At 65.9% G+C, this 112,874-nt stretch carries 111 protein-coding genes and 2 tRNA genes (2 of these 113 cut by a window edge); 56 read left to right on the top strand and 57 right to left on the bottom strand.

Annotated elements, in window-relative coordinates; genetic code table 11:
* Positions 1-302, top strand: the 3' portion of a protein-coding gene (locus MYCSM_RS29190) for a TetR/AcrR family transcriptional regulator (protein WP_015309786.1). It extends 265 nt beyond the left edge of the window; the window shows 302 of its 567 coding nt (coding positions 266-567); the start codon falls outside the window, past its left edge; it ends in the stop codon at positions 300-302.
* Here MYCSM_RS29190 and leuA read toward each other — a convergent pair.
* The 8 genes from leuA to MYCSM_RS29150 all read right to left on the bottom strand — a co-directional run bounded on the left by leuA (position 299) and on the right by MYCSM_RS29150 (position 9,936).
* Positions 299-2,143, bottom strand: a complete 1,845-nt coding sequence (gene leuA / locus MYCSM_RS29185; protein WP_015309785.1) for a 2-isopropylmalate synthase — start codon at positions 2,141-2,143, stop codon at positions 299-301. The two genes, MYCSM_RS29190 and leuA, sit on opposite strands and share 4 nt — an antisense overlap.
* Before the next feature lie 343 nt (positions 2,144-2,486).
* The gene (locus MYCSM_RS29180) at positions 2,487-3,134 is read right to left on the bottom strand and encodes a helix-turn-helix domain-containing protein (RefSeq protein ID WP_015309783.1); all 648 of its coding nucleotides are present in this window, start codon (positions 3,132-3,134) and stop codon (positions 2,487-2,489) included.
* A 15-nt stretch (positions 3,135-3,149) separates the two neighbouring features.
* A complete protein-coding gene (locus MYCSM_RS29175; RefSeq protein ID WP_015309782.1) occupies positions 3,150-4,334 on the bottom strand; it encodes an NAD(P)/FAD-dependent oxidoreductase in 1,185 nt (394 codons plus the stop codon).
* On the bottom strand, positions 4,331-5,683 hold the full coding sequence (locus tag MYCSM_RS29170) for an FMN-binding glutamate synthase family protein (protein ID WP_015309781.1): 1,353 nt from the start codon (positions 5,681-5,683) through the stop codon (positions 4,331-4,333). The genes MYCSM_RS29175 and MYCSM_RS29170 overlap by 4 nt, the downstream gene beginning before the upstream one ends.
* A complete protein-coding gene (locus tag MYCSM_RS29165; protein ID WP_015309780.1) occupies positions 5,683-6,399 on the bottom strand; it encodes a glutamate synthase in 717 nt (238 codons plus the stop codon). The genes MYCSM_RS29170 and MYCSM_RS29165 overlap by 1 nt, the downstream gene beginning before the upstream one ends.
* A complete protein-coding gene (locus MYCSM_RS29160) occupies positions 6,387-7,259 on the bottom strand; it encodes a glutamate synthase (protein ID WP_015309779.1) in 873 nt (290 codons plus the stop codon). The genes MYCSM_RS29165 and MYCSM_RS29160 overlap by 13 nt, the downstream gene beginning before the upstream one ends.
* Positions 7,260-7,284: 25 nt before the next feature.
* Positions 7,285-8,586, bottom strand: coding sequence for a type III glutamate--ammonia ligase (glnT, locus tag MYCSM_RS29155; protein ID WP_015309778.1), 1,302 nt, complete (start codon positions 8,584-8,586; stop codon positions 7,285-7,287).
* Between the two features lie 96 nt (positions 8,587-8,682).
* Positions 8,683-9,936 (bottom strand): ammonium transporter, encoded by a 1,254-nt coding sequence (locus MYCSM_RS29150; RefSeq protein ID WP_015309777.1) that lies wholly within the window; start codon positions 9,934-9,936, stop codon positions 8,683-8,685.
* Between the two features lie 129 nt (positions 9,937-10,065).
* Between MYCSM_RS29150 and MYCSM_RS38520 the strand changes: the two genes are divergently transcribed.
* The gene (locus MYCSM_RS38520) at positions 10,066-10,518 is read left to right on the top strand and encodes a hypothetical protein (RefSeq protein WP_015309776.1); all 453 of its coding nucleotides are present in this window, start codon (positions 10,066-10,068) and stop codon (positions 10,516-10,518) included.
* Positions 10,519-10,580: 62 nt separating this feature from the next.
* On the opposite strand, the gene MYCSM_RS38515 is transcribed toward MYCSM_RS38520, so the two are convergent.
* Positions 10,581-10,787: a nitroreductase family protein gene (locus MYCSM_RS38515; RefSeq protein WP_232425688.1), complete on the bottom strand. Its 207-nt coding sequence runs from the start codon at positions 10,785-10,787 to the stop codon at positions 10,581-10,583.
* Between the two features lie 170 nt (positions 10,788-10,957).
* On the opposite strand from MYCSM_RS38515, the gene MYCSM_RS29140 reads away from it, so the two are divergent.
* The 11 genes from MYCSM_RS29140 to egtE all read left to right on the top strand — a co-directional run bounded on the left by MYCSM_RS29140 (position 10,958) and on the right by egtE (position 21,822).
* Positions 10,958-12,223: an aspartate kinase gene (locus tag MYCSM_RS29140; RefSeq protein WP_015309775.1), complete on the top strand. Its 1,266-nt coding sequence runs from the start codon at positions 10,958-10,960 to the stop codon at positions 12,221-12,223.
* Entirely contained in the window at positions 12,223-13,266 is a 1,044-nt protein-coding gene (locus tag MYCSM_RS29135) for an aspartate-semialdehyde dehydrogenase (protein WP_015309774.1), read from the top strand. Before MYCSM_RS29140 ends, MYCSM_RS29135 begins: the two co-directional genes overlap by 1 nt.
* A gap of 23 nt (positions 13,267-13,289) precedes the next feature.
* Entirely contained in the window at positions 13,290-14,372 is a 1,083-nt protein-coding gene (locus tag MYCSM_RS29130) for a DUF4185 domain-containing protein (protein ID WP_051073960.1), read from the top strand.
* A gap of 343 nt (positions 14,373-14,715) precedes the next feature.
* The gene (locus MYCSM_RS29125) at positions 14,716-15,135 is read left to right on the top strand and encodes a hypothetical protein (protein WP_041315227.1); all 420 of its coding nucleotides are present in this window, start codon (positions 14,716-14,718) and stop codon (positions 15,133-15,135) included.
* 82 nt (positions 15,136-15,217) lie between these two features.
* On the top strand, positions 15,218-15,646 hold the full coding sequence (locus tag MYCSM_RS29120) for an organic hydroperoxide resistance protein (protein ID WP_198344977.1): 429 nt from the start codon (positions 15,218-15,220) through the stop codon (positions 15,644-15,646).
* 9 nt (positions 15,647-15,655) lie between these two features.
* Positions 15,656-16,291, top strand: a complete 636-nt coding sequence (locus tag MYCSM_RS29115; RefSeq protein ID WP_085976647.1) for a sensor domain-containing protein — start codon at positions 15,656-15,658, stop codon at positions 16,289-16,291.
* 123 nt (positions 16,292-16,414) lie between these two features.
* Positions 16,415-17,710: an ergothioneine biosynthesis glutamate--cysteine ligase EgtA gene (gene egtA / locus MYCSM_RS29110; protein ID WP_015309768.1), complete on the top strand. Its 1,296-nt coding sequence runs from the start codon at positions 16,415-16,417 to the stop codon at positions 17,708-17,710.
* The gene (gene egtB / locus MYCSM_RS29105; RefSeq protein ID WP_015309767.1) at positions 17,707-18,981 is read left to right on the top strand and encodes an ergothioneine biosynthesis protein EgtB; all 1,275 of its coding nucleotides are present in this window, start codon (positions 17,707-17,709) and stop codon (positions 18,979-18,981) included. The genes egtA and egtB overlap by 4 nt, the downstream gene beginning before the upstream one ends.
* Positions 18,981-19,673: an ergothioneine biosynthesis protein EgtC gene (gene egtC, locus MYCSM_RS29100; RefSeq protein ID WP_015309766.1), complete on the top strand. Its 693-nt coding sequence runs from the start codon at positions 18,981-18,983 to the stop codon at positions 19,671-19,673. Before egtB ends, egtC begins: the two co-directional genes overlap by 1 nt.
* Entirely contained in the window at positions 19,670-20,635 is a 966-nt protein-coding gene (egtD, locus tag MYCSM_RS29095; RefSeq protein WP_015309765.1) for an L-histidine N(alpha)-methyltransferase, read from the top strand. The genes egtC and egtD overlap by 4 nt, the downstream gene beginning before the upstream one ends.
* A gap of 47 nt (positions 20,636-20,682) precedes the next feature.
* Positions 20,683-21,822: an ergothioneine biosynthesis PLP-dependent enzyme EgtE gene (gene egtE, locus MYCSM_RS29090; RefSeq protein WP_015309764.1), complete on the top strand. Its 1,140-nt coding sequence runs from the start codon at positions 20,683-20,685 to the stop codon at positions 21,820-21,822.
* Here the strand turns inward: egtE and MYCSM_RS29085 are convergent, their stop codons facing one another.
* The 3 genes from MYCSM_RS29085 to MYCSM_RS29075 are packed head-to-tail and all read right to left on the bottom strand — an operon-like array spanning position 21,823 to position 24,763.
* Positions 21,823-22,503 carry a class I SAM-dependent methyltransferase gene (locus MYCSM_RS29085; protein ID WP_015309763.1) on the bottom strand — a complete coding sequence of 227 codons (681 nt, stop codon included), beginning with the start codon at positions 22,501-22,503 and terminating at the stop codon, positions 21,823-21,825.
* A 10-nt stretch (positions 22,504-22,513) separates the two neighbouring features.
* Positions 22,514-23,992, bottom strand: coding sequence for a hypothetical protein (locus MYCSM_RS29080; RefSeq protein ID WP_015309762.1), 1,479 nt, complete (start codon positions 23,990-23,992; stop codon positions 22,514-22,516).
* A gap of 9 nt (positions 23,993-24,001) precedes the next feature.
* Entirely contained in the window at positions 24,002-24,763 is a 762-nt protein-coding gene (locus MYCSM_RS29075) for a class I SAM-dependent methyltransferase (protein WP_015309761.1), read from the bottom strand.
* Positions 24,764-24,799: 36 nt separating this feature from the next.
* Here MYCSM_RS29075 and glpK point away from each other — a divergent pair, with 36 nt between their 5' ends.
* On the top strand, positions 24,800-26,317 hold the full coding sequence (gene glpK, locus MYCSM_RS29070) for a glycerol kinase GlpK (protein ID WP_015309760.1): 1,518 nt from the start codon (positions 24,800-24,802) through the stop codon (positions 26,315-26,317).
* Positions 26,318-26,373: 56 nt separating this feature from the next.
* On the opposite strand, the gene MYCSM_RS29065 is transcribed toward glpK, so the two are convergent.
* From MYCSM_RS29065 to MYCSM_RS29055, 3 genes are all read right to left on the bottom strand, one after another.
* Complete coding sequence (locus tag MYCSM_RS29065; RefSeq protein WP_015309759.1) at positions 26,374-26,631, bottom strand: hypothetical protein; 258 nt, start codon at positions 26,629-26,631, stop codon at positions 26,374-26,376.
* 129 nt (positions 26,632-26,760) lie between these two features.
* On the bottom strand, positions 26,761-27,636 hold the full coding sequence (locus MYCSM_RS29060) for an oxidoreductase (protein ID WP_015309758.1): 876 nt from the start codon (positions 27,634-27,636) through the stop codon (positions 26,761-26,763).
* 49 nt (positions 27,637-27,685) lie between these two features.
* The gene (locus MYCSM_RS29055; RefSeq protein WP_015309757.1) at positions 27,686-28,408 is read right to left on the bottom strand and encodes a PadR family transcriptional regulator; all 723 of its coding nucleotides are present in this window, start codon (positions 28,406-28,408) and stop codon (positions 27,686-27,688) included.
* A 145-nt stretch (positions 28,409-28,553) separates the two neighbouring features.
* Here MYCSM_RS29055 and MYCSM_RS29050 point away from each other — a divergent pair, with 145 nt between their 5' ends.
* Positions 28,554-29,885, top strand: coding sequence for a carotenoid oxygenase family protein (locus MYCSM_RS29050; RefSeq protein WP_015309756.1), 1,332 nt, complete (start codon positions 28,554-28,556; stop codon positions 29,883-29,885).
* Here the strand turns inward: MYCSM_RS29050 and MYCSM_RS29045 are convergent.
* Positions 29,882-30,175 (bottom strand): hypothetical protein, encoded by a 294-nt coding sequence (locus tag MYCSM_RS29045; protein WP_015309755.1) that lies wholly within the window; start codon positions 30,173-30,175, stop codon positions 29,882-29,884. The two genes, MYCSM_RS29050 and MYCSM_RS29045, sit on opposite strands and share 4 nt — an antisense overlap.
* Before the next feature lie 162 nt (positions 30,176-30,337).
* Between MYCSM_RS29045 and MYCSM_RS29040 the strand changes: the two genes are divergently transcribed.
* Together MYCSM_RS29040 and MYCSM_RS29035 are read left to right on the top strand one after the other, a co-directional pair.
* Positions 30,338-30,712 (top strand): hypothetical protein, encoded by a 375-nt coding sequence (locus MYCSM_RS29040; protein ID WP_015309754.1) that lies wholly within the window; start codon positions 30,338-30,340, stop codon positions 30,710-30,712.
* Positions 30,712-31,869, top strand: coding sequence for a cation:proton antiporter (locus MYCSM_RS29035; RefSeq protein WP_015309753.1), 1,158 nt, complete (start codon positions 30,712-30,714; stop codon positions 31,867-31,869). Before MYCSM_RS29040 ends, MYCSM_RS29035 begins: the two co-directional genes overlap by 1 nt.
* Here MYCSM_RS29035 and MYCSM_RS29030 read toward each other — a convergent pair.
* Both MYCSM_RS29030 and MYCSM_RS29025 read right to left on the bottom strand, forming a co-directional pair.
* Positions 31,839-32,798 carry an AraC family transcriptional regulator gene (locus MYCSM_RS29030; RefSeq protein WP_015309752.1) on the bottom strand — a complete coding sequence of 320 codons (960 nt, stop codon included), beginning with the start codon at positions 32,796-32,798 and terminating at the stop codon, positions 31,839-31,841. The two genes, MYCSM_RS29035 and MYCSM_RS29030, sit on opposite strands and share 31 nt — an antisense overlap.
* 9 nt (positions 32,799-32,807) lie before the next feature.
* A complete protein-coding gene (locus MYCSM_RS29025) occupies positions 32,808-33,443 on the bottom strand; it encodes a TetR/AcrR family transcriptional regulator (RefSeq protein ID WP_015309751.1) in 636 nt (211 codons plus the stop codon).
* Between the two features lie 87 nt (positions 33,444-33,530).
* Between MYCSM_RS29025 and MYCSM_RS29020 the strand changes: the two genes are divergently transcribed.
* On the top strand, positions 33,531-34,196 hold the full coding sequence (locus tag MYCSM_RS29020; protein ID WP_015309750.1) for a DUF998 domain-containing protein: 666 nt from the start codon (positions 33,531-33,533) through the stop codon (positions 34,194-34,196).
* A gap of 68 nt (positions 34,197-34,264) precedes the next feature.
* Positions 34,265-34,759, top strand: a complete 495-nt coding sequence (locus tag MYCSM_RS29015; protein ID WP_015309749.1) for an anthrone oxygenase family protein — start codon at positions 34,265-34,267, stop codon at positions 34,757-34,759.
* Between the two features lie 79 nt (positions 34,760-34,838).
* Here the strand turns inward: MYCSM_RS29015 and MYCSM_RS29010 are convergent, their stop codons facing one another.
* The gene (locus MYCSM_RS29010) at positions 34,839-35,753 is read right to left on the bottom strand and encodes an RDD family protein (RefSeq protein ID WP_015309748.1); all 915 of its coding nucleotides are present in this window, start codon (positions 35,751-35,753) and stop codon (positions 34,839-34,841) included.
* A gap of 28 nt (positions 35,754-35,781) precedes the next feature.
* Here MYCSM_RS29010 and MYCSM_RS29005 point away from each other — a divergent pair, with 28 nt between their 5' ends.
* The gene (locus tag MYCSM_RS29005) at positions 35,782-36,774 is read left to right on the top strand and encodes a stage II sporulation protein M (RefSeq protein WP_015309747.1); all 993 of its coding nucleotides are present in this window, start codon (positions 35,782-35,784) and stop codon (positions 36,772-36,774) included.
* On the opposite strand, the gene MYCSM_RS29000 is transcribed toward MYCSM_RS29005, so the two are convergent.
* The 5 genes from MYCSM_RS29000 to MYCSM_RS28980 are packed head-to-tail and all read right to left on the bottom strand — an operon-like array spanning position 36,771 to position 42,174.
* A complete protein-coding gene (locus MYCSM_RS29000; protein ID WP_015309746.1) occupies positions 36,771-38,093 on the bottom strand; it encodes a DUF58 domain-containing protein in 1,323 nt (440 codons plus the stop codon). The genes MYCSM_RS29005 and MYCSM_RS29000 overlap by 4 nt on opposite strands.
* Complete coding sequence (locus MYCSM_RS28995) at positions 38,090-39,070, bottom strand: AAA family ATPase (RefSeq protein ID WP_015309745.1); 981 nt, start codon at positions 39,068-39,070, stop codon at positions 38,090-38,092. The genes MYCSM_RS29000 and MYCSM_RS28995 overlap by 4 nt, the downstream gene beginning before the upstream one ends.
* Entirely contained in the window at positions 39,067-40,221 is a 1,155-nt protein-coding gene (locus MYCSM_RS28990) for a DUF4350 domain-containing protein (RefSeq protein WP_015309744.1), read from the bottom strand. The genes MYCSM_RS28995 and MYCSM_RS28990 overlap by 4 nt, the downstream gene beginning before the upstream one ends.
* On the bottom strand, positions 40,218-40,874 hold the full coding sequence (locus MYCSM_RS28985; protein ID WP_015309743.1) for a DUF4129 domain-containing protein: 657 nt from the start codon (positions 40,872-40,874) through the stop codon (positions 40,218-40,220). The genes MYCSM_RS28990 and MYCSM_RS28985 overlap by 4 nt, the downstream gene beginning before the upstream one ends.
* 1 nt (position 40,875) lies before the next feature.
* Positions 40,876-42,174: a glycerophosphoryl diester phosphodiesterase membrane domain-containing protein gene (locus MYCSM_RS28980; RefSeq protein WP_015309742.1), complete on the bottom strand. Its 1,299-nt coding sequence runs from the start codon at positions 42,172-42,174 to the stop codon at positions 40,876-40,878.
* Between the two features lie 103 nt (positions 42,175-42,277).
* Here MYCSM_RS28980 and MYCSM_RS28975 point away from each other — a divergent pair, with 103 nt between their 5' ends.
* From MYCSM_RS28975 to MYCSM_RS37910, 3 genes are read left to right on the top strand one after another with little or no spacing between them, the layout of a single operon-like run.
* Positions 42,278-42,742: a GatB/YqeY domain-containing protein gene (locus MYCSM_RS28975; RefSeq protein ID WP_041315225.1), complete on the top strand. Its 465-nt coding sequence runs from the start codon at positions 42,278-42,280 to the stop codon at positions 42,740-42,742.
* A gap of 36 nt (positions 42,743-42,778) precedes the next feature.
* Complete coding sequence (locus MYCSM_RS28970) at positions 42,779-43,765, top strand: LLM class F420-dependent oxidoreductase (RefSeq protein ID WP_015309740.1); 987 nt, start codon at positions 42,779-42,781, stop codon at positions 43,763-43,765.
* A gap of 13 nt (positions 43,766-43,778) precedes the next feature.
* The gene (locus MYCSM_RS37910; protein ID WP_015309739.1) at positions 43,779-43,931 is read left to right on the top strand and encodes a hypothetical protein; all 153 of its coding nucleotides are present in this window, start codon (positions 43,779-43,781) and stop codon (positions 43,929-43,931) included.
* On the opposite strand, the gene MYCSM_RS28965 is transcribed toward MYCSM_RS37910, so the two are convergent.
* Positions 43,928-44,602, bottom strand: coding sequence for a hypothetical protein (locus tag MYCSM_RS28965; protein WP_015309738.1), 675 nt, complete (start codon positions 44,600-44,602; stop codon positions 43,928-43,930). The two genes, MYCSM_RS37910 and MYCSM_RS28965, sit on opposite strands and share 4 nt — an antisense overlap.
* 70 nt (positions 44,603-44,672) lie before the next feature.
* Here MYCSM_RS28965 and MYCSM_RS28960 point away from each other — a divergent pair, with 70 nt between their 5' ends.
* Together MYCSM_RS28960 and MYCSM_RS28955 are read left to right on the top strand one after the other, a co-directional pair.
* A complete protein-coding gene (locus MYCSM_RS28960; protein WP_015309737.1) occupies positions 44,673-45,413 on the top strand; it encodes a HemK2/MTQ2 family protein methyltransferase in 741 nt (246 codons plus the stop codon).
* A complete protein-coding gene (locus tag MYCSM_RS28955) occupies positions 45,410-45,625 on the top strand; it encodes a CDGSH iron-sulfur domain-containing protein (protein ID WP_015309736.1) in 216 nt (71 codons plus the stop codon). The genes MYCSM_RS28960 and MYCSM_RS28955 overlap by 4 nt, the downstream gene beginning before the upstream one ends.
* On the opposite strand, the gene MYCSM_RS28950 is transcribed toward MYCSM_RS28955, so the two are convergent.
* The 9 genes from MYCSM_RS28950 to ponA2 form a co-directional block, all read right to left on the bottom strand.
* On the bottom strand, positions 45,617-46,624 hold the full coding sequence (locus MYCSM_RS28950) for an iron-containing redox enzyme family protein (RefSeq protein ID WP_015309735.1): 1,008 nt from the start codon (positions 46,622-46,624) through the stop codon (positions 45,617-45,619). The genes MYCSM_RS28955 and MYCSM_RS28950 overlap by 9 nt on opposite strands.
* A 35-nt stretch (positions 46,625-46,659) precedes the next feature.
* Positions 46,660-47,028, bottom strand: a complete 369-nt coding sequence (locus MYCSM_RS28945; RefSeq protein WP_015309734.1) for a hypothetical protein — start codon at positions 47,026-47,028, stop codon at positions 46,660-46,662.
* 196 nt (positions 47,029-47,224) lie between these two features.
* A complete protein-coding gene (locus tag MYCSM_RS38770) occupies positions 47,225-47,356 on the bottom strand; it encodes a hypothetical protein (RefSeq protein WP_257720720.1) in 132 nt (43 codons plus the stop codon).
* A 277-nt stretch (positions 47,357-47,633) separates the two neighbouring features.
* Positions 47,634-48,977, bottom strand: a complete 1,344-nt coding sequence (locus MYCSM_RS28935) for a DUF1214 domain-containing protein (RefSeq protein ID WP_015309732.1) — start codon at positions 48,975-48,977, stop codon at positions 47,634-47,636.
* 17 nt (positions 48,978-48,994) lie between these two features.
* The gene (locus MYCSM_RS28930) at positions 48,995-50,443 is read right to left on the bottom strand and encodes a DUF1254 domain-containing protein (protein ID WP_015309731.1); all 1,449 of its coding nucleotides are present in this window, start codon (positions 50,441-50,443) and stop codon (positions 48,995-48,997) included.
* A 444-nt stretch (positions 50,444-50,887) separates the two neighbouring features.
* Positions 50,888-50,961 (bottom strand) — tRNA-Pro (locus MYCSM_RS28925).
* A gap of 307 nt (positions 50,962-51,268) precedes the next feature.
* Positions 51,269-52,375: a PLP-dependent cysteine synthase family protein gene (locus tag MYCSM_RS28920; protein WP_015309730.1), complete on the bottom strand. Its 1,107-nt coding sequence runs from the start codon at positions 52,373-52,375 to the stop codon at positions 51,269-51,271.
* Entirely contained in the window at positions 52,372-53,328 is a 957-nt protein-coding gene (locus tag MYCSM_RS28915) for a metallophosphoesterase (protein WP_015309729.1), read from the bottom strand. The genes MYCSM_RS28920 and MYCSM_RS28915 overlap by 4 nt, the downstream gene beginning before the upstream one ends.
* 75 nt (positions 53,329-53,403) lie before the next feature.
* The gene (gene ponA2, locus MYCSM_RS28910) at positions 53,404-55,866 is read right to left on the bottom strand and encodes a transglycosylase/D,D-transpeptidase PonA2 (protein ID WP_015309728.1); all 2,463 of its coding nucleotides are present in this window, start codon (positions 55,864-55,866) and stop codon (positions 53,404-53,406) included.
* A 291-nt stretch (positions 55,867-56,157) separates the two neighbouring features.
* On the opposite strand from ponA2, the gene MYCSM_RS28905 reads away from it, so the two are divergent.
* The gene (locus tag MYCSM_RS28905; protein ID WP_041315214.1) at positions 56,158-56,514 is read left to right on the top strand and encodes a WhiB family transcriptional regulator; all 357 of its coding nucleotides are present in this window, start codon (positions 56,158-56,160) and stop codon (positions 56,512-56,514) included.
* Here MYCSM_RS28905 and MYCSM_RS28900 read toward each other — a convergent pair.
* Both MYCSM_RS28900 and MYCSM_RS28895 read right to left on the bottom strand, forming a co-directional pair.
* A complete protein-coding gene (locus MYCSM_RS28900; protein WP_015309726.1) occupies positions 56,511-57,653 on the bottom strand; it encodes an ArsA family ATPase in 1,143 nt (380 codons plus the stop codon). The two genes, MYCSM_RS28905 and MYCSM_RS28900, sit on opposite strands and share 4 nt — an antisense overlap.
* Before the next feature lie 22 nt (positions 57,654-57,675).
* On the bottom strand, positions 57,676-58,695 hold the full coding sequence (locus MYCSM_RS28895; protein ID WP_015309725.1) for an ArsA-related P-loop ATPase: 1,020 nt from the start codon (positions 58,693-58,695) through the stop codon (positions 57,676-57,678).
* A 48-nt stretch (positions 58,696-58,743) separates the two neighbouring features.
* Here MYCSM_RS28895 and MYCSM_RS36795 point away from each other — a divergent pair, with 48 nt between their 5' ends.
* From MYCSM_RS36795 to MYCSM_RS28885, 3 genes are read left to right on the top strand one after another with little or no spacing between them, the layout of a single operon-like run.
* The gene (locus MYCSM_RS36795) at positions 58,744-58,905 is read left to right on the top strand and encodes a DUF4177 domain-containing protein (protein WP_014817956.1); all 162 of its coding nucleotides are present in this window, start codon (positions 58,744-58,746) and stop codon (positions 58,903-58,905) included.
* Positions 58,902-59,360 (top strand): RidA family protein, encoded by a 459-nt coding sequence (locus MYCSM_RS28890; protein WP_015309723.1) that lies wholly within the window; start codon positions 58,902-58,904, stop codon positions 59,358-59,360. The genes MYCSM_RS36795 and MYCSM_RS28890 overlap by 4 nt, the downstream gene beginning before the upstream one ends.
* Positions 59,361-59,382: 22 nt before the next feature.
* Positions 59,383-60,159, top strand: a complete 777-nt coding sequence (locus tag MYCSM_RS28885) for an MBL fold metallo-hydrolase (protein WP_015309722.1) — start codon at positions 59,383-59,385, stop codon at positions 60,157-60,159.
* A gap of 72 nt (positions 60,160-60,231) precedes the next feature.
* Here MYCSM_RS28885 and crp read toward each other — a convergent pair whose 3' ends face one another.
* Positions 60,232-60,906, bottom strand: coding sequence for a cAMP-activated global transcriptional regulator CRP (gene crp, locus MYCSM_RS28880; protein WP_041312815.1), 675 nt, complete (start codon positions 60,904-60,906; stop codon positions 60,232-60,234).
* A 128-nt stretch (positions 60,907-61,034) separates the two neighbouring features.
* Positions 61,035-61,367 (bottom strand): hypothetical protein, encoded by a 333-nt coding sequence (locus tag MYCSM_RS28875; protein WP_015309720.1) that lies wholly within the window; start codon positions 61,365-61,367, stop codon positions 61,035-61,037.
* 246 nt (positions 61,368-61,613) lie between these two features.
* On the opposite strand from MYCSM_RS28875, the gene nth reads away from it, so the two are divergent.
* Genes nth through marP form a run of 4 tightly spaced genes read left to right on the top strand, consistent with a single transcriptional unit; the run spans position 61,614 to position 64,927 of the window.
* The gene (gene nth / locus MYCSM_RS28870) at positions 61,614-62,294 is read left to right on the top strand and encodes an endonuclease III (RefSeq protein WP_041312813.1); all 681 of its coding nucleotides are present in this window, start codon (positions 61,614-61,616) and stop codon (positions 62,292-62,294) included.
* Positions 62,295-62,304: 10 nt separating this feature from the next.
* Positions 62,305-62,952 carry a TlpA family protein disulfide reductase gene (locus MYCSM_RS28865; RefSeq protein ID WP_015309718.1) on the top strand — a complete coding sequence of 216 codons (648 nt, stop codon included), beginning with the start codon at positions 62,305-62,307 and terminating at the stop codon, positions 62,950-62,952.
* Complete coding sequence (locus MYCSM_RS28860; RefSeq protein ID WP_015309717.1) at positions 62,949-63,740, top strand: NUDIX hydrolase; 792 nt, start codon at positions 62,949-62,951, stop codon at positions 63,738-63,740. Before MYCSM_RS28865 ends, MYCSM_RS28860 begins: the two co-directional genes overlap by 4 nt.
* A complete protein-coding gene (gene marP / locus MYCSM_RS28855) occupies positions 63,737-64,927 on the top strand; it encodes an acid resistance serine protease MarP (RefSeq protein WP_015309716.1) in 1,191 nt (396 codons plus the stop codon). Before MYCSM_RS28860 ends, marP begins: the two co-directional genes overlap by 4 nt.
* On the opposite strand, the gene MYCSM_RS28850 is transcribed toward marP, so the two are convergent.
* Both MYCSM_RS28850 and MYCSM_RS28845 read right to left on the bottom strand, forming a co-directional pair.
* The gene (locus tag MYCSM_RS28850) at positions 64,924-65,874 is read right to left on the bottom strand and encodes an alpha/beta fold hydrolase (protein ID WP_015309715.1); all 951 of its coding nucleotides are present in this window, start codon (positions 65,872-65,874) and stop codon (positions 64,924-64,926) included. The genes marP and MYCSM_RS28850 overlap by 4 nt on opposite strands.
* Positions 65,874-66,383, bottom strand: coding sequence for a phage holin family protein (locus MYCSM_RS28845; RefSeq protein ID WP_015309714.1), 510 nt, complete (start codon positions 66,381-66,383; stop codon positions 65,874-65,876). Before MYCSM_RS28845 ends, MYCSM_RS28850 begins: the two co-directional genes overlap by 1 nt.
* Before the next feature lie 132 nt (positions 66,384-66,515).
* Between MYCSM_RS28845 and MYCSM_RS28840 the strand changes: the two genes are divergently transcribed.
* Entirely contained in the window at positions 66,516-67,217 is a 702-nt protein-coding gene (locus tag MYCSM_RS28840) for a S1 family peptidase (protein WP_157681418.1), read from the top strand.
* A gap of 19 nt (positions 67,218-67,236) precedes the next feature.
* On the opposite strand, the gene acs is transcribed toward MYCSM_RS28840, so the two are convergent.
* Positions 67,237-69,198: an acetate--CoA ligase gene (acs, locus tag MYCSM_RS28835; RefSeq protein WP_051073833.1), complete on the bottom strand. Its 1,962-nt coding sequence runs from the start codon at positions 69,196-69,198 to the stop codon at positions 67,237-67,239.
* Between the two features lie 78 nt (positions 69,199-69,276).
* Between acs and MYCSM_RS28830 the strand changes: the two genes are divergently transcribed.
* A complete protein-coding gene (locus tag MYCSM_RS28830; protein WP_015309711.1) occupies positions 69,277-70,056 on the top strand; it encodes a hypothetical protein in 780 nt (259 codons plus the stop codon).
* A 372-nt stretch (positions 70,057-70,428) separates the two neighbouring features.
* On the opposite strand, the gene MYCSM_RS28825 is transcribed toward MYCSM_RS28830, so the two are convergent.
* Positions 70,429-71,286: an HAD-IB family hydrolase gene (locus tag MYCSM_RS28825; protein ID WP_442928507.1), complete on the bottom strand. Its 858-nt coding sequence runs from the start codon at positions 71,284-71,286 to the stop codon at positions 70,429-70,431.
* Between the two features lie 429 nt (positions 71,287-71,715).
* Between MYCSM_RS28825 and ssd the strand changes: the two genes are divergently transcribed.
* The 7 genes from ssd (at position 71,716) to MYCSM_RS38505 (ending at position 76,190) form a co-directional block, all read left to right on the top strand.
* Positions 71,716-72,786, top strand: coding sequence for a septum site-determining protein Ssd (gene ssd / locus MYCSM_RS28815; RefSeq protein ID WP_015309709.1), 1,071 nt, complete (start codon positions 71,716-71,718; stop codon positions 72,784-72,786).
* Positions 72,783-73,943: a TadA family conjugal transfer-associated ATPase gene (locus MYCSM_RS28810; RefSeq protein ID WP_015309708.1), complete on the top strand. Its 1,161-nt coding sequence runs from the start codon at positions 72,783-72,785 to the stop codon at positions 73,941-73,943. Before ssd ends, MYCSM_RS28810 begins: the two co-directional genes overlap by 4 nt.
* Positions 73,940-74,725, top strand: coding sequence for a type II secretion system F family protein (locus MYCSM_RS28805; RefSeq protein ID WP_015309707.1), 786 nt, complete (start codon positions 73,940-73,942; stop codon positions 74,723-74,725). Before MYCSM_RS28810 ends, MYCSM_RS28805 begins: the two co-directional genes overlap by 4 nt.
* A complete protein-coding gene (locus MYCSM_RS28800; protein ID WP_015309706.1) occupies positions 74,722-75,291 on the top strand; it encodes a type II secretion system F family protein in 570 nt (189 codons plus the stop codon). Before MYCSM_RS28805 ends, MYCSM_RS28800 begins: the two co-directional genes overlap by 4 nt.
* 26 nt (positions 75,292-75,317) lie before the next feature.
* The gene (locus MYCSM_RS28795) at positions 75,318-75,524 is read left to right on the top strand and encodes a DUF4244 domain-containing protein (protein ID WP_015309705.1); all 207 of its coding nucleotides are present in this window, start codon (positions 75,318-75,320) and stop codon (positions 75,522-75,524) included.
* 65 nt (positions 75,525-75,589) lie between these two features.
* Entirely contained in the window at positions 75,590-75,850 is a 261-nt protein-coding gene (locus MYCSM_RS38510) for a TadE family type IV pilus minor pilin (RefSeq protein ID WP_015309704.1), read from the top strand.
* A complete protein-coding gene (locus MYCSM_RS38505) occupies positions 75,822-76,190 on the top strand; it encodes an Rv3654c family TadE-like protein (RefSeq protein WP_269465204.1) in 369 nt (122 codons plus the stop codon). Before MYCSM_RS38510 ends, MYCSM_RS38505 begins: the two co-directional genes overlap by 29 nt.
* Here MYCSM_RS38505 and MYCSM_RS28780 read toward each other — a convergent pair.
* Both MYCSM_RS28780 and MYCSM_RS28775 read right to left on the bottom strand, forming a co-directional pair.
* Positions 76,187-77,230 carry a PAS domain-containing protein gene (locus MYCSM_RS28780; RefSeq protein ID WP_015309702.1) on the bottom strand — a complete coding sequence of 348 codons (1,044 nt, stop codon included), beginning with the start codon at positions 77,228-77,230 and terminating at the stop codon, positions 76,187-76,189. The two genes, MYCSM_RS38505 and MYCSM_RS28780, sit on opposite strands and share 4 nt — an antisense overlap.
* A gap of 290 nt (positions 77,231-77,520) precedes the next feature.
* Positions 77,521-79,851, bottom strand: a complete 2,331-nt coding sequence (locus tag MYCSM_RS28775) for a DEAD/DEAH box helicase (protein ID WP_015309701.1) — start codon at positions 79,849-79,851, stop codon at positions 77,521-77,523.
* 277 nt (positions 79,852-80,128) lie between these two features.
* On the opposite strand from MYCSM_RS28775, the gene MYCSM_RS28770 reads away from it, so the two are divergent.
* The 3 genes from MYCSM_RS28770 to topA all read left to right on the top strand — a co-directional run bounded on the left by MYCSM_RS28770 (position 80,129) and on the right by topA (position 83,978).
* A complete protein-coding gene (locus MYCSM_RS28770) occupies positions 80,129-80,332 on the top strand; it encodes a cold-shock protein (RefSeq protein WP_006243848.1) in 204 nt (67 codons plus the stop codon).
* Between the two features lie 135 nt (positions 80,333-80,467).
* A complete protein-coding gene (locus MYCSM_RS28765) occupies positions 80,468-81,046 on the top strand; it encodes a hypothetical protein (protein ID WP_015309700.1) in 579 nt (192 codons plus the stop codon).
* Between the two features lie 136 nt (positions 81,047-81,182).
* The gene (topA, locus tag MYCSM_RS28760; RefSeq protein WP_015309699.1) at positions 81,183-83,978 is read left to right on the top strand and encodes a type I DNA topoisomerase; all 2,796 of its coding nucleotides are present in this window, start codon (positions 81,183-81,185) and stop codon (positions 83,976-83,978) included.
* On the opposite strand, the gene MYCSM_RS28755 is transcribed toward topA, so the two are convergent.
* A complete protein-coding gene (locus tag MYCSM_RS28755; RefSeq protein WP_015309698.1) occupies positions 83,975-85,579 on the bottom strand; it encodes an adenylate/guanylate cyclase domain-containing protein in 1,605 nt (534 codons plus the stop codon). The two genes, topA and MYCSM_RS28755, sit on opposite strands and share 4 nt — an antisense overlap.
* 81 nt (positions 85,580-85,660) lie before the next feature.
* On the opposite strand from MYCSM_RS28755, the gene MYCSM_RS28750 reads away from it, so the two are divergent.
* On the top strand, positions 85,661-86,869 hold the full coding sequence (locus tag MYCSM_RS28750) for a DNA polymerase III subunit delta' (RefSeq protein ID WP_015309697.1): 1,209 nt from the start codon (positions 85,661-85,663) through the stop codon (positions 86,867-86,869).
* A gap of 51 nt (positions 86,870-86,920) precedes the next feature.
* Positions 86,921-86,993, top strand: a tRNA-Thr gene (locus MYCSM_RS28745).
* Between the two features lie 144 nt (positions 86,994-87,137).
* Here the strand turns inward: MYCSM_RS28745 and MYCSM_RS28740 are convergent.
* Together MYCSM_RS28740 and MYCSM_RS28735 are read right to left on the bottom strand one after the other, a co-directional pair.
* Positions 87,138-87,500, bottom strand: coding sequence for a carboxymuconolactone decarboxylase family protein (locus MYCSM_RS28740; RefSeq protein ID WP_015309696.1), 363 nt, complete (start codon positions 87,498-87,500; stop codon positions 87,138-87,140).
* 24 nt (positions 87,501-87,524) lie between these two features.
* A complete protein-coding gene (locus MYCSM_RS28735; RefSeq protein WP_015309695.1) occupies positions 87,525-89,288 on the bottom strand; it encodes a hypothetical protein in 1,764 nt (587 codons plus the stop codon).
* Between the two features lie 58 nt (positions 89,289-89,346).
* On the opposite strand from MYCSM_RS28735, the gene MYCSM_RS28730 reads away from it, so the two are divergent.
* The 3 genes from MYCSM_RS28730 (at position 89,347) to MYCSM_RS28720 (ending at position 92,743) form a co-directional block, all read left to right on the top strand.
* Positions 89,347-90,282: an NAD-dependent epimerase/dehydratase family protein gene (locus MYCSM_RS28730; protein ID WP_015309694.1), complete on the top strand. Its 936-nt coding sequence runs from the start codon at positions 89,347-89,349 to the stop codon at positions 90,280-90,282.
* An 81-nt stretch (positions 90,283-90,363) separates the two neighbouring features.
* The gene (locus MYCSM_RS28725; RefSeq protein WP_015309693.1) at positions 90,364-92,145 is read left to right on the top strand and encodes an N-acyl-D-amino-acid deacylase family protein; all 1,782 of its coding nucleotides are present in this window, start codon (positions 90,364-90,366) and stop codon (positions 92,143-92,145) included.
* 1 nt (position 92,146) lies between these two features.
* Positions 92,147-92,743, top strand: coding sequence for a TetR/AcrR family transcriptional regulator (locus tag MYCSM_RS28720; protein ID WP_015309692.1), 597 nt, complete (start codon positions 92,147-92,149; stop codon positions 92,741-92,743).
* On the opposite strand, the gene MYCSM_RS28715 is transcribed toward MYCSM_RS28720, so the two are convergent.
* The 6 genes from MYCSM_RS28715 to MYCSM_RS28690 are packed head-to-tail and all read right to left on the bottom strand — an operon-like array spanning position 92,740 to position 100,974.
* The gene (locus MYCSM_RS28715; RefSeq protein WP_015309691.1) at positions 92,740-93,081 is read right to left on the bottom strand and encodes a DUF2304 domain-containing protein; all 342 of its coding nucleotides are present in this window, start codon (positions 93,079-93,081) and stop codon (positions 92,740-92,742) included. The two genes, MYCSM_RS28720 and MYCSM_RS28715, sit on opposite strands and share 4 nt — an antisense overlap.
* On the bottom strand, positions 93,078-93,785 hold the full coding sequence (locus MYCSM_RS28710) for a glycosyltransferase family 2 protein (RefSeq protein WP_015309690.1): 708 nt from the start codon (positions 93,783-93,785) through the stop codon (positions 93,078-93,080). Before MYCSM_RS28710 ends, MYCSM_RS28715 begins: the two co-directional genes overlap by 4 nt.
* 18 nt (positions 93,786-93,803) lie before the next feature.
* Positions 93,804-95,078, bottom strand: a complete 1,275-nt coding sequence (locus MYCSM_RS28705) for a hypothetical protein (RefSeq protein ID WP_015309689.1) — start codon at positions 95,076-95,078, stop codon at positions 93,804-93,806.
* Positions 95,075-96,424, bottom strand: a complete 1,350-nt coding sequence (locus MYCSM_RS28700; RefSeq protein WP_015309688.1) for a M1 family metallopeptidase — start codon at positions 96,422-96,424, stop codon at positions 95,075-95,077. The genes MYCSM_RS28705 and MYCSM_RS28700 overlap by 4 nt, the downstream gene beginning before the upstream one ends.
* Entirely contained in the window at positions 96,421-100,332 is a 3,912-nt protein-coding gene (locus tag MYCSM_RS28695) for a Pls/PosA family non-ribosomal peptide synthetase (RefSeq protein WP_015309687.1), read from the bottom strand. Before MYCSM_RS28695 ends, MYCSM_RS28700 begins: the two co-directional genes overlap by 4 nt.
* 12 nt (positions 100,333-100,344) lie before the next feature.
* Entirely contained in the window at positions 100,345-100,974 is a 630-nt protein-coding gene (locus tag MYCSM_RS28690; protein WP_015309686.1) for a DedA family protein, read from the bottom strand.
* A gap of 197 nt (positions 100,975-101,171) precedes the next feature.
* On the opposite strand from MYCSM_RS28690, the gene MYCSM_RS28685 reads away from it, so the two are divergent.
* Together MYCSM_RS28685 and MYCSM_RS28680 are read left to right on the top strand one after the other, a co-directional pair.
* Positions 101,172-102,173, top strand: a complete 1,002-nt coding sequence (locus MYCSM_RS28685) for a TerC family protein (protein ID WP_015309685.1) — start codon at positions 101,172-101,174, stop codon at positions 102,171-102,173.
* A gap of 45 nt (positions 102,174-102,218) precedes the next feature.
* Positions 102,219-102,617 carry a hypothetical protein gene (locus MYCSM_RS28680; RefSeq protein WP_015309684.1) on the top strand — a complete coding sequence of 133 codons (399 nt, stop codon included), beginning with the start codon at positions 102,219-102,221 and terminating at the stop codon, positions 102,615-102,617.
* A 142-nt stretch (positions 102,618-102,759) separates the two neighbouring features.
* Here MYCSM_RS28680 and MYCSM_RS28675 read toward each other — a convergent pair whose 3' ends face one another.
* Both MYCSM_RS28675 and MYCSM_RS28670 read right to left on the bottom strand, forming a co-directional pair.
* Positions 102,760-103,911 (bottom strand): serine hydrolase domain-containing protein, encoded by a 1,152-nt coding sequence (locus tag MYCSM_RS28675; protein WP_015309683.1) that lies wholly within the window; start codon positions 103,909-103,911, stop codon positions 102,760-102,762.
* A 56-nt stretch (positions 103,912-103,967) separates the two neighbouring features.
* Complete coding sequence (locus MYCSM_RS28670) at positions 103,968-108,017, bottom strand: nSTAND1 domain-containing NTPase (RefSeq protein ID WP_015309682.1); 4,050 nt, start codon at positions 108,015-108,017, stop codon at positions 103,968-103,970.
* Positions 108,018-108,121: 104 nt separating this feature from the next.
* Between MYCSM_RS28670 and MYCSM_RS28665 the strand changes: the two genes are divergently transcribed.
* From MYCSM_RS28665 to MYCSM_RS28655, 3 genes are all read left to right on the top strand, one after another.
* Positions 108,122-110,485, top strand: coding sequence for a RyR domain-containing protein (locus MYCSM_RS28665; RefSeq protein ID WP_232425687.1), 2,364 nt, complete (start codon positions 108,122-108,124; stop codon positions 110,483-110,485).
* A 134-nt stretch (positions 110,486-110,619) separates the two neighbouring features.
* On the top strand, positions 110,620-110,859 hold the full coding sequence (locus tag MYCSM_RS28660; RefSeq protein WP_015309680.1) for a hypothetical protein: 240 nt from the start codon (positions 110,620-110,622) through the stop codon (positions 110,857-110,859).
* A gap of 22 nt (positions 110,860-110,881) precedes the next feature.
* Positions 110,882-111,412, top strand: a complete 531-nt coding sequence (locus tag MYCSM_RS28655; protein ID WP_015309679.1) for a hypothetical protein — start codon at positions 110,882-110,884, stop codon at positions 111,410-111,412.
* Between the two features lie 4 nt (positions 111,413-111,416).
* Here the strand turns inward: MYCSM_RS28655 and MYCSM_RS28650 are convergent, their stop codons facing one another.
* On the bottom strand, positions 111,417-111,938 hold the full coding sequence (locus MYCSM_RS28650; RefSeq protein ID WP_015309678.1) for a 2-oxo-4-hydroxy-4-carboxy-5-ureidoimidazoline decarboxylase: 522 nt from the start codon (positions 111,936-111,938) through the stop codon (positions 111,417-111,419).
* A 78-nt stretch (positions 111,939-112,016) separates the two neighbouring features.
* On the bottom strand, positions 112,017-112,505 hold the full coding sequence (locus MYCSM_RS28645) for an inorganic diphosphatase (protein ID WP_015309677.1): 489 nt from the start codon (positions 112,503-112,505) through the stop codon (positions 112,017-112,019).
* A gap of 113 nt (positions 112,506-112,618) precedes the next feature.
* Here MYCSM_RS28645 and dacB point away from each other — a divergent pair, with 113 nt between their 5' ends.
* Positions 112,619-112,874, top strand: partial view of a D-alanyl-D-alanine carboxypeptidase/D-alanyl-D-alanine endopeptidase gene (dacB, locus tag MYCSM_RS28640; protein ID WP_015309676.1) — the beginning only. It continues 1,127 nt past the right edge of the window; 256 of the gene's 1,383 nt are visible here — the first part of the coding sequence; it begins with the start codon at positions 112,619-112,621; its stop codon lies beyond the right edge, outside the window.

The following is a 112,874-nucleotide window of genomic DNA, read 5'->3' as shown; positions in this document are numbered from 1 at the left end:
TTCGCATGCTCGAACCAGACGAGCGGACGCGCCGGTTCACCCTCGCACGTTTCGAGCTGTTCATGGAAAGCACACGGCGAGAAGAACTTCGGCCACTGATGAAGGAGCTTCAGGCGGCCGCGGTGAAGTCGGCGACGCTCATCATCGAGGCCGCCGGCTTCACCCCGACACCGCAGCGGATGGACGAACTCAGCAGATTGCTCAACGGCTTTGTGTTCAGCAACCTCACCATTGCACCCGACTCGGGCGCGCTAGATGCCGCCGGTCTTGTGGACCGACTGCTGAGCGCCTTCCTGGATTAGGAACGACTGGCGCGGTTGACCGCCGACACCACGGCGCGAAGCGATGCGGTGGTGATCGACGTCGCGATGCCGACACCCCATACGGTCTTGCCGTCGATCGACGCCTCGACGTAGGCGGCTGCCTGCGCCTCCTCGCCCGCCGAGAGGGCGTGCTCGGAGTAGTCCAGTACGGACACGTTGATCCCGATGGCACCGAGCGCGTCGACGAACGCGGCGAGCGGGCCGTTGCCCGCGCCGACGATCTCGCGTTCAACGCCGTCGACCTTGACCACAGCCTCGATCGTGTCTGTTCCGCCGTCGACCTCGGCGGCGGTGACCTTCTGCCGGATGCGCTCCAGCGGCCGGATCGGCGCCAGGTACTCGTCGGCGAAGACGTCCCACATCTCCTTCGGCGACACCTCGCCGCCCTCACCGTCGGTGATCTTCTGGATCGCCTGGCTGAACTCGATCTGCAGCCGGCGCGGCAGGGCCAGGCCGTGGTCGGCCTTCATGATGTAGGCCACACCACCCTTGCCCGATTGCGAGTTGACCCGGATGACGGCCTCGTACGTGCGGCCGACATCTTTGGGGTCGATCGGCAGATAAGGGACTTGCCAGAGGAGGTCGTCAACATCCGAGCCGACGTCGTCCGCTTGGCTCTTCATCGCGTCGAGGCCCTTGTTGATGGCGTCCTGATGGCTGCCGGAGAACGCGGTGTAGACGAGATCGCCGCCGTACGGATGGCGTTCGTGCACCGGCAGCTGGTTGCAGTACTCGACGGTGCGCCGGATCTCGTCGATGTTGGAGAAGTCGATCTGCGGGTCGATGCCGCGGGAGAACAGGTTCAGCCCCAGAGTCACGATGCAGACGTTGCCGGTGCGCTCACCGTTGCCGAATAGGCAACCCTCGATTCGGTCGGCGCCGGCCTGGTACCCCAATTCCGCTGCGGCGACGGCTGTTCCGCGGTCATTGTGCGGATGCAGGCTCAGGATGATGCTGTCCCGCGGGGTCAGATGCCGGTGCATCCACTCGATCGAGTCCGCGTACACGTTTGGTGTCGCCATCTCGACGGTGGCCGGAAGGTTGACGATCAGCGGCACGTCGGGTGTCGGCTGGATGATCTCGGCGACGGAGTTGCAGACATCGACGGCGTACTCCAGTTCGGTGCCGGTGTAGGACTCCGGTGAGTACTCGTAGCGCCACAGCGTGCCGGGATAGTTCTTGGCCTGTTCGACGCACATCCGGGCGCCGTCGGTGGCGATCTTCTTGACGGCCTCACGGTCGGCTTTGAAGACCACGCGGCGCTGCAGGATCGACGTCGAGTTGTAGAAGTGCACGATCGCGCGCGGTGCGCCCTCACACGCCTCGAATGTCCGCTCGATCAGCTCCGGGCGGCATTGCGTGAGCACTTGGATGGTGACGTCGTCAGGGATAGCACCGTCGGCGATGATCTCGCGAACGAAGTCGAAGTCAGTCTGGCTGGCCGACGGGAACCCGACCTCGATCTCCTTGTAGCCCATCCGGACCAGCAGGTCGAACATGCGGCGCTTGCGCGCCGGGCTCATGGGGTCGATCAGGGCCTGGTTGCCGTCGCGAAGATCAACCGCGCACCACATCGGGGCGTGATCGACGACCTTGTCGGGCCAGGTGCGGTCAAAAGGAACCGGCACTGGGCCGAACGCCGGGCTCCCGCCCGGCACCTCTTCGGCGAAGCTGCGATACCGGCTGACCGGCATCGACGTCCTCCGCTGGGTGTTCCAGGCGGGCTGTCCAGGGTTCGGTGGGCCGGCGGGTTTGTTGATGCTGCGTACCGACGAGAAGGCGTCAGGTGAATCAGGTGTGGATTTCGAGAAGGTGGTCATTGGGATTGCTCCGGGAGTTATAGACGGGACTCGACCGGCGCATCGCGACTACCCGCGACGGGAGGCCAGTCTGATCAGACCCCGTCGCGGCTGCCGAGAAGGAGCACCCGCTGCACCCGACCACTGTAGCAAGCCCAACCATCGGGCCAAAAAAGTCGCGAAAAAGTGTTACTGGGACCGGGTGCCGCCGCTCCTACCTGTGAGCGCGACCTATGGGGGATCGCCGAACGCAGAAACAGCGCGTCGTGGCTACCGCCTCTACCCGCAGCAGACTCATCCTGACCGCCGCTGGCGCCGCTACGGTGCTGACGGGCTTCGAGGTGCTGCGGGTGGCGGGAGATAATCAGACCTGAGAGTCGGGGAAGGCGATCACCGACAGGAACCGGATCGGCACCTCGACAAGGTCGATGGGTCCATGTGCGCCCTCGCCGTCGATCTGCAGTGAGTCGCCCGGATGTAGCCGGTACACCGAGCGGCTGTGGCTGTAGTCCATGACGCCTTCGAGCATGTAAATGAACTCGGTGCCGGGGTGCTGGAACAGCGGGTAGGTCTGACTCTTCTCCGACAGCGTGACGTGCAGGCACTCGAGCCGCTTGTGCTCCCCTCGCAGCGACCCGAGCAGCTGGTACTCGTGGCCTTCCTTCGTGCCGTTGCGGACGATCCGCGCGCCGGTGCCCGCCTTGACGAACGCTGCGGGACGCTCGACGTCAGCGCCGCGGAACAAGCTGGTGACCGGCACGTCGAACCCCTTGGCCAGCAACGCAAGTGTGCTGAGGCTGCATGAAGTCTGGGCGTTTTCGATCTTGGACATCATCGCTTTGGAAATCCCAACGCGGGCAGCCATTTCCGCCACCGTCAGGCCATGTTGTAGCCGCAGCTGCCGGACGTTGCGGCCGATGGCGGCCTCGAACTCGAGCTCCTCTACGGGCTCGTGTGGGTCACGGTCGCGAGCCGTGCCGGACTTGTTGCGAAGAAGCGGAACCTCAGACATGTTTCCTGTCAGGAATCATCGCATTTGCCCGGCACCGACGTACGGATAGGGGCTCTTCAGCGGGTCGCCGTCATCGAACCGGGAGAGCCGGAAGTCGGACTCCGGGATCCGAGGGTCTGTGCTGCGGCCGTCGATGATGAGGTCAGCCACCAACTGCCCCACGGCGGGCGCGATCTTGAAGCCGTGCCCGCTGAACCCCGCTGCGACGATGAGGCCCTCGAGGCTCGTCATGGAGATGACGGGGTTCCAATCGGGTGTGACGTCGTAGCACCCCGCGTAGCTGCTGCTGATCGCCGCATCGGTGAAGCCGGGGAAGCGGGTGCCGACCTTCTCGACGGTCAGGTCGACGAATGCATCGGTGGCGCGATTCAAATAGTTGTCGGGGTCGGCCTCTTCGACCTCTGACAGGTCGCTGTTGCCGAACAGGACGTCGCCGCCGACTTCCGGTCTGATGTATTGCAGCGACACCAGATCGGAAAACACGGGCACGGCACCGATATCGACGCCGGGCGCGATCGTGACGATCTGTTCTCGCACCACGCGGATAGGCACCTCAATGCCGTAGGGCGCCAGAAATGGCTTCGTCCACGCTCCCGTTGCGATGACGACGGTGCCTGCCGAAATCTCGCTGCCATCGGCCAGCCGGACACCGGTGACGCGGTCTTCAGTGACCAGCAGCTCGGTGACGGTGGTGGCCTGCCGGATTCGGACACCGGCCGCACGCGCCGACGTCGCGAAGGCCTGCGCGGTCATGTAAGCGTCACCGTAGCCGCCGCGCGCCTCCCACCCGAACGCCTTGAACGGAGACAGGTCAGCGAACGGCCACATGCGGGCGACCTCGGCTCGGTCGATCTCCTCGGTCTGCACGCCGACAGCGCGTTGCGCGGCAAGGCTTTTGCGCAGCGATTCGACGTTGGCTTCACCGACGCCCACGACGTATCCGGTCTGCCGGAAGCCGATGTCGGTGCCGAAGATCTCCTCGGCCTTCTCGAAAACCTCGAGTCCGGCCGCGGCCATGGCAGCAAGCGAGGTGACGCCGTAATGGCAGCGGACGATGCCACTGGACTTGCCGGTCATTCCTGATGCGACGGTGTTACGTTCGGCCACAACGACGTCCGTCACGTCACGTTGGGACAGCGCCCACGCCGCAGCTGCGCCTTCAATGCCTCCGCCGACGATGACGACGTCCGCGGTGCTCATTGGCCCGGTATCCATGACGTGCCCGCCAGCGGCACCCGCGCCATGGCCGCCGCCTCGATGGTCACCGCGACAAGGTCTTCCGGCTCGAGGTGGCACACGTGCGCCTTGCCGCATGCGCGCGCGATGGTTTGGGCCTCCATGGTCAGTACCCGCAGATAGTTCGCCAGCCTGCGGCCACCCTCGACGGGGTCGAATCGGGCCGCGAGTTCGGGATCCTGCGTGCTGATGCCCGCAGGATCGGTGCCGTCCTGGAAGTCGTCGAAGAAACCCGCGGCGCTGCCCAGCTTCTCGTACTCGGCGGCGTAGCGAGGATGGTTGTCGCCCAACGCAATCAATGCAGCCGTACCGATCGCCACGGCGTCGGCGCCCAGCGCCAGCGCCTTGGCCACATCGGCGCCGGTGCGAATGCCGCCCGAAACAATCAACTGCACCCCCCTTTTTCCTGTGGCTCCGCTCGCCCCGGGCCGATGCACCCCCAGCTCCGCCAGCGCCTGCACCGCCTGGGGGACCGCGGCCAGCGTCGGGACGCCGACGTGCTCGATGAACACTTCTTGGGTGGCGGCGGTGCCGCCCTGCATGCCGTCGACGACCACGACATCGGCGCCGGCGTGCACGGCCAGCTTCACGTCGTAGTACGTGCGGGTAGCGCCGACCTTGACGTAGATCGGCTTCTCCCAATCGGTGATCTCACGGAGTTCGTTGATCTTGATGGTCAGATCGTCGGGACCCGTCCAGTCGGGGTGCCTGCATGCCGAGCGCTGGTCGATGCCCTCGGGCAACGTTCGCATTCCGGCCACCCGTTCGGAGATCTTCTGGCCCAGCAGCATTCCGCCGCCGCCGGGTTTGGCGCCCTGGCCGAGCACCACCTCGATCGCGTCGGCCGTGCGGAGGTCGTCCGGGTTCATCCCGTACCGGGACGGAAGGTATTGGTAGACAAGGTATTTGCTCTGCCCACGCTCCTCGAGTGTCATGCCACCGTCGCCCGTCGTGGTCGACGTACCCACCTCGCTGGCGCCACGACCCAACGCCTCCTTGGCCGGCCCGGACAGCGCCCCGAACGACATGCCAGCGATCGTCACCGGAATATCGAGGTGCAGTGGGTGTTTCGCGAACCGGTCACCGAGCACCACATCGGTACCGCACCGCTCTCGGTACCCTTCCAGCGGATAGCGTGACATCGAAGCGCCAAGGAACAGCAGGTCGTCGAAATGCGGAAGTGGCCGCTTGGCGCCCCAGCCGCGAATGTCGTAGATGCCGGTTTCGGCCGCGCGCTGGATGGCAGCGATCGTTGGCCGGTCGAAGGTGGCGGATTCACGCAGGCCCAGCTGCGCACGGTTGTCAATGTTCATCAGTAGCTCGAAGCGTTGTCGATGTGGAAGTGGTAGAGGTTTCGCGCGGAGCCGTAGCGGGTGTAGGCGGCGGTGTCGTCGCCCTCGAAACCCGCAGCCTTGAGCAGGTACTCGAGCTCCTTGTGATGCTCGGACCGCATCTCCTTGGCGACGCAGTCGGCGCCGAGCGAGGCGACCTCGCCGCGCACGTAGATGCGGGCCTCGTAAATCGAATCGCCCAGCGCCTCACCGGCATCGCCGCGAATCACCAGCCGGCCCGCCTGTGCCATGAACGCACTCATGTGTCCGACGTCGCCGCCCACCACGATGTCGACGCCTTTCATCGAAATGCCGCACCGCGCGGCTGCGTTTCCCTCGATCACCAGCAGGCCACCATGCGCGGTTGCACCCGCCGATTGCGAAGCGCTGCCCTTGACCCAGACCGTCCCGCTCATCATGTTCTCGGCGACGCCGGTGCCTGCGTTGCCGTCGACGGTGATCTCGGCGCGCTCGTTCATGCCGGCGGCGTAGTAACCGACATGTCCCTCGACGGTGATTTTCACCGGTGCGTCGACGCCGACGGCAACGTTGTGCGCGCCGTCGGGATGTGCGATCACGAATTCGCCGGACAGGTCGGGCGCATGCAGGGCGGCGTTGACGTCGCGCAGCGGCGTGGTGCGCAGATCGAATGCGGTCGCCGATGAGCGCTTGCGCGATGAGCATGTCACCGTGTCCATGCGTAGATCACCTCCGGCTCCGGCTCCCAGATCTTGGCGGCATCGACGCCGGGAAGTCCTGCCAGCGCGCGGTATTCGCTGCCCATCGCTATCCAGTCGTCGGTTTCGGCGATGACGGCCGGCTTGCAGGCGATCGCGTCGCGCACCACCGCGAACGAGTCGCGGTTGGACACCAACAGCGTGTAGAACCCGTCGAAGGTTGCGCACAACTCCTTCAGCGCGGCCTGCACGTCGCGACCGTCGGCCAATTGCTTTGCGATGAAGCGCGCACCCACCTCGGTGTCGTTCTCGCTGTCGAATTGCACACCGGCGGCGCGTAGTTCGCGGCGGATCGTGGCGTGGTTGGCAAACGAGCCGTTGTGCACCATGCACTGCTCGGGGCCGACCGCGTACGGATGACAACCCGCAGGAGTCACCGCCGACTCGGTCGCCATCCTGGTGTGCCCGGCACCCTGCCAGCCCTGCGCCGTGGCCAGCCCCCAGGCGTCGGTCAGCACGCGGGGATGGCCGACTCCCTTGAGCACGGCCATATCCGAACCAAACCCGGCGATCAGCGCCTGCGGGTATGCCGCCTTGACGGCCTTTAACAGAACGTCGGATGCCACGTCTGCCGTCACGAGATACGTATCGCCGAGTCGGGTGATGTCGACGTCGAGGTCGATGGCCTCGGCTGTCGGGGTCACCTCCAGCACCGAGACGCAGCCCCGGCCCGGCGGCGACCAGACCGGGTCGCCGTAGACGGCGACGCCAGCCGAATCGCTGCCACGGTCACCCATCTCGCACAACATTCCGGTGAGCAGTTCCCCAAGCTGGGAATAGAGATCCGGGTTGCGGAGGTGCAACCCAACGATCCCACACATGATTTGTCTCCTCTGACTTGACGATTCAGAACGCGGTGAGATAGCTGTCGATCTCCCACGGCGTCACGGCGCTGTGGTAAGCGAAGAACTCCTCGCGCTTGATATTGGCGAAGTAGCCGGCAACACCGTCGCCCGCGGCGTCGAGCACACCCGCGACCACCGGGTCGCCCTCGAATTCGTCGACCGCGTGCAGCAGTGTCGGGGGCAGCGGCGACCGGTCCTGTGCACCAATGTCTCCCGGGTCGGCGCTACGTTTGATCCCGTCGATGCCCGCGCCCAACGCCGCGGCGATCGCCAGATAAGGGTTGGCCGAGCCGTCGCCGCCGCGTAGCTCGATACGCGCCGAGTCGGGCACCCGAATGTAGTGGGTGCGGTCGTTGCCGCCGTAGGTCGGGGTCTTCGGCGCCCACGATGCACCCGACGCGGTGGTCGTCGCGCCGGTTCGCTTGTAGGAGTTGACCGTTGGCGCCACTACCGCCTGCAGCGCGCTGGCGTGATCGAGGATCCCGCCGATGAACGCATACGCGGTGTCGGACAGGCCGAGGCCGCGGGCGTCGTCGTCGGCGGGGAACACAGGGGTGCCACCGGTGGTCAGCGACACGTGCAGATGCAAACCACTGCCCGTCTTCTCGGCGAACGGCTTGGGCATAAAGGTGGCGACCATGCCGCGTTCGGCCGCGATCATCGACAGGATGTAGCGCAGTGTGATCACGCGATCGGCGGTGGTCAGCGCGTCGGCGTATTCGAAGTTCTGCTCGAACTGGCCGTTGCCGTCCTCGTGGTCGTTGGCGTAATTGGACCAGCCGAGTGTGTTCATCGCTGCCGAGATCCCGGTGAGGTGGTCGTACATCCGGGTGACGCCACGGGCGTCGTAACAGGGTTGTGCGGCGGTGTCGGCAGGGTCGGCTACCGACAGGCTTCCGTTGGAATTGCGTTGCAGCAGAAAGTATTCCACCTCGGCGCCGACCCACGGCTCGTAACCGGCATCTGCCGCCCGTTGTATCAGCGACTTGAGGATCACCCGCGGCGCATAAGGCCACGGCTCGCCGTTGACATGCGGGTCGCAATGAACGATCGCGAGGCCGTCCTTGATGAACGGGATCGGGGTGAACGACGCCGAATCCGGAATGGCCATCAGGTCAGGGTCTTTGGGCTCCTGGCCGATGGCGCCGACGGCGTATCCCGCGAAGCCGACACCCTCGGTGGCGAGCAGGTCGACGGCCTCGACGGGCACCAGCTTCGCGCACGGTTTGCCTCGCAGGTCGACGAACAGCGCGAGGATGAATTTCGTTCCTGACTGTTCGGCCAGGGTGGCGAGCTCGGACATGGTTCTCCAATCGAATGAGGGGCCGGCCGGCGCGGGCGAGTGTTCCGCGCCGGCCGGGAGTGGCTGGCTCCTCCGGCGAGCCGTCGTCGCTGCCTGTCAGGCTGGTTGCAATTCGTACGCGGCGTCCCTGTGGAACTTCGCGTCGATGCCCTTTTCCTCTTCGTCGGTCGAGATGCGAATACCCATCGTCTTCTTGATGACGAAGGCGATGAGGTACGCCACCACGAACGAGTACGCCATCACCGCGCCGGCGGCGATCGCCTGCTTCCACAGTTGATCGAACCCGCCGCCGTAGAACAGGCCGTTGGTCTTGTTCGGCATGCCTGCACTGGCGAAGAACCCGATCAGCAGGGTGCCGATCACGCCGCCGACAAGGTGCACGCCGACCACGTCGAGCGAGTCGTCGTAGCCGAAGCGAGACTTCAGACCCACCGCCAGCGGGCAGATCGCGCCCGCGATCAAACCGAGGAAAATCGAGCCCACCGGGGTGACGGCACCGCACGCGGGCGTGATGGCCACCAGACCCGCCACGGCACCGGAGGCCGCGCCGACGCCGGTGGCGTGGCCGTCCTTGATCTTCTCGACTGCTAGCCACGCCAGCGTCGCCGCGCAGGTAGCGGTGAACGTGGTGACCATGACGATGGCGGCCGAGGTGCCCGCAGCAAGGGCTGAGCCACCGTTGAAGGCGTACCAGCCGGCCCACAGCAGGCCCGCACCCAGTAGCGTCAGCGGTACATTGTGCGGCTTGCGGAACTTACCGAACCCCAGCGACTTGCCGAGCACGATCGCGACAGCCAGCGCCGCGGCGCCAGAGTTGATGTGCACCGCGGTGCCGCCCGCGAAGTCAATTGCCTTGAGGTTGTTAGCGATCCAGCCGCCCTTGGCGTCCGGCGTCACCACGCCGTCGAACGCGAATACCCAGTGCGCAACGGGGAAGTACACCAGAATCGCCCACGCGGTCGCGAACGTCATCCAAGCGCCGAATTTCATCCGGTCGGCCGCTGCGCCGGAGACCAGTGCGACCGTGATCGCCGCGAAAAGTGCTTGGAATAACGAGAATAGGCTGACTGGCAGGCCGTTGATGGTGGTCATCGGTTCGGTCAGATTCTTCATGCCTGCGAATTCCGTGAAGCTGCCGACGAAGCCGCCGTAGGACGTGCCGAACGTCATCGAGAAGCCGAACAACACCCACAGCACGCCGACGACAGCCACCGCGCCGAACGTCATCATCATCATGTTGGTCGAGCTCTTGACGGACACCATGCCGCCGTAGAAGAGCGCGAGCCCGGGGATCATCATCGTCAGCCCGATGATGCAACACAGCATGAATGCCGTGGTTCCTGTATCCATACCTAATCTCCTGGAGTGGGCGGCCCTCGCCAGGGCCGTTCACTCACAGTAATCAATGTTTCTGTTACGTGGACAGGCTTAAGGTGTTTCGGTCGGGTTAATAGTCGGTCGCCCGCTACAGTTCGTGCGATGAAGCTCGATCGGCGATGGTGGGTCGCCATTGCTGTCGTGGTGGTGGCGGTCGGGGCGTTGATACTTCGGTACACGGTGTTCGCCGGCCCGTCCGAGGAATGCCGTCCCGTCAAGGACTTGCTGGACTTCAATCGGGCCCAGGGCGAGCAGATTGCGTCGAAAACCGGTGACGCGCCGGGCATTCCGAGTGTCGCCGAGGAAGCCGCATATCAGGCGTGGGCCGACGGGATGGCAGAACGCGCGCAGAAGGTCACCTCGCCCGACCTGGCGCGCACAGCGACGACGGTCGCCACCCTCGCCAACGATTTCGTCGGCAAACTGTCGCTCGTGCGTTCGCAGGCCGATTCGCGTGCTCCCGGCGCGCCTGCGCCGCCGGCCGTCTACGAGATGGCTGCGCTGAACGCCCGGATTTCCAACGGTCTCGACGAGCTGGCGAAGGCCTGCTCCTGACTCACTGCAGCGGTCGCCCCCACGTGCCGTGCGCTCGTCGTCACCCTCGTCGACGCAGATCATCACCAGTGCTGCGGCGGCCTTGGCGTAGCTGTTACCACGCTTGAGCAGCTCGGCGATCTTGGTGTTGGTCTCCCACCGCGCAGCCCGACCAGGAATCGCACTGGCTGGCGGTGTCCCCAGGTGGCGGCCCAGCGGGCGGCCTTGAGGAGGGCGACCAGGTCATCTGCTGCCAGGACGGCGTCGGCGTCGAACAACCGCGGACTCACCCCGCCGCGAGATCGGGGTGAATCGGTACCTGGGTGCGCGCTCTGGCCGGCTGTTCCTCGCGCAAGCGCTCGTCGCGCCTCTTGACCACATCCTGACGCTACCGGCGGAGTAAATGGTGTGCGCAGACCCCTTATTCTTAGATGAACCTCGCCCGCGAAAGGGTTTAACAGTGGCGCTCGTCGTGCAGAAATACGGCGGATCCTCGGTATCGGATGCCGAGCGGATCCGCCGCGTCGCCGAACGCATCGTCGAAACCAAGAAACAGGGCAATGACGTGGTCGTCGTGGTGTCTGCGATGGGTGACACCACCGATGACCTGCTGGATCTGGCCAAGCAGGTGTGCCCGGCACCGCCGGCGCGGGAAATGGACATGCTGCTGACTGCCGGCGAGCGGATCTCGAACGCGCTGGTCGCGATGGCCATCGATTCGCTGGGCGCGCAGGCGCGGTCGTTCACCGGCTCGCAGGCGGGCGTGATCACCACCAGCACGCACGGCAACGCCAAGATCATCGACGTCACCCCGAGCCGGCTTCAGTCCGCTCTCGACGAGGGCCTGATCGTGCTCGTCGCCGGGTTCCAGGGCGTAAGCCAGGACAGCAAGGACGTCACCACACTCGGCCGGGGCGGATCGGACACCACCGCCGTCGCACTGGCCGCGGCGCTGGAGGCCGACGTGTGCGAGATCTACACCGATGTCGACGGCATCTTCACCGCCGACCCGCGCATCGTGCCCAATGCGCGCCGGATGGACACAGTCACGTTCGAAGAGATGCTCGAGCTCGCCGCATGCGGTGCCAAGGTGTTGATGCTGCGCTGCGTCGAATATGCCCGCCGCTACAACGTGCCGGTCCACGTCCGGTCGTCGTATTCAGATAAGCCCGGCACGTTTGTGACCGGATCGATAGAGGACCATGCCATGGAAGACGCCATCATCACCGGAGTTGCCCACGATCGCAGCGAGGCGAAGGTGACGATCGTCGGCATCCCCGACGTACCGGGCTACGCCGCCAAGGTGTTCCGCGCGGTCGCCGACGCCGACGTGAACATTGACATGGTGCTGCAGAACATCTCCAAGATCGAGGACGGCAAGACCGACATCACATTCACCTGCTCGCGCGAAAGCGGCCCCGGCGCAGTGGAGAAACTGACCTCGCTCCAAGAGGAGATCGGATTTTCCAAGGTGCTCTACGACGATCACATCGGCAAGGTGTCGCTGGTCGGCGCCGGCATGCGCAGCCATCCCGGCGTCACCGCGAAGTTCTGCGAGGCACTCGCGGAGGTCGGTGTCAACATCGACCTGATCTCCACCTCGGAGATCCGAATCTCGGTGTTGATCAAGGACACTGAGCTGGACAAGGCGGTCCTCGCGCTGCACGAGGCGTTCGAGTTGGGCGGCAATGAGGCGGCCGTCGTCTACGCGGGAACGGGCCGCTGATGGTAGGCGTTGGTTTGCAGATAGGGATAGTCGGCGCGACCGGACAGGTCGGCCAGGTGATGCGAACATTGTTGGAGGAGAGGGACTTTCCCGCAAGCAATGTGCGGTTCTTCGCGTCAGCCCGCTCACAAGGCAAGAAGCTGTCGTTCCGCGGTCAGGAGATCGAGGTCGAGGACGCATCGACCGCCGATCCGTCCGGCCTGGACGTCGCATTGTTCTCCGCCGGCGCGACGATGTCGCGCGTACAGGCGCCGCGGTTCGCAGATGCGGGCGTGGTCGTCATCGACAACTCGTCGGCGTGGCGCAAGGACCCGGATGTGCCGCTGGTGGTCAGCGAGGTCAACTTCGCCGACACGCGGAACCGGCCGAAAGGCATTATCGCCAACCCGAATTGCACGACGATGGCCGCGATGCCGGTGCTCAAGCCGCTGCACGACGAAGCCGGGTTGGTTCGGATGATCGCGTCGACGTATCAGGCGGTGTCGGGCAGCGGCATCGCGGGCGTTGAGGAGCTGTTCACTCAGGCCAGCGCCGTCGTCGGTAACAGCAAGGAATTGGTGGCCGACGGTTCGGCGCTGCAGTTCCCTGCGCCCAATAAGTACGTCGCCCCGATCGCGTTCAACGTTGTCCCGCTTGCCGGCTCGTACGTCCAGGACGACTCCGGGGAGACCGACGAGGACCAGAAGCTGCGCAACGAAAGCCGCAAGATCCTCGGCATCCCTGACCTTTTGGTGAGCGGGACGTGTGTGCGGGTGCCGGTCTACACGGGACACTCGTTGTCGATCAACGCCGAATTCGCGCGGCCGCTGTCGGTTCGGCATGCACGCCAGCTGTTGGCCGAGGCGCCCGGCGTGAAGCTGGTCGACGTGCCCACGCCGCTGGCCGCCGCGGGTGTCGACGAGTCACTCGTCGGCCGGATCCGGCAGGATCCCGGTGTACCGGACGGTCGAGGACTCGCGTTGTTCGTGTCCGGCGACAACCTGCGAAAAGGTGCGGCGCTGAACACAATCCAGATCGCTGAGCTGCTGGCCGCCGAGCTGTGATCCGGGCGGCGGCCGCGGCGCTGATGTGTGCCGTCGTGGTGCCCATGCCCTTCGCACACGCGGAGCCTGCGCCCGCCCCTGAGCCTGTGCTGCCGCCGTTGGCGCCAGGCCAGGTGGTGCGCATTGCTCCGGCGGCCGGAACTGGAACGCCGACAAGTGATTACGACATCGGCGCGACCGATCTCTGCGAGTTCATGGAGTTTCCCGACGGCATCCTGCAGGTGTGTGGAGACAGCTTCGCGGGGCAGGGCGTCGGCTTCGGTCCGTGGCATGCTCCGATCGCGTTGCACGTCGACACTGACTCGATCGACGACCCCACCGGCGTGCGCTATGACCGGGTCACCGGCAACTACACGCCGCTGTTGGCCGATCCGACACCGGCGGGAATGTCGCAGCTGCCCGCGGGCGTGGTGCAGATCAACCGGGAGAACTACCTGCTCGTCACCACGGTCAAGGATCTGGTACCGCAGAACTCGCGATTGGTGAAAGCCAACCCGGGACAAGGTAATTGGCCGACGATTCCGAATACACAAAGACCTGCGGCCTACGAGGGCGGCAGGCAGTCGCAGGTCACCGGGTACTACGATCCGATCCCCAAACCGGATTCGCCGACCGGCTGGGTGTACATCGTCGCCGGCAACTTCGACCGCAGTGGGCCGGTGGTGCTGTACCGGGCCAAGCGCGAGACCTTCGCCGACCGCGCGAGCTGGCAGGGCTGGTCGGCTCAGGGCGGTTGGGGTAAGCCGCCAACGCCGTTGTGGCCGGACAGAGTCGGGGAAATGAATCTACGGCTGATCGAAGGGAAGGCGGTGCTGTCGTACTTCAACGCAAGCACCGGCAACATGGAGGTCCGCGTCGCCGACGATCCGACAGGTCTTGGCGCCGCACCGGTTACGACGGCCGTCGTCGCCGGCCCATGGCCCGATCCCGCGGAGGATCTGGGGCCCCCGGAGAGCAACCGGCTCGCGCAGCCATACGGCGGCTACATCTCGCCGGGGTCGACGCTCGACGAGCTGCGGCTGTTCATCAGCCAATGGAACACCGGCCCCGGCGACAACGCGCCGTACCGGGTGATCCAGTTTGCGGTGAACCCTTACAAGCCTTAGCTCAGAAGCCACCCCAATGGCGTCGTCACCAACGGGGTGCCCCACAGTGCACCAGTGAGCGCGGCGACTGCCAGGCCCATCAAGCCCGACAGCGCGAGGATCGTGTCGCTGTCCATGCCTGCACCTGTACCCGCGCCACGCCGCGGCGAATCCTTGCATCTCTTTGCGAGGGAGGGCATGAATGATCTCTGATGGAGGTACTACCGCGCACCACGCGAAAGAAACCGCCGTGGCCGACGCCATTGACGATGCATCCGATTTCAACCCAGCTGCTCAGCTATTCACAGCGGATTCATAACTAATTCAAGACAGACACATCGACATCGCTTGCATGCTCGAATTCATGAGCGAAACAACGTCGTCTTCTGAACCTGCGACCGGCCCCGTCGCCACCGCCGAACCGCCGGCCGTCGCCCAACCCGCAGTCGTCGACGAGCCCCGACGCCACAGCCGGCTCACCGCAGCCGCTGCCTGGGTCGGCATCGTGGCGGGCGTCGTCTTCATCGTCGCGGTCGTCTTCTTCTCCGGCTTCATCCTCGGTGCGCACTCCGGCGGTCATCGCGGCTGGCACCACGGCGACGGCCATCGCGAATTCGGCGTCATGCACAAGGGACCGCCGCCGATGTTCCCGATGGGGCCGCGCGGCGACTTCGAACGTCCCTTCCCCCCGATGGGACCCGGTGGCCCGAACTTCCAAGGACCGCAGGGGCCCGGACCCCAACAGCCGGGCGCTCCGAGCACCACGTCACCGCGCCCGTCGTAACTACTTGTCACCTCAGGATGCCCCGGTCACCCCTCGACCGGGGCATCTTGCCGTTGTCGGTCTGGCTGGCATGATCAAGCCCATGAGCATCGAAGTCGTTTTCACCGCTGAGTCAACCGCAACCGGGGGCGGCCGCGACGGCCACGTGAAGTCGTCTGACGGCAGAATCGATCTCGACACCCGCATGCCGAAGGAAGCCGGCGGCAACGGCGAGGGCACCAACCCCGAGCAGTTGTTCTCGGCCGGATACGCGGCCTGCTTCCTCGGCGCACTTCGACTTGTCGCGCGCAACAACAAGATCGCCCTGGACGACGCGAGCGGCATCACCGCGCAGGTCGGGTTCGGCAAGGATCCTGAGGGAGGCTTCGGGATCAACGCTCACCTGATCGGCTACCTGCCCGGCCTCGAGCAGGGCGCGGCCGACGATCTGATGAACCAGGCGCACCAGGTCTGCCCGTACTCCAAGGCCACTCGCGGCAATATCGACGTCACGCAGTCGGCGAAGGTCTAGGGGGTGCGGATCGCCGCAGCGGTAGGCGTCGGTCTGGCCGTTGGTTTATCACTGGCCGCACCGGCACAAGCCCGTCCGTCCGACCCCGGCGTGGTGAATTACGCCGTGATGGGCAAGGGCTCGGTGAGCAATATCGTCGGCGCGCCAATGCGATTCGCGTGGACATACACCGATCCGGTCCAGTCGTATTACGTCGACGAGCCGGCCTGCAACAACTGGGCCGACATCGGGCTGCCGGAGGTGTATCTCGATCCGGACCTGGCCTCGTTCAACGGCGCGGTGGCGCAGACGGCCGACAACGACCAGACCCACTTCGTCAATCAGGCCGTCGGTGTGTTCGCCACCAACGATGCGGCCGATCGGGCATTCCACCGGGTCGTCGACCGCACCGCAGGCTGCAACGGCCAGACCACCGCGATGCACCTGGACAACTTCACCACTCAGGTGTGGACGTTTACCGGTGGACCGGCCAGCGCGACCGACGCCGACTGGGTGAAACAGGAGGCCGGTACCGATCGGCGCTGCTTCACCACCACCCGCAAGCGCGAGAACGTTCTGCTGCAGGCGAAAGTCTGTCAATCTGGCAACGGTGGGCCTGCGGTGAACGTGCTGGCCGGGGCGATGCAGAACACGCTGGGGCAGTAGCCGGCAACGATTTCGGGTACACGTCACGAACCCGTCATCGGAAAATCGCGAGACTTTGTCGGTGCGCTCTGGAAGATGGAGTGAAGGCCGCGATCGTTCCCTACCCGGAAGGGGCCGGAAGACATGACCTTCGCCATGGCGTCCGAGGTGGATGACGCCCACCCCTGTAATGCCGATATGGCAGCGCTGACCAGTGCATATGACGCCGCCCAGCACATCGGTGAAACGTGTCTGGCCGACGGTCCGGTCGGAAAAGTCGGCCTCGAAGTCGAGGCGCATTGTTTCGACATCGCCGACCCCATGCGCCGCCCGGACTGGGCCGAGCTGAAGAACGCCATCGCACGGGTGCCGTCGTTGCCCGGCGGCAGCTCGATCACCGTCGAACCCGGCGGCGCGGTCGAGTTGTCCGGTCCGCCGATGGACAACCCCGTCGCCGCCATCGCCGCGATGACGGCCGACCGGGCGACGCTACGTTCGGCGTTCGCGCAGGCCGGCCTGGGTCTGGTGCTCCTTGGCGCCGACCCGCTGCGCCCGGCCAAGCGGGTAAACCCGGGCGACCGGTACCTGGCGATGGAACAGTTCTTCACCGCCAGCCAGACCGGCGAAGCGGGCGCGGCGATGATGACATCGACGGCGTCGGTGCAGGTAAACCTGGATGCGGGCCCGCAGAACGGCTGGGCGGATCGGGTGCGGCTGGCGCACGCGCTTGGTCCGACGATGATCGCGATTGCCGCCAACTCGCCACTGCTGGGCGGTCAGTTCACCGGCTGGCAGTCGACACGCCAGCGGGTATGGAGCCAGCTGGACTCGGCGCGTTGCGGCCCGATCCTCGGCACCAACGGCGACGACCCGGCCGCTGAGTGGGCGCGCTATGCGATGAAGGCGCCAGTGATGCTGGTTCATCCGAGTCCAGAGATGGATGCGGTTCCCGTGACGGACTGGGTGCCGTTCGCGGACTGGGCTGACGGCCGGGTGCTGCTCGGCGGTCGCGGGCCTACGCAGGCCGACCTCGACTACCACCTGACCACGCTGTTCCCGCCCGTGCGGCCGCGGCGCTGGCTGGAGATCCGCTATCTCGACAGCCTGCCCGACGATGTCTGGCCTGCCGTGGTGTTCACCCTCGTCACCCTGCTCGACGACCCAGTGGCCGCCGACATCGCCGCCGAAGCCACCGAGTCGGTGGCCATGGCATGGGACCGGGCCGCCCAGATCGGTCTCGGCGACCGGCGGCTGCGCGACGCGGCGATGCGCTGTGTGCAGACCGCCGCCGAACGTGCGCCAACCGAGATCGAGGAATCGATGCAGCAGTTGGTGCGTTCGGTCGAGACAGGACGCTGTCCGGCCGACGATTTCTCCGACCGGGCAGTCAAATACGGGATCGCCACCGCGATCACCCAACTGGCGCAAGGGGAGTTGTGACCGCTCGCGAAACGCTCGCGCGTGAGCTCACCAAGGCAAGGGACCGCACGTTGCGGCTCGTCGATTTCGACGACGCCGAACTGCACCGGCAATACGACGCGTTGATGAGCCCGCTGGTGTGGGACCTGGCACACATTGGATGGCAGGAGGAGCTGTGGCTGCTACGCGGTAACAATGCCGACAGGCCCGGATTGCTCGAGCCGCAAGTCGAGCGGTGTTACGACGCGTTCGTGAATTCCCGTGCCAGCCGGGTGAATCTACCCCTGCTACCGCCGTCGAACGCCCGCGCTTACTGCCGCACGGTACGCGACAAGGTGCTCGACACATTGGATGCGCTACCCGATGACGACGCCGGTTTCACCTTCGGCTTGGTGATCAGCCATGAGAACCAGCACGACGAAACCATGCTGCAGGCGCTGAATCTTCGGACGGGTCCGCCGCTGTTGAGCGCCGGATCAGCGCTGCCACCGGGCCGTTCGGACATAGTCGGGACATCGGTTCTGGTTCCGGCAGGGGAATTCGTCCTCGGCGTCGACGCGGTCAGCGAACCGCACTCGCTGGACAACGAGCGACCCGCACATGTGGTGGACGTGCCGGCCTTCCGCATTGGCCGGGTGCCGGTGACCAACGGCGAGTGGCGGCAGTTCATCGATGACGGTGGCTACGAACAGCAGCGCTGGTGGTCGGAGCGCGGCTGGCGGCATCGGCAGGAGGCGGGGCTCAGCGCGCCGCAGTTCTGGAACGCCGACGGCACCCGCACCCGCTTCGGGCACGTCGAGGAGATCCCCGCCCACGAACCAGTGCAGCACGTCACCTACTTCGAGGCCGAGGCGTACGCGGCGTGGGCCGGTGCGCGCTTGCCAACCGAAGAGGAGTGGGAGAAGGCGGCCGCCTGGGATCCCGCGGCAGGTAAGCGCCGCCGATTCCCTTGGGGCACAACAGAACCCACTGAACATCTGGCGAATCTCGGCGGCGACGCGCTGCGTCCGGCACCCGCCGGCGCGTACCCGGCAAGCGCATCGGCATACGGTGCCGAACAGATGCTCGGCGACGTGTGGGAGTGGACGACGTCGCCGCTGCGGCCGTGGCCCGGTTTCACGCCCATGCTCTATGAGCAGTACTCCCAGCCCTTCTTCGACGGCGACTACAAAGTGTTGCGCGGCGGGTCATGGGCGGTGGCGCAGGCCATTCTGCGGCCGAGCTTCCGCAACTGGGACCACCCGATCCGGCGACAGATCTTTTCCGGCGTGCGCTTGGCGTGGGACGCCTGATGTGCCGGCATCTCGGCTGGCTCGGCGACCCGCAATCGATCGCGTCGCTTGTGCTGGAGCCCGCGTCGGGCCTGCTGGTCCAGTCGTATGCTCCTCGGCGGCAAAAGCACGGCCTGATGAACGCGGACGGCTGGGGCGTCGGCTTTTTCGACAATGGTGTGGCGCGGCGGTGGCGCAGCGCCGCACCGCTGTGGGGTGACGCGTCGTTCGCCTCCGTGGCGCCCGCATTGCGCAGCAATTGCGTTGTCGCAGCGGTGCGTTCGGCGAGTATCGGCATGCCGATCGAACCGTCGGCGTCGGCACCGTTCAGTGATGGCCAATGGCTGTTGTCGCACAACGGCCTCGTCGACCGCGGCGTGTTGCCGTTGTCCTCGAAAGCAGAATCGACCGTCGACAGCGCACTGCTGGCCGCACTGATTTTCGAGCGAGGCCTCGACGCACTCGGCGACACGATCGTCGAGGTTGCCGCCGCCGACCCCAATGCCCGGCTGAACATCCTGGCGGGCAACGGATCTGAACTCCGCGCCACCACGTGGGGCGACACCCTGTCGGTATTGCGTCGAGACGACGGCGTGGTTCTGGCCAGCGAACCATATGACGACAACCCCGACTGGCAGGAAATCCCCGACCGCCATCTCGTCGTGGTCGAGGGGCCTCGCGTCGACCTGATCCCCCTGAAGGGCTCTCAATGACCCTGTCGCTGTCCAACTACCTGGCTGCCGACTCGGCCGCGCAGGCACTGCGCCGAGATGTCCGCGCCGGCTTGGCGCAGACACCGAAGTCGTTGCCGCCCAAGTGGTTCTATGATTCGGTCGGCAGCGACCTGTTCGACCAGATCACCCGGCTGCCCGAGTACTACCCGACCCGTGCGGAGGCGCAAATCCTGCGGGCCCGGTCGGCGGAGATCGCAGCCGCGTCGGGCGCCGACACGCTGGTCGAGCTCGGCAGCGGTACATCGGAGAAGACGCGCATGCTGCTGGACGCATTGCGCGACAGCGGAGCCCTGCACCGATTCATCCCGTTCGACGTCGACTCCAGCGTGCTCAACGCGGCCGGGTCGGCGATAGGAAGCGAGTACCCAGGCATCGAAATCGATGCGGTATGTGGCGATTTCGAGGAGCATCTCGGCAAGATCCCGCGCGTCGGCCGACGGTTGGTGGTGTTCCTCGGTTCGACGGTCGGCAACCTGACGCCCGGCCCGCGAACCGATTTCCTCTCCACGCTCGCGGATACGCTGCAGCCCGGCGACACTCTTTTGCTTGGCACCGACCTCGTCAAGGACACCGATCGATTGGTGCGTGCGTACGACGACAGCGCGGGGGTCACGGCGCAGTTCAACCGCAACGTGCTGGCGGTGGTCAATCGGGAACTCGACGCCGACTTCGATCTCGACGCCTTCGAACACGTGGCGAAGTGGAACTCCGACGAGGAACGCATCGAGATGTGGCTGCGGGCATCGACGGCGCAACGGGTCCGGATCGCCGGGCTGGATCTGACCGTTGACTTCGCTGCGGGCGAGGAGATGCTCACCGAGGTGTCCTGCAAGTTCCGGCCCGACGGTGTGGAGGCCGAACTGGCCGCGGCAGGCCTGCGGCGTACGCATTGGTGGACCGACCCCGCAGGTGACTTCGGGCTGTCCCTATCGACGAAATGAGTTGCGGAGGTGGCGGAGCGGCGAGGGACGAGTGAGGAGCGCAGCGAGTGCCAGAACCGACCGTCGTACTAGCTGAGCAGTGGCGGGTGGCCAGGCCGAAGGTCGCCGGCCTGCATCTCGACAGCGGAGCCTGCTCGCGGCAGAGCTTCGCGGTCATCGACGCGGCAGCGCAGCATGCCAGGCACGAGGCGGAGGTCGGTGGGTACGTCGCTGCAGATGCCGCCGCGCCCGTGCTCGACGCAGGCCGCGCGGCGATCGGCGTACTCACCGGACTGACCGGCACCGACGTCGTGTTCACCACCGGCTCCAACAACGCACTCGACATTCTGCTCAGCAGTTGGCCCGGCGAACGCAGCATCGCGTGTCTGCCCGGCGAATATGGTCCAAACCTTGCTGTCATGGCCGCCAACGGATTTCGGATCAGTGCACTGCCCGCCGACGATCTCGGCAGGCTCTCGATCGACGACGCCGCGCGGCAACTGGCCCACGATGCGCCCGCCCTCGTTCACCTCACACCGCTGGCCAGCCACCGCGGGCTGGCCCAGCCGCTGGCCGAAATGGCCGACGTATGCCGCGATCTTGGCGTGCCGCTGGTGGTGGATGCTGCGCAGGCACTCGGGCATCTCGACTGCGCGGTCGGCGCCGCAGCCATTTACAGCTCGTCGCGCAAATGGATCGCAGGTCCGCGTGGTGTCGGTGCGCTCGCGGTTCATCCCGAACTCGCCAAGCGGTTGCGGCCGCGCCTGCCCCCGCCGGAATGGGGGTTGCCGATCCCGGTGATGCAATCCCTGGATCTGGGTGAGACGAATGTCGCTGCACGCGTTGGCTATTCGGTCGCATTGGGCGAGCATCTGGCTGCCAGGCCGGACAAGGTCCGCGACGGGCTCGCCCGTGTCGGCCGGATGACACGCACGGCGCTCGCGGATGTCAAGGGCTGGCGGGTGGTCGAGCCGGTCGACGAGCCGACCGCGATCACCACGTTGGCACCCGTCGATGGCGCCGACCCGCAGCGGGTGCGCGCGTGGCTGATCGCGGAGCGCGGCATCGTCACCACGTACGCGGAGCTGCAGCGCGCACCGTTCGAGATGACGACCCCGGTGCTGCGGGCGTCGCCGCATGTCGACACGACAGCCGAGGACCTCGACCAGTTCGCAGAGGCCCTCGCTGTCGCGACCGCCAACGCGTGACTAGCCGGTCTTGTGGGCCGTTAGCAGGTACGCCGGAAACATGAGCCGGCCCTTGTCATCGGTCGGATGCGGGGGCATCTCGAACGGTGCGTCAGGGATTTCGATCGCGTTGGCGTGGATCGCCGCGGGCCGGATCTCGTCGATCTCCCAGTACCTCGACACCGCCTCGCGCAGCTCACCCTCGTCGACTTCGTTTGGCTTGGGCTCCATCTCGGCGGGAAAAGCACCCTTGGCGAATACGAGGATGTAGTAGGAGGCACCCGGCGCGGCGGCCCGCTGCACGGAGTGCAGATAGCCGTCACGGCCCTCGACGGGCAGCGAGTGGAACAGCGTGCTGTCCAAGACCGTGTTGAAACGGTCGTCGTATCCGGTGAGGCTGGTGATGTCGGCCTCGACGAACGAGACATTGTTCAGACCTCGCTCCTGCGCAGCTTTGGTGGCCGCGGCGATCGCGGTGGGACTGAGATCGACGCCGACCACCGTGTAGCCGTCGGCCGCCAACGCGAGCGACAGCTCGGCGTGACCACAACCGGCGTCCAGCACGTCGCTGCGGAGCTTCCCGTCGCGGTGCAGCGCCGCCAATTCAGGCTGTGGCTCGCCGATGTTCCACGGCGGCGGACCTTGGAACTGTCCTTCGCCCCGATACACGTCGTCCCAATCCATCACTTCGTCAGATGTCATGGCTCCCAACCTAGTCCGGGCCGTCCCAGGTGTGGACGGGCTCGTTGCTGTGCATCCGTTCGCAGTACAGCCGCAGCATCTCGGCCAGCGCATTGGGGCGCGTCATGCCCCGCTCCTGCAACGACCGCACCGTAGCCACTTGCCACGAAGCGCCGTTGCGTCCCGTCTTCGCGCGACCTTCGATCACACCCAGATACCGGTCCCGCACATCGCTTGCCACCTCCCAGCGGCGCAGCCCTTCATCGGCCATCGGCAGCAGCTTGCGCAACACCAACTCGTCAGGCGTCACCTCGCCAAGACCGGGCCAATACAGCCGCGCCTCCATGCCGTGCTCAGCGGACGCAACGAAATTATGTTGCGCCGCAGCGAAACTCATCTTTGTCCACAGTGGCCGGTCCTCTTCGGACAGCGTCCGCAGCATGCCGTAGTAGAACGCCGCGTTGGCCAACATGTCGACAACGGTGGGCCCCGCGGGCAGCACCCGGTTCTCGACGCGCAGGTGCGGCTTACCGTCTACGACGTCGTACACCGGACGGTTCCAGCGCCAGATCGTCCCGTTGTGCAGCCGCAGCTCGGCCAGCTGCGGGGTGCAGCCCTCGCCGAGTGCGGCGACGGGATCTTCGTCGGACAGCTCGGGCAGCAGCGACGGGAAATAGCGGACGTTCTCTTCGAACAGGTCGAAGATCGACGTGATCCACCGCTCGCCGAACCACACCCGCGGGCGGACGCCCTGCGACTTGAGCTCGTCCGGGCGGGTATCGGTGGCTTGGGCGAACAACTCGATGCGCGTCTCGGGCCACAGCTGGTGACCGAAGAAGTACGGCGAGTTGGCGCCGAGCGCTAGCTGGGGACCTGCGATCACCTGGGCCGCATTCCAGTTGTTCGCGAATCCGGCGGGGGAGACCTGCAGGTGCAGCTGCATGCTGGTGCACGCCGACTCCGGCGCGATCGAGGCCAGTTGCAGGCTGAGTCGTTCCGGCCCTGCGATGTCGATCAGGATGTCCTCCCCGCGCGCGGTGAAGATGGAGTTCTCCAGCGCCTGGTAGCGCGTCGACTCGCTCATCCATCCGCCCGAAAGGTGTTCGGGCATCAGCGTCGGCAGGATGCCGATCATCACGATGTGCGCGCCGTTCGAGTTCGCCTTCGCTTCCGCGGCGTTGAGGCTGGCCCGCACATCGGCCTCCAGTTCCAACGCGGCGCGGCCGGGCAATCTCCGCGGTGGAACGTTGAATTCGATGTTGTAGGCACCCAATTCGGTTTGGTAGGCCGGATCGGCGATCGACGCCAACACCTCTTGGTTGCTCATCGCGGGCTGATAACCGCCGTCGACGAGATTGCACTCGATTTCCATACCGGTCAGCGGCCGGTCGAACTCAAAACTGGACTGGGACAGCATCGTCTCGAACACGTCGAGACACAGCTGCACCTTGCGCCGGTACTCGCGGCGCTGTGCGCGAGAAAAGTCGGTCTGCTTAACCTCTTCGCCCACGGCCTCAGCCTATCGGCGGCTGGCCACCGCGACCTGCGGATTCATCAGCCCGCCGCGCAGTTCCACCTCGATTTGCGGATCGGCGTGCGCGGCCAGCGCCCGCAGCGCGGACGGGCTGTAGCAACGCAGTGAGCTGATGACGCCGTCGTGCACAAACGGCACGACCGGTGCGAGCGGCAGCATGGCCGCCAGCCGGATGAGGTGCAGCGGGGACGGCGGTCGCGGCAGGTCGATGACCACCAGCTTGTCGGCGACGCGGGTGCCCTCGGCGAACACCCGCGATGCCAGCGTCGGCGTCAGGTGATGAAAGGAGAACGCGAACACCGCGAGGTCGAAATGCCCGTCGGGCGAGTCGATCGCGGTCGCGTCCATCTCACGCACCGTTGCGCGCGGATGCCCACCGAGGTCGCTCTGCTGAATCGCCTTGACGGATTGCTCCTCGACATCGGTCACCGTCAGCTCGGCGGTCGGATGCCATTCGAGCAATTTGCGGGACAGCCCGCCATGGCCGGAGCCCAATTCGAGGATCTTCGGGTCAGCCACGTCGGCCACCTCGTCGAGCACGATTCGCGCGAACTTCTCGGTGTTGCCGAAGAATTCGCCGGTCCACTCCAACGCGCGAACGACGCTGCGCTTCACGCCCTCGTCGACATCATCGCGGTCGAGATACTCCGGGCGATCGGTCTGCAACAGCCGGTCGAGGCAGGAGGCGTCCGGCCCGCCGCGGGGCATGCGGTCAATGTCGGTGATCGCGTGAGTCATGTAGACCATGATGGTCGATTGGAGCAGACCTCGGAGGGAGCGCGCGTGGCAGAGTTCGTAGCGGCCGTGGACCAGGGCACCACCAGCACAAGGTGCATGATTTTCGACCACGACGGCGCTGAGGTGGGGCGCCACCAGCTCGAACACGAACAGATCCTGCCGAAGGCCGGCTGGGTCGAGCACAACCCGGTGGAGATCTGGGAACGCACCGCCTCGGTGATCCAGTCGGCCCTGAACAGAACGAAGCTGTCGGTGACCGACCTGGCCGCGCTGGGCATCACCAACCAGCGCGAAACCGCGCTGGTATGGAACCGTCGCACCGGGCGGCCGTATCACAACGCGATCGTCTGGCAGGACACCCGCACCGACCGCATTGCCTCCGCGCTCGACCGCGACGGCCGCGGCGACGTGATCCGGCGCAAGGCCGGCCTGCCGCCCGCCACGTATTTCTCGGCGGGCAAGGTGCAATGGATTCTGGAGAACGTCGACGGTGTGCGCGCCGATGCTGAGGAGGGTGACGTGCTGTTCGGCACCCCGGACACCTGGGTGCTGTGGAATCTGACCGGCGGCCCGCGTGGCGGCGTCCACGTCACCGACGTGACGAACGCCAGCCGGACCATGCTGATGAATCTGGAGACGCTCGACTGGGACGACGAGCTGCTGTCCTTCTTCGGGATTCCGCGGCAGATGCTGCCCGAAATCAAGCCGTCGTCGTTTCCCGAGTCGTACGGCATCACCCGCGATGACGGCCCAGTCGGCGGGCATGTCCCGATCACCGGAATCCTCGGCGATCAGCAGGCCGCGATGGTCGGGCAGGTGTGTCTGGACGCCGGCGAGGCCAAAAACACCTACGGCACAGGCAATTTCCTGCTGATCAACACCGGTGAAAAGATTGTTCGTTCCGAGAACGGGCTACTGACCACGGTCTGCTATCAGTTCGGCGACGCCAAACCCGTTTACGCACTGGAGGGTTCGATCGCGGTCACCGGCTCAGCGGTGCAGTGGCTGCGCGACCAGTTGGGCATCATCAGTGGCGCCGCGCAGAGTGAGGCGCTGGCCCGCCAGGTCGAAGACAACGGTGGCGTGTACTTCGTCCCTGCGTTCTCGGGATTGTTTGCACCGTACTGGCGTTCGGATGCGCGAGGCGCCATCGTCGGCCTGTCGCGCTTTAACACCAATGCACATCTGGCACGCGCGACTTTGGAGGCGATCTGCTACCAGAGCCGCGACGTGGTCGACGCGATGGAGGCCGATTCCGGTGTGCACCTTGAAGTTTTGAAGGTCGACGGAGGTATCACCGCCAACGATCTCTGCATGCAGATTCAGGCCGACGTGCTCGGCGTCGACGTGGTCAAGCCTGTCGTCGCCGAGACGACGGCGCTGGGCGCGGCATACGCGGCAGGCCTGGCGGTGGGATTCTGGGAAAACCCCGACGACCTTCGCGCGAACTGGCAGGAGGACAAGCGCTGGTCGCCCGCGTGGACCGAAGACCAGCGCAACTCCGGTTACGCCGGATGGCAGAAAGCCGTGCAGCGGACATTGGACTGGGTCGACGTCGACTGATTAGTGCACGAAAATCGGCGCTTCACCGTCGAAAATCGTGCACTGATCGCTGCGGTCTAGATGCAGGCGCCGAAAACGCAGACCCCGCCCCAGGGTTCCCAACCACCGTTCCAGCCGCCGGGTACCGGATCGCCGCCCCAGCCGCGACCGTCCCAGCCGCGCCAACCATGGTCGTCGCCGTGCCAGCCGTGCCCGTTGCCGTTGCCATACCGATAGCCCGGGTCGGCGCTGGCGATGCCGGCACCCAATCCGACCGCCCCGGCGGCGAGGCCTCCGGCGACTGCCAGTGTCGCAAAGAACTTTGCGGGTTTCATCGTCTGTTCAACTCCGTCCGCGGCATTAATAACAAGTTGTGTTAGCTAAGCTGTGTCGAACTGATGTTGTTCGACAGGCTGATTCAGCAGCGGCGCGCATCCGGGTATTCCCCGTCCCAGGAATGTGATCTATGCCGCGTCGTCGAGTTGCCTCTTGGTGTCCTCGTCCAACTCGATGTCGGCGACGGCGGTGTTCTCCTCGAGATGGAGTACTGATGACGTGCCCGGAATCAGTAACACATTGGGCGCCACCGACAGTGTCCAGGCGAGCGCGATCTGGGCAGGCGTGCGACCGAGCTTCGACGCCTCGCTCTGCACAGCGGGATGACCGAGCACCGGATTGTCCGGCGTGAATGCCGAGCCGAGCGGGAAGAACGGCACGAACGCGATGCCGCGTTCGAGACAGGTGTCGAGGACCGGCTGCGAGGTTCGGTCGACGAGGTTATAGGCGTTTTGCACGCAGACGATTTCGGTGCGGTCGAGCGCGATCTGCAGATGCTCGGAACCGATGCTGCTCAACCCGATTCCTCCGATCAGGCCTTCGTCGCGGGCCTTGATCATCGTGGTCAGCTGGCGGTCGAACAACTCGCGGTCGACCGGGCCGACCGAAGTGGGGTCACCGGCGTGGATGCGCAGGTTGACCGCGGCGAGCCGGTCGACGCCCAGTGTCTGCAGGTTCTCTTCGATGTCGGCCCGCAGCTCGTCGGGTTGCTGGGCGGGCAGCCATGCCCCGGCGTCGTCGTCGCGGCGGGCACCCACCTTGCTCACCAGGGCCAGCTCTTTCGGATAAGGATGCAGCGCTTCGCGGATCAGTTCGTTGGCGACGTTCGGGCCATAGAACTGCGCAGTGTCGATGTGGTTGATGCCCAACTCGATTGCCCGCCGCAGGACCGCGATGGCCTGGGCGTGGTCGCGCGGCGGGCCGAAAACACCCGGCCCGGGTAACTGCATGGCGCCGAAGCCGACGCGGCCGACATGGAATGAGCCCAGCGGGAAGGTTTGCATAGTGAATGCGTACACCACTCCCGCCGGACTTATTCCCCCAGTTGACTGGTCAGCCTTCGCCGAGGATGCCGTAGATCTCGCGGCGGGCATTGTTGACGATGTCGACAATGCGCTCCTGCTGCTCCTCGTTAGCGGTGTGTGCCGACTGTGCGACGGCGCCCATCAGTTGGCCGATCGCGGCGCGCAGATTCACGTGTCCGGGCTCCGCACCCTCGGTGATCTCGTCCCAAGGCGCAGTCTCGACTTTTTCTGCTGCGGCGCGACCTTCGTCGGTCAGCTCGAAAAGCTTTTTGCTGCCTTCACTTTCGGCACCGGCGATGAGTCCTTCGTCGACCAGCAGCTGCAGCGTCGGGTAGACCGAGCCGGGGCTGGGGCGCCACAGGTTTTGGCTGCGTTCACCGATCTCCTGGATCATCTCGTAGCCGTGCATCGGCCGCTCGGCCAGCAGCTTGAGGATGGCAGCGCGGACATCGCCGCGCTTGCCGCGTCCCCGGCCGCTACCGCGACGACCGAACGGACCGCCGGGGCCACCGAAGCCGAAACCGCCGCGCGGATCGAAGCCGAACTCGAAGCCGCGGCCCGGGCCGAAGGCGCGTCCTGGGCCAAAGCCGGCCTGAAAGTCGGGGCCTGCGTCGTGCTCGCGCAGATGGTCGCGAAGGTGGTCGCGGAACTCGCGTCGGGCTTGCCGGCCCTGCTGATGAAACGCGCGCCGATCCCCGGGGCCAAAGCCGAAGCCGAACGGGCCGGGAGGTGGAGTGAATGGGTTGGTCATGTGGTGGTTCCTTACGTTTGTGATGGAAGCGCCCCATGCGCTACCGATACGTTGACGATATATCGGAACCTATCGCGATGCAACGTCTGAGTGGCAGGGTCGTCGCAACTCGCGATACGACGACCCCGCATGTCATGTTTGACCTATGACTGATACGGCCTCCACCCTGTTCGGGACCGGCGACTACTTTCAGCGCGACAACTACGCGCCGGTGACCGACGAGTTGACCGCGTTCGACCTGCCCGTCGAGGGCGCCATCCCTGCCGAACTCGACGGCTGGTACCTGCGCAACGGGCCGAACCCGCGGCAGGCGACTGCGCACTGGTTCACCGGCGACGGCATGATCCACGGTGTCCGCATCGAGGGCGGCCGAGCCGCCTGGTACCGCAACAGATGGGTGCGCACGGACAGCTTCGAACAGGACTTTCCGCTCTACAACGCCGATGGCAGCCGCAACCTGCGGGCGAGCGTCGCGAACACCCACGTCGTCAACCATGCGGGCAAGACGCTGGCGCTCGTCGAGACGTCGCTACCGTACGTGATCTCCAACGAACTGGAGACGTTGGGCCCCTACGATTTCGGCGGCAAGCTGGTCGACTCGATGACTGCGCACCCGAAGATCTGCCCGACGACGGGAGAGCTGCATTTCTTCGGCTACGGCAGCATCTTCGAGCCCTACGTCACCTATCACCGGGCCGACGCCAATGGCGCGCTGACGATCAACCGGCCGCTGGACACCAAGGCGCACACCATGATGCATGACTTCGCGCTGACCGCCGAGCACGTCATCTTCATGGATCTGCCGATCGTGTTCAACCTCGACGTGGCGATGAAGGGTGAAGGCGACATGCCTTACCGGTGGAGCGACGACTACGGCGCGCGGTTCGGCGTCATGCGGCGCGATGACCCGTTCGGGCCGATCCGGTGGTTCGATATCGATCCGTGCTACGTGTTCCACGTCGCGAATGCCTACGACAGAGGTAATTCGATTGTGCTGCAGGCGGTTCGCTATCCGGAACTATGGCGTTACAGCGGCGGTTTCGACGCCGACGGAGTGCTGTGGAGCTGGACGATCGATCTGCAGACGGGCGCTGTCTCCGAACGTCAGCTCGACGATCGCGCGGTGGAGTTCCCCCGCATCGACGACCGGCTGGCGACCCTGCCTGCCCGTTACGCGGTATCGGTCGGCGACGGCTGCCTTGTCCGCTACGACCTGACGACCGGAGCCGCCGTCGAGCACGCCTTCGGCTCCGCGGAGTCGCCGGGCGGCCCGGGAGAGGCGGTGTTCGTGCCGTCGGCGTCGGGACCAGCCGACGAGAGCAGCGGCTGGTACCTCGGCTATGTCTATGACCCCAGCCGCGACGGCAGCGACTTGGTGATCATCGACGCGTCGGACTTCACCGCGCCACCAGTTGCCAGAATCAAGCTGCCGCACCGCGTTCCGTACGGCTTCCACGGCAATTGGATCAGCGGTTAGGCAGACACGTACGTGTGTGCCTCATAGATCTCGGGCTGGTCGTCGACGCCGACCTCCCTCAAGATCGGCCCGAGGGCCTCGCCGAACCGGTTGCAGGCGTCCTTTGACTGCCAGACATCCACCACACGGAATCCTTGCGGGCTCTCTCCCGCCACGTGCAGAAGCAGGCCTTGGACAGGCCAATCGGACGGAGACTCCAGTCGGCCCTTGCCACCGGTCAGTCTGCCCACGATTTCTTCGTACTTCTCCCGGGTCAAGCTCGGACCCTGATGAATCAACACGACGGGCATTTTGTTTTCCCCCTTTGCGTTTCGCGGTTGAAAACGCGACACCTTGTCATCATGGACCAGCGTCGACTCGTTGCACAGCCAGTTGCCAGAATCTCGCTGCCGCAGCGTGTTCGGGAAACTTTTGATGGCAAGTTGTTGTCGGGCTGAGTAACGTCTCCGGCCATGGCGGTGAAATGGCTGGATGAACCCGAGACGCATGACTACGACGCGGCCGCGGCCTACCTCAGCATGCTTGCGGAGAACGACTCGGTCGACGGCACGGTGGCGTCGCTGAAGGCAGCGAAGCCGGTATTTCGAAAGGCCAAGGACATCTTGCGCGCGGCGGACCTGAAGCTGTTGCCGGAGACGAATGCCCATGTCCGCTCGGACCTGGCCAAGATCAGCGACGGCAAGAAGCTCTCGCCGATCCTGTTGGTACGTGGCAGCGCGGTCGGCGGGTTTCCGCTGCAGATCGCCGACGGCTACCACCGAGTCTGTGCAAGCTATCTCACCGACGAAAATACCGACATCCCTTGCCATTTGGTGTCCTGGCAGTAATGCCCGGTTTCGGATTCGACACCCTGGCGCTGCTCGCGGTGATCGGCATGGCCGGGCCGCTGCTGGCGTCGCTGCCGCGTTTCCATGTTCCGGTGATCATCGGCGAATTGGGCGCGGGGCTGGTAGTCGGTCGGACGGGATTCGGCATCGTCGACCACACCGACCCGACGTTCACGCTGCTGGCCAACATTGGCTTCGCATTGGTGATGTTCGTCGTCGGCACGCATGTCCCGGTGCGGGACAAGACGTTGCGGTCATCGATCCCCAAGGCGTTGCTTCGCGCGGTGGTAGTCGGAGCGGTGGCGGCCGTGCTTTCAGTGGTGCTTGCAGAGGCATTCGGCACCGGACACGCGGCCGTGTACGCCGTGCTGATGGCGTCGTCTTCAGCGGCACTGGCGCTGCCAGTGATCGACTCTCTGCGACTGGATGGGCCGCCGGTGCTGTCGGTGACGACGCAGATCGCCATTGCCGATGCGGCTTCGATCGTGTTGCTGCCCTTGGTGATCAATCCCGGTCAGGCGTGGCGGGCCGCGCTTGGCGCACTGACGATAGCTGGCTGCGCCGCGGTGTTGTATTACGTGCTGCGCGTCGCAACCCGCCGCGGTTGGCGCCGACGATTGCACCGCTATTCGCGCAAACACCGACTGGCGCTCGAACTTCGGCTGAGCCTGATCATCCTTTTCGCGCTGTGTGCACTGGCGGTGACCACGCACGTGTCGATCATGCTGGCGGGTTTCGCCCTGGGGCTGGTGGTTTCGGCGATCGGTGAACCACGGCGGCTGGCACGTCAACTGTTCGGCATCACCGAAGGGTTCTTCGGCCCACTGTTCTTCGTGTGGCTCGGCGCATCACTGCAAGTCCGCGAACTCGGGGAGCACCCTTGGTTGATCCTGCTCGGGTTCGGCCTCGGCGCGGGTGCATTGCTCGCCCACGGGGTGGGCCGGTTGTTCGGTCAGCCACTCACACTCGCCGTCCTCTCGGCGGCACAGCTGGGGGTCCCGGTCGCCGCCGCGACGTTGGGCACCGAACAGCACCTGCTGGCTGCCGGTGAGCCGTCTGCGTTGATGCTGGGCGCCCTGGTCACCGTGGCATCCACCTCGATCGCCGGCGTGTTGGCGGCACGCCGTCAGAGCGCCTCGACCGCGCCGTCCGGGTAGGCGGCGTTGGCGCGATAAGTGTTGGGGCTGACGCCGTAAGCGCGCTTGAATGCGCTGCTCAACGCGAACGGAGTGCTGTAGCCGACTTGTCGCGCCACGGCGGCGATGGTCGACTGGCTGGATCGCAACAGGTCTGCGGCCAGCGCCAGCCGCCAATTGGTCAGGAAGGCAATCGGGGGTTCGCCGACCTGTTCGGTGAACCTGCTGGCGAATACCGCACGCGAACTGCCAACGGCCGCAGCCAGATTCGCGACGGTCCAGGGATGGCCGGGGTTGTTGTAGATCAGCTTCAATGCCGGGCCGACCACAGGGTCGTGTTCGGCGTGCCACCAGGTCGGGGCGTTCTCGTCGCGGTCGAACCACGTGCGCAGCACTGCGATCAGCAAGAGATCGAGCAGCCGGTCGAGATACGCCTCTTGCCCCGGCCCTTCGTGGGCTGCCTCTGCCGCGAGCAGATCTACCAGCGGCGTTTCCCATTCGTCGGACTGCAATGCCAGCACCGGGGGCAATGCCTCGAGTAGGCGCGTGCTGACCTCGCTGCGGCCCTCATAGGCGCAGATCACCGAGCGCGTGGCGCCCGACGGGCTGTTGCCCCACGTCCGCACGCCAAGGGACATCTCGAATCGCAGATCGTCGCCGGACAACGTCGTGCAGCGCTGGCCCGGGTGAATGACGACCATTGGTGTCGTAGTGGGGTCGTCGGCGAAGACGTAGTGCTCGGTTCCCCGAGTAAGCGCGATGTCGCCGGGGCCGAGCCAGAGGGTTCCGCTGTTCCCGCCGACGATCGCCGCGCGGCCGTGCGTCTGGCAGATAAGCGTCAGCGGCGCCTCGTCCTTGATGCTCATCGACCACGGTGGATCCATCATCATGCGCAACACGAATGCGCCTCGCGCTCGCACACCGTCGAGCAGGCCGACCACGGCGTCCACGCCGGGAGCCTATCCCGTGCGCGCCTGGTAGGCGGCCAGAAATACCCGTACGCCCGCACGGACATGGCGCTCGACGTCGATAGCCGCCAATACCTGCGGCCCGCCGTAGAACAAGGCCTGATCAATCGATCGGCCGATGATCAGGAACGCGAAATGCTCTGCAGCAAGGGCAGTTTCAGGTATGTGTAGCAGGCCACGACGATGCAGCGCCGCGAAACAGTCGGCGAAGGCAGAGAGGGTGCGGGCGGGCGCCTGGTTGTAATAGAGCTCGGCCAACTCGGGTACCCGGTTGGCCTCGCCGACGACGAGCCGTCGCAGCTGAACGACGGGCTCCTGCAGCACCGCTCGCAGATAGTCGACGGCCAGCGCGGTCATCTCGGCTTCGAGGTCGGTGGTGTCCGCGAGTGCCGCGATTCTGTCGACGAACGGCGTGACGGCACCGTCCAAGGCCTCGTTCACGATGCTCAGCAAGAGTTCGCGCTTGTCCCCGAAGTGCTTGTAGACCGTCTGCTTGGACACCTCTGCCGATGCCGCGATCTGGTCGACGCTGGTGCCCTGGTAGCCGTTGCTCAAAAACAGATCACGGCCCGCCGACAGGATGGTCAGCCGTTTACGGGCGGAACGGCCCAGCACCGGCTCGGTCATGCGGCCTCCTTCTTAGTACTGGACAGTCTAGTTCCGAAATGATAAGAGTACTGGACAGTCTAGTTTGATTTAGTCGAAAGGCGTGCCATGACCACGGCCGATTGCCCACCCCTGCCGGTCCGGATCACGAAGTCGCTGCTCGGGTACGGCGTCATCGCCGGCCCCATCTATGTCCTGGCGGTCGCAGGCCAGATGGCGGTACGCGACGGCTTTGAGCCAACCCGGCACGCCGCCAGTCAACTCGCGAACGGAGACCTTGGCTGGATCCAGATCGCGACGTTTCTGGTCACGGGCGCGATGACGGTCGCGGCTGCCGTCGGCGTTCGGCGTGCAATCGGACCGGGACGCTTATCGGCTTGGGGGTCGGGCCTGATCGGCGCATACGGCGCCGCTCTCGTCGCGGCTGGCATCTTCCGGGCCGACCCGTCAGACGGGTTCCCGTCCGGCACTCCGCCGGGTATGGGCGAGGTCAGCTGGCAGGGTATGGCCCATTTGATGGTGGCGAGCATCGGGTTCGCGTGTCTGGTGGCAGCATGCTTTGTCCTCGGCGCATGGTTCGCCCGCGCCGGACAGCGATCGTGGGCGTGGTTCTCCCGCGTCACCGGCGTGATTTTCGGGGGAAGTTTCGTGGCCCTGGCTTCCGGATCTGGCGGGGCGGCAACGATTCTGGTGTTTACCGCCGCTGTTGTGTTGGTCTGGGCCTGGCTGAGCGCGGTGTCCGTCAAGCTTTACCGCAGTGCAGACCCGGCGTAGACGCACGCGTATGGAGTCGGGACGGTCAACGATGGAGCGCCTCAGCAGTTGCCGGTTGACTCCTGGTCATGAATACAAGCCCCGTTGTCGTCCTGACCTCGCTCGCCGCGCTCGCAAGTGCCGCAGGCGGCGGAATGATGTATGTGTTCTCGACCATGGTGATGCGCGGGCTTGACCGCACCGGCCCAGTGGACGCCCTCACCGCGATGCGCGGCATCAACGCCGAGGCCAACGCGAGCCCCGCGTTTCTACTGGGGTATTTCAGCGCAACGATCCTCGCGCTGGTGGTCGGCGTCATCGCGGTGTCGCGGCTGAATCAGACCGGCAGTTGGTGGGTGCTGATCGGCGCGATCTTTGCAATTCTCGGGGCCATCATCACGATGGCCTTCAACGTCCCGCTCAACAACCACCTCGACACGCTCAACCCCGGCGGTCTGTCTGTCGCCGATGCCGCACGTGAATGGCAGGCGTACATGTCGACATGGACTGCGTGGAACCACGTGCGCACCGCCACCGCCTTCATCGGTGCTGCGTTGATGATGGTCGGTCTGCGCTATCGCTGAGGACTGTTTCTCCGCGAGCAGACGCAAAGTGCCACATTTCCTCGGCGTGTCGGGGCACTCTGCGTCTTTTCGCGGGAGATCAGCTCGGCGGCGTGAAACCACTAGAACCCATGGGCGGCTGCGGGGGCTGCGGCGGGTACATCGGCGGCGGGGGCTGCGGCGGGGGGAACGCCGGCGGCGCGGGCTGCGGCGGGTACATCGGCGGCGCGGGCCATTGCGGTGGAGGCGCGGTCGGCGGCCCCTGGACCCGTAGCCGCTCCAGCTCCCTGCGGTGCCGCTCAGCCAGCACCGCAGCCAGCACCAGTTGCGGGGGCGTGCCCGGCGGCGGCGGAGGGGATATCTGGGCTACCACATCGGTGGTGATCCGGTACGCCATCTGATCTCGCACGGCTGGATCCAATTGCGAAGCGCGGGAAAGGAACTGACGGGCCAACTCGGCCTGCTCGGGACTGAGCCCCGACAGCTGTAACGACGATGCCCACCACGCCAGTTGCGGCGGCATCGGTGGCGGCGGGCTGAGCCGAGGCGCACGCTCGGTGATCACGACGGTGCCCGCGAAGAAATCACCGATGCGTTTTCCCTTGGCGGACAGCAGACTACAGATCACGGCTGGCCCGCCGAGGAATGTCCAGATCTCGAAGACCCCGGCCAGCGCGCGAAAGAGGGCCTGACGAAAGCGTTCTGGACCACCGTCCTCCGACACGACTCGTAGCCCAAGGGCCATCTTGCCCAACGATCGGCCCCTGGTCGCGATCTCGAATACCACCGGATAACCCACCAGCGCCAGCACGGTAAAGATGATCAAAATGGCGGCCGACAGCGCATCGTCCAACTGCGTCAACGTGGCGGCCCACAACAGCATCCCCATGACGTAAATGACGAACACCACCGTGATGTCGATCATCGCCGACAGCGCACGCACCGGTAGCTGGGCGATCTGAACATCCAGGACGACCGCGTCCCCGGTGACCACTTGTTCTTGCTGGCCGACCATAACGATCAACGCTACTAGGATCTGCCACGTGGATGTCGACGCGTTCGTGCTGGCGCATCGCCCGACGTGGGACCGACTGGAGGCGCTGGTCAAGCGGCGTCGTCGATTGACCGGCGCGGAGGTCGACGAGCTGGTCGATCTCTATCAGCGGGTGTCCACGCACCTGTCGATGGTCCGCAGCGCTTCGACCGATGCGCTCCTCATTGGCCGGTTGTCGAGCCTGGTGGCACGGGCGCGTTCCGCGGTGACGGGCGCGCATGCACCGTTGTGGAGCGAGTTCACCCGATTCTTCACGGTGTCCTTCCCCGTCGTCGTCTACCAGGCCTGGCGATGGTGGCTCGGCACCGCCATCGGGTTTCTCTTCGTGACTATGTTGATCGCGCTGTGGATGTCCGGCAACCATGAGGTGCAGTCCAGTCTGAAAACCCCAAGCGAGATAGAACAATTGGTCAATCACGATTTCGCGTCGTACTACAGCGAGCACCCCGCCGGGTCCTTCTTTTCGCACGTGTGGCTGAACAATTGGTGGGTCTCGGCGCAATGCATCGGCGCCGCGATCCTGCTCGGCATCCCGATCCCCTGGATGCTGTTCCAGAACGCCCTCAACCTCGGCGTGAACGCGGCGTTCATGTTCGACGCAGGTAAGGGCGACGTATTCCTCACCCTGCTCGCGCCGCATGGCATGCTCGAACTGACCGCGGTGTTTCTTTCGGGTGCGGTCGGCATGAGGCTGGGCTGGTCAGTGGTCTCCCCAGGAAACCGTCCGCGCACTCAGGTGCTCGCAGAACGCGGCAGAGCCGTGGTGGCGGTGGCCATCGGGTTGTTCGGCGTGCTGCTGGTTTCGGCTCTGATCGAGGCCTTCGTTACTCCGGCGCAGCTACCGACCGCGGTTCGCATCGGCATTGGCGTCGCAACCGAAATCGCCTTTCTCGCTTACATTTTCCACTTCGGACGCAAAGCTGCCAGAGCGGGCGAGACCGGCGACATCGATGACGCGCCCGACGTCGTTCCGACGGGCTAGAGCCGACCGCTGGCCTTCATCGCCAGATAGTGGTCCGCGAGTTCGGGGGCCAACTCCTCCGGCGGGGCGTCCACCACGTCGACGCCCGAGCGCCGCAGCCGTGACGCGATCGCGCGCCGGTCGTTGCGCGCCCGTTCGGCCGCAGCGGCGTCGTATACCTGAGCAGCGTCGGAGCGACCCGCGGCGAGGCGCTCGATGCGCGGATCCGCGACGGCTGCCAGCAGCACCTGATGCTTGGCGGACAGTTGCGGCAACACCGCCATCAATCCTTCGTCGAGCGCCGACGCGTTCAGGTCCGTCAGCAGCACCACGAGCGCGCGTTGCCGAATCCGGCGTCGCACAGCCGCCACCATCGCACGCGCGTCGGATTCCACCAGTGCGGGCTCCAGCGGTGCCATGGCCTCGACCAACTGCGCGAGAAGTTCGGTGCGCGAAGCGTTGTGGACGCTACTGCGAGTCACCCGGTCATGAGCGATGAAGTCGACGTGATCGCCCGCGCGGGCCGCCAACGCGGCCAGCAGCAATGCGGCGTCCATCGACCAGTCCAGCCGTGGCCAGCCGCCGGGATCACTGGCGGTGGGGTCGACTCCGACGCGGCCGGCCGACGTGCGGCCGGTGTCCAGCACGATGACCACTCGACGGTCACGCTCCGGTCGCCACGTCCGCACCACCACGTCACCACGCCTGGCAGTGGCGCGCCAGTCGATGGATCGGACGTCGTCGCCGATGACGTATTCGCGCAACGAGTCGAATTCGGTGCCCTGACCGCGGATCAGCACCGGCGTCATGCCTTCGAGTTCGCGCAGCTTGGCCAGCCGCGCGGGCAGATGCTTTCGCGAAAGGAACGGCGGCATGATCCGGATCTGCCACGGCACCCGATGCGAGCCCTGCCTGCCGGCCAAGCCTAGCGGTCCGATCGAGCGTGCCGTGACAAGCGCGGAGCGTTGATCACCGCGACGTACTGGGCGTAACTGCGTGACGAGCCGAACTTGTTGTCCCGCATCGACATTGACAGGGTGCGTCCGCGGCTCCGGGCGCGCACTGGGAGCCCAGGCGTCACGGATCTGTCCGCGGAAGCGTCTGCCGCCGGCATTTTCGACCACCAACTGCGCATCGACTGGCTGACCGAGCCGGGCCGCCGTCTCGCCGAGCCTGCTGCAGTTCAGCTTGCGTGGGCTGGCGGCGAGCGCGATATCTGCGACGACGCCCGCGACCACCGCCGCCAGCAGGACGACGAATGTGGTCGCTGGCCACGGTGACACCGCGATCGGCAGAACGCAGATCAGCGCAATCAGGCCGACGCGGCCGGTCAAGATCACCAGCGCGGCACCGGCACGGCCGCCAGTATGCCGTCGAGCACGCCATCGGGGTTGGCGCCTTCGAGTTCGGCCTCCGGCCGAAGCGACACCCGGTGGCGCAGGGTTGGGCGGGCCATGGCCTTCACGTCATCCGGGGTGACGTAGTTGCGACCGGAAAGCCATGCCCACGACCGTGCCGTGGCCAGCAGAGCCGTCGCCCCGCGTGGCGACACACCCAGCTGGAGCGACGGTGAGTGCCGCGTCGCCGCCACAATGTCGACGATGTAGCCGAGCACCTCATCGGCCACCAATACCTCACGAACTGCCTCCCGGGCGGCCGCTAGCTCCGCAGCACCGGCAACGGGTTTCACCGCAGAAAGGTCGCGTGGATCGAAGCCCCGCGCATGCCGGTCGAGGATCGCAATCTCCTGATCGCGCGGCGGCAGAGGCACATTGAGTTTCAGCAGGAAGCGGTCCAGCTGGGCCTCGGGCAACTGGTAAGTGCCCTCATACTCGATGGGGTTCTGGGTAGCGGCGACGATGAACGGGTCGGGCAGGGTTCGCGGTTCGCCTTCGACGCTGACCTGACGTTCCTCCATGGCCTCCAGCAACGCAGCCTGCGTCTTGGGCGGAGTTCGGTTGATCTCGTCCGCCAACAGCAGATTGGTGAAGACCGGACCGGAATGGAACTCGAATTCTGCTGTGCGGGCGTCATATACGAGCGAACCGGTCACATCGCCCGGCATCAAGTCGGGGGTGAACTGCACGCGCTTGAATTCGAGTTGCAACGCCGCGGCGAGGCTGCGCACCAACAGCGTCTTCGCTACCCCTGGCACACCTTCGAGCAGCACATGGCCACGGCACAGCAGCGCGATCACCAGCCCACTAACGACGGCGTCCTGGCCAACAACCGCGTTGGCGATCTCACCGCGCAAGGCCAGTAAGGCATTTCGCGCGGAGTCCGAAGTCGCGGTGGTCTGTGCGGCTGGCTGAGTCACGATTGGGCGACCTGCCTTTCGATGTTGTCGAGTTCGTGCGCGAGGTTGACCAAGTCGGCGTCGGTGGCCGGCGGCGGACCGAACAATATGTGTGCCACCGCCTGTGGGGACGATCGGCAGCGTTCGGCGACCGCCGTTACGACCGCGGGCGGCTCGGTGTCGTGCCCGAGACCGAGCCGTGGCGTCATCCGTTGCAACGCGGCAGTGCGCAGCGCGTCCGCTGCACGATCACGTGCCCGCCGCGATCGGTAGAGCCGTCCGCGGCCCTCGACGGTCTCCGAGGCCCGGACCACCACCGGCAACTGCTCGGCAACCAGCGGGCCGATGCGCCGGCCTTTCCAGAGCGCCACTGCCACGACCGCCAGGACAAGCTGTAGAAACACCCATTTGACCTGTCCAGGCAACAGGCTGAAAAGCCCTGGGCTACCTCCGGATTCGGCGTCGCCTTCGCTGTGCTGGGGCGCATACCAGATCAACCGCGGATGTGAGCCCGCCAGGTTCATTGCGAGCGCGGCGTTGCCCTCCTTGAGCAGGCCGGAGTTCGTCATGAAATCCGCGGAGCTGACGACCGTAATCTCACGGCCGTTGGCGGTGTAACGCACCAGCGCTCCGCCATAGCACCGCGTCACGGGGACGCTGCCCGCCGCCTCGTAGGCATCGCCAAGGCCGAGTTGCACCCGCCCTGCGCGATTCGCCTCGCGGAGGTCGCAATCGGGTTTGGAATCAGCGAAGGCAATCGTGGAGCCGCCGAGACGGACCTCGGGGGCGAGCTGTTCGCGGGTCCTGGCTATCGGCGACACCACCAGACGGTCACCGGGTAGCGCGGCCAGCCGGCGCAGCACGTCGTTGTCGGATAGATACATCGTTTGCGCGATGAGGAGCAGGGTGTCGGGCCGCGCAGCGGATTCCACTGCAGCGATGTCGTCGGCCGCAACGACGTCCACGCCATGCTCACGCAGGATCGTGACCAGGGCTCGAGCGCCCTCGGATGACGTCGATTCCGGATCCATCGGGCCGCCGGGTCGCGGCGCCGTCAGCAAGACACTGAGCGCGGCCACTGCGACGATGACGGCCAAGGTCAGCAACACCCATCGAGCATCGCGCCATCGCTGGGTGACGGACGGCCCGACGGCCGTATCGCGGGCCGTCATCGCACCTCGGTCCAACTGTCGGCGGCCACCGGCACCGCATCCGTGGCGTCGGAGGCGGCCGACGTGCGTGACCTCAGATGGCTGTCAAGATCGACGATCATCCGGTAACCAGCCTCGGTCCCAGGCCGTTCGCCATAAGTGACGTCGTTGAAAGCGTCTGCAGCCCTGCTCAATTCGGTGGCCAAGGCCGGTATGGCACGTCCCGCATCGCGGGCGAGTTCGGTCGCGGTGCGGCCAGGGACTGGATCGAGGACGGCATTCTCTTCCAGCTGGCGAGCAACGGCTCTGAGCCGATGTCGGATCGCGGCTGACCAATTACCCTGCGCCGCATACTGTTCAGCGGTGGCGCGGTGTTCTGCAGCGCTGAGTTCGTGTTCACCGAATAGTGCATACTCGCCCCCACGCTTGGTGCGCATCGTCCGTCGGGCGATGCGCACTGCAACCACGATGGCGACCACCAGCAGAATCCCCAGGACACTGAGCGTCAGCCAGCCTCCTGGCACAGACGCGCTGGCCTCCATCAGCCGGTAGAGCATTTCGTTGATCCAGTCGAGGATGCGGTCGATCAGGGATGCCTTGGGGTAGATCGGCTTTGCGAGTTCGTGCTGCGCCGCCTCGTGCGCGGCATCGCGGTCGATGTCTATGGTAGGCACGTCAGGGTTGGCGGGTCAGCCAGAGGTGGTCGGTGGAATCAGCAGGGGCGCCTGGCCCGAACCAAGCGCCCGTTTGCAGCACCATGTCAAACGCCTCGGAGCGGATGCGGCGGTCGGTGTAGAGCAGCACGACAACGCCTGCGGCGAACGGCGAGGTGATGATCTGACCAATCGCGCTGCCAACGGACAGCAGCACCAGCGCGAAGAGAAGCGTCATCGTCGAAGGCGCTGCGGTGAGCAGAACTTGGCCGCCGAGGCTGAACGGCACGGACACCGCCCCTGCGACCACCGAAACCACGATGGTGGCGAGCAACCAGATGCCGAAAACCCGCCAGAAGTCGTTGCGCACCAACTTGAATGAACGCGAGATGGCGGGGAAAATTCGGAGCCGCTCCAGCACGATGAGCGACGGCGTAAAGGTCAGCATGGTGACCAGGTAAACCACGGCGCAGAACAGCGCGACCACCAACGGCACCCCCACGACAGCGGCCGCGGTCCCGTTGGCCGCCACCGCGACCCCGGCGATGATGAGCCCGACCACCGTAACCAACACAGCGGCGCCGAGTAACTGCAGCGCCGTGAAGCCGATCAACGCCCACAGCCGTGGCCGCAGCCGCTGCCACGCCTCCTTGACAGTGATGCTGGCGCCGAAGACGGCACGTCCCACCACGACGGTGAGCATGCCGCTCAACAAGATGGACGACAGCCAGGTGGCGACGACGCCTGCGAGGCTGGACGCCGACGAACCGAGCAGCAGCCCGGTCGATACTTCCTGGCCGCTGAGCGTCGGATCGAGCCGGCCCGCGACGGCGAACGGGCCGACCGATAAGACGAGTGCAAGCAACTGTGCGGCAACCACGACCACGGTCGTCAACCCCAGCGTCGCTTTGGGATTGGCCCGGACGTAGGCCACCGCCCCGTTGAAGATGTCCGACAGCGTCAACGGCCGCAACGGAATCACGCCGGGCTTGAGGGCCAGCGGTACGCCGTACCCGGGTGGCGGATAGCCCGGTGGTGGATAGCCGAGTGGTTGATGACCCGGTGGTGGATAGCCCGGTGGCGGATAACCCGCAGCGGGGTAGCCACCCTGGGCGCCGTAACCCGGGGGCGGGCCACCGTAGCCCGGTGGCGGCGCGTAACCCGGCGGCGGATATCCGGGCGGGGGGTAGCCGCCCGGCGGTGGATAGCCCTGATAGGGGGCAGACGGAGCACCCAGGTAGCCCGGCGGCGGATAACCGCGGGGCGGATAGCCGGGCGTCGGCGGACCTGCTGTTGGGTATCCGCCGGCGTAGTTGCTCATGGTCCCCATCCTGTCGATGACATTGCGAATTGACAACGTCGTCGACGGCGCGCCGCTGGGAAGCCACACCGTCAGACCGACCCTGCGGCGTAGCGTTTGCGTCATGGCGGAACTCAAAGATCGGCTGCGCGCCGACCTGACCGCGGCGATGAAGTCGCAGGACAAGCTGCGCACCGCGACATTGCGGTTGGTGCTGGCGGCAATACAGACCGAAGAGGTCTCAGGGCACGCGCCGCGTGAGTTATCCGACACCGATGTGATCAAAGTTCTGCAGCGCGAAGCGAAAAAGCGCGGTGAGTCCGCCGAGATCTACACCCAGAACGGGCGCGGCGAACTGGCGGCCAACGAGCACGCCGAGGCACGCATCATCGACGAGTACCTGCCGACGCAGCTCACGGAGGCCGAGGTGGCCGACGTCGTTGACACCGCGATCGCACAGGTTGCCGAGGACATCGGGGAGCGGCCCGGCATGCGGCAGATGGGCCAGGTGATGAAGGCCGCGACCGCGATTGCCGCGGGCAAGGCCGATGGCAAGCGCCTGTCGGAGGCGGTCAAGGACAGGCTGTAGTCGTTTCACGATTGGGCGCTCGGGTACCCGAATGCCATGACGCGTTTTGGCTACACCCTGATGACAGAACAGAGCGGACCTAAAGAGCTTGTCCGTTATGCCGTTTCGGCGGAACGCGCAGGCTTCGACTTCGAGGTGTCCAGCGACCACTACTTCCCTTGGCTGGCATCGCAAGGCCACGCACCGTACGCGTGGCCGGTGCTCGGTGCCGTCGCCCAGGCGACCGAACAGGTCGAGCTGTTCACCTATGTCACGTGCCCGACGATGCGGTATCACCCCGCAGTCGTCGCGCAAAAAGCGGCGACACTTCAGATCCTCGCCGACGGAAGGTTCACGCTGGGGCTCGGCAGCGGCGAGAACCTCAACGAACATGTGGTTGGCGGGCGCTGGCCGACGGTGTCGCGGCGCCAGCAGATGCTCAAAGAGGCGATCCAGATCATTCGCGAGTTGTTCACCGGCGAGCTGATCGATTGGAAAGGTGAATACTTCGAGGTGGACTCGGCGCGGCTCTGGGATGTGCCCGAGACTCCCGTCGCGATCGCCACGGCCGTGTCGGGCGAGCGGTCGGTCGACATGTTCGCGCCGCTGTCCGACCATCTGATTGCCGTCGAGCCGAACAAGGACCTCGTCGATGCATGGCACGATGCGCGCCGGGCGACCGGACTCGCTGGTGAGGTAAGGGTGATCGGACAGATCCCGATCTGCTGGGACCCCGACCGCGACACGGCCGTGGCGCGCGCCCACGATCAGTTCCGCTGGTTCGGTGGCGGCTGGGCGGTCAACGCCGATCTGCCGACGACGGCGGGCTTCGAGGGCGCTACCCAATTCGTGCGGCCGGAGGATGTCGCCGAATCCATCCCCTGCGGACCGGATCTCGACGCGATCGTCGACGCGGTACGCAAGTACTGGGAGGCCGGGTTTACCGACATCGCGCTTGTGCAGATCGGCGACGACAGCCAGGAGCTGTTCCTGAAAGAAGCGGCGGGCTCACTGCTGGAGAAGCTGCGCGCCGAATCTCATTGAGAGGAAACGACAGATGCCACGCGGTAAGGGGATTTACGACGACGAAGACGCCGACGAGCCAAAGGGCGGCCGTCCCGGTCCGAAAGACGAAGGCCGCGAAGGCGGTATGGCGACTCGCGAGAACGCCCCTGATGTCGCCGAGACCGATGCGGAACCCACCGCCTAGTTGGCTTCTCTGCCTTCTCGACTGCGGCGGTATGCCGCGCGGCGGAAATCGGCCAGCCAGCCGGGCACCAAGCTGACGTCTTCGTCGCTGTGCAATACCGGGTCGAATGCGATGTCGTCATTGCTCGGATCCAGGTTACGAAGCTTCAACCGGGCCAGCGGTTGAAAGTGCCCAGTGCCGTGAGCCTGGTCGATATCGAAATGTATTCCGCCGGAATCGATTTGGTTCCTGATCGTGTCCAATGACAAGCCCGGTTCATCGATCTTGGTGACGAGTCGAGCGCGCACCCACCACGTGCCGTCGCGGAATCGAAGCGGCATCAGGCTGGAGAAGGTGGTGCTTGACCACGACCTTGACGGAGCGAGAATGAAGCGGCTGTTGGCGATTGTCGATGCCAGCAGGACATCCCAGGGCATGCACGAACGTAGATCCTGCGGCGGAGGGATACGAAACGCCAAGCCGGCGATGTCGGCCACGGCGCCGGGTAAGCCGATGCCCTTCGAAACCCGCCCGATGACATCGCAGGACTGCATTGGCAGCCCCTCGTCTGGCGGCGCTACCCGCTCGAGGAGGCCTTCGGCGAGGACACCATGCGGATGAAACAGTCGGCTATGGCGGAGGGCGGCCCCCAGCCGAGCCGGCAACGCCGCGACGTCAGAAGCTTGCACCATCCAGGGGTGCCCCCAACGCCGCTTTACAAAACCAATGCCAGTGGTTTAACGCTCCTAATAGCGGGCATTAATGACGGCAGTGCTGGACGCACAAGCAAACACTGTCGAAAGGCCGATGTTGACAAGGGCATACACCGACCTGGATTTCCCAGCCGTGACCGAGGGTGTGTACACACCGCAAGCGGACTCCCAACTGCTGATCGACGTGATGGAGAAGACCGCTCTCGCGCGCGGTCACCGCGTCGCCGACCTGTGCACGGGCAGTGGCGTCGCCGCGATCGCCGCATACGAGCAGGGGGCGACCGAAGTCACGGCTTTCGACATCTGCCCACACGCCGTGCACTGCGCGCGGATTAACTCCGCTGCCGCCGGGTTCGATGTCGCGGTGCACCTCGGCTCATGGGCGCGCGCGATCGAGTTCGGCCCCTATGACTTGATCGTCTGCAATCCGCCGTATGTGCCGCATGATCCAAGCGTCGATGGCGCGCGGTTGCCATCGGATATCGGGTCCCCCGCGGCGTGGGATGCCGGATACGACGGCCGCCTGGTGCTGGATCCGCTGTGCGCAACCGTGAACGAAATGCTCGCCAACGGCGGCACATTGCTGTTGGTACAGTCCGAGTTCGCGGGGCCGCGTGAGACGCTGGCGCAGTTGGCCAGCACTGGGCTTGACGCCGAAGTCATTGCGTGGCAATGGATTCCCTTCGGTCCAGTGTTGTCCTCGCGGGCGCACTGGCTCGAGGAGACGGGTCGGCTCGAGCCGGGCCGCCGTGAAGAAGAGCTGTTGGTGATCAGGGCGGACAAGGCATGAGCGATGATGAGGCCCGCATCGTGCGGGTGGTGCCCGCAGGCCCAGTGATGGTACAGGGTCCGGTGCGGATCGAGATGCCCGACGGCAGCTTCGTGGAATCCGACCGGTTCATGGTCGCGATCTGTACATGCCGCCGTAGCAAGAGCTTTCCGCTGTGCGACACCAGCCACCGCTGCCGTCAGCGCCCGGAGCGGTCAGAGCGGTCAGCGTAGCGATGAGCGGCCCGACTTCCAGCACGCCATCACATGTGCGGCGAGCCGGTCTTCCACCACGTCGCGCGCTTTGATGCCGAAAACCACGTCGTGGTCCAGATGTGGTTCGCGCGCAACGAGATCCCCGACCACATCGGTGCGCACCACCTGTTCGTGGACGGCATCGGCGACGATGTGTTCGCGGTAAAAACTGATACACGGCTCCGGCGCGCCCATCCGCTCCAGCGCGTCGACGAGACGTCGGGAACCAGGCGACGAGGTGATCTCCGTCGACGCGAAGTGCCCGATGGCGGCGCCGCGCAGCTCGCGGTGCAGACCAAACAGCGACATCAGGTTGACCGACGCCAGCGCATCGGCAGGGACGGCGTCGAGATAGGCGAGGTAGGTCGAGTCCAGGCCAGCGGCGTCCATCAAATCGGCGAAAAGCTGCTGATGCACCAAAGGCCCACGGCCACCGCCGTATTCGTCGAATTCGACTGCGACGAAGGACGCCTTGGCCTGGCCGATCAAGCGCGGGATCGCGAACGCGTGCGGATCGGCTTCCTTGAGGTGATACAGCGAGCGCTGCACGAAGTACTCCCGCATCTGGTCCCATGTACCGGTGTCACGCAGGTAATACGAGGGACCCTCGCCGTCCACCGGTTCAATCGACAACGCGTCCATCGCGTCGGCGGCGGTTTCATCTTCGGGGATCTCACCGACGTCCTGGCGGACCGCGCTCAGAAACGTGTCCTCGAGTCGGCCACGGACGTGCAGCAGTCCGGGATTCCACTCCCAGCGAGGGTTGACTCCGTCGAAGCCGCGGTAGTGCAGTTCGTAGCAGACATAGAGGGCCAACTGCAGATCGAGGCCGTACGGGTCGGCCTCACAAAGCGGAACGTCGATCGGACGGGCGTGAAGCGCCGGCCTGCCGCGCGCGAGAGTGTCGATGATGGCCGAGGAAAGAGGGCCGACGGCGCGGGGCAGTTTCGGTTCGACTGATGTCGACGGCAAAGTCACGCCGCATGTAATTCCCCACCAAAGGGGCCGTCAAACTACTTCGGAGCGCACTCCGCGATGAGCGCCTCCGGGTCGGTCACGCTGACGTCGAGTGTGCGCAGTGTGACCGGCACACCCATTACATGGGCTCGGGCCGGCGGGTCGAAAGTCAGCTGCACGATGCCCTTGGACGAGCCGTTCACAAGCCATCGGCCGCGAAAGCCGTGGGCGCCCCACGCATACACCCGGTCCGTGTTTGGTTTCGCACCTTTGATTGAGGTCAGCGGGATTTCTGCGCGAAACCCCCAGCCGAAGCGGACACGCAGCGAACCATCTGCCACCCGCACCTCACTCTGCTTGGGCCCCAGACCAAAAGGTACGGACAATGGCAGGAACCAGGGCTCGTACCGCAAATCCGTCGTCACGATCGCGAGCCTAATGTCGTGGCGGTTTGTTTAGTTCTAGAGTTCGTTGGGAAGTCGGCTTCCAACGTTGTCGAGTCGCAGGGGGACCCGTCATGGTCGGCACACTGATCGCCATCTATCTCATCGGTTGGTTACCGGTGAGCTTTGCGGCGTATGTAGCGGCCAACCGTCTTGCAGATCGTAGAGCTTCGGCAGATCAGCCGTCGATGATCGTCGTCAGCTTGGCCGCCGGCGCAATCTGGCCGTTGTTGGTCGTCGGGCTCGTCGAGCTGAGTTCGGTGATGGTGTTGACCAAGGTTCCGTCGAAGCCCAGGAAGAGCGTCGGCATTTTCGCGTAGCCGCGGTCACATCGCCTCGGCCGAACAAGCAAGCTTGCTCGCCTCTCGGCTCAGTCGGGGTGGCGGGATTCGAACCCACGACCTCTTCGTCCCGAACGACGTCACCAGCTCGTTTGGCGACGATGATGGCGCTGGGGCTGTTTGAACCGCCAGGTCGCGCCGTTTCTTTTGCTGAAGACATACGGGGTGTCGTCGAAACTACTGCGGACTGGCTGGCGGACCAAGAGAGATTGATCCGGCGGCGAGTTGTCCCGTTGCGCCGATGGCTCATGCGGGTGCGACATCGGGCAGTGTCCACGTCTTGTCGAGCAAGGGTTTACCGGGTCCGTAGAAACGGAAGAGGACCTCGAATTGTTCGTCGGGTTTGGTGGGGACCCAGTTGGTTTGTTGGTCGATGAGCGGTTTTGGACCGAAATTCAGGTCGACGGAGCCGTCGGCCTTGGTGTGCAGATCGGGCGTGTTTGATGATCGGCTGGCCCAAGGCATGTCTCGGATGAGCGTGTGGGTGGCGCGGTCATAGGCGGTGGCTGACCAGTACAAGTGCACGGGCACGTTGGCGGGGACGTTGAGCCGGTAGGTCGCTGCTCCATCAAGCGCGTCACCGTTGCGGTCTTTGATTGTCATCAGGTAGAACTGGCCGCTTCCCAGGTGCTTGGCACTAAAGAAGCCGATGGAGTAGGCGATTCCGCGTTCGTCGACGGGATAGGAGTCCGGGTTGGCGTAGCCCGTCGTGGTGGCCTCGACGAGTTCTGCTGACACCGGCAGCGCCCAGTGGGCGTAGTCGTAGAACGGTGGTGTGAATGCGGCCTCGTATTGCATATCGAGCCAGTCGTGTGCTTCTTGGGCGGCGTCGGACAGTGTCGCGCGTGTGTCGGCGTCGGGGTTGAAGGTTTTGCCCTTCTGGATGCCGATTGTCTTGAGCACGTTGATCATTGCTTTGTCTCGGGTGAGCCACGGCTCGGCCTGCACCCTGCGGTTGAGGGCATCGAAGAACGTCGCGTCATAGGGGATTGTGGCGTCGAACATCACGTCGGCGGCGTCGATGAAGGTCGTCGGCGGCGGCTTGTCGGCCTGTCCCAGCGGATAGAGTTTGACTCGCTTGCCGTAGGCGACGGCGCGAGCCAGGTCGTCGTCGCTGCCGCTGGTGAGGTTGGAGCGCAGCAAAGCGAAGGTGGCGCAGGTGTTCGCCGGCAGGCCGAGATAGCCGTCAGGGATCTGGCCCTGGTAGTTCGGCGGCAGGATAAGGTACTTGCCGCCCGCGCCGGCATCGACCCCGGCAGGGCCGAAATCCTCGATCGCGCACTGCCAGGCATCGTCAATAGACCCGGTGATCGAACCTTCATCGGCTGGCGGTATTTCGAGCACGATCGGCCCGTCGGTGGTGTCGATAAACGGCATTAGATAGATCGTGTCCGGGTTGGGAGTCAGGGTCTGATTTCTCCAGTCCAGTAGCCGCGACCAGTACACGATCTGGTTCGACCCGCCGTGGGCGTCGCGCACCAATGCTTGATACATCGCGTCATAGTTCACCGCCGGCATCCCCCAGATGACGGCCTCGACGGCGCGGCGATGAAGCGTGCGCTCTTGCAATTGGACAGGTGTGACCTCCACGGACGTACCTCCCCGACTTATCCTCGTGCGTCGACGTTGCCGGGCGCGCCATTTACGAGTTCGATGTCCCCCGGTTTCCAGGTCTGGTCGAAGAACGGCTCAAGTGGCCCATAGAAGCGGAAGAGCGTGAACCAGCCCTTTCCGGTCACCGTTTGAATCCAATTGGACTCGGTGTATGTCGGGATGTGCGGGCCGAAGTGCACATCGATTGAGCCGTCGGCGTTTAAATGCGCGTTGGTGTAGGTGCTCACCGACGGGAAGCGTTGGTCACTGCGAAGAAGGGATCTGCTGTCTGCGTCGTAGGCCACCACTGACCAGAAGTTCTTGGCGGGGATATTGGCCGGGATGTGCAGACGGTAGGTGCTGCCACCGTCAAGGAATGCGCCGCTGGCGTCCCGAGGGGTCCATAGATACTGCGACCCCGCGCCGACATGTTTATCAACCATGGCTGGGGACATGCCGATCGCGATATAGGCGAACCCGGCGCGCCTGTCGGTGTTCACGTACCCCTGGGAGTCCCAGGTGGCGCTGTCGCCGATGAACGCCCATTCCCAGCGTCGATCGGGGTAGACCAGCCGCGCCTCGTCGTCGGAGGCAAAGCTGTTGGCGCGGGCCACCGCCGACGCGAACCGGGCGGCGTCGTCGAGCACCTTCCGACGTGCGGCGTCGGGTTCGAATGGCTTACCTTTCTCGATGCCAATGGCGGCTAGTTGGAAACGTTCGTGCTCGGCGATGAGGTCGGACGGTTCACGCTCGATCAGTGCGGCCAGGTCGTCGAAATACTTAGCGGTGTCGTCGAATACCGTGACGATTTCCTGGCCCGAGCCGTTGACGAACATGGTTTCCGGCGGGTTGTCCGACGCCGTCAGCGGATAGATTCTGATCTGTTTCATCAGGGCTACGGCCTCATCGGGCTTGGCGTCGACTTGGAACCCGCGCAGGCCCAGCACAACGCCGTAGCTCGGCGATTGGGCGATGAAGTAGCCGTCAGGAACCTCTCCGTCGTAATCGGGCGGCAGCGCTAAAAACTTGCCGCCGTTACCCCGGTCGATGCCGGTGACGCCGATGTCGACGATGGTGTGCTGCGTGAGGTCGCCGAGGGTGCCGAGCATTGTTGGCGGCACCTCCACGACGACTGGCCCGTCGCGCATAAGATCGACGGCGGCCAGCGCGTACACGGTCTCGGTGTTACCGGTCAACAGCAGGGTGACCGAGTCCATTAACGTCTCCCAGATGACGACCTGGTTCGGCATCCCCGAACCGGCGCTGGCGACCCCGGTCCAGACGCAGTAGTCCGACACCGAAGGCATCTGCACCAGATATGCCTCTACGGCCCGGTTGAAAACCAAAGTGTTTTTGAGGCGCTGAGCCGCGTCCCCGACGGGATAACTGTTGGCGAACTCAAAGTCACCCAACCTAGTCGCGACGGTCTCCGTGCCGATCCAGCCGTGGGAGTTCTCAGTCATGGGCTCCGCCTCTCTTAGTCGGCGTGCGCCTATCCTGCAACCTTTGGTGGGCCTGTCGTGCTGGTTCGACTGTTTCGATTTCGCCGTCTGATCGTCGGCTGTTTTGGCTGGTCTGAGCTGCACCGCGCAGGACGAAGTCAATAGCCTGCTCGTTTAGACGACCTGCGTTGACATCAAGCCGCAAGTATCCCATCGACAATTAAGCGGGACGTATCGGCGACGTTCGCGGACCATGAACTGATCTCGGCGTACCAGGTTCCGCCGCGCCCGTCGCCCTCGTCAGCAGGCAGACCTCTTCCCGGATGACCTCGAACTCGTTTCCGCCGCGCTCGATAAGGCGCGGGAGGCCGCTCTGGGATGTACTGCGGACCAACTGCGGACTGAGACAGAAAAAGACCCCGACCAGAACCGCTGGTCAGAGCCTGTGATCTGCAACGACGCGAGTCGGGGTGGCGGGATTCGAACCCACGACCTCTTCGTCCCGAACGAAGCGCGCTACCAAGCTGCGCCACACCCCGCGTGAAGCCACGACAGCGTATCGCACGCGCACCCGGTGAAGCCAAACGGCTTACGCGCCCATTTCTGCATGCGGGGTGCGATTTAGCTACGGCAACGGCCGTGTGCAAGTCAGCGTTAGCAAGATCACGACACGCCGCGGGATGGAAGTCACTTGTCGGTGGCGTTATGCACACTAACGGCAGTAACCGCAGAATCGAGGCACGAAATGACTGGGCTTGGAGCTTCGATCTACCTGGGATTCTTCGCCCTGGCCGCGTTGTGGCTGTTTCTGACCTCCGACGGGCCGCTCACCGGCGGATCCGACGATCAGGGCCAGCGGCCCGACCGCTCGAATTCCACCAGCACCTCGGCCGATGTCGAGGGATCGAGTCCCTGGCTGGTCAGCCACTCATCGCAGAAGTAGGTGTCCGCATAGCGGTCGCCGCTGTCGGCGAGCAGCGTCACCACCGAGCCATTGCGCCCTTTCGCGATCATCTCGGCCAGCAGGCCGAATGCCCCCCACAGATTCGTCCCCGTTGATGGACCCACCCGTCGGCCAAGCACCGCACTGACGTGCCGTGCCGCGGCGACCGACGCGGCGTCGGGTACGGCCACCATCCGGTCCACCACGTCGGGCAGAAACGACGGCTCAACCCGCGGCCGGCCGATGCCCTCAATCCGTGACGACATCCCGGTCACCACATCGTGACGACCCTGCGCATAAGACGGGAAGAACGCGGAGTTCTCCGGGTCCACAACGCACAACCGCGTCGCGTAGCGCCGATACCGGATGTAGCGGCCGATGGTGGCGCTGGTGCCGCCGGTGCCCGCACCGACAACCACCCAGTCCGGTATCGGATGGGCCTCGTCACGCATCTGTTCGAAGATCGACTCGGCGATGTTGTTGTTACCGCGCCAGTCGGTTGCACGTTCGGCATTGGTGAACTGGTCGAGGTAGTGGCCGCCGGTTTCCTCGGCCAGCCGTTCCGCCTCCGCGTACACCTGCGACGCCTCGGCGACGAAATGGCAACGGCCGCCTTGCGATTCGATCAGCGCGATCTTCGTGGCACTGGTCGATGACGTCATCACCGCGATGAACGGCAGGCCCAGCAGCGCCGCGAAGTAGGCCTCCGAAACCGCCGTCGAACCCGATGATGCCTCGATGACCGTGGTGCCTTCACCGATCCAGCCGTTGCACAACCCATAGAGAAACAACGACCGCGCCAACCGGTGCTTGAGGCTGCCAGTGATGTGGGTGGTCTCGTCCTTGAGGTAGAGCTGAATGTCGCAGCCGTCGCACCATGCCGCAGGCAACGGATACCGCAGCAGATGAGTGTCGGCGCTGCGCCGCGCGTCAGCCTCGATCAGCCGAACTGCGTTGTCCACCCACGAGCGTGGCTGGCTTCGAACGGCCGTCGCGGCCTTTTCGGTCACTGCACCGAAACGCTCGGGTGGGACTCCGCCTTAGTTCCTGCATCTCGACCGCCGATCGGCGCCGCCACCAGCGTCAGCAGCGTGGCCTCTGGCCTGCAGCAGAACCGCACCGGATAGTAGGGCGACGTGCCGATGCCCGCCGAGACGTGCAGCTGTGTGTGGGCGCCCCACCGCGATGCGCCCTTCGCCCGCGACCGGTCGAGATCGCAATTGGTGACGATGGCGCCGTAGAACGGCAGGCACAGCTGGCCGCCGTGGGTGTGGCCGGCCATCACCAGCTGGTAGCCGTCGGCGGCGAAGCGGTCCAGCACCCGCGGCTCGGGGGAGTGGGTCAGCCCAAGCCTCAGGTCCGCGGCCGGGCTGGCCGGGCCTGCGATGGTGTCGTAGCGATCCCGCGACAGGTGCGGATCGTCGACGCCGGCCACGGCGATCCGCAGGCCGGCAACCTCGAGCTCGCGCTTGGTGTGCGTCATGTCCAGCCAGCCACGCTCGGTGAAGGCCGCCCGCAGGTCCTGCCACGGCAGCGGCTCGCCGTGGATGCGGTGGGTGGGCTTGGTCAGGTAATTCGCGGGGTTCTTCGGCCGCGGTCCGAAGTAGTCGTTGCTGCCGAATACGAAGACACCCGGCGCGGAGAGCAGATCGCCCATCGCCTGAACGACGCTGGGCACCGCCTTCGGGTGGGCCAGGTTGTCACCGGTGTTGACGACCAGATCGGGCTCCCAGCGGGCCAGGTCACGCAACCAGGCCTGCTTGCGCCGCTGCTTTGGCCGCATGTGGATATCGCTGATGTGCAGCACCTTCAGCGGCGACGACCCCGGCGACAGCACCGGCATGGTGACCTCGCGCACGACGAACGCGTTGCGCTCGATCAGCGACGCATAGCCGATCCCCGCTACGACCGAACCGAAGGTCACGGCTGCAGTGTTCTTCAGGATCGACGAACGGGCGGGCATGTTGAGAGCCTACTGCCAGTTACTGGCAGGCACCGACTTCACACCCGCGCCGCGTGGTCAATTGCACACCCTTGATCACGGCGGGGGCGGCGCCGGTGGCGGTGGTCCGAGCACCGGAACGGTGATCGGCGGCAGACCCGGGATCTCGACGACCGTCGAGCCGATTTCCGGCGGCATGCCAGGCATGCCGGGAATCGCGCCAGGCGGCGGAGGAGGCGGTGGCGGCGGGATGCCGTTGGAAATCTGGATCGTGATGATCGAGCCCGGCACTGTCTGCCCGGCCGGCGAGGTCCCGACGACTGCGCCGTAGGGCGCGCTGCTGTTGACCGGAGTCGCCTGATCGGCGACCTGGAAGCCCGCTTCCTTCAGCCGCATGCGTGCGGTGTCCTGGTTCATGCCTGCCACGCTGGGCACTTTGGAGCCCGGCGCGCCGTCGACATAGCGCGGGTCAGTGGGCGGCAATGCGACGGGCCCGTAGTTGTTGGCGATCGGCTTCATCGCGGTGAACCAGGTGCGCGCCGGCTCGTTGCCGCCGTACAGGTTCCCAGAACCGCACTGCCGCAACGGGAACGAACACAGATCGCCTGGCGTGGTCGAGTCGTCGTAGATGTAGTTCGCGGCCGCGTAGTAGGGCGTGAAGCCGACGAAGGCCGATGACCGGTGCGCCTCGGTGGTGCCGGTCTTGCCCGACATCGGCAGATTCCACCCGGCTGAACCGGCGGCCGCGGCGGCGGTGCCGCCGGTGTCGTCCTTGCTCATCGCGTTGGCCAGCGTGTTGGCCAGCCCCTCGGGCACCACCTGCTCACACGTTTCGGTCGTGACGGCGACGTCCTTCCCGGTGCGGTCGATGACTTTGTCGATCGGGTTGGGTGGGCACCAGGTGCCACCCGATGCCAGTGTCGCCGCGACGTTCGACAGCTCGAGGGCGTTGACCTCGATCGGGCCCAGCGTGAACGAGCCGAGGTTTTGGCGCTTGACGAAATCGGCGAGGCTTTCGTTGCTCTGCGGGTCGTAGTCGCGTGCCGTCCCGGGCAAGGCGTAGGACCGCATGCCCAGCTTGACCGCCATGTCGACGGTGCGCTGCACGCCGATTTGAGAGATCAGCTTCGCAAACGCAGTGTTGGGCGACTGAGCCAGAGCATCCGTGACGCTCATCTGACCGCGGTAATTCCCATCGTTCTGCACGCACCAGGTCGCAGCTGGGCAGCCCTTGGCGCCGCCGGAGCCCAGGCCCTTGGCCTCGAACCGGGCCGGGGCGTCGAGCTGCGCGTTGATGCCCATGCCCATATCCAGCGCGGCGGCCGTCGTGAAGATCTTGAACACCGAGCCCGCGCCGTCGCCAACCAGTGAAAACGGCTGCGGCTGCATGGTTTCCCCGGTTTCGGTGTTCAGCCCGTAGGTGCGGTTGCTGGCCATCGCCAGCACCGGATGCGACTGTTTACCCGGCTTGATCACGCTCATCACGCTGGCGACCCCGTCGAGGTCAGGCGCCGCGAAGCTGTCGATCGCCGACTTCACCGGGGTCTGCACGTCGGGATCAAGCGTGGTCTTGATCATGTAGCCGCCCTTGGCGACCTGCTCCTTGCTGATGCCCGCGCGGGCGAGGTACTCGAGTACGTAGTCGCAGAAGAACGCGCGATCGCCCGCGGCAATGCAGCCGCGGGGCAGCTCGTTGGGCTGCGGCAGGACCCCCAGCGGCTGCTCCTTGGCCGCGCGCAGCTCGTCGGCGTGTTCGGGAAGATTGTCGATCATGGTGTCCAGCACCAGGTTTCGACGCGCCAGCGCACCGTCTGGGTTGGTGTACGGGTTCAGCGTGCTCGTCGACTGCACCATGCCGGCAAGTAGCGCGGCCTGCTGCCAGTTCAGTTCCGAGGCGTTGACGCCGAAATACGTCTGGGCTGCGTCCTGGATGCCGTATGAGCCGTTACCGAACGACACCAGATTGAGGTAGCGGGTCAGGATCTCCGGCTTGGTGAACGTCTTGTCCAACGTCAGCGCCATCCGGATCTCGCGCAGCTTGCGGGCGGGAGTTGTCTCGATGGCGGCCCGCTTCTCGGCGTCGGTCTGCGCGATGACCAGCAGTTGGTAGTTCTTCACATATTGCTGTTCCAGCGTCGAGCCGCCGCGGGTGTCCAGGTTTCCGGTCAGATAGCCCGACAGCCCGGTGAGCGTGCCCTGCCAGTCGACACCGTTGTGTTCTGCAAACCGCTTGTCCTCGATCGAGACGATCGCGAGCTTCATGGTGTTTGCGATCTGGTCGCTGGGCACCTCGAACCGGCGCTGAGAGTAGAGCCACGCGATGACGTTGCCTTTTGCGTCGACCATCGTCGACACCTGCGGCACTTCACCTTCGACGAGCTGGGCGGAACCATTGGCCACGACGTCGGAGGCGCGGTTGGAGAGCAACCCGAAACCACCGACCACAGGAAACATCAGCCCGGCGACGACCACGCTTGCCAAAAGACAGCACCAGGCGAGCTTGATGACCGTAACCGTGACGGGCACAGTAGGCGGTCTGGTCGGCGGCTGCTCCGGCATGCGTACAGAGTAGCGACGCTAAAAATGGCAGTTCATGTCGGTCGATTGCCGGATTCGCTGGGCCCGCAGACCTCCCTTTGCGTCAATTTTGCCGTCTGACGGCACGGTCGTCCCAAAAAAGTGCCTCCCAGACTGTTGCCAAGAACGCCCCTGACCACCTAAGTTGAGCTAACAGTGCGATGCAGGTCACACTCGACCCTCGCAATGTGGCGTAGATCGCATCAGCGTTCTACACCGGAGGACTACGCCGTCGCTGTGCTAGCTCGGCGGCTTGGAACGAAGGGAACGCTGGTGTCAGGTACGAGGCCCGCAGCGCGGAGGACAACCCCGACCATGTCAGCACAGAGCATTGTCCACGGCGCGGAGGCCGAGGCCCGTATTGCCTGGGTATCCCAGGCTCGATGCCGCCAGGCTGATCCCGATGAGCTTTTCGTCCGCGGTGCCGCACAGCGCAAGGCCGCAGTCATCTGCCGACACTGCCCGGTGATCCTCGAATGCGGTGCCGATGCACTCGATAACCGCGTCGAATTCGGTGTCTGGGGCGGCATGACCGAACGGCAGCGCCGCGCCCTACTCAAGCAGCACCCCGAGGTCGTTTCCTGGGCTGAGTTCTTCGCTGCCCAGCGCAAGCACCGCAGCGCCGTCTAGGCCGTCTCAGTAACTGCCTTCGCCTCGCCGGTGATCTGATCGGCGATGGCCCTCAGCGCTTCCAGATCCGACACGTCGAACGGCAGCGACGGCACGCCCACAATCGCCACGTGCGGGTTGGCGCCGGTGAAGCGCGACAGCAGCCGGATCTCGCGCTTGGCCGTCATCGCGCGGTCGGCGTGAATTCGGAGCACCGCGGCCGCCAACGCGTCGGGATCCGCCTTTTCGAGATCCTCGGCCGCTTCCTCTGCTTTTTCGGCGTGCAATTCGGTCAGCATCGGATGGGTGCGGTTGAGTATCAACCCGGCCAGCGGCATGTGTTCCTGCGAGAGCCGGTCGATGAAGAACGACGCCTCCCGCAGGGCATCGGGCTCGGCGGCCGACACCACAACGAATTGCGTGCCGCGCCGCTTGAGCAGCTCGTAGGTGCGGTCGGCCTTCTCCCGGAAACCGCCGAACGTCGCGTCCAGTGACTGCACGAAAGACGCTGCGTCGGAAAGCATTTGCGACCCGAGGACCGTGGACAACGCACGCATGGCCAGTCCCATCGCGCCGGTCACCAGCTTGCCGATGCCGCGCCCAGGGCCAAGCAGCAGCTTCCAGAGCCGGCTATCCATGAATCCGCCCAGGCGCTTTGGGGCGTCGAGGAAGTCCAGGGCGTTACGGGACGGGGGAGTGTCGACGACGACGAGGTCCCACTTGTCTTGGGCGAGAAGCTGACCCAGCTTCTCCATGGCCATGTACTCCTGCGTGCCCGCAAGTGAGGTGGCCACTGTCTGATAGAACTGGTTGTCCAAAATCTCCTGGGCGCGATCGGGTCCGGAGTACTGGATCACCATCTCATCGAACGTGCGGCGCATATCGAGCATCATGGCGTGCAACTCGCCGGTTACCTCGGGGGCAAGCGGCACTCGCTGCGGGGTGTTGCCGAGATCCTTGATGCCCAGCGCCTGCGCCAGTCGCCGTGCGGGGTCGATAGTCAGCACGACGACGGTGCGGCCGTATTCGGCTGCGCGCATTGCCATTGCGGCCGCGGTGGTGGTCTTGCCGACGCCGCCTGCGCCGCAGCACACCACGACGCGGTTGGAGGTGTCGGTCAGAATCGAGCCCATGTCGAGGGCTGGCGGTGTTGTGCTCATCGACTTCCTCTCAATAGTCCGCTCAGCGGACGCCCTGGTGGGCAAGCGCTTCGGCGAGCTCGTAGAGGCTGCCGAGGTCGACGCCGTCGGGGATCTGCGGCAGCTCCAGCCGCGCCACATCGAGGGCGTCGAGCTGCTCGGCGCTTTCGGCGCGCGCCGTAATCCGCGTCGCGTGCTGAATCGTCTCGGTCAGCAGACCGGCAAACTCGCTGTCGGACAAGGTGATTCCGGCGTCTTTCAGTCCGGTGCGAACAGCGTCGGCGTCGATGTCTCCCTCGGCGGCCTTCGCAAGATCGTCGGCGGCCAGATAGGCCGGGATGTTGCGGTTGACGATCACACTGCCGATCGGCAGCTCCATCTCTCGCAGTTCCTCGATGGCCTCCAGCGTCTCCTGGATGGGCAGCGCCTCCAGCAAGGTGACCAGGTGGATCGCGGTGAGGTCGGAGTGCAGCACCTTGACCACGCTTTCGGCCTGGGAGTGCACGGGCCCACCCCTGGCGAGATCCGACACCGCCTTGGTGACGTCGAGGAATCGGGCGATACGGCCCGTCGGCGGGGAGTCGACCACGATCGCGTCGTAGACGGGCTGCTTACCCTTCTCGGCGCGGGTGACGATCTCGCGGATCTTGCCGGTGAGCAGCACGTCACGCAGGCCAGGTGCGATGGTCGTCGCGAACTCGACCGCGCCGATCCGGCGCATCGCACGCCCGGCAAGGCCGAGGTTGTAGAACATGTCGAGATATTCCAGGAAGGCTGCCTCGGTGTCGATGGCGAGCGCATTGACGGCGCCGCCGCCGTCGGCAGTGGCGATCTTGACCTCTGCATAGGGCAGCGGTGGCACGTCGAACAGCTGCGCAATGCCTTGGCGCCCTTCGACTTCCACCAACAGCACCTTGCGGCCGCCTGCCGCCAGCGCCAGCGCCAGAGACGCCGCGATCGTCGACTTGCCGGTGCCGCCCTTGCCGGTGACGAAGTGCAGCCGCGCCTTTGTCAGGCGAGACGGCCAGCCGACCGGTCTACCGCTGTTCGCTGAGGTAGCCACACCTGCATGCTAGCTGTGCCTGATTGGCCGCCCGATAAGCTCAGCCACATGAGCGAACCGACCCGTTGGGAATACGCCACCGTCCCGCTGCTGACGCACGCGACGAAGCAGATCCTCGACCAGTGGGGTGAGGACGGCTGGGAACTGGTGTCGGTACTGCCGGGGCCGACGGGCGAGCAGCATGTGGCGTATCTGAAGCGTCCGAAATGACGAGCGCGTCCGAACGGCTCGCCGAGCTCGGCATCGAGCTGCCCGACGTTGTCCCGCCGCTGGCCGCATATGTGCCTGCGGTGCGCACCGGCGACCTCGTCTACACCGCTGGCCAACTGCCGCTGCTGGGCGGAAAGCTGCCGCAGACCGGCAAGGTCGGCGCGGAGGTAACCCCGGAGGATGGCAAGGCGTTGGCACGCACATGCGCCCTCAACGCGTTGGCGGCCGTGCATTCGCTGGTCGGCATCGACAGTGTGACGCGAGTCGTGAAGGTCGTCGGGTTCGTCGCATCCGCGCCCGGATTCCACGGCCAGCCGGGCGTCATCAACGGGGCCTCGCAGCTGCTCGGTGAGGTGTTCGGCGATGCAGGTGGCCACGCCCGCTCCGCGGTGGGGGTGTCGGAGCTGCCGTTGGATGCGCCCGTCGAGGTCGAGATCATCGTCGAGGTCGCGTGAGCGACGATCCGGCAGAGGTTTCGTGACGCTGGAGCATCCCGCGTACGGGTTGCTGCGTCCGGTCACCGACACCGCGTCGGTGCTGCTGTGCAACAACCCTGGCCTGATGACGCTTGATGGCACCAACACCTGGGTGTTGCACGGGCCGGGCAGCGACGAGATGGTCGTCGTCGACCCGGGGCCCGATGACGATGAGCACATCGCGAAGATCGCCGAACTCGGCAAGATCCCGCTGGTGCTGATCAGCCACAAGCACGAGGACCACACCGGGGCCATCGACAAGATCGTCGACCGCACCGGCGCGGTGGTCCGCAGCGTCGGCAGCGGCTTTCTGCGTGGCCTCGGTGGCCCGTTGGTCGAGGGTGAGGTCATCGACGCGGCGGGGTTGCGCATCACGGTGATGGCGACGCCCGGCCACACCGCCGACTCGGTGTCGTTTCTGCTCGACGATGCGGTGCTGACCGCCGACACGGTCCTCGGCCGCGGCACCACCGTTATCGACAATGAAGACGGCAGCCTCGGCGACTACCTGGAGTCGCTGCGCCGGCTGCACGGTCTTGGCCAGCGCACGGTGCTGCCCGGCCATGGCCCCGACCTCGACGACCTGGAAGCCGTCAGCGCCATGTATTTGGCGCACCGCGAGGAACGACTCGACCAGGTGCGCGGTGCGTTGCGTGCACTCGGCGACGACGCCACCGCGCGCCAGATCGTCGAGCACGTCTATACCGACGTCGACAAAAAGCTATGGGACGCAGCCGAATGGAGCGTCCAAGCGCAACTGGACTACCTGCGTGCCTGATCGCCCAAACTCACGTTTGGGCGGATTTGTGCCGAGTAAAACTCGCCATTTCGTCGATCTGGGCGAAACGGACTAGCGGGCGCGCCGTGCCAGCCGTTCGGAGTCGGAGATCAACACGCTCTTGCCCTCCAAGCGAATCCAGCCGCGGTGGGCGAAATCGGCGAGCGCCTTGTTGACCGTCTCTCGGGACGCACCGACCAACTGTGCGATCTCTTCCTGCGTTAGGTCGTGCGTCACGCGCAGCGCCCCGCCCTCTTGCGTGCCGAACCGCTGCGCCAACTGCAGCAGTTGCTTGGCGACGCGGCCCGGCACGTCGGTGAAGATCAGGTCGGCCAGGTTGTTGTTGGTGCGACGGAGCCGGCGGGCCAGCACTCGCAGCAATTGCTCGGCGATCTCAGGGCGATCGGCGATCCACGCACGCAGCGCGTCGCGGTCCATCGACACCGCGCGCACCTCGGTGATGGTTGTCGCGCTCGACGTCCGCGGACCCGGGTCGAAGATCGAGAGCTCGCCGAACATGTCTGACGGACCCATGATCGTGAGCAGATTCTCGCGACCATCGGGCGAGCGACGGCCGATCTTGACCTTTCCCGAAATGATGATGAACAGCCGATCGCCGGGCTCCCCCTCGGCGAACACGGTGTGTCCGCGGGGGAAGTCGACGGGCTGCAATTGCTTGGTCAGCGCGGAAACGGCGCTGGGTTCGACCCCCTGGAAGATTCCGGCCCTCGCCAGGATCTCGTCCACGTTGCCCCTCTTAAGCTGTTGGGTGATATGACATGCGCCAGCCGACCTCTTACTGGTTAGCGAGATCAGTCTAGAGGTACGCCACGCCGGCATTGTCGGCATTCGGCCTCCAGTGCGACTAGCCCACGCTACACACGATTGGCATGTCGAGTCGGCTGAAATTCAGGATTGGCTCGATGATGCATGACCAGCCGATTTGGCAAACTTGACATCTCACGAGCAGCCGACGCAGGGGCCGGTGGCCAATCATGTTCGCCCAACCGCTTATGCAGGCCGTCCAGCGCGCTGCCCATGCCTTCCCGCGCCAGCGTGTTGACGTCATCAGCCTCGGCTTGGTCGAGAAACTCGGCTACGTCGGCGGCCGAGACGGCGTCGTTGGAAAGGCTCGATTCGAGCCGCTGCAACCCGAATGTTGCCAGCATCAGCAACGCCGGAATAAACGCTGCGAGCAACCAAGACACAAGGGTGAAGTAAACACGCCTAAGGTCTCAGCGGGATCACGAAATGTCACCGGTCCGCACCACGGGCGATGAGCGCTTGCGCGAAGAGCGTCGAGGCCGGCCGGACTTCCTATCAGTAGGCTGGCATTCGTGACCGTTGGGCAGACTTCAGCCGATAAGACCGCAGCCACCAAGCAACCTCGGCGCCCGTCGGCACGCAAGTGGGACAACGAAACCCGCGTCGGTCTTGTCCGCCGGGCTCGCCGGATGAATCGCACACTGGCACAAGCATTTCCGCATGTTTACTGCGAACTCGACTTCACCAACCCGCTGGAACTGACGGTCGCGACCATACTGTCAGCCCAGAGCACCGACAAGCGCGTGAACCTCACCACGCCCGCGCTGTTCAAGCGCTACCGGACGGCGTTCGATTACGCGCAGGCCGACCGCACCGAACTCGAAGAGCTCATCCGGCCTACTGGTTTCTATCGCAACAAGACCAACTCGTTGATGCGGCTCGGTCAGGAGCTGGTTGAGCGATTCGACGGCATCGTGCCCAACACCCTGGAGGATCTGGTGACGTTGCCTGGCGTCGGCCGTAAGACCGCCAACGTGATTCTCGGCAACGCCTTCGACATCCCGGGCATCACCGTCGACACCCATTTCGGTCGGCTGGTGCGGCGGTGGCGCTGGACCGCAGAAGAGGACCCGGTCAAGGTCGAGCACGCGGTCGGCGAGCTGATCGAGCGCCAGGAGTGGACGCTGCTGAGCCATCGGGTGATCTTCCACGGCCGCCGCGTCTGCCATGCGCGCAAGCCCGCGTGCGGCGTGTGCGTGCTGGCCAAGGACTGCCCGTCCTTCGGCGCAGGCCCCACCGACCCGCTGATCGCCGCTCCGCTGGTCAAGGGTCCGGAGACCGAGCACCTGCTGGCGATGGCCGGCCTCTAACCTGCTGTAAATGAGCACGTCGACCCGGTGGACCGTCGCGGTGATGGTCGTCGTGGTGGCGCTGGGCGTCGCGTTGTGGAGACAGCTGGGCGACGACCGTTCGCCGACGGGGTCGATCGGGCCGGGCCAGCCGCGCGACCGTCGCGACGCCGATACCGCCCAAGCGCTCGCAGGCCCACGTGCCCGCGCCGACCTGGCCGCGTGCCCGGCGCCGGGGACAGGCCAAGGGCCCGAGCCGTTGCGCGGCATCACCCTCGAGTGCGTAGGCGATGGTGCGAGCGTCGACGTGGCCAAGGCTGTCGCAGGCCGCACGACGGTCCTCAATTTGTGGGCTTACTGGTGTGCGCCGTGTGCGCAGGAACTACCCGCGATGGCCGAGTTCCAACGCCGCGTTGGACCCAACGTCACTGTGCTGACAGTGCACCAGGACGAGAACGAGGAAGCGGCATTGCTGCGGCTGGCCGAACTCGGGGTCCGGTTGCCGACACTGCAGGACGGGCGCAGGTTGGTCGCCGCGGCGCTGCGGGTGCCGAACGTGATGCCAGCGACCGTGGTGCTGCGCTCGGACGGTAGCGTTGCCGAAGTCCTGCCGAGGTCCTTCGCCAGCGCCGACGAGATCGCCGCGGCGGTAGAGCCGAAGATTGGAGAGCCGGGGTGAGCTGGGGCAGCGGAGCGGGAGAGCCGACTCCCCTCAACCCTCAGGCCGCCCCGTCCTGGCTGAAGCCGCTGACCGACAACTGCGACCACGTGAAGCGGGCATATCGCAGGCGCGTGCCTGCGGAGGTGCTGGCGCTGGTCACCGCGGCCAACGCGAAGGCCGCGATCACCGGCGAGAAGCGCGACGCCGCGGTGCTTGTGCTGTTCTCCGGCCCGCCGGAATCTCCGACTGGTGGCCTGCCCGACGACGCCGATCTACTGGTCACCGTGCGTGCCTCCACGCTGCGTCACCACGCAGGTCAGGCCGCGTTCCCCGGCGGGGCCGCCGACCCCGGCGACGCCGGCCCGGTGGACACCGCGTTGCGCGAAGCCAACGAGGAAACCGGCATCGACACGAGCCTGCTGCAGCCGCTGTGCACACTCGAGCGGATGTTCATCCCGCCATCGGGGTTCCACGTTGTGCCGGTTCTGGCATATTCACAGGATCCCGGTCCGGTCGCGGTGGTCAACGAATCAGAAACCGCGATCGTTGCGCAGGTTCCGGTGCGGGCGTTCATCAACCCCGAGAACCGAATCATGGTGTACCGCAAGGAAAATACTCGCCGATTCGCGGGTCCGGCCTTCCTGCTCAACGACATGCTGGTGTGGGGTTTCACCGGTCAGGTCATCTCGGCGATGCTCGATGTGGCGGGCTGGGCCAAGCCGTGGAACACCGACGATGTTCGAGAACTCGACGATGCAATGGCGCTCGTCGGGCACGAGGACAGCTACGGTGATGCACAACAATGACATCGTCACAGTGGCTTGACCTCGCCGTGCTCGCGATCGCGTTCGTCGCTGCCATCTCGGGATGGCGCTCGGGCGCGCTTGGCTCTCTGCTGTCGTTCGTCGGCGTCGTCCTCGGCGCGGTCGCAGGCGTGCTGCTGGCGCCGCACATCGTCACCCACATCAGCGGCCCGCGCACCAAGCTGTTCGTCACGCTGTTCCTGATCCTCGCGTTGGTGGTGATCGGCGAGATCGCGGGCGTAGTGCTGGGCCGTGCGGTACGCGGTGCGCTGCGCAATCGCACGCTGCGCACCTTCGACTCGATCATCGGCGTCGGACTGCAGCTGATCGCGGTGCTCGTAGCGGCATGGATGCTCGCGACACCGCTGACGTCGTCGGACCAACCGAACCTGGCTGCCGCTGTGCGCGGATCGAAGGTGCTCGCGCAAGTCGATGAGGTGGCCCCCAGCTGGCTGAAGTCCGTGCCGACGCGGTTGTCGGCGCTGCTGGACACCTCCGGTCTGCCCGATGTGCTCTCCGAGTACGGCCGCACCCCGATCATTGCCGTCGACGCTCCCGACGCGGCGCTGGCCAACGACGCGGTGGTGAACGCTGCGCGGCCGAGCGTCGTAAAGATCCGCGGTGTGGCACCCAGCTGTCAAAAAGTCTTGGAGGGCACCGGTTTCGTCGTCGGACCCAACCGCGTGATGTCCAACGCGCACGTGGTCGCCGGCTCCGACAGTGTCACGGTCGAGGTCGACGGGCAGACCTATGACGCCAGCGTGGTCTCGTATGACCCCGAGGCCGACATTTCGATACTCGACGTGCCGAGCCTGCAGTCAGCACCCCTGCAGTTCGCCCAGGGCGCGGCACCGACTGGCACCGACGCGATCGTGATGGGCTACCCCGGCGGTGGTGATTTCGTCGCAACTCCCGCCCGCGTGCGCGAGATCATCGAGCTCAACGGTCCGAACATCTACCGCACCACCACGGTGACCCGCGAGGTGTACACGATCAGAGGCACTGTGCGGCAAGGAAATTCGGGTGGGCCGATGCTGGACCGCAGCGGTAAGGTGCTTGGTGTGGTGTTCGGCGCCGCCGTCGACGATGCCGAGACCGGCTTCGTGCTGACCGCCAAGGAAGTCTCCCGCCAGATGGCGAAGATCGGCAACACGCAGCAGGTTCCGACCGGCACCTGCGTCGGCGGCTAGTTGTACACCTGCGCCAAGTATCGTGACAGCTGCTCGTTGACCGCCTCTGGCGCTTCCTCATGGCCGAAATGCCCTGCGCCCGCGATAGATACGTAGCGGCCGTGCGGGGCGTAGTGCTGGGTGCGGTACACCGGGTCGGCGAGCACGTAGGGATCAGCGTCCCCGCGAAGGTGCAGCACCGGCACCGCAAGCGGGCGTTTCATCGAGCGCATGAACCGTCTACCCTCGCCGCGCAACTGGCTGCGCACCGCCCACCGCTGATACTCCAGCGCCGAATGCGCGGCCGACGGAATCTGAATGGCCCGCCGCATGTGTCTTATCGTCTCGGAAAAGTCTTCTGAGGCAAGCCATTTGTCGCTGGCGCGGCTGCGCACCAGGCGCTCGAGCTCCTCGGCGTCATGGCGGGTCAACGACCGCTCCGGCCAGATCGGAACTTGATAGCGCAGCATCGACGGCATCAGCGCCTTGCCCTGGTCCCGCCGGGTCAGTGCGGAGGCCCGCAGCGCAACGGGATGCGGTGAGCTCACCACGGCAATCGCGCGCACCATCCGTGGATGCAGCACAGACGTCGCCCAGCACACCAGCCCCCCATCTGCATGCCCCACCAGCGTCGCCGACTTGTGGCCGAGTGCGCGGACCAGGCCCGCGGTGTCGCCCGCGAGCGTCCACCCGTCGTATCCGCGGGGTGGTTTGTCGCTGCCGCCGTAGCCACGCAGGTCAACCGCGACCACCCTGGCGCCGGACAGGCCGCGCAGTTGATGCCGCCATGACCACCAGAAGGACCCGAAGCCGTGCAGCAGGATGACCAGCGGGCGATCGGTGACTGACGTTGAGGATGCTTTGGCCGACTCCGCTTCCACGACGTGAAAGCGAATCCCGTTGGCGTGCACCTCCAGATGACGCCAGGGACCGTCGATGCGCACCACCGACGGGTCGGGTGGGGCCACTACCAGCCCGACGGGTCGGTCGCTGCAGGTTTCCCGTCACCGTTGGGCGACGACGTCAACGCTTTGTCATGTCCCGGGGTGAGCGCCTCGCGGGTTTCCTTCACCGACTCGATGGTCTGCTGTGGACCGCGGATGCGCCGCACCTTGAGATAACCGAACAACGCGAGGACGCCAGTGACGACGAGCATCAGAGCGAACACGATCAGGAACGCGACCCACCGCCACAGCCAGGTGTCCAGCAACTCCGCGAGAAAAAAGAAGAAAAAGAACGTGGAATAGAACAGCACCACGAGCGCCAGGATGAAGAACACGCTGCCGGTGAGGCCCTTTTTGACGTCTCGGGTGATCTCGGCCTTGGCGAGTTCGACCTCCGCCCGCACCAGCGTCGACACCTGGGCCGTCGCATCCTTGACGAGGTCGCCGATGGACGGGTTGTCCTTGGGCGCATGCGGGTCGACCAGCGGTATCGAGGTCACAGTCGTCGGCACGCCATCCCTGCGATCACTCACGGAACATTTCCTCCCCGCATCACGGTGTCAGTCGCGTTCATGTTGCCACGTGGCGTCCGTGGAAACGATCCCGGCCGACGTTAGACTGGCCCGGTTGATTGGACGGGCGGCGTGTTGATGGGGGTTGGATAGTTGAGGACAATCGTCCGCTGTCTGACTTTTCCCGCGGTGATCGTGGCGCTGTGTGCGCTGCTGGTGCCGTCCGCTCACGCCGACGGGCTGATTCCGTTGGGTGGCGGTTCGGGCATCGTGGTCGAGGGCGACACGTTCTGCACGCTCACCGCGATCGGCAACGACAATCGCGGCAACCTCATCGGCTTCACCTCAGCGCACTGCGGCGGGCCCGGCGAACAGGTTTCCGCTGAAGGCGCTGAAGCTGCGGGCGTGCTCGGCACGATGGTGGCGGGCAATGACGTCCTCGACTATGCGGTGATCCAGTTCGACCCGCAGAAGGTGCAGCCGGTCAACAACGTCAAGGGTTTTGAGATCGACGGCCTCGGGCCGGATCCGGTGTTCGGCGACGTCGCCTGCAAACTCGGTCGCACGACGGGCTATTCGTGCGGTGTGACGTGGGGTCCGGGGGATCAACCCGGCACGATCGTCAATCAGGTCTGCGGTCAGCCCGGCGACTCCGGCGCGCCGGTCACTGTCAACAACCGGCTGGTCGGCATGATCCACGGCGCATTCAGCGAGGAGTTGCCAACGTGCGTCGTCAAATACATTCCGTTGCACACCCCTGCCGTGACCATGTCTTTCAGCACGCAGCTCGCCGACATCACCGCCAAGAACCGACCTGGTTCGGGCTTCGTCCCGGTCGGTGCCGCGGCCACTTAGTCGCGGGAGGTGGCCAGACTTACTTGCTGGCGCTGATTGCTTCGAACACGCTGGGGTCCACCAACGTTGAGGTGTCACCAAGTTCGCGGCCCTCTGCAACGTCGCGCAGCAGCCTGCGCATGATCTTGCCGCTGCGGGTCTTGGGTAACTCCGGCACGACGTGAATCTCGCGCGGCCGCGCGATCTTTCCGATCTCCTTGGCGACCTGGTTGCGTAGCTCCTCGACCATGTTGTCGTTGTCCTTGGCATGCGACTCGAGAATGACGAATGCGCAAATGCCTTGTCCCGTCGTCTCATCGGAGGCGCCGACAACCGCGGCCTCGGCCACGCCGGAGTGGCCGACCAACGCCGATTCCACTTCCGTCGTCGAGATCCGGTGGCCCGACACGTTCATCACGTCGTCGATGCGGCCCAACAACCAGATCGACCCGTCGGAGTCGACGCGGGCCCCGTCGCCCGCGAAATACCAGCCCTTGTCGGCATACCGCGACCAGTACGTCTCCTTGTACCGCTCCGGATCGCCCCAGATACCGCGCAGCATCGACGGCCACGGCTGATCGAGCACCAGATAGCCGGTCACATGCTCTGCCTCGTCGGCGCCGGGCACCAGCTCGCTGCCCTCCTCGTCGACGATCTTTGCCGAGATGCCCGGCAGCGGTTGCATCGCCGACCCTGGCTTGGCCGCGGTGACACCGGGCAGCGGTGAGATCATGATCGCACCCGTTTCCGTCTGCCACCACGTGTCGACGACCGGAGTTCTGTTGCCGCCGAACGCATCCCGATACCAGCGCCACGCCTCCGGGTTGATCGGTTCACCCACGCTGCCCAACAGCCGCAGGCTGGACAGGTCATGCGCGTCGGGGATCTCGCGACCCCACTTCATGAACATCCGGATCAGCGTCGGTGCCGTGTAATAGATGGTGACACCGTAGCGTTCGATGACCTCGAAGTGCCGGTGCTCGTTCGGGCTGTTGGGCGTGCCCTCGTAGACCACCTGCGTGCACCCGTTCGACAGGGGGCCGTACACGATGTAGGTGTGGCCGGTGACCCAGCCGATATCGGCTGTGCACCAATACACGTCGGTTTCCGGCTTGATATCGAACACGTTGTAGTGCGTGTACGACGACTGGGTCAGGTACCCGCCGGAGGTGTGCATGATGCCCTTGGGCTTACCGGTGGTTCCCGAGGTATAGAGCAAAAACAGCGGATGCTCGGAGTCGAACGCCTCAGGGGTGTGCTTGTCGGAGGCCGTGTCCACAGTGTCGTGCCACCACAGGTCACGACCTTCGGTCCACGGCGTGTCAATTCCCGTGCGGCGCACCACAAGAACGTGCTCCACCGGGCTTTTTCCCGCAGTCTCGACCGCTTCCAAGGCCTCGTCGACCGACTCCTTCAGCGACACCGCCTGCCCGCGGCGGTACTGGCCGTCGGAGGTGATGACCAGCTTGGCCTCGGCATCTTCGATGCGGGCCGCCAGCGCCGTCGACGAGAATCCGGCGAACACCACCGAGTGCAGCACGCCCAAGCGCGCGCACGCCAACATCGCGACGATCGCCTCTGGCAGCATCGGCATGTAGATGGCCACCCGATCGCCCGCGACGAGCCCGAGTTCGATCAGCGCATTGGCGGTCTTGCTCACCTCGGCGAGCAGATTCGCATACGTGAGCTCGCGGCTGTCGCCGGGTTCACCCTCCCACTTGATGGCCACCCGGTCGCCGTTGCCGGCCTCGACGTGTCGGTCCACGCAGTTGTACGCGACGTTGAGCTTGCCGCCGACAAACCACTTGGCGAATGGGGCATCCGACCAATCCAGCACCTCCTCGAACGGCGTATCCCAGGACAGCCGGTTGGCCTGCTCGGCCCAGAACGCCAGCCGATCGGCCTCGGCCGCGCGGTAGAGCTCATCGGTCGCGTTGGCCTGCGCAGTGAACTCGGGCGACGGTGGGTGGGCGGATTGAACTTCGGTGTGCGCGTCGGACATATCTGTGAGCGTAGTCACCGAACGTTGCATCGACGTTGGCATCTCACAGCTCGACAGCACGCAGTAGCCTGTGCTGCCGTGAATGATCCGCTGGCCCCGCTGGTCGAGCTGCCCGGTGTGGCCGAGGCGGGCGAGGAAGCCCGCGAGGCGCTGGGCCGCGCCCATCGCCACCGCACCAATCTGCGGGGCTGGCCGAAGACGGCGGCCGAGGCCTCGCTGCGTGCCGCGCGTGCGTCGTCGGTGCTCGACGGTGGCTCGTTGCAGCTGTCCGAGGACGGCGAAGCCGACCCCGTGCTGGCGGGGGCGCTGCGGGTCTCGGAGGCGTTGGAGGGTGGCGCGACGTCGTTGGTGGGGGTGTGGCAGCGGGCCCCGCTACAGGCCATCGCGCGACTGCACGCGTTGGCAGCTGCCGACCTCGTCGACGACGACCGGCTGGGCCGACCACGCGGTGATGACCAGGTCGGCTCGCGGCTGGCGCTGTTGGCAGACATCGTGACGGGCGGTACCAACGTGCCTGCGACAGTGCTGGCCGCGGTCGTCCACGGCGAGCTGCTGACGCTCGAGCCGTTCGGCAGCGCCGACGGCGTGGTGGCCAGGGCGGTGTCGCGACTGGTCACCATCGCCAGCGGGCTGGACCCACATGGCCTCGGCGTGCCGGAGGTGTATTGGATGCAACGTTCCGGCGATTACCGGGCCGCGGCGCGGGGCTTCTCGTCGGGCACGCCCGACGGCTTGACGGCCTGGCTTGTGTTGAGCGCCCGCGCGTTGCATGCCGGTGCGCGCGAGGCGCTGTCGATCGCGCAGGGAACGGCGTCGCATGCCCCTCAGCAAAATGAAGCGGGCGACGCTCCGAACTGATTCGGCTCGCCGCCCGCTAGCACGGACTCCGGTTACCAAGCGTGCTTTTTGGGTTGCGTGGGTTGACCTCGGCGTCCTTGCGATGCGCCTCGACTGCAACCCCACCCAAAGGGCCGTCGTGGTCGTCCGCTCTTCGCAATTACGCAGGCCCGCAACACTTTTACCTATTCCGCGGTATGTGCTCCGCGTGGGTGCCGGGATCCGTGCTGGGTAGCCGGGCTTGGGAGATCGAGCCTTCTCTTCCGGCTCGGTCTTGGCCTCACCAGGCTTCCGTGCTTCCTTTGTACTCCGTGACCCTCGTCACATCAAGGCCCAATCGCCGGTGACTCGGGATCGTTACAAGGGGGCGCTAGCTACTACACGGGGTAGCGCTTAAAACGCGAAACGTCGCAGCAACGAATACGTCAGTGCGCCGGCCGCCAGGGCGCTCACTCCGACGGCAGCGGTGGTTGCGACGGCAGCGCCGGACGGGGCAGGGATGCGATCGCGCAGCGACACCGGTTTGGAGAAGGTGACCACCGGCCAATCCCGTGCCGCGGCTTCTTTGCGCAGCGCGCGATCCGGGTTCACCACCGTGGGGTGGCCGACGATGCCGAGCATCGGCAGATCGGTGATCGAGTCGGAGTAGGCGTAGCAATGTTCGAGGGCGTAGCCCTCGCGCGCGGCGAGCTGACGGATCGCTTCCACCTTGCCCTCGCCGTAGCAGTAGAACGCGATCTCGCCGGTGTAGCGACCGTCTTCCACGACCATCCGGGTGGCCATCGCGTGAGTGGCGCCCAGCGCCCGCGCGATCGGCGCGACGATCTCCTCGCCAGAGGCCGAAACGACGACGACGTCGCGCCCGCAGATCTTGTGGTCGGCGATCAGGTCGGCGGCTTCCGCGAACACCAGCGGATCGACGATGTCGTGCAGCGTCTCGCCGACGATCGATTTCACTTGCTCGACGTCCCACCCGGTGCACATGTTGGTGACGTACGACCGCATTCGATCCATTTGGTCGTGATCAGCACCCGACATCAAGAACAGGAACTGCGCATAGGTCGACTTGAGAACCGCACGCCGATTGATTAGCCCTTGGTCGAAGAAAGGTTTGCTGAATGCCAATGTGCTCGATTTGGCTATGACCGTCTTATCGAGATCGAAGAAGGCAGCGGTCCGGATGGGTTTGCCAGCCATTGTTGGTGGTTGCGGCGCAATCGACCCGTCGGCCGTCGGCTCCGATACGGTCACAGCGCCCAGCATAGGGGCCGCGGCGTGACAAGTGCCGATAGAGTGTACAAATTGGCAGTTCACGACAGGTGGCGGTGACTGCAATCTTTCCTGCTATCGGGTGCTTTCTCTGGCAAGCAGCACTTGCGCCGATCCGCTATGGCGTGTGTATAGTGAGCATTACTCGGCTTATGCCGGGTGTGCATCAGCCCGACCCCCCGGGGCTGATACACGACGACCTCCGCCTCCTCCCCCCCTGGCGGGGGTCGTCCCTTTTTGGGGGTTTCTTTCGCATTGGGGACAAGGTCTTTGCGTCCCAGTAGTTGCGGAATGCGATTTTCACTATGCACATACCAAATGGTTTGTTTGGTCTGTTCACAGCTTCGCATTCATCCACAGATGCCATAGCAACGATGGCCGGGTGTCGTCGGCCGGCTGCAGGCTGAGGTCATGACCACATCCAATGGGACCTTGGCCATGGTGGGAGACCCCGCACTTCGAGACGACGTCGACCGAGTCGCGGCAGCCGTCGGACTGCCGATCGTCCATGCGTCGGAGCCGTCCGGCCGTAATGCGTGGACGGGCGCTGCGGCCGTCTTGGTGGATGCGGAGGCCGCCCGACGTTGCGCCGACCGAGCATTGCCGCGTCGCGGCCGGGTGATCCTCGTCGTCGGGTCCGAACCCACAGATTCCGATTTCCAGGCCGCCATCGCAGCGGGCGCGCAGCGGGTCGTGATGCTGCCCGCTGATGACGGCGAGTTGATGAGCGAACTGTCCGACGCCGCCGACGCGTGCCGCGAGGAGGACCGGCGCGGCGCGGTGGTCGGTGTGATCGCGGGTCGCGGAGGAGCAGGAGCCTCGGTTTTTGCGACCGCACTGGCGCAGTCGGCGACGACGAATTGTGACGCGCTGCTCATCGATGCCGATCCGTGGGGCGGCGGCATCGACCTCGTCGTCGGGTGCGAGGCAGCGACCGGTCTGCGGTGGCCGGACTTGGCTTTGCAGGGCGGTCGGCTGAGCTACCCGGCCTTGCGGGACGCGTTGCCGCAACGAAACGGGGTGTGCGTGCTTTCGGGCAGCCGCGCCGGCAGCGACATCGGGGCCGCGCCCTTGGGTGCGGTGGTCGAGGCAGGCAGTCGCGGCGGTGCGACGGTGATTTGTGACCTGCCTCGGCGGTCGACGGGCGCGGTGGAGGCGGTGCTCGACGCGGCCGACCTCGTCGTGGTGGTCGCACCGGCCGACGTCCGATCCTGTGCTGCCGCCGCGGCGCTCGCGCCGTGGGTCTCGGCGGCGAATCCCAATTCCGGTGTGGTGGTGCGTGGCCCGTCGCCAGGCGGTCTGCGCTCAGCCGATGTCGCGCGGATCGTCGGACTGCCTCTGCTGGCTGCGATGCGGGCGCAGCCCGGGGTGGCAGACGCGCTCGAGCGCGGCGGGCTGCAGTTGCGGAGGCGATCGCCGCTGGCAACCGCGTCGCGGCGGGTGCTCGCGATGCTGCACCAGCGTCGGCAGGCATCCGCATGAGCGCCTCACTTATTGACCGGGTGCGTGAGCGGCTGGCCTCCGAGTCGGGACCGCTTCGGCCCAACGTGGTGGCCGCCGCTATCCGCGCCGAGTCCGGAGGAGTGCTCGGCGATACCGAAGTGCTGAGTAGTTTGCGGGTGCTTCAGACCGAACTGACCGGCGCGGGCATCCTCGAGCCGCTCTTGTGTGCAGACGGCACCACCGACGTGCTCGTCACCGCACCTGACGCGGTATGGGTAGACGACGGTAACGGGTTGCGCCGCAGCGCAATTCGGTTCGCAGACGAAGCCGCGGTACGACGGCTGGCACAGCGTCTTGCACTGTCGGCCGGTCGGCGCCTGGACGAGGCGCAGCCGTGGGTCGATGGCCAATTGACCAGCGCCGGCCAACTGACCGTCCGGCTGCACGCTGTGCTGCCACCGATCGCTGGTGGCGGCACGTGTCTGTCGCTGCGCGTGTTGCGGCCGGCCACCCAGGACCTGGCCACGCTGACGGACTCCGGTGCGATCGCGCGCGAAGCGGCCGCGTTGCTCACGGACATCATCGGGGCGCGGCTGGCGTTCCTCATCTCCGGAGGCACGGGCGCGGGCAAGACGACGCTGCTGTCCGCTGTGTTGGGCGCGGTTGCCGCCGACGAGCGCATCGTGTGCGTGGAGGACGCGGCCGAACTCGCGCCCGCCCATCCGCATTTGGTCAAGCTGGTCGCGCGCTGCGCCAACGTCGAGGGCGTCGGCGAAGTGACCGTCCGCGATCTGGTCAGGCAGGCACTCCGAATGCGGCCCGACCGGATCGTGGTCGGGGAGGTTCGCGGCGCCGAGGTGGTGGATCTGCTCGCCGCGCTCAACACCGGCCATGACGGGGGTGCGGGCACCGTGCACGCCAACAACCCCGCCGAGGTGCCTGCTCGGCTAGAAGCCCTTGCCGCTCTCGGTGGGCTGGATCGCGCCGCACTGCACAGTCAACTGACCGCGGCGGTGCAGGTGCTGTTGCACGTCAGCCGTGACCGACCCGGCGCGCGTCGGTTGACCGAGATCGCAGTACTCGACCGCACCGACGACGGCCGCGTCCAGGTCGTAACCGCTTGGCACGTCGAAACGGGATTCGGCTGCGGCAGAGACACTTTGACGACACTGCTGCGCGGCCGGGGCGTGCTATGAGTGCCGCGCTACTCGCGCTGGCGTTGGCGCTCGTCGTGTTCCCTGCGTCATCGCGCGGCAGGATCCAAGCGCTCGGGCTGGCGGTGTCGGCGCGACGTCGGCCACCGGCATTGCCGTTTGCGGGGGTTTCGGCCGCGATGTCGGCGATCGTGCTACCCGCCGGGCTCGTGGCAACCTTGGCGATCGTCGGCGGCACGTGGTGGACCCGCAGGCGCAGGCACCTCAGGGCGAAGCGGCGCGCGGCCGAATCCACTGCGCTGCAAGGCGCACTGGAAGTCCTCGTCGGCGAACTACGTGCCGGCGCACATCCGGTTGCAGCGTTCAGTGTCGCCGCTACCGAGGTCGACGGCCCGGTCGCGGAGTCGTTACGGGCGGTGGCCGCCCGTGCCCGCCTCGGCGCCGATGTTCCTTCGGGTCTGCGTGGCGTGGCCGCCGGCTCGGCGTTGCCAGCGCATTGGGAGCGACTGGGCGTGTGCTGGCAACTCGCTCAGGATCACGGCCTCTCCATCGCGCCGCTGATGCAGACCGCACAACAGGATGTCGTCGAGCGCGAGCGGTTCTCGGCGAGGGTCGACGCCGGGATGACCGGCGCGCGCACCACCGCCGTAGTGCTCGCAGGCCTGCCTTTACTCGGCATCGGCCTCGGCGAGTTGATCGGCGCGGCGCCGCTGAGCTTCCTGCTGTCGAACGGGGTTGGCGGCTGGCTGTTGGTCATCGGCATTGCGCTGGTCTGCGCTGGAATGCTCTGGTCGGATCGGATCACCGCGCGGGCGTCGGTATGAGTTGGGCCGCATTGCTTTTAGCCACCGCACTGATGCTCGGTACCGATTCGCGGCCCAGGGTGCGGGCTGGGTTGCGCGTAGTGCGGCGCCGGTCAATGCCTGCACGCACCGATGACCCATTGGCCGCGGCCTCCAGTCTCGATGTGCTCGCAGCGTGCCTGCGCTCGGGGATGGCGGTATCGACGGCCGCGTCGGCGACCGCGCCGTCTGCGCCCGCCCCGCTGGCGGCAGTGTTGAGCCGTGCCGCTGACCTGTTGGCGCTGGGCGCTGAACCGTCGACCGCGTGGACGACTGTCTCAGGGTCGGCCGACAAGAACGTCGACGCATTGTTGCGGCTCGCCAGGCGGTCGGCGGCGTCGGGAGCGGCCATGGCTCAAGGAGTTGCGGAGCTGGCTGACCAGTCACGCCATGACGCGGCCGCCGCCGCGACCGCTGCCGCGGAGCGGGCCTCAGTGTTGATCGCAGGGCCGCTGGGTCTGTGCTATCTGCCGGCATTCGTGTGTTTGGGCATCGTGCCCGTGGTCGCCGGGTTGGCCGGCGACGTATTGGGGTCGGGAATTCTGTGACGGCCGACGAGAAATGAGGAGAAAACATGATGGTAGACAACAAGATTCGAATGATATGGGCGCGGCTGACCTTGTTGGTCACCGACGACGACGGTATGTCGACGGTCGAGTACGCGATCGGCACTATCGCTGCAGCGGCGTTCGGGGCGATTCTTTACACGGTCATCACCGGCGACTCCATTGTCAGCGCGTTGACCAACATCATCACCCGGGCGTTGAACACCAACGTCTAGCCGATGAGGCTGGGGGCGTCACCGTTGAGGCGGCGTTCGCGATCGCTGCCCTGGTCGTCGTTCTCATGCTGTGCGTGGCGGGGCTCACCGCGGTGTCGATGCAGGTGCGTTGCGTCGATGCCGCACGTGAGGCCGCCCGCCTCGCCGCGCGCGGCGATGGTTCGGCTGCCGTTGCCGCACAACGCATTGCGCCCGACGGGGCGGCCGTTCAGCTGCGGCGCGACGGGGAGTTGGTGGTCGCCAACGTCACGGCGCGATCGCCGCTGTTGCCGGGCGTCACCATCGCAGCGGAGGCCGTTGCCGCGGCCGAGCCTGGTCCGAGCTGAGCGGGGCTCGGCCACGCTGGTGGCCGTCGCGATGATGGCGGTGTTGTTGGCGCTCACCGTCGCCGGCGTTTATGTGGGGTCCGCGGTGATCGCGCGGCATCGGGCACAGGCCACCGCCGATCTGTCCGCACTGGCCGCCGCGGGGCATCTCGCCGACGGCAGCACAGCGGCGTGTGCGCGTGCAGCGTCGTTGGCCCGCGCCATGGACACGACCGTCACCCAGTGCGCCGTCGAGGATCTCGATGTGATCGTCACCGTCGACGTCTCTGTCGCGCTCGGGAGGTTCGGTGTCGGTCCGGCCCGCGCCACCGCCAGAGCGGGACCGGTCGAGGCCGGCTAGCGCCTGGCCGCCTCGTCGATGTCGTCTAGCCCGGCCGCGGTGATCTCCGCCTCGGACGGGACCCGCAGCGTCGCCAACCCCGCGTAGATGTCCTCTTCGAGTTGCACCCGGTTGACCGTCACGTGAACCGGCGTCCATCCGCCGCCGTTGGCCACCATCCGCAGCACGCCCGACGCCGAGCCCGTTGGCACGAATTCGCTTGCCATCTTTGCCATCTGGCGACGATCGGCAGGATGCACCGCGTGGTCCCCGGTCATACTGGCACGCCAGTCGAAGAACGGTACGGGGTCGTCCAGCCACTTCAACAGCGTCCAGTTGTTCAGATCGACCATGCATCGGTACACGCCGGGTTGCGAAAGACTGTCGAGGATGCGCTGCGCCAGATAATCACGCGGGGCGGCCGGTTCCTCGCGCACGCTGCGCCAATTCATCGCGCGGCAGATCAGCCCTTCGCTGCCGTCGTCCTGACTCTCCTGGCGCACCCGGGACACGAAGCCGATGGTGATCGGTTCGCCCTTATAATCCGTGACGTCCCAAGTGCTGGAAAACACCGTACCCACTTCGGGTTTGATCGCCATGGACAGCACTTTGGCTTCACTTGGATTGAGGTCCCGACGCGGCAGATCGTCGGCGAACGCCCTGCCGTGGGTTGGCGCTTTGTCCGGGTCCCACCCGCTGTTCCACAGCGACTCCGGGGTGTCGGTCGCAGTGCCGCTCGTCAGGTCCCAGAGCAACGGTCCGGGGATGGGCCGATCGGGCGGTTCGAGATCCGGCGGACCGATCCACAGATGTACACCGTGTATCAACCCGTCGGACATCTTGACAATTTCAGTACGGATTACGCGGTCGTTCTTCGGGGTGATGCTGCTCAGGCCGACACCGGCGCGCACTGTCTCGCCGATAGCACTCTGGATTGCCATCAGGTGTGGGTTTCGCCTCAAGAACGCGCTGATTGGAACGAGATTCTTGGTTCGAGGACCTTGTGCGACCACGGCGGGCTCGCTGCCCAGTGTTTCCACGAGCAGCCAGTCGTGGGTCATGGCGGCATTTTACCGTCGGGCTAACAGCCGCCCGTCAGCTGAGGCCCTCTACGAATTCCGCAGATCTCTGCTGCTAGAACGTCTCAGAGAGGATTCGGTAAAGCATTCCTAAGTTGCCACAGCCCCTCCGACGAGGTATTTTCCGTGTGCGCCCATCTTCTGGGATTGGGAACGGATCGCGTTGTCCGACCGTTCGGCCGCAACTGTCTGTGTGTTCGCTGTGTGCTTCAGTACACTCGCCACGGATGTGTGGGGGCGACCGTCGAGGGGTGGGTCGCCCCCACAGTCGGCTAATCGCGCCTTCCATCCAGTGCATCGAGCACTAGCCGCAGCACTCGTACTGCACCGTCCTTGTCGAGCGGATCGTTGCCGCTGCCACACTTCGGCGACTGAACGCAGGACGGACAGCCGAGTGGGCATTCACACGCCTCGATCGCCGCTGCCGTCGCCGCCCACCAGGTGGCGATTTTGCGGAAGCCGCGGTCGGCGAAGCCGGCGCCGCCGGGATAGCCGTCATAGACGAAAATCGTCGGCAGGCCCCCGACCGGGCCGATCGCCGTCGACATGCCGCCGATGTCGCCGCGATCGCAGCTGGCGACCAATGGCAGCAGACCGATCGCCGCATGCTCTGCGGCATGCAATGCCCCCGGCACACGGAGCAAATCGATTCCATTGCGCTGCAATGCCTCCGGGGTGATCGTGCACATCACCGCCATGGTGTCCAGCGTGCGGGTCGGCATATCGAGCTCGACGAAGTCGATCACCTCGCCGTTGAGCCGGCGCCGCAAGTAGCCGGTCACCGTATTGGTGACCGACACCGGTACCACGCCAACAGTCACCGCGCCGTACGAATTTCGCTCCCCGTCGCCTGTGACCACGGTGTCAGTCAGCTCGCGGGCGAACGTCGTGTAACCCGGATCCTCCGCGTGCACGAAAGCGACGCCGTCCTCGAAGTCCAGCGAGTCGACCACATAACTGTCGCCCTGATGCAAATACACCGCACCGGGGTGCACCGACGCCGGCGCCTGGCCTGCACCGGCGCTGCCGAGCAATCGGCCGGTGTCGGCCTCCAGGATGGCGATCTGCCCGCCAGAGGAGCCGCGAATGTCCACCGCGGGATGCGGATCGACGCCAGGAGTGGGGAAGTAGCCGCTTGGCCGTCGGCGCAGCAGGCCGTCGTCGACGAGCGCTTCCGCCACCGCTTCGGCGTTCCACATTCGAACCTCTGCGTCGGTCAGCGGAAGCTCCGTCGCCGCGCAAAGCAGTTGTGGGCCAAGCACATACGGGTTTGCCGGGTCGATCACCACCCGCTCGATCGGCTTGTCCAACAGTGCTGCGGGGTGGTGGACGAGGTAGGTGTCCAACGGGTCGTCGCGAGCGATCAGCACGATCAATGCGCTCTGCCCGCGACGGCCAGAGCGGCCGGCTTGCTGCCAGAACGACGTGACTGTGCCAGGGAAACCCGCCAACACCACCGCGTCGAGGCCTGCAATGTCGACACCCAATTCGAGCGCGTTGGTGGTGGCCATGCCGCGCAATTCACCTTCGGCCAGAGCACGTTCCAGCGCGCGGCGGTCCTCTGCGAGATAGCCGGCACGGTAGGACGCCACCCGTTCGGCGAGGTCCGGTGCGGTGTCCTCGAGTCGGGCGCGCGCACCCAACGCCGTCAACTCCGCGCCGCGGCGTGACCGCACGAATGTCAGTGTCCGCGCGCCCTCGGCGATCAGATCGGCCATCACCCGCGCGGCCTCGGCGCCGGCCGAACGCCTTACCGGAGCGCCGTTTTCACCGAGGATGTCGTCACGTAGTGCCGGCTCCCACAGCGCGACCGTTCGCGCGCCGTGCGGAGAGCCGTCGTCGGTGACCTCTTCGACGGTCTGGCCGATCAGTTCGGACGCGGTGGCCGCGGGCTGTGCAGTGGTGGCGCTCGCGAAGATCACGGTGGGCGCTGCGGAGTAACGCGTACACAGCCGCAGTAGACGGCGCAGCACCATCGCCACGTTCGAGCCGAAAATGCCTCGGTAGTAATGACATTCGTCGATGACGATGAACTGCAGGTTACGCAGAAACACCGCCCACCTGGCGTGGTTGCGCAGAAGCGACAGATGGATCATGTCCGGATTGGAAAAGATCCAGCGAGACCGCTCGCGTGCGAAGCGTCGCACCTCGCTCGGACTGTCGCCGTCATACGAACTCGGCGCCACACTGGCCAACCCCGGCACGGCTTCGGTGAGCGCTACTGCGGATCGCAATTGGTCGTGGCCGAGCGCTTTGGTCGGAGACAGATAAAGCGCCCGCGCGCGCGGATCCGCTTTCAGTGCCGTCAATATCGGCAATTGGTAGGCCAACGATTTTCCCGATGCGGTTCCCGTGCTCAGCACGACGTGGCGTCCGTCGCGCGCGAGATTGGCCGCGGCGAGTTGATGCGACCACGGCGCCTCAATACCGCGATCAACGAACGCCCGCACCACATCTGGGTCCGCCCATTGCGGCCACGGTTGGGGCCTGCCCTGACGTGCGGGCAGGTCTGCGACGTGCCGCACGGGCTGCTCGTCGGGATCCGTGCCTGCAATCGCACAGGAAAGCAGTGTGCGGCCGAAATCCGTCCCCGAATTTGACACTGCCTGCCTCCTGAAGCCCCTATGTAAGTGAATTGTTCCCCACTTGACTCCGCGGAGACTGTCGCACCAGCGCCGAGCATGATTGACTAAGCGCGGTCGCAGCTTCTGTGTTCGTGTACTCGCACTCGCAGGATCGACGTTGCGATCGCGGTTCCTGCGAGGAATGTAGGTCGGGTCAAGTTCCGATTACTCCGCGAAGGTCAGCGGTCGGAACGGGCCCGGTGTACCGAAACACGGTGGACCGCACCCGGAAAAAAGAAAAGGAAAGATCAAGGAAATGCCACAGGGAACTGTGAAATGGTTCAACGCGGAGAAGGGCTTCGGCTTTATCGCCCCGGAGGACGGCTCTGCGGACGTGTTCGTTCACTACACGGAGATTCAGGGCAGCGGATTCCGCACCCTGGAGGAGAACCAGAAGGTTGAGTTCGAGGTTGGCCAAAGCCCCAAGGGGCCGCAAGCCACGGGTGTTCGGGCCGTCTGAGCAAGCGAAACTGAATAACTCCCCGCGTCATCCTTTTCCGGACGGCGCGGGGTGTTTTCGATTTGGGGCGCCGCTTGAGGTCTCGAGCGGCCCGGCGACACGTCTGTGCCGCACCCCTGGCCTACTGTCGATCACGTGAGCCAGCTGTCGTTCTTCTCGGCAGAGTCGGTCCCGCCCGCGGTCGCCGATCTGACGGGGATTCTCGCCGCGCCGGGCCAGGTGGTCCTCGTCGGCAGCGGAGCTCGGCTGTCCGTCGTCGTGGACCAGCTCTGGCGCGCCGAGGGCCTCGCGGAGATGATCGACGACGCCGGCCTGCACGCGGAGATCGCGCGCACCGATGAGAACACGCCGTTGGTGCGCACCGAGGCCGACCCGCGGCTGCTGGCCATTGCCCGCGATTGGACGCTTGGCGCCGTCAAGACAGTGCCCTCGCAGTGGCTGCCAGGACCGCGCGAATTACGGGCCTGGACGCTGGCCTCGGGCACCCCTGAAGCAGACCGGTACTTGCTGGGCCTGGATCCACACGCCCCGGACACGCACGCGGCACTCGCGTCGGCGATGATGCGGGTCGGAATCGCCCCAACCTTGATTGGCACAAGAGGGTCGCACCCGGCGCTTCGGATCAGCGGCCGGCGACGGCTATCGCGCCTGGTAGAGAACGTGGGGGAACCCCCTGGCAGCGTCGAGGCGTTTGAGCAGTGGCCTCGTATTTGAGGGGCCGCACCAGGGGGGTCAGTTTGCGTCGGCTGGCGCGGGGTGCGAAATTGTCAGTTGCCAGGGGGGTCCGATTCGTCCGAGGCGTTATATATCTTGGCCCCCTGGCAACAGAAGAAGTGGAGCGTAGGCAGAGGTGGCAGACACCGACCACAGCAGCGGCCGCAACGGGAGCGTGCGGCGGCTCGTCATAGTCGAGTCGCCTACTAAGGCACGCAAAATTGCTAGCTACCTGGGCTCCAACTACATCGTCGAGTCGTCGCGGGGACACATCCGCGACCTGCCGCGAAACGCCGCCGACGTGCCAGCCAAGTACAAGTCCGAGCCGTGGGCGCGACTCGGCGTGGACGTCGACCACAACTTCGAACCGCTCTACATCATCAGCCCAGAAAAGAAGAGCACCGTCGCCGAGCTGAAAGACCTGCTCAAAGAGGTCGACGAGCTCTACCTCGCGACGGACGGCGACCGTGAGGGCGAGGCCATCGCCTGGCATCTACTGGAGACGCTGAAGCCGCGCATACCGGTGAAGCGGATGGTGTTCCACGAGATCACCGAGCCGGCGATCCGGGCCGCCGCAGAAGACCCGCGCGACCTGGACAACGACCTGGTCGATGCGCAGGAGACCCGTCGCATTCTGGACCGGCTCTACGGCTACGAGGTCAGCCCCGTGCTGTGGAAGAAGGTCGCACCGAAGCTGTCCGCAGGCCGCGTGCAGTCGGTCGCGACCCGCATCATCGTTTCGCGTGAGCGTGAGCGGATGGCGTTCCGCAGCGCCGGCTACTGGGACGTCACCGCCGAACTCGACGCCAGCGTGTCCGATCCGCAGGCGCAGCCGCCGACGTTCACGGCCAAGCTGAACTCGGTCGACGGCAGGCGGGTGGCCACCGGCCGCGACTTCGACTCGCTTGGTGGGCTACGCAAGCCCGACGAGGTGCTGGTGCTCACCGAAACCACCGCGGGCGCCCTTGCCACCGGGCTGCGCGGGGCGCAGCTGGCGGTGTCCTCGGTGGAGCAGAAGCCGTACACCCGCAGGCCGTACGCGCCGTTCATGACGTCGACGCTGCAGCAGGAGGCCGGCCGCAAGCTCCGGTTCTCTTCGGAGCGCACCATGAGCATCGCGCAGCGGCTCTACGAGAACGGCTACATCACTTATATGCGTACCGACTCCACGACGCTGTCGGAGTCGGCCATCACCGCCGCTCGCAATCAGGCCCGCCAGCTTTACGGCGAGGAGTACGTGCACCCGACACCGCGTCAGTACACCCGCAAGGTGAAGAACGCGCAGGAAGCACATGAGGCGATCCGGCCCGCCGGTGACGTGTTCTCCACGCCGGGGCAGCTGCACAGTCAGCTCGACACCGACGAGTTCCGCCTCTACGAGCTGATCTGGCAGCGCACCGTCGCCTCGCAGATGGCTGACGCCCGGGGTACGACGCTGTCGTTGCGGATCTCCGGAGCCGCGTCCACGGGTGAGCAGGTCGTGTTCAACGCGAGCGGCCGCACCATCACGTTCGCCGGTTTCCTGAAGGCCTATGTCGAGAGCATCGACGACCAGGCCGGCGGCGAGGCCGACGACGCCGAGAGCCGGCTGCCCAACCTCGAGCAGGGCCAGCGCGTCGACGCCAAGGAGCTGACCGCCGACGGCCACACCACGTCGCCGCCCGCGCGCTACACCGAGGCGTCACTGATCAAGGCGCTGGAAGATCTCGGCATCGGCAGGCCCTCGACGTACTCGTCGATCATCAAGACCATTCAGGACCGTGGTTATGTCCACAAGAAGGGCAGCGCGCTGGTGCCGTCGTGGGTGGCGTTCGCGGTGACGGGCCTGCTGGAGCAACATTTCGGTCGGCTGGTTGACTACGGCTTCACCGCGGCAATGGAAGACGAGCTCGACGAGATCGCCTCTGGCAACGAACAACGCACCAATTGGCTGTCGAACTTCTACTTCGGTGGCGAGCACGGGGTGCAGGACTCGATAGCGCGTTCGGGTGGACTGAAAAAGCTTGTCGGAGTGAATCTCGAGGGCATCGACGCGCGAGAAGTCAACTCCATCAAGCTGTTTGACGATGAAGAAGGCCGGCCCATCTACGTGCGGGTCGGCAAGAACGGCGCGTACCTCGAGCGCATGGTCGCAGGCGAAGACGGCGAGCTCAAGCCGCAACGGGCCAACCTCAAGGATGAGCTGACGCCCGACGAGCTCACCCTTGAGTTGGCCGAAAAGCTATTCGCCACACCGCAAGAGGGTCGCTCGTTGGGTATTGACCCGCAGACCGGACACGAGATCGTGGCCAAGGACGGGCGCTACGGCCCCTATGTCACCGAGGTCTTGCCCGAGCCTGAGTCGGGTGACGACGGCGACGCCGGCGCGACGGCGAAGAAGGGCAAGAAACCGACGGGTCCCAAACCGCGCACCGGTTCGCTGCTGCGGTCGATGGATCTGGAAACCGTGACACTCGAGGACGCGCTGCGGCTGCTGTCGCTGCCGCGGGTGGTTGGCGTCGATCCCAACACCAACGAGGAGATCACCGCGCAGAACGGCCGGTACGGCCCATACCTGAAGCGCGGCACCGACTCTCGCTCGTTGGCCACCGAGGAGCAGATGTTCGACATCACCCTCGACGAGGCGCTGAAGATCTATGCGGAGCCCAAACGCCGTGGTGGACAACGCGCGGCGACCCCGCCGCTGCGTGAGCTCGGCAACGACCCGGCCAGCGGCAAGCCGATGGTTATCAAGGACGGCCGCTTCGGGCCGTACGTCACCGACGGTGAGACCAACGCCAGCCTGCGCAAAGGCGACGACGTGCTGTCGATCACCGATGAGCGCGCGGCCGAGCTGCTGGCCGACCGCCGTGCGCGCGGTCCCGTCAAGCGGACGAAGAAGGCGGCGGCCAAGAAGAAGGCGCCCGCCAAGAAGGCCGCGAAGAAGAGCTAGCGCACGTCGCTTGAGACGTCGTTGATTTCGGCGGCCTCGCTGGGCGACACCAGGTTCAACGGCCGGGCCAGCTGAGTGGGCGCGGTGCGGCCGCGCAGTTCGACGATCTCGCCGACATCCCAGCACAGCGCCTCGGCGTCGAGCGCCCCGCTGACCGCGATCGCCGACGCGAGCACGTGCCCCGGCTCGAGCTTCGCGAGCTCGGTCAGCCGGGCGGCCTCGTTGACGGGGTCGCCGATCACGGTGTACTCGAATCGGGCCTGCGCGCCGATGTGGCCTGCGATGGCGCGCCCGGCCGAGACACCGATGCCGAACTCCGTCTCGCCAAGCACGGTGATCAGTTCGTCATGCAGCTCACGCGATGCGGCCAGCGCCGCCCCACAGGCATCGGGGTGTTCGATCGGTGCGCCGAAGATGCACAACGCCGCGTCACCCTGGAACTTGTTGACGAACCCGCCGTGGCGGTTGACCGTGTCGACGACGACGCGGAAGAACTCGTTGAGCAGGCTGACGACTTCGGCCGCCGGGCGTGTCGACGCCAGGTGTGTCGAGCCGACGAGGTCGACGAAAAGCACTGCAGCATCGCGTTCTTGGCCGCCGAGCTCGGTGCCGCGCTCGAGGGCGCGACGGGCCACGTCTTCACCGACATAGCGGCCGAACAGGTCGCGCAGCCGTTGCCGCTCGGCGAGATCGCGCACCATGTCGTTGAATCCGGCCTGCAGCAGCCCCAATTCGCTGGCGTCGTAGATCTGCATGTGCGCGTTGTAATTGCCGCGCTGCACTTCGCCGAGCGCCCAACGCAATTGGCGCAGCGGGTCGGCGATCGACATGGCGACCAGCACGGTGCCGAACAGCCCGATGAACAACGCGGCGATGGCCAGCAGCAGGATCGGCGTGGTGAGCCGGTCCGCCGATGCGGTCAGGATCTGGAATTTGCTTGCCACCAGGGCGAGCACGATGGCCAGCACCGGCACTGCGGTGGACAGCACCCACGTCAGCACCTGGCGCTGGATGACACCGGGCGCACGGAAGTTCTCGGGCACGCCGCCCCGCAACGCGGCCACGGCCACCGGCCGTAGCACTCGCTCGGACTGGAGATAACCGATGATCGCCGTCGCGGTGGCCCCCAGGCCCGTAGCGACCGCCACCACCGGCGCGGATTTACTGGCGACCGGCCAGCTGGCGACGATGAAGACGACGGACCCCAAGCACCAATTCGCGACGCTGATCAGCGTCCGGTAGAAGGGCATCTTCAGCGCGCGGGCACGCGCGAGTTCCGTGGTGGCCGGATCCGAGTCGCCGAGCAGCGTGTCCCGGCGTTGCCAGCGCATCACCGGAATGAGCAGCCGCAGGCTCAGATACGAGCCGACAGTGAACGACAAGAAGAGATAGCCGAGGAAGACCGCCAGGTTGAAGGCGGGCAGGTCCTGCAGCTGGATGCGGTCCTCGGGCGGCAGGCCGAAGCGCAAAAAGCCCAGCACGAAAAGTGCGCCGATGATGTCGCTCTGCAGCATGCCCAGCGTGAACACCGGCCACGGCGTACGCGCAGCCCATCGGACGAATGCGCTGATTCGCCCGATCTGAATGGCCTCCGTGCTCACAGGTCAACCGTATCGGGCAGGGCGGACGGAAAAGGGTGCTGTGGGACGGACGTGTCGGTTCGCAGCATTACTGTTATCTCGATGGCCGGTGTGTTTTCGCGTCTGGTGGGGCAAGACGCCGTGGAAGCGGAATTGGTCGCCGCGGCAGAGGCCGCCCGGGGTGATTCGGCTCACAGTGGGCTCACGGCCGGGACCATGACACACGCGTGGCTGATCACCGGGCCGCCTGGCTCGGGCCGCTCGGTTGCGGCGCTGTGCTTCGCTGCTGCACTGCAGTGCACCTCCGATGGCGTCCCCGGCTGCGGGGAATGCCGGGCGTGCACCACGACGATGGCCGGCACCCACGCCGATGTGCGGCGGATCATTCCGGAGGGGCTGTCGATCGGCGTCGACGAGATGCGCAACATCGTCCAGATCGCGTCGCGGCGGCCGGGCACCGGGCGGTGGCAGATCGTGGTCGTCGAGGACGCCGACCGGCTCACCGAAGGCGCGGCGAACGCGCTGCTCAAGGTCGTCGAGGAGCCGCCGCCCTCGACGGTGTTCCTGCTGTGCGCACCGTCGGTGGATCCCGAGGACATCGCGATCACGCTGCGGTCGCGGTGCCGGCACGTGGCACTGGTCACGCCGCCGGTGGAAGCGATCGCCAGGGTGCTGATCGAGACCGACGGACTGCCGGAGGACGAGGCCACCTGGGCGGCGTCGGTCAGCGGCGGACACGTCGGTCGGGCGCGCCGGCTGGCCACCGACGAGCAGGCGCGGGAACGACGGCGGCGCGCACTTGGCCTCGCGCGCGATGCGGCCACGCCGTCGCGGGCCTTCGCCGCGGCCGAGGAATTGGTGGCAACGGCCGAGGCCGAGGCACGAGCGCTGACCGAAGACCGCAACGAGGCCGAAACCGAGGAGTTGCGGACGGCGCTGGGGGCGGGTGGCAGCGGCAAGGGCACGGCCGGGACGTTGCGCGGCGCGACGGGCGCCCTCAAAGACCTTGAGCGACGCCAGAAGTCGCGACAGACGCGCGCATCACGTGACGCGTTGGACAGGGCGCTCATCGACCTGGCGACCTATTTCCGTGACGCGCTGCTCGTGTCAACCGAGGCGGGCGACATCAAGGCGAACCATCCGGATATGACAGATCGGATCGCGGCGATGGCCGCGCACGCATCGCCGGATAACCTGCTGCGCTGCATCGAGGCGGTGCTGGAGTGCCGCGAGGCGTTGGCAGTGAACGTGAAGCCCAAGTTCGCAGTCGACGCGATGGTGGCCACGGTCGGGCAAGCCCTGCGGAACTGACTTGGGCCGTCGGCGGGGCCTGCCGTAGACTCGTGCCGCCCGCAAGGGCACGCCACCTTAGCTCAGTCGGTAGAGCGATTCACTCGTAATGAATAGGTCAGGAGTTCGATTCTCCTAGGTGGCTCAGACTGTTCCTTCGCGCGAATGACCGTGTTTGCACACGACGCGCCGAGTTCTGCTGGCATGTTGCGGTCGCTCGCGCAGTGTCACCCGCCATATGCGCCACTCAAGAAGTCCTCAACGGGGGCACCACCTCGTCGAGGTGCCGTTAGGACTTGGCGTCAAACACTTCGCGCGCGATCTTGTTGGCAGTGTTGGCGGCGGGAAAGCCGGCGTAGCCGCTGGCGTGGTAGATGACTTCGGCGATCTCGTCCTCGGTGAGCCCGTTGTTGCGGGCGATCTGCACATGGAACGTGAGCTCGTCGGTGGCCCGCAGCGCGATCAGGATGCCGAGCGTGACGAGGCTGCGGTCGCGCCGGCTCAGCCCCTCGCGGGCCCACAACCGGCCGAAGATGTTGTCGATGCCGATCTCGAGAAGCTCGTCGCCGAACGTGCCGTCGCGCAGCTTGACCTCAGCGCCCGGCAGCAGCTCGCGGAAGACTTGAAGACCTTGTTCACGCACATCTGTCATGCGTCCATTATCCGGACGCACGGACTACCGCGGCGCGACGAACCCGACCGGCCCTGCCGCGAGACACACCGACAACGCCGCCGTGTTCGCGCGCACCTTGATCGCATCTCCCGCCCCGGGCAGCCTGACAAACACACGGTTGAGCCCGGGACGGACCGGCACTTTCGTCTCCGTACCCTCCGACAGCGACATCGTCAGCGACCCGTCGCTGTTGGCGAGGTAGTTGATCTCCGCCGTCCAGTCAGCGGGCAGCAGCGGGCCGTCCAGTCGCATCGACACCGGGAAGTCCGGCTGCACCAGATATCCGCAATTCGGCTCGGGCCCCGGCACGATCGACCGTACCCACGTGACTTTTGCGTCGACGACATGGCCGCTGGCATCCAGCATGCGTAAATCCGTTGTCGCGCCTGCGAAGTCGGGCCGATCCGGCAGCAGTGCGAACATGTGGCTGGCCAGGTTCTCCGGTCCGACGACGCGCTGCAACACCATCGGGTCGACCTCCTGCTCGAGCATCGGCGCACTCGAGGTCGCGTGCGCTGTCGCCAACCCTGCCCTAGCGTTCTGCAGATAAGGCTGCGCCGGGTTCTCTCGCCAGATGGTCATGAACGTCGCGGTTGAGTACAAGCTGCTGGCGACGAAAACGCCTGTGACGCAGACGATTACCGTTGTCCTTGCCCGCGACCCAGCCAGCCACGTCGATCGCTCACGATTCGGCGCACACAGGCCGACAGCCAGCAGCAGCGCCAACACCACCACAAGGTCGGGCAGATAGCGCAGCGTCTGCGCCAATTCGAGCGCGGTGAACCGCGACGAGCGCATCAGGTAGATCGGAATCTGGCACGCGACCGCGTAGCCTACGGCCACCAGCCAAACGGGTCCGATCCGCTCCTTACGCGCCAACGAGATCGCCACGACGACCGCCAGCGCGAACCACCCCAGCACCATCACCGCCACCGGCGGCGTCGCCCACGGTGACGCGGGGGCCCAGCGCTGCCAATCCCACGGTCCGCCAACCAAACCCGGCACGATGCCGTGAGTCACCGAGCGGCTCAACAGGTCCCACGTCATCACCAGGTCGAAGCTCCACCGTTTCTGGTCGACAACCAGCAGATAGACGCCGATCCACGCCGCCGTCACGGCCAGTGCCGACACCCATAGCCGAAGGCCGCGCCGCCACACGTGCGCCACCGAGCCGGACGATGTGACATGCGCGTGGAGCGCCGCAATCGTGAAGGCCACGAACGGGATCACGGCGGCCTTCTCGAAGAACAACAGGCCGCCGAGATACACCAGCAGGCCCGACACCGCATAGCGTTGATTGCCGGTGCGGACCAACTGCACCGCATCGCCACACACCCACGCCAGTGTGGCCAGCATCGGCAGCGAGTTCAGCGCAGCCGCCCACCACGCGAAGGCAGGCACCGACAGCGGGGTGAACAACGCGAACGTCAACGGCAGCAGCAGCACCGGCCGCCAGCCGAGAATCACGTGCAGCGCCCGCAGCAGCGCCAGCGACGCCAACAGCTGCATCACCACCAAGCTGATGGCGGGTCCGATCCAATTCAGCGGTGCGATTCGCGTGATGCCGCCGGCCACCAGAAACGCGCCCGGCATGACGTGCCCGTCGTGATCGTCGAACAGATAGGCCGGCGACAGCAGGCTCTGCGTGCCCGCGCGGCCGGTCAGGATCAGGTCGTCCCAATAGAAGTAGCCGCGGAGGGCCAGCACGGCCCGAACGACCAGCTGCACCATGATCAGCGCGGCGGCGGCGCGGGCGACCCAGTTCATCTCTTCGCCGAGCCTACGGTCCGAGCCGGCGCATAATGGTCGTCGGTATGGTGAGCCGATGCGCACACTGGTCACCGGGGCAGCCGGTTTCGTAGGATCAACGCTGGTAGACCGCCTCCTCGCGGACGGACACAGCGTCGTCGGCGTCGACGATCTGAGCTCGGGCCGCAGTGAGAACATCGCCACGGCCGAGCGCTCCGACGCATTCGAATTCGCGAAGGCCGACATCGTCAGCGCAGACCTCATCGGACTGCTCTCCGACACGCGGCCCGAGGTGGTTTTCCATCTCGCCGCTCAGATCTCCGTCACGCTTTCGGTTGACGATCCGCAGTTCGATTCGACGGTCAACGTGGTCGGCACCGTGCGCCTGGCCGAGGCCGCCCGTCGTTCGGGTGTCCGCAAGATCGTGCACACCTCTTCGGGCGGCTCTATCTATGGCACGCCGCCGTCCTACCCGACCGGTGAAGACGTGCCGATAGATCCGTCGTCGCCGTATGCCGCAAGCAAGGTCGCGGGTGAGGTGTATCTGAACATGTACCGCAACCTCTACGGCCTGCAGTGTTCTCACATCGCCCCCGGCAACGTCTACGGCCCCCGCCAGGACCCCCACGGCGAGGCGGGGGTCGTGGCGATCTTCTCCAGGGCGCTGCTGGCCGGGAAACCGACCAGGATCTTCGGCGACGGCACGGACACTCGCGACTATGTGTTCGTCGACGATGTCGTGGACGCGTTCGTCAAGGCGTCCGGAGACGCCGGCGACGGGCAACGCTTCAACATCGCCACTGGCACCGAAACCTCAACGCGCCGACTGCATTCGCTGATCGCCCAGGCCGCAGGCGCCGCCGACGAGCCGGAGTTTCACCCGCCTCGACTGGGTGATCTGCGGCGGTCCTGCCTCGACATCAGCCTCGCGAAGCGAGTGCTCGGGTGGGCCCCGGAGGTCGGCATCGATGAGGGCGTCGCCAGGACGGTCGACTACTTCCGCCAGGGCTGAACCTCCGCGAAACTGCGGGCCGGGACTAGCTGCCCGAGAAAAAGATTGTAAGTACTCACTTTCTGTTGTACGGTTGGCGTCATGACCTATGACGTCATCGTTCGTAACGGCCTGTGGTTCGACGGCACCGGAGCCGCGCCGCAGGTCCGCACGCTGGGGATTCGCGACGGCGTCGTTGCCGCGGTATCTCCCGAGGCCCTCGACGAGGCGGGTTGCCCGGACGTGATCGACGCCGCGGGCAAGTGGATCCTGCCCGGGTTCATCGACGTGCACACCCACTACGACGCCGAGGTGCTGCTCGACCCGGGGCTGCGGGAGTCGGTGCGCCACGGTGTGACCACTCTGTTGTTGGGAAACTGTTCGCTCTCGGCGGTCTACTCCGACGCTGAAGACGCCGCAGATCTGTTCAGCCGGGTGGAAGCCGTCCCGCGCCAGTACGTGCTCGGCGCGCTCGAAGCCAAGAAGACGTGGTCGACGCCCGCGGAATACGTGCGTGCTCTCGACGACCTGCCGCTCGGGCCCAATGTCAGCTCCATGCTTGGGCATTCGGATTTGCGCACCGCGGTCCTCGGCCTCGACCGCGCCACCACTGACGGCGTGAAGCCGACGGAAGCCGAGCTGGACCGGATGGCAGGCTTGCTCGAGCAGGCTCTCGACGCCGGGCTTCTCGGAATGTCCGGAATGGACGCTCCCATCGACAAACTCGACGGAGACCGCTACCGGTCGCGCGCGCTGCCGTCGACCTTCGCCACCTGGCGTGAGCGCCGCAAGCTGATCTCAGTCCTGCGCAAGCGTCGCCGAATTCTGCAGAGCGCACCCAACACCAAAAACCCGCTCGAAGCATTGATGTTCTTCTTGACCAGCAGTCGGTGGTTCGGCAGGCGTGCCGGCGTACGGATGAGCCTGCTGGTGTCGGCCGACGCCAAGTCCGCTCCCGGTGCAGTGCACGTATTCGGGCCCGGCACAAGGCTTCTCAACAAGGTCTTCGACTCGTTCGTGCGGTTCCAGCACCTTCCGGTGCCGTTCGAGCTGTACTCCGACGGTATCGACCTGCCGGTGTTCGAGGAATTCGGTGCAGGCACCGCCGCACTTCATCTGCGGGAGCAGATCGCGCGCAACCAACTGCTCGCCGACACCGACTACCGTCGCCGGTTCCGCCGGTCGTTCGACCGCCGCAAGCTCGGCCCGACGTTGTGGCACAGGGATTTTCATGACGCCACCATCGTCGAATGTCCGGATACGACGCTCATTGGAAAGAGCTTTGGCCAGATCGCCGACGAGCGCGGGCTGCACCCGCTCGATGCGTTCTTGGACGTGCTTGTCGAAAACGGCGAGCGCAACGTCCGCTGGACAACCATCGTCGCCAACCACCGGCGCCGCCATCTCGACAAGCTCGCCGCGGATCCGTCCGTCCACATGGGCTTCTCCGACGCCGGTGCGCACCTGCGGAACATGGCGTTCTACAACTTTTCGCTGCGGCTGCTGAAGCGTGTCCGCGACGCGGAGGCTGCCGGGCGTCCGTTCCTGAGCGTCGAACGAGCGGTGCACCGGCTGACCGCCGAGGTCGCCGATTGGTTCGGTCTGGATGCAGGGACCCTGCGCGAGGGCGATCGGGCGGACTTCGTGGTGATCGACCCAGCCGGCCTCGACAGCTCGGTTGACGCTTATCACGAAGAGAAGGTGCCGTTTTACGGCGACCTGAGCCGCATGGTCAACCGCAACGACGCCGCGGTCGTCGCTACCGGCGTCAACGGCAGCGTGGTCTTCCGCAACGGCCAGTTCTGCGATGGCTACGGGACGACGGTGAAATCCGGCCGCTTCCTTCGCGCCGACGCCCGCGAACCCGCGAAAGCGCTTGCCTGACATGCCACGGACACAGCAGCAACGTCGCGAGGAAACCATCGCGCGGCTGCTGGACGCCAGCATCGACACCATCATCGATGTCGGCTATGCGCGCGCGTCGGCCGCCGTGATCGCGAAGCGCGCCCAAGTGTCCGACGGCGCGCTGTTCCGGCACTTCCCGACCATGGGCGATTTCATGGCCGCCACCGCACGCGAGGTGATGCGACGCCAACTCGACTCGTTCACCAAGCAGGTCGCCGAGATACCGGCCGACAAGCCGGCGCTGAAGGCGGCGCTGACGATCATGCGCGACCTCACCGGCAACGCCACCAATACGGTGATGTACGAGCTGATGGTCGCTTCACGTACCGACGAGAAGCTGCGGGCCACTCTGCAAGAGGTGCTCACCGAATACGCCGCCAACATCTACGACGCCGCCAGGGCGCTGCCCGGGGCGGATCAGTTCCCCGACGACACCTTCGTCGCATTGGTCGCGATCATCACCAACACCTTCGACGGTGCGGCGATCGTCAGGGCGGTTCTGCCTCAGCCTGACCTTGAAGCCAAGCGAATTGCACTGTTGGCCACTTTGATTGGCGGCGCGCCCGAGCGCCCCTAGTGCTCCTCGGGCACCCGAGCGGTCTGCAACGCCACTTCCCGTGCCAGCCGCGCGTACTTCAGCTCGAGATCCTTGAACCGCATGTAGGCCGACAGCGTCGTGAACACGAACGCGATGATCAGCAGGTACAACATCAGATCGGTACCGCGCTTGACGCCAAGCCAATTCGCGACGACGGTGGTGTCGTCCGGCCGAAGGATCGCGTAAATCCCAGCGATGACGAACAGCACGTAGCCGACCTTCACCCACGCCTTGGACCGTGCGTTGCGGCGCGAGCGCAACAGGTAGACCAACAGCGCCAGCACCGAGATGATCAGCAGCGCCTGGATCCAGTTCATCGCGACATCCTCCCTCGCAACCAACCGTCGAAGATGATGTTGACGCCGTTGAGCAACGGCTGGCCCTTAGACATCGAGTATTCGGTGTAGAGAATCTCGACGGGTTCTTCCGTTACCCGCCAATGGTTTTCATACGCCAGGGCGATGAACTCGTCGGCGTGACTCATGCCGCTCATGGTGAGGTTGAGCGCGTCGGCGACCTTCTTGTTGAACACACGCAGGCCGTTGTGCGCATCAGTCAGCCCGAGCTGGCGGCTGCGCCTGCTCAACGTGGCCGCCGTTCGCAGCACAATTCGCTTCAGCAGCGGCGTGTGGCTCACCACACCGGGGTCGGCGAACCGCGTGCCGACGACGAGATCGACGTCGTCGCTTGACAGCCGGTCGATCATCCGGATGACGTCCTTGACGCGATGCTGACCGTCGGCGTCGAAGGTGGCGAACACCGCGGCGCCGGGCTGCCGGCGGGCGTACTCCACGCCGGTCTGGATGGCCGCGCCCTGGCCGAGGTTGACCGGGTGACGCACCGAATGTGCCCCGGCGCGCCACGCCACCTCGCCGGTGTCATCGCGGCTGCCGTCGTCGACACACACCACGTGGTCGAAAACGGAGCGAACGTCAGAGATGACGTCGCCGATAACGCTCGCCTCATTGAAGGCGGGAATGATGAGCCAAACGTCGTGGTAGCGCGTGTCCGAGATGCTGATGTCCTCAAAAATACAGCCTCACCCGACCGACATCCTGGCAAGCGCGGCCAGGTGAACCGCGATTCCCACCATCGGCCCGCACAGCAGCGCGATGACCGTGCGCGTCTCCAACCCGACCGGCAACAGCAGCAACAGCGCAGACGCCACCGTCGCGGACACCCAGCCCAGCGAATAGGCCCTGTGCAGGGCGCCTGCCACCGCCGCAGCGCCGGTCAACGTCAACAAGGCGATCGCCACGGCAGCCGCGGTCAGCCAGGCCAGCAGTGCACCGTTGGCCAGATACTGCGCGCCGAACCCTTCCCGCAACAGCCATGGTCCGAACACCCCCGCGAGCAGCACCCCGAGCAAACCGAGGCCGGTCACCGCCAGCGCGGGCTGCACCAGCGCCCGCAGCCGCTCCGTGCGCTGGTCGACGAAATGGGCGATCAGATTCCCCTGCATCGCGGTCAACGGCACCAGCAGCGGCGCCCGGGTCAGTGTCACAGCCAGGATCACAACGCCACCGGTGGCGCCCAGATCGCCCGAGGTCGCCTTGAGCAGCACCGGGAAACCCATCACCAGGATCGCGCTGGCCCCCGCGGCGGCGATCGAATGCGACGCGCCGCGAAGGAACGTGATGGTGCCGCCGGGCGTCAGCAGTCGCGCCGCCGCACGTGTAGAGGGCGACGCGATGAGCAGGAGCAGCCACGCGATCGCACCTGCGACCGTCGCCCACAGGTAGCCGACCAGGCCCCATCCGACCACGAACGTCGCGGCGGCCACCGCCACCCGCATGCCCGCGTCGGTCACCATCAGCGACCCGTATTCGGTCCAGCGGTTCACGCCGGCCAACATGCCCAGGAGCGTGGCGTGCAGGCAGAAGCCCGCCAGTCCGACGCTCAGCAGCGCGACACTCAACCACTGTGACTCGACAAACACGTGCGCCGACCACAGCGGTGAGCTCGCTGCGATCACCACCGCGGCCACCACACCCACCATCGCTGCTACCCGCATCGGGTGCGTGCGCGGATCTCTGTCCGATGTCGCCGGCCCTCCGGCTCCGGCCACCAACTCCGTGTACCTCGCCGAGCGCACCTCGCGGGTGGCTTCCTGCAGCAGCCCGAACGCAGCGCCGGTGACCAACCCGAATGCACCCCAGAACACCCCGAACACCGAGAAGCCCGCCGGCTCGAGATCCCGGGCGGCCAGATACAGCACCGCGTATCCGCACAGCGCCGACAACACGGTCGCTGTGCCGACCCGGGTCACGCTGGCGCGCGTGATCGGCCCGGTCGGTGTCGGTGCGTCGGTCATGACGGCCCGTCCAGCTCGGGCACCGGCATCGAGTACAGCCACGCATCCCACAGCGGTCGCAACGATTCGTGTGCATAGTTGGCGGCCAATCCGGTGAAGTCGTCGGTGACGACGGTTCCGTGCCGATAGCGCGCCGCCCAATCCTTAAGTAGCGCAAAGAAATTCTCGTCGCCGATGCGCCGACGCAACACGTGCAGGGTCAGCGCGCCGCGTTTGTACACGCGATCGTCGAACATGTCGCGCGGGCCCGGATCGGCCAGGAACAGATCCTGCGGCGAATCGACCAGCCGGTGGTAATAGTGGCGCGCCCACTCGTCGGCGGTGCGGCCACCGGAGTGCTCAGACCACAGCCATTCGGCGTAGCAAGCGAAGCCTTCGTGTAGCCAGATGTGCCGCCAGCGTTTGGCGGTGACAGAATTGCCGAACCACTGATGCGCCAGCTCGTGAGCGATCAGCCGTTCGGCGCTACCCTTGCCGTCGCAATGGTTTGCTCCGAAGATCGAAATGCCCTGTGCCTCAAGGGGTATCTCGAGATCGTCGTCGGTCACCACCACTGTGTAGCCGGTGTCCAGCGGGTAGGGGCCGAACAGCTTGACGAACAACTTCATCATCTGCGGCTGGTCGGCGAAGTCCTGCTCGAAGTTGCCGCGCAACCGCTCGGGCAGCACGGCGTGCATCTGAACGCCGTTCTTGGCCAGTCGAACCCGGTCGTACATGCCTATCTGCAGCGTGATCAGATACGTCGACGTCGGCTCGGCCTGCTCGTAGGTCCAGGTCGTCATGCCCGCTCTGGCGCGCCGCGACAACAGTTCACCGTTGGCCAGCGCGTAATACGGGCTCTCCGTGCTGACTTGGATGCGGAAGCTGGCCTTGGCGCTGGGATGGTCGTCGCAGGGGAACCACGACGCGGCGCCGTTGGGTTGGCCTGCGACGAGCACGCCGTTGGACAGTTCCTCGAAACCGACTTCGCCCCAATAGGAGCGGATCGGCCGCGGGGTACCGCCGTAGCGCACCGCGATCGTCATCGCCGCGCCCGCGGGCAGCGCGTCGGCCAGCGCGATGCGCAGCTTGCCCGCCGACGACCGAAACTGGGCCGGGCGCTTGCCGTTGACCGACACCTTGGTCACCGAAAGGGCGTCCGACAGGTCGAGGGTGAAGGTGCGCAACGCCGCGAGGGTGACGGCGGTGATGGTGGCGGATCCGGCCAGCCGGTTGATCACCACCTTGTATTCGAGGTCCAGCTCGTAGCGCGAGACTCGATAGCCGAAGTTGCCGTTGGCGGGCAGGTACGGATCGATGACCGGTGGTTGGGCCGCTTTCTTCGCTGCTTTCTTGCTTCTCGTCACGCGGCGCTTTCTTTGGGGGGCTTCGGCGTATCGCCACGCTTCTTGCGGAACAGGTTCCACGGCGCGATCGGATTGCCTTGCCAGCGCGTGGACGGCGGTACCTCGTCGCCGCGCATCACCAGCGATGCCGGACCTACCGTTGCGCCTGCACCGATGCGTGCGGCAGGCAGTGCGACGCAGTGCGTGCCCAGCGTCGAACCCTGTTCCAGCACAACGGTGTCCATCCGCATGATCCGGTCGTGGAACAAGTGGGTCTGCACGACGCAGCCGCGGTTGACCGTTGCACCCTTCTCGAGGGTCACCAGGTCGGCCTCGGGCAGCCAGTACGTCTCACACCAGACACCGCGGCCGATCTTCGCGCCAAGCGCGCGCAGCCACAGGTTCATCACCGGAGTCCCGCTGGCGGCGCGGGCGAACCATGGCGCTGCGACCGTCTCCACGAAAGTGTCCGATACCTCGTTTCGCCACACGAACGACGACCACAGTGGATGCTCGATGGCCGTAATGCGGCCAACTAGAACCCATTTCGCAATCACAGCGACTCCACCCGCGAACGCCCCCGCGGTCAGCAGCACGACACCGCTGGCCACCGCCGTCCAGCCCCAGCCGATTTCCATTGCCAGCCACTGCACCGCCGACAGAACAGCCACCCCGATGGCGAACGTCACGATCATCGGGATCAGCCGGCACGTCTCGACCAACGAGCGAAGAATCTTCAGCCGCAGCGACGGATGGAACGTGCGCAACACGTCGGCCGCGGTGGGGTTGCGGCGCAACCGGACCGGCGGACTGCCCAGCCACGACGAGCCTGCCTTGGCTTTGTGCGGCGTCGCCGACAGCACCGCGACCAGACCATCGTCGGGCACCCGCCGGCCGGGCTGGGTAATGCCGGAGTTGCCCAGGAAGGCCCGCTTGCCGATGGTCGTCTTGGCGACGTGGATCCAGCCGCCACCCAGCTCGTAGGACGCCACCATGGTGTCGTCGGCCAGGAACGCACCGTCCTCGACGACGGTGAACTTCGGCACCAGCAGTGCCGTCGAAATCTCGGTGCCACGGCCGACTTTGGCGCCAAGCACGCGCAGCCACCACGGCGTCAGAAGGCTCGCATAGATCGGGAACAGGTAGTCGCGGGCGGCGTCCATCAGCCGTTCGGTCGCCCACAGCTGCCATCCGACGCGGCTGCGCACGGGGTGATACCCCTCGGGCATCCACATCGACAGCAGTCGCACCCCGATCACCGTCAACGCCGCGTACGTAAGCACCGCGGCCAGCGTCGCCGCGGGCGTCCACAGCGCTGCGGCAGTCAGAGCGTCCTTCAGCGAAGCGGCATCGCGGACAGCCCAACCGATCACGGCAAGACCGACTCCCAGCGCCAGCAGCGGCAGCCCGCCGAGCAGAATCGACGTCACGCCATAGATGGCCACCCACACCGGCGCGCGTGGTGGTCGATGCTCGGGCCACGGGTGGCGGGCCTTGCCCGACTTCACCGCGGGCGAGCCTTTCCAATACTGGCCGTTCTTGACCTTGCCGACCACCCCGGATCCCGGCGCGACATCGGCGTTCTTGCCGATGACTGCGCCCGGCAGGAGCGTGGTTCGTGCCCCGATGGACGCGTCGTTGCCGACGGTGATCGGGCCGACGTGGAATTGGTCGCCGTCGATCCAGTGCCCCGACAGGTCGACCTCGGGTTCGATCGAACAGCGGTGACCCAGCCGCATCATGCCGGTCACCGGCGGCGGCGAGTGCAGGTCGACACCCTTGCCGACGGTGTTGCCGAGCATCCGGGCGTAATAGACGAGCCACGGTGCACCCGCCTGGTTCTCGGCGCCGCTGGCCTCGGCAAGGCGCTCGGCGACCCACACGCGCAGGTGCACCGGCCCACCGCGGCGATACGTGCCAGGTTGCAAGCCGCCCAACAGGATTCGCGCGCAGAACGCCGCGATCGACATCCGGCCAACGGGGGTGATGAACAGAACGAAGCCGACGCCGACGAACCACCAGTTCACCGGCGCCAACCACGACGGCGGATGAAGTTGGGCGACAACGTTATTGAGTAGCGCCAGCCATATCACCCACTGCAGCCCGGTCAGTGTGGCCAGCGGTAGCGACAGCGCCACCTGCACGGCCTGGGTCAGCCGCGGTGTCGGCTTCACCACGCGCGCTTCGACGGCAGGCGGCGGGTCGAGCTCGTCGAGATAGCCCGCCAGCGACCCGATTCGCGGATGGTCGTAGAGGTCGGCGACGGTCACCTGCGGATAGCGCTGGCGCATCGCTGCCACCAACTGTGCCGCGGACAGCGATCCTCCACCGAGCGCATGGAAATCGGCCTCGGGCCCGTCGACGGGCGCGGCGAGGACCTCCCGCCACAGCCCGGCCAGCCAGCCGAGCGTGCCGCCGAGATCAGGCTCCTCATCGGCGCAGCCGCCCGCGACAGGCCACGGCAGCGCATTGCGGTCGACCTTGCCCGAGGTGCGGGTAGGTAGCTCGTCGACTAGCACCAGCCTCGGCACCAGCGCCGCAGGCAGGGTGTCGGCAAGTGCGGCGCGGGCTTTACCGATGTCGAACGACGGGTCGGCGCTCGCGACGTAACCCACCAATAGTGGTGTGCCGCTGGCGGTCTTACGCACTGCGGCGGCGCCGCCACTGACTCCTGGCAGATTCACAAGCGCGGCGTCGACCTCACCGAGTTCGATGCGACGGCCGCCGACCTTCACCTGGTCGTCGGCGCGGCCCATGAAGTACAAGCCGTCGGGCTCAAGCCGCACCAGATCGCCGCTGCGATAGGCGCGTGACCATCCGAGCGTCGGCATCATCGCGTATTTCTCGGCGTCCTTGGCCGGATCCAGATAGCGGGCCAGCCCGATGCCGCCGATCACGAGTTCACCGACCTCGCCGGTGCGCACCGGCTCTCCATCTTTGTCGACCACCGCGAGATCCCAGCCGCGTAGCGGCAACCCGATGCCCACCGGCGCAGAGCCCTCGAGGCGTGCGGCGCATGCCACGACCGTCGCCTCGGTCGGGCCGTAGGTGTTCCACACCTCGCGGCCCTCGACGGCCAACCGCTCTGCCAGCTCCGGCGGGCAAGCCTCCCCGCCGAAGATCAGCAACCGGACCGCCTCGAGCGCCTCGGCCGGCCACAATGCCGCCAGCGTCGGCACGGTCGACACCACCGTGATGTCGCGGGACACCAGCCACGGCCCCAAATCCATGCCGCTACGCACCAGTGAGCGCGGGGCCGGCACCAGACACGCCCCGTGCCGCCAGGCCAGCCACATCTCCTCGCATGACGCGTCGAATGCCACCGACAGGCCAGCCAGCACTCGGTCTCCGGGTCCAATTGGATTGTCCTGCAAGAACATTTGCGCTTCAGCGTCGACGAACGCGGCGGCGCTGCGATGCGTGACGGCGACGCCCTTCGGGGTGCCGGTAGAGCCGGACGTGAAGATGATCCAGGCGTCGTCGCGGCCGAGCGGCGCGCCCGCCCGCCATCCGCGCGACTCGCCCCGCGCACGGCTCAGGCCCCGCTCGGTGATGATCCCCACCACGTCCGCCTCACCGAACACCAGCTCGGCGCGTTCATCGGGGTCGTCGGCGTCGACCGGCACGTATGCGGCTCCGGCCGCCAGCGTCGCGAGGATCGCGACGTACAACGCGTAATTGCCTGACGGCATCCGAATCCCGATGCGGTCGCCACGGCCGATGCCGCGGGCGGCGAGCCAGTCGAGGCTCTCCTCGATATCGGAGATCAACTCGGCGTAGGTCAGCTGGACCTCGCCGTCGTCGAGCGCCGGCGCATCGGGGTAGCGGTCGGCCGTCTCGTAGAGAATGTCGATGAGCGTGCGCGGCTCGGGCGCGAATGAGGACAACAGGTATTGAGGTGGCACCTCAGGATGGAAAGCCGTTGTCACGAGTACAAACTACTAAGCCGCTCGCTCGGCCCGCCCGCGCCGCACGCGGTGGGTGATCACAATTGCGATAACCACGACAACCGCCGCGACCACATACCACTTGTACCGCTCGAACGTGTCGTAGATCTCGACGATGTGCTCGCCTGCGAGGTACCCCAGCGCAGACCAGGCCCCAACCCACAGCACCGCGCCCAGTGCGTTGTAGCCGAGGAATTTCAGCCAGTGCATGCCAACGATGCCCGCCAACAGTCCGTTGATCTGCCGCAGGCCGTCGATGAAGCGGGCGACCGTGACGATCTTGCCGCCGTGCCGGTTGAAGAAGGCCTCGGCCCGGTCCAGCCGCTGCGGCGTCAGGAACACGTACCGGCCGTAACGCTCCGCCAGCGGTCGGCCGCCGAAGTGGCCGATGACGAAACCGATGTTGTCGCCGATCACGGCGGCCAGTACCGCAACCAGGAAAACCACGGCGATGTTCATCTGGCCCGCACCGGCGAACACCGCGGCGGCGATCAGCATGATTTCGCCGGGCACGGGGACGCCGAAGTCCTCGAGGAACAACATTCCGGCCACGCCCAGGTATCCGTAATGCTCGAGCAGTGGCTGCACGTCGCCGAAAACACCAGGCAGTTGGGTGTCGGTCATGGCTGTAACCGTAGGTTCACGCGGCCCCGATTTCGCTCGCAGGCAGCCAGCTGGCAGAATTGGCGGTGGAGGGGAGTATTCCTTCGCCGCGGTGTCGTCACCACGTCGACCGTCATCGGACGACCGGGACCGCGGGCCGACACAACGTGTCGGTGGAAGAGACCTCCGGCGTTTAACAACGACCGGAGGCTTCGCACGTGCAGGTAACCCAACTCGAGTGGATCATCACGCTGAGCGTGACGATCGCTGTGCTGCTGTTCGACGTGATCGTAATCGGACGTCGACCCCACGAACCGTCCAAGCGTGAGACAGGCACCGCGTTGGCGGCCTACGTCGGGCTGGCGGTGGCGTTCGGCGTGTGGGTCTGGCTCTTCCACGGCGGCCAGTACGGGCTGGAGTTCTTCGCAGGCTGGCTGACCGAGTACAGCCTGTCCGTGGACAACTTGTTCATCTTCTTGATCATCATGGCCAGCTTCAAGGTGCCCAAGAAGTATCAGCAGCAGGCGCTGTTGGTCGGCATCATCCTGGCGCTGGTCTTCCGTGGCATCTTCATCGCGCTCGGCGCGGTGGCCATCAACCAGTTCTCCTGGGTGTTCTACATTTTCGGCGCTTTTCTGGTGTACACCGCGATCAACCTGGCCAGAGACACCGAGCACGACGACGACGCGGAGAACTTCGTGGTCCGGTTTGCGCGCAGCCACCTCAAACTCACCGACAGGTGGGAGGGCCTCGCGCTGTGGGTCAAGGAAAACGGCAAGCGTCTGATGACGCCGATGTTCCTGGTCATCATCGCGCTCGGCACCACGGACCTGCTGTTCGCGCTGGACTCCATCCCCGCGATCTACGGCCTGACCGAGGAGTCGTACCTGGTATTCACCGCGAATGTGTTCGCGCTGATGGGCCTGCGCCAGCTCTACTTCCTGCTCGGCGACCTGCTCAAGCGGCTGGTCTACCTGTCGCAGGGGCTGGCATTCATCCTGGCGTTCATCGGCGTGAAGCTCCTTCTGCACGCCCTGCACGAGAACGAGCTGCCGTTTATCAACGGCGGTGAGCACGTGCCGGTGCCGGAAATCCCGACGCTGGTCAGTCTCGGCGTGATCGTCGTGACGCTGGTCATCACCACGGCGGCCAGCCTGTACAAGACGCGGGTGCACGACGTGAAGAAGGACGCCCAAGAAAAGGCCTTGGATTCGGCCTGAGCACAACCATCGACACTGCGTTGGCGGTGCTCTTAGCGTGGCGATGTGCGGCTATTCGTGGTGGACGCGCCGACCGGCGACTGGAGTGAACTGACCGACGGTGAACAGTGCACGGTGCGCGTCGCCGCCGCCGACCTGCAGCAGGCCCGTCGGGTCCGCGCGCGTATCCGGGCGCGTGGCGACGACGTGGCGGTGATCCTCGACGTCACCGTGGCTGTGGCCGGCGATTTCCGTTCGGCGCGAAGCGTTCTCGGGGCAAGCGAGCACACCGTGCATTACGCGGGCACAGTGGACGGGCTTGCCGGCCTGATTTCCGATATCGCCAGGGCCGACGTCGCGGACGGCGTCACATTGGTCTCGGCGTCACCGCGGCAGAATCTGCGCGATCTGGGCCGCGATGTGCTTCACCGGCTCAATCTGCTGGATCAACCTCGCGCGTCATAGCCTCCGCATCCGCTCCAAGAAGGCGTCGACCCCGGCCAAGAAGGTCGCCGCGACGGTCACCGAAACCCTCGCCGTTTTCTGCATGAGGGCTGTGATTCGCGCGCATTCAAGACCCTGGTGCAGAAATCGGCGGACCATAGGGTCAGCCAAGGGCTTGGTAGATGAGCGAGGCATAGCGGTTGGTGCGCGCTGTGCCCGTCGTGCCCGGTCCCATCTTGTTCATCACGTAGGCGAAGGTGGCGCGGTGGTCGGGATTCATCACGATCGCCGAGCCACCCCAGCCGCCCCACCAGCAGATCCTGCCCTCGGGAATCGCCGGAACGCTTTCCGGCGATGGCAATCCGAAACCGATGCCGAACCGCAGCGGGACAAACAGCACCAGGTCCGGTCCATACGACTGCTGCTGAAATATCAGGTCGATCGTCTCCGGGCTCAGCATCTGCACCCCGTTAGCTTTGCCGCCCAACGAAATTGGCGACAATGCCCGCGCTAGTGCGCGGGCATTGCCGTGACCGTTGACCCCGCCGATGTCCGCACGACGCCATCCGGTGGTCTCGACGATCAAAGCGGTGTTGTCGTCCGGCGGGAAGCCGGCGAACGTCTTGTAGGCCGGGTGGTCGGTGGGTAGTGCATCGAGCGCGATCGGCAACGGCGGTGGCGGGATGATCTCGGCCACCCGATGCTCGTCGGCAGCGTCGACGCCGATCTGCACGTCCGCCTCAAGCGGCGTCGCGATCTCGTCGCGCACGAATTCCTTGAGGGTCTTGCCGGTGGCGCGCCGGATCACCTCGCCGATCAAGTGCCCGTAGTTGACCGCGTGATAACCCGACGCGGTCCCCGGTGTCCACCACGGTTCCTGGCGGGCGAGGTGGGCGGTGGCCTTCTTCCAGTCGTAGATGTCCTCGATGGCGAATGGGACCTGCCATCCCGACACACCCGACGTGTGAGACATCAGGTGGCGCACTTCGATGTCCTGCTTGCCGTTCTCGGCGAACTCCGGCCAGTACTTCGCAACCGGTGCGAACGCATCGATGACGCCGCGGTCGATCGCGATCAACGCCGCCAGCGCGGTGAGCGTTTTGGTGCAGGAGAAGAAGTTGACGATGGTGTCTTGGCCCCACGGGACGGTCTTCGCACGGTCGGCATGGCCGCCCCAGATGTCGACGACGAGTTCACCGTCGATGTCGACGGCGACCGAGGCGCCCAACTCCTCGCCCTTGGCGATCTCGTCGGCCAACGCTTCGGCGACGGGTGAGAACCGGCTGTCGCAGTGCCCGTGCACGACATCATTCATCGGGCCATCATGCGCCGGGCGGAGGGTTTTCGGGACTACTTCGAATCGACCGATTCTCACCCGCTGCCGCTGTCCGGTGTAACGGGCAGCCCGGGGCACAGTTCCGTGTATCCGATGTCGGAAGCAATCCAGTCATGCCACTGCTGGTGACTCATGTTCGCAGTGAGCTTGGCGCACAACAGGTTTGACCAGGCGGTCAGGGCAGGCGGTGGGAACAGCCGCCGATCCGGGGCGGGTCCCGTCGACAGCAGTTGCTGGCCGTCGGGACTGAACTGCACGCCGAGCATGTAGGCGTTGTGCGCGTTCATCGGTGGTCCCACCGGCGTGGTGCTCACGGCATCCCAGAGCCGCAACGTGTGGTCCTCGCTTCGGGAGACCATCCGCCCGCCGCCCGGCCCGAAAGCCACGTCCGTCACGGCGGCGGTGTGCCCGGTCATCGGATTGCCCTCCGGTTTGCCGGTCTCGGCGTTCCACAACCTTAAGGTGGTGTCCGCGCTTCCGGAGATGAGTAGCTTGCCGTTCGGGCTGAACGCCACGGCCAGCACAGGCGCGGTGTGGCCGGTCATCGCGGCACCAACCGCCCGGCCCGTCGACGCGTCCCACTCCCGCACGGTGTTGTCGGCGCCGCCGGAGCCGACGTGGCTGCCGTCCCAGCTGAACACCAGGCTCGTGACGGCGCCCTTGTGGGCATCGATCACCGGCCCGACGGCCGCCCTGGTGTCGGCGTTCCACCGCTGCACGGTGCCGTCCGCGGCGCCCGATGCGATCGCACGCCCGTCCGGGCTGATCGCGACACTCGTCGCGGCCGCGTGCCGGCCATTGGTCAATTCGGCTATCAGGGTCCGATTGTCGGCATCCCACAACCGCACGCTGCCGTCGCTGTTGCCCGAGACGATGCGGTGACGGTCGGTGCTGACCGTCACGCTGGTCACCGCGGAGTTGGTGGGGACGGTGGGTTGTGGCCCCACATCGGCATCCCACACGCGAAGCGTTTCGTCGGCGCCGCCGGTGAGAAGACGATGCCCGTCGGGGCTGAAGGAGACCGCGTTGATCGACCCCACGTGACCGGTCATCGGCTGGGCGACCGGCTGCTGTGTGGTGGCGTCCCAGATCCGCAGCGTGCCATCGAAACTGCCCGAGGCGATGCGGCTGCCATCCGGGTTGAACACCACGCTTGTCACCGTGTTCTGATGGCCGGTCATCGGAGCGCCGATGGGCTGGCCGGTGTTGGCGTTCCACAACCGCACGATGTGGTCGGCTCCGCCCGAGACGACGCGCTGGCCGTCGGGACTGAACGCCGCGGTGGTGACCGCGCCCCCCGTGTGGCCGGTCATGGGAGGTGTGATCGGCTGGCCGGTGCCGGTGTTCCAGACTCGCAGGGTGCCGTTGGCATCGCCGACGGCGACGCGTTGCCCGTCGTCGCTGAAATCCACTGTCGTGACGGGACTCAACTGTCCGGTCATCGGTGGTGTCAGCGGCACCGCGGTGGCGGCGTTCCAGACGCGCGTGGTGCCGTCAGGGCTGCCCGCGGCGACCAGTTGGCCGTTGTCGCTCAGATCCAGACTCGTGACAGCGGAGTTCTGCAGCATCGGTGGCTCAACAGGCTGACCTGTCAGCGCGTTCCATACCCGCACGCTGTCGGCACTGGCGAACGCTACGTCCTTGCCGTCGTCACTCAGCGCCGCGTCGGTGACGGCATTGCTCTGCATCATCGGCGGTCCGACCGGCTGACCGGTGTGGGCGTCCCATACCCGCACCGTGTGATCGGCACCGCCCGACACCAGGCGCTGCCCGTCGGTGCTGTACGTGACGTCCATGATGGGGGCGTTCGACTGGATGATTCTCGTGGTGTCGATGCGCATGAGCGCCGCCGTGAACAGCCCGCCGACGTTGTCGGACATGACGTGTTGTGCGGCCAGAATCTCTGACAACGCCCGAATGTCCCCGCCGCCTTGGATTCCCGCGAGCATCGTCTGACCCTGGTACGTCAGCCGCAATCCCAGCGCCTCACGGGTGCGTTTGTTGGCCGTGTCGGTTTCCTTCTTGGCGGTGACGAAGCCGTACACCGCGGCCGCGGCGATCAACAGCGCGATCGCCAGCACGACGCGCAGCACGAGCGAACGCTTCCGCAGCACCGCCGCGTGCGCCTGGGCCTTGCGCAGTTCGGCGGCGTGACGCTTCTGCTCGGCCTCCATGCGATCCTGCTCGCGACGCCGCGACGCGGCGAGGAAATCGTGGACGTGGGCCAACCGATCACGGAATGCCGGTTTGGCACTGAGGGTTTCGGCTTCGGCCAGCCGGGTGCCCTCCAGCAGCCAGGCCGCGTTGCGGCGGTTGTCCTCCCACGCGGCCGCGGAGCGCTCGAGGTGGTCAGCGTCCTTCAGATCGCCGCGCTCCTCGGCGAGCCAGGCGGCCAGGTCATCCCACTGACGCAGCAGGCTTTCCAGGGCCACCTCGACCACGACTTCGCCGTCGTGGTTGTCGGTGACAAGCAGCCGCCGGGCGACGAATCCTTCTAGCAGGGGCCGACTTTCGGCTGGCAGATCCGTCCAGCGAGCGGCTCGCCGGACCAGTTGATCACTGTCTGGATTGATGGTTGCCAGCCACGGGATGAACGCGCCGCGCAGGTGTCGCAGCTGCTCGACCCGTCGCTCGTCGTCGGATGCCAAGAGATGATCGATCTCGGACTGCACGACGCTTCGGACGCCGCCCATCGACCGATAGTCCCGCAGCGTCAGTGCGCCGTCGTCGCCGTAGTCCTCGTATAACCGGGCCAGTGTGAGCGCGAGTAGCGGCAGCGTGTCCGCCCCCTCGGTGCAGTCATCGAGCAGATGATTCACCAGCGCCGGGTCGACAGACAACGGCCTGCCGCCCTCGGTCGCGCGTGCCGCAGGCCCGGTGATGACCTCCTTGAACTGGGTGCGCGGCATCGGTTTGAGATCGTCGAACAACACGCTGCCGACGTCGGCAAGCTGCGGTGCGGTCTGCAGCGGTTCGTATAGATCGCTGCGGATCGTCACCGCGACGATCAAGTCCACGTCGGCCGCGTCGTCACTGGCCGGTCCTGCTGCCAGCTCGGCGATCAGTTCGAGGAACGCAGTCGCTTCACGTCCCGCGTCGGAGCCGAACAGCTCCTCGGCCTGGTCGACGGGAAGCACCAACGTCGGCGGTGGCTGTTGGGATTCGGTCAGCAACCGGGCAGCGGCGGCACGACGAATGTCGATCAGCCACTCCCGCACCCGCTCTGCGTCGCCTGCGAGGCATGCCCGCTTGATCTCGCCAAGGTCGGGACCTATGACGCCGAGGCGTGCCTGCGTGGCGTGTACCGCCTTGGCCAGACCGGCGTCACCGGTCAACACATTGTGTTGCGGGCGCACGATGTCGAGCAACACGAAGTCGCGATCGTCACGCCGCAACCGCGGCAGCAGCCCTGCCCGCAGGAACGACGATTTACCGGTTCCGGAGGGGCCGAGCACCACGAACAGCGTCTCGATGCCTGAGCGCCGCATCCCGCGTAGCCCGTCGAGGCCGCGCACTATCTGCGCGTCACGGCCGAAAAACACTGCCGCGTCGACTTCTTCGAGCGGTTTCCAACCGCGGTAGGGGGCACGGTCGGGCTCGTGCGGAGGCGGCCAAGGGAACGACTCGGCGCCGATGCCCGCGCTGACGATCCCGTCGCGTAGTCCGCGCAACCCGTCGGTGAGGAAGGTGACGGGGTCTGCGCCGTCGCCGAGATCGACTGCGGTCAGCGCGCCGTCGCCGACCAAGTCGATCCGTTGCCATTCGGCGGTCGGGTCCTCGCCTCCGATGGCCTCGATGCGCGCGCTGAAGATCCGCTTATTGAGGTACTCCGCGAACCGGTATTCGGTTACGCATTCCGGGGATGACAGCCAATTGTCAGACAGCAGGCAGATAACCGCCTCGCAGCGCGTGCTGGCTTGGCGCAGCGCTTCCTTCCACCGCGTGCCCGTCCGAATGCCCGCGGAGGCATCCAGGTCGAGGAAGATCTCGTCGGCCAGCCGAGCGTCCTGACCGATCAACCAGTGGCGCAAGGCAATTGCCTGCCGGTTATCCCGGCTGGAATGGCTCAGGAAGATACGTGACATTCGTTCACGCCTTCGCAAATGACATCGGCAACCGGCCTAGCGTATTTCGGCTACCGCCCACAATGGGTCTGAAAACGTGAAAAGACCATTCACGGAGACTGTCGTTGACGCAAGCTCGATTCGTGATGCGTCGCCACATCGATGCGCTGCGCCTGGCACAGGGTGTGTTGCTCGGCGTTGTCGTCGCCGCGACGGCCTATCTGGCGGTGCTGGCGCTGAACCCGGCAATCCGCGAGAGCGCGCCCGATGGGCTTCGGTGGTTCGGCCGTCCAGGCTCGGGGCCCACGATCGCCGTCGTCGCACTCGGCATCGTCGCGTTGTGCGTGATCGCTTACCGGGCCAACTCCGCGGGCAGTGTCTCGCTGACCATCGTGCTCGCGCTGACGGTGATGAACAGCGCGCTGGGCATGGCGTCGTACTGGAACTGCCACGACGCCGCGCACCCGATGTTCATCACGCCGCTGATGTGGACCGCGCAGTTGGTCAAGGGTGGCGTGTCGGACTTGAAGTTGACCAGCGGCGCGACGTGTCCGGCGCCCATCCCGGTCGCGTTGGACCTCGCGCGGATGGGTGCGCTCGGGGTGATCTTCCTCGGGGTCGCGAGTGTGGCCGTCGCGCTGTTCCGTGCTCAGGTCGACCGCGTCAGGGCGCGCACCGCGCGGACGGTTACCGCGATCGTCGGCGTCGACGGGGATTCCCGTTCGATGGTCGCGGCGGTTGTCCACACCCTCGAGCCGCGCAGCCAGCTGGTCGTGGTCGCCGACAACATCGACCAACCCGTGGTGGCGGATTGCCGAGCCGACGGCGCGCGGCTTATTGCCGCGGCCCTCGATACGCCGGAAGCCCTTGCGGCACTTCCGTTGTGGCACAAGCTGGACCGCCTATACCTCCTGCACGCCGACCCGTCGACGAACCTGGCCCGCCTGCAGAGCATCGGCGAGGCAAGAGCTGCTCGCGGTGTCGATCACCGGCTTCCTCTGATCGTGCGAATCGACGACCCCTGGTATGCGGTTGCCTGGCGGGCGCAGCAGTCCGGCGGCAGCGACAGCCGCTGGGCGGCCGATGCCGTCGGCAAGTACGAGGTGACGGCGCGGCGGCTGCTCGACGAGATCACCGAACGCGGTGGCGTCAACCGCATCTTTGTATGCGGCACGTCGCCGCTGACGCTGGCCCTGTGCGCCGACCTCGAACAGCGCAGGCGTGAACACCAGTTCTGCGAGCGCGCCGATCATGAGTTCCCGACGATCACGGTGGTCGCCGATTCGGCGGAGGAATACGCGAACGACCACCGGCACCGCCAACAGCGGCTCGGGTTGCGCTCCGGTGGCGACTTTGTCGACGCCGTCGGTGAAGCACCGTCGATACCCGTGCTGACCCGACTGATCACCGACGCACACGACGCCGGTTGCTCAGTGATCTTCGTCGACGCCGACCCGATGTTCGGCGCCGCCATCGACCCGACCATCGCGACACGGTTGGCCCTGCGATTCCCCGACGTGCCGATCTTCGCCTGGAACGCCAAGGCCGCAGAAGCGGGTGGCGAGCGCCCCGGCATCGACGCGCTGCGCACCTACCGGTTGACCATGGACCTGCCCGCCGGGCATGCCCACGACGCGTGGGAGCGAGCGGCGATGCTGATCCACGAGCGCTACCGGCGCAGCGCCGGTGGGACGTCACCCGCGCGTCGGCCATGGGCTGAGTTGGACGAGTTCTACCGCGGCTCGAACCGCCGCCAAGTGCGCAACGCGCTGAGGCTCGTCGAGCAGATCGGCGGCCACACCTGGAACAGCCTGGACAGCGGCGCGCCTGATGCCCCGTCGGCCCCGGCGTCGGAGCCGCTCGAACAGCTGGCGGCGATGGGCTTCGACCGGGCTGCGGCACTGGCCATGGCGCGCGCCGAACACGAGGACTGGTGCCGCTACTACCGCAAGGCCGGGTGGTCATGGGGCGAGGCCCGCGACGACGAACGCAAGACCCATCCGAACCTGACCGAGTGGCGCACCATCGAAGCCGACCCCGAGCTTCTTCGCGCCTCGCTGACCAGCCTGGCTACCACGCTTTCGCAGCTGCGCGAACTCGGCTACCGATCGGTGCCGCGATGGCGGCGCTATCGGCGCGTCGGGGTGGTCACAGCAGAGCGGCAGTCGCAGCCGTGGACGTGGACATCGGGCTCGCGACACGAAATGCGGGCCGGCGCGGGCGACTGGCTGGTGCGGGACGACGGGGGACAGTCGTGGTCGGTGCGCGACGACATCTTCCGCGCCACCTACCAGCAAGTCGACGACGAGCATTGGCGCAGAACAGGATTCGTTACCGCGCGACAGGCACGAGACGGCGAAGTCGTCGACACCCTCGAAGGCGCGGCTGCCGCGGGTCCTGGGGGGTGGATCGTGCGCGGTGACGGCGGCGAGCAATGGCCGGTGCCGGCGGACGAGTTCCGCCGCCGCTATGAAGGGCCAGTGGATTGACGGAAAACAATCGCGCAATTACACGCCCGAAATTCAGCGAATTCCATAGTCGCGTTTCGCAAATGCGCCAAACGCAGAGACCTCCCGGCGTACCGTTTACTTTGCAAATTTCCCACACCCCGGGGAGGATTCTGATGCGCAAAATCGGCATGGCCCTCGCGATCGTCGCGATGATGTTCGGCTCGGTAGCTACCGCGCAGACGGCATACGCGGCGCAGAGCTCACACGACACGAATGTCTACACCCAACCCGCGGTGCCGATTGGACCGCAGGTGCAGATGCTCGACTGCTACGGGACCACTGGCGGGATGGGCTGCGGACCCGGCTGGGTGTGGCGCGACGGCTGGCGCGGCTGGGCCTGCTACCCCTGCTGATCACCACCGATTGGAGCATGCCGTGAAGAACATTCGCACAATGGCCGCCTGCTTCGCCGCGATCGCGGTGATGACCATGAGCGGTTTCGGTTATGCCGCAGCACAACCCGGCGACTTCAGCACGCTGCCGGTGGACCCGAATTTGATCACCGATTCGCTTGCCTACAACGCAGCGCCCGCCGTCTTCAACCCGAATGGGCAGCCTGGCATCGAAACCGTTTACACCCATCGCGACGGCAGCCGGACGATCACGAGCACCATCCTCGTCCTGCCCGACGCCGGGGCGGCAACGGCGGCATTGGACGGTGCGAGAGCAGGTTTGGCGGTCGCCAACGGCAAGCCGCAACCTGCGGCCGTCGGTTCGGGCGGAACGATGCTGACCGGAACGTCACCGGACGGCTCGAAGTCGGTGACGGTTCTGTCCTTCACCGAGGGTAATACCGCCACAACGATCGAATTCGCCGGTGCGCCAAAGGATCCCGCGCCGCCAGACTTGGTTCTGGAATTGGGTCGCAAGCAGGACACCGCGATCCGCGACTGGCAGGCTGCCTAGCCCGTCACCAGTTGTCGTAGCCGCCTTCTGGCCCGAGCATGCGCTCGAGCCGGGTGCGGTTGATGCGCGCGAGCTCGTTGCGCACCACCTTGCGCTCGGTTTCGAAGTCGTTGAGTAGCCGGTCGTTCATCGTGGCAAGCACGTCTTGGGCGGTGTAGCCGTTGATGAACATCACGAAGCCGAAGCCGAAGTGTTGGAGGTACCGCTTGGATGCGACCGTCAGCCGGTCCATCACCTCTGGCTGGTCGCACCACACGGCGCACTGCTCGGCCTGCGACTTCTCGCTGCCGGGCCGCCGCCCCACGTCGGGGTAGGCCTGCAGGATCGAATCGATCGAGTCCTCGGAGAGGCCGAACAACAGCGCGTCGGCCTGCCGGAACAGCGCGTCGTGGCTGTCGTAAGGCCGGCCGCGGGCCAGATCGGCGGCCAGCGGCACGCTGTAGCAACATTCGTAGATCGCGTGCACTGCCCGGCGCATCGGCAGCGCGTTGAACGCGGCCAAGCCGATCCCTTGATGCAGCAACACTCAGCAATCATCAAAGGCGAAGAGCACGCTGACGTTACAGCGTGTTACGGCGAGGAAAATTCACCGCGGACGCAGGACTTAGTGACCGGTGGTCTTGAAGCGTTCGATCGACGCCTTCAACTCCGCCTCGGCCTCGGCGCGGCCCACCCAGTCGGCGGCCTTGACGTACTTGCCCGGCTCCAGGTCCTTGTAGTGCACGAAGAAGTGCTTGATCGCCTCGAGTTCGAACGCCGGCACGTCGCCGAGGTCCTGGACGTGATCCCAGCGGGGATCGCCCGCGGGCACACACAGCAACTTGTCGTCGCCGCCGGCCTCGTCGGTCATCTTGAACATCGCGACCGGGCGCGCCTCGACGATGCAGCCGGGGAACACCGACTCCGGCAGCAGCACCAGTGCGTCCAGCGGATCGCCGTCCTCGCCGAGGGTGTTCTCGAAGAACCCGTAGTCGGTCGGATAGCCCATCGCTGTGTACAGGTAGCGGTCCAGTTTCACCCGGCCGGTGTCGTGATCCACCTCGTACTTGTTGCGCGATCCCTTCGGGATCTCGATGACGACGTCGAACTCCACCGCCGCAGCTCCTTGAATGTGCTCAGGTCTCACAGGGACGGGCCTCACCCTAACGGAGCGATACGCTGCTGTAAGGGGGCGGTCAAGACAGCGGTCATCAGAGCAGGAGAGTTATGCGGCCCACGCAGTGGCGGCGATCCACGCATGTGGTGATCGGCGTGGCGGTGCTGTTGCTGGTCGCTGCCGTCGTCGCGGTGGCCGCCGTATTCAGTAGCGGCAACTCCACCAGCGATGTGCAGGCCGTCAAAGCGGTGCCCGCGGCCGCGACCGCAGCGCCGGGCATAGTGCCGGTCTCCGACTCCGCAACCAAGCCGACGCCAGATCGGTTGGCGGTGACGCTGGCACCGCTGGTGGCCGACCCGAACCTCG

It is taken from the genome of Mycobacterium sp. JS623, from assembly GCF_000328565.1.
Taxonomy (GTDB): Bacteria; Actinomycetota; Actinomycetes; order Mycobacteriales; family Mycobacteriaceae; genus Mycobacterium.
This window is presented reverse-complemented; position numbering and strand designations above follow the sequence as displayed.

What these genes read in the sequence shown, in the direction of transcription:
- MYCSM_RS29085 (WP_015309763.1), bottom strand. Translation starts at nt 22,503, where the DNA reads ATGACATCTGACGAAGTGATGGATTGGGACGACGTGTATCGGGGCGAA.
- MYCSM_RS29040 (WP_015309754.1), top strand. Translation starts at nt 30,338, where the DNA reads ATGGCGGTGAAATGGCTGGATGAACCCGAGACGCATGACTACGACGCG.
- egtA (WP_015309768.1), top strand. Translation starts at nt 16,415, where the DNA reads ATGACCTTCGCCATGGCGTCCGAGGTGGATGACGCCCACCCCTGTAAT.
- MYCSM_RS28805 (WP_015309707.1), top strand. Translation starts at nt 73,940, where the DNA reads ATGAGTGCCGCGCTACTCGCGCTGGCGTTGGCGCTCGTCGTGTTCCCT.
- egtC (WP_015309766.1), top strand. Translation starts at nt 18,981, where the DNA reads ATGTGCCGGCATCTCGGCTGGCTCGGCGACCCGCAATCGATCGCGTCG.
- MYCSM_RS36795 (WP_014817956.1), top strand. Translation starts at nt 58,744, where the DNA reads ATGAGCGAACCGACCCGTTGGGAATACGCCACCGTCCCGCTGCTGACG.
- MYCSM_RS28740 (WP_015309696.1), bottom strand. Translation starts at nt 87,500, where the DNA reads ATGACAGATGTGCGTGAACAAGGTCTTCAAGTCTTCCGCGAGCTGCTG.
- MYCSM_RS29180 (WP_015309783.1), bottom strand. Translation starts at nt 3,134, where the DNA reads ATGTCTGAGGTTCCGCTTCTTCGCAACAAGTCCGGCACGGCTCGCGAC.
- MYCSM_RS28970 (WP_015309740.1), top strand. Translation starts at nt 42,779, where the DNA reads ATGACGCGTTTTGGCTACACCCTGATGACAGAACAGAGCGGACCTAAA.
- MYCSM_RS28915 (WP_015309729.1), bottom strand. Translation starts at nt 53,328, where the DNA reads ATGCCCGCCCGTTCGTCGATCCTGAAGAACACTGCAGCCGTGACCTTC.
- acs (WP_051073833.1), bottom strand. Translation starts at nt 69,198, where the DNA reads ATGTCCGACGCGCACACCGAAGTTCAATCCGCCCACCCACCGTCGCCC.
- MYCSM_RS28735 (WP_015309695.1), bottom strand. Translation starts at nt 89,288, where the DNA reads ATGAACTGGGTCGCCCGCGCCGCCGCCGCGCTGATCATGGTGCAGCTG.
- MYCSM_RS28725 (WP_015309693.1), top strand. Translation starts at nt 90,364, where the DNA reads ATGACCTATGACGTCATCGTTCGTAACGGCCTGTGGTTCGACGGCACC.
- MYCSM_RS28670 (WP_015309682.1), bottom strand. Translation starts at nt 108,017, where the DNA reads ATGTCACGTATCTTCCTGAGCCATTCCAGCCGGGATAACCGGCAGGCA.
- MYCSM_RS28900 (WP_015309726.1), bottom strand. Translation starts at nt 57,653, where the DNA reads ATGAGCACAACACCGCCAGCCCTCGACATGGGCTCGATTCTGACCGAC.
- MYCSM_RS28990 (WP_015309744.1), bottom strand. Translation starts at nt 40,221, where the DNA reads ATGACGGCCCGCGATACGGCCGTCGGGCCGTCCGTCACCCAGCGATGG.
- MYCSM_RS29045 (WP_015309755.1), bottom strand. Translation starts at nt 30,175, where the DNA reads ATGCCCGTCGTGTTGATTCATCAGGGTCCGAGCTTGACCCGGGAGAAG.
- nth (WP_041312813.1), top strand. Translation starts at nt 61,614, where the DNA reads ATGAATCGCACACTGGCACAAGCATTTCCGCATGTTTACTGCGAACTC.
- MYCSM_RS28810 (WP_015309708.1), top strand. Translation starts at nt 72,783, where the DNA reads ATGAGCGCCTCACTTATTGACCGGGTGCGTGAGCGGCTGGCCTCCGAG.
- MYCSM_RS28780 (WP_015309702.1), bottom strand. Translation starts at nt 77,230, where the DNA reads ATGACCCACGACTGGCTGCTCGTGGAAACACTGGGCAGCGAGCCCGCC.
- MYCSM_RS28705 (WP_015309689.1), bottom strand. Translation starts at nt 95,078, where the DNA reads ATGACCGACGCACCGACACCGACCGGGCCGATCACGCGCGCCAGCGTG.
- MYCSM_RS38770 (WP_257720720.1), bottom strand. Translation starts at nt 47,356, where the DNA reads ATGCCGACGCTCTTCCTGGGCTTCGACGGAACCTTGGTCAACACCATC.
- marP (WP_015309716.1), top strand. Translation starts at nt 63,737, where the DNA reads ATGACATCGTCACAGTGGCTTGACCTCGCCGTGCTCGCGATCGCGTTC.
- MYCSM_RS28960 (WP_015309737.1), top strand. Translation starts at nt 44,673, where the DNA reads ATGACGGCAGTGCTGGACGCACAAGCAAACACTGTCGAAAGGCCGATG.
- ponA2 (WP_015309728.1), bottom strand. Translation starts at nt 55,866, where the DNA reads ATGCCGGAGCAGCCGCCGACCAGACCGCCTACTGTGCCCGTCACGGTT.
- MYCSM_RS29120 (WP_198344977.1), top strand. Translation starts at nt 15,218, where the DNA reads ATGAGCATCGAAGTCGTTTTCACCGCTGAGTCAACCGCAACCGGGGGC.
- MYCSM_RS28890 (WP_015309723.1), top strand. Translation starts at nt 58,902, where the DNA reads ATGACGAGCGCGTCCGAACGGCTCGCCGAGCTCGGCATCGAGCTGCCC.
- egtD (WP_015309765.1), top strand. Translation starts at nt 19,670, where the DNA reads ATGACCCTGTCGCTGTCCAACTACCTGGCTGCCGACTCGGCCGCGCAG.
- MYCSM_RS28660 (WP_015309680.1), top strand. Translation starts at nt 110,620, where the DNA reads ATGCGCAAAATCGGCATGGCCCTCGCGATCGTCGCGATGATGTTCGGC.
- MYCSM_RS29015 (WP_015309749.1), top strand. Translation starts at nt 34,265, where the DNA reads ATGAATACAAGCCCCGTTGTCGTCCTGACCTCGCTCGCCGCGCTCGCA.
- ssd (WP_015309709.1), top strand. Translation starts at nt 71,716, where the DNA reads ATGACCACATCCAATGGGACCTTGGCCATGGTGGGAGACCCCGCACTT.
- MYCSM_RS28955 (WP_015309736.1), top strand. Translation starts at nt 45,410, where the DNA reads ATGAGCGATGATGAGGCCCGCATCGTGCGGGTGGTGCCCGCAGGCCCA.
- MYCSM_RS29165 (WP_015309780.1), bottom strand. Translation starts at nt 6,399, where the DNA reads ATGGACACGGTGACATGCTCATCGCGCAAGCGCTCATCGGCGACCGCA.
- MYCSM_RS28770 (WP_006243848.1), top strand. Translation starts at nt 80,129, where the DNA reads ATGCCACAGGGAACTGTGAAATGGTTCAACGCGGAGAAGGGCTTCGGC.
- MYCSM_RS28750 (WP_015309697.1), top strand. Translation starts at nt 85,661, where the DNA reads ATGGCCGGTGTGTTTTCGCGTCTGGTGGGGCAAGACGCCGTGGAAGCG.
- MYCSM_RS28690 (WP_015309686.1), bottom strand. Translation starts at nt 100,974, where the DNA reads ATGACCGACACCCAACTGCCTGGTGTTTTCGGCGACGTGCAGCCACTG.
- MYCSM_RS29025 (WP_015309751.1), bottom strand. Translation starts at nt 33,443, where the DNA reads ATGACCGAGCCGGTGCTGGGCCGTTCCGCCCGTAAACGGCTGACCATC.
- MYCSM_RS29130 (WP_051073960.1), top strand. Translation starts at nt 13,290, where the DNA reads ATGTGTGCCGTCGTGGTGCCCATGCCCTTCGCACACGCGGAGCCTGCG.
- MYCSM_RS29050 (WP_015309756.1), top strand. Translation starts at nt 28,554, where the DNA reads ATGACTGATACGGCCTCCACCCTGTTCGGGACCGGCGACTACTTTCAG.
- MYCSM_RS29160 (WP_015309779.1), bottom strand. Translation starts at nt 7,259, where the DNA reads ATGTGTGGGATCGTTGGGTTGCACCTCCGCAACCCGGATCTCTATTCC.
- MYCSM_RS29170 (WP_015309781.1), bottom strand. Translation starts at nt 5,683, where the DNA reads ATGAACATTGACAACCGTGCGCAGCTGGGCCTGCGTGAATCCGCCACC.
- MYCSM_RS29035 (WP_015309753.1), top strand. Translation starts at nt 30,712, where the DNA reads ATGCCCGGTTTCGGATTCGACACCCTGGCGCTGCTCGCGGTGATCGGC.
- leuA (WP_015309785.1), bottom strand. Translation starts at nt 2,143, where the DNA reads ATGACCACCTTCTCGAAATCCACACCTGATTCACCTGACGCCTTCTCG.
- MYCSM_RS29060 (WP_015309758.1), bottom strand. Translation starts at nt 27,636, where the DNA reads ATGCAAACCTTCCCGCTGGGCTCATTCCATGTCGGCCGCGTCGGCTTC.
- MYCSM_RS28800 (WP_015309706.1), top strand. Translation starts at nt 74,722, where the DNA reads ATGAGTTGGGCCGCATTGCTTTTAGCCACCGCACTGATGCTCGGTACC.
- MYCSM_RS29150 (WP_015309777.1), bottom strand. Translation starts at nt 9,936, where the DNA reads ATGGATACAGGAACCACGGCATTCATGCTGTGTTGCATCATCGGGCTG.
- MYCSM_RS28965 (WP_015309738.1), bottom strand. Translation starts at nt 44,602, where the DNA reads ATGGTGCAAGCTTCTGACGTCGCGGCGTTGCCGGCTCGGCTGGGGGCC.
- MYCSM_RS28715 (WP_015309691.1), bottom strand. Translation starts at nt 93,081, where the DNA reads ATGAACTGGATCCAGGCGCTGCTGATCATCTCGGTGCTGGCGCTGTTG.
- MYCSM_RS29020 (WP_015309750.1), top strand. Translation starts at nt 33,531, where the DNA reads ATGACCACGGCCGATTGCCCACCCCTGCCGGTCCGGATCACGAAGTCG.
- MYCSM_RS29010 (WP_015309748.1), bottom strand. Translation starts at nt 35,753, where the DNA reads ATGGTCGGCCAGCAAGAACAAGTGGTCACCGGGGACGCGGTCGTCCTG.
- MYCSM_RS28675 (WP_015309683.1), bottom strand. Translation starts at nt 103,911, where the DNA reads ATGAATGATGTCGTGCACGGGCACTGCGACAGCCGGTTCTCACCCGTC.
- MYCSM_RS28865 (WP_015309718.1), top strand. Translation starts at nt 62,305, where the DNA reads ATGAGCACGTCGACCCGGTGGACCGTCGCGGTGATGGTCGTCGTGGTG.
- MYCSM_RS29055 (WP_015309757.1), bottom strand. Translation starts at nt 28,408, where the DNA reads ATGACCAACCCATTCACTCCACCTCCCGGCCCGTTCGGCTTCGGCTTT.
- MYCSM_RS28795 (WP_015309705.1), top strand. Translation starts at nt 75,318, where the DNA reads ATGATGGTAGACAACAAGATTCGAATGATATGGGCGCGGCTGACCTTG.
- MYCSM_RS29135 (WP_015309774.1), top strand. Translation starts at nt 12,223, where the DNA reads ATGGTAGGCGTTGGTTTGCAGATAGGGATAGTCGGCGCGACCGGACAG.
- MYCSM_RS38520 (WP_015309776.1), top strand. Translation starts at nt 10,066, where the DNA reads ATGAAGCTCGATCGGCGATGGTGGGTCGCCATTGCTGTCGTGGTGGTG.
- MYCSM_RS28975 (WP_041315225.1), top strand. Translation starts at nt 42,278, where the DNA reads ATGGCGGAACTCAAAGATCGGCTGCGCGCCGACCTGACCGCGGCGATG.
- glnT (WP_015309778.1), bottom strand. Translation starts at nt 8,586, where the DNA reads ATGTCCGAGCTCGCCACCCTGGCCGAACAGTCAGGAACGAAATTCATC.
- MYCSM_RS37910 (WP_015309739.1), top strand. Translation starts at nt 43,779, where the DNA reads ATGCCACGCGGTAAGGGGATTTACGACGACGAAGACGCCGACGAGCCA.
- MYCSM_RS29065 (WP_015309759.1), bottom strand. Translation starts at nt 26,631, where the DNA reads ATGAAACCCGCAAAGTTCTTTGCGACACTGGCAGTCGCCGGAGGCCTC.
- MYCSM_RS29075 (WP_015309761.1), bottom strand. Translation starts at nt 24,763, where the DNA reads ATGGTCTACATGACTCACGCGATCACCGACATTGACCGCATGCCCCGC.
- MYCSM_RS28730 (WP_015309694.1), top strand. Translation starts at nt 89,347, where the DNA reads ATGCGCACACTGGTCACCGGGGCAGCCGGTTTCGTAGGATCAACGCTG.
- MYCSM_RS28930 (WP_015309731.1), bottom strand. Translation starts at nt 50,443, where the DNA reads ATGACTGAGAACTCCCACGGCTGGATCGGCACGGAGACCGTCGCGACT.
- MYCSM_RS38510 (WP_015309704.1), top strand. Translation starts at nt 75,590, where the DNA reads ATGCTGTGCGTGGCGGGGCTCACCGCGGTGTCGATGCAGGTGCGTTGC.
- MYCSM_RS28720 (WP_015309692.1), top strand. Translation starts at nt 92,147, where the DNA reads ATGCCACGGACACAGCAGCAACGTCGCGAGGAAACCATCGCGCGGCTG.
- MYCSM_RS29125 (WP_041315227.1), top strand. Translation starts at nt 14,716, where the DNA reads ATGAGCGAAACAACGTCGTCTTCTGAACCTGCGACCGGCCCCGTCGCC.
- MYCSM_RS28980 (WP_015309742.1), bottom strand. Translation starts at nt 42,174, where the DNA reads ATGAGCAACTACGCCGGCGGATACCCAACAGCAGGTCCGCCGACGCCC.
- MYCSM_RS29175 (WP_015309782.1), bottom strand. Translation starts at nt 4,334, where the DNA reads ATGAGCACCGCGGACGTCGTCATCGTCGGCGGAGGCATTGAAGGCGCA.